Source organism: Enterobacter cloacae complex sp. 677-3DZ2D5B, from assembly GCF_004136695.1.
Taxonomy (GTDB): Bacteria; Pseudomonadota; Gammaproteobacteria; order Enterobacterales; family Enterobacteriaceae; genus Enterobacter; species Enterobacter hormaechei_C.
The window spans coordinates 56,218-171,560 of record NZ_QFLS01000017.1; the positions used below are offsets into that span (position 1 = coordinate 56,218).

A 115,343-nucleotide genomic window follows, 5' to 3' on the forward strand; every position below is an offset into this window, starting at 1 on the left:
ACTGCAAGACTTCACCCCTGACTTTATCGTGATGAACGGCGCGAAATGCACCAACCCGCAGTGGAAAGAGCAGGGTCTGAACTCCGAAAACTTCATCGCCTTCAACCTGACCGAGCGTATCCAGCTGATCGGCGGTACCTGGTACGGCGGCGAAATGAAGAAAGGGATGTTCTCGGTCATGAACTACCTGCTGCCGTTGCGCGGTATCGCCTCCATGCACTGCTCGGCGAACGTCGGGGAAAAAGGCGATGTAGCAGTGTTCTTCGGCCTTTCCGGCACCGGTAAAACAACGCTGTCCACCGATCCAAAACGTCGTCTGATTGGCGACGATGAACATGGCTGGGATGATGACGGCGTGTTTAACTTTGAAGGCGGCTGCTACGCGAAGACCATTCGCCTGTCGGAAGAGGCAGAGCCGGATATCTACCACGCGATTCGCCGCGATGCGCTGCTGGAAAACGTCACCGTGCGTGCCGATGGCTCTATCGACTTCGACGATGCCTCGAAAACGGAAAACACCCGCGTCTCTTACCCGATCTACCACATCGAGAACATCGTCAAGCCGGTATCGAAGGCGGGTCACGCCACGAAGGTGATTTTCCTGACCGCGGATGCATTCGGCGTGCTGCCACCGGTTTCCCGCCTGACCGCCAGCCAGACGCAGTACCATTTCCTCTCCGGCTTTACCGCTAAACTGGCGGGTACCGAGCGCGGTGTGACCGAGCCAACCCCAACCTTCTCCGCCTGCTTCGGCGCGGCGTTCCTGTCGCTGCACCCAACGCAGTACGCGGAAGTGCTGGTGAAACGCATGCAGGCATCCGGCGCCCAGGCATACCTGGTAAACACCGGCTGGAACGGTACGGGCAAACGTATCTCCATCAAAGATACACGCGCCATCATCGACGCGATTCTGGATGGTTCGCTGGATAACGCCGAGACCTTTACGCTGCCGATGTTCGATCTGGCGATCCCAACAGCGCTGCCGGGCGTGGATACGCGTATCCTGGATCCGCGTAACACCTACGGTTCACCGGAACAGTGGCGTGAGAAGGCTGAATCGCTGGCGAAACTGTTTATCGAAAACTTCGAGAAGTATACCGACACCCCGGCGGGTGCTGCGCTGGTGAGTGCGGGACCGAAGCTGTAGGTAAAAGCAAAAAGGCAACGAAAGTTGCCTTTTTTAATGTTTTTTCCCTCTCCCCGTGGGAGAGGGCCGGGGTGAGGGCATCAGGCCCCACCCTTTTTTAACTCTCTTTCACCTGACCCCGTAAAACCGGCACCGGTAACCACGCACGAATGCTCAAACCACCCCGCTCGCTGGTGCCAATTTCCAGCAGTCCGTTATGGTTATCAACAATACGCTGCACAATCGCCAGGCCTAAGCCGGTTCCGCTGGTGCTGCGCGCGCTGTCGCCGCGCACAAATGGCTGGAACAGGTGCTTACGCTGCTCAGGCTTGATGCCCGGGCCATCGTCTTCCACCTGGAACCAGGCGCGGTTGAGTTCCGTACCGCTGCTGACTTTGATCCAGCCGTTGCCGTAGCGCGCCGCGTTGACCACCATATTCGCCACCGCGCGTTTAATGGAGAGCGGGTGCATACGTACCTGAATCTCACCTGCCTGAAGGTCGGTCGCAATTTCACGTTCGTAGCCGCTTTCGGCAGCAACCACTTCGCCCAGAACCGCATTCAGATCCGCCATCTCCATCGGCATCTCCTGCCCGGTGCGCAGGTAGTCGATAAACTGCTCGATGATGGCGTTACACTCTTCGATATCCTTGTTGATGGACTCTGCAAGATAACCATCCTGCTCGCCCATCATCTCCGTCGCCAGCCGGATACGCGTCAGGGGCGTGCGAAGGTCATGGCTGACCCCCGCCATCAGCAGCGTACGGTCGTCCGCCAGCTGTTTAACGCCTGCCGCCATGTGGTTAAACGCACGCGTTACCGAGCGCACTTCCGATGCGCCATACTCGCGCAGCGGCGGTGGGATAATACCTTTACCGACTTGTAATGCCGCATGCTCCAGGTCGACCAGCGGTCGGTTCTGGATACGAATAAACAGCCATGCGCCGCCGATGGCCAGCAGCATGATCGCCAGGGTGTATCGGAACAGCGGTGAGAAGTCGCCCTGATGAATCTCGGTGAGCGGAACACGCACCCAGATGTTGGGTGACAGCCAGGTTTTCAGCCAGACAACCGGCGAGCTTTTATTGACCTCAACGCGCACTTCCGTCGGGCCGCCAAGCTGCTGCGCCATCTGCTGGCTGAGGAATTCATAGTGCTGCGCCCAGCGCAGGCCGGCATCTTCCGCCGCTTCGTTCGAGTAGAGAGAAATGCCCAGCTCACGGTAGATTTCCCGACGGAACGCCGGGGGAACAACCAACTGCGTGCCGTCCTCCAGTTGCAGTTTGTCGGTCATCAGCATACGCACTTCGTATGCCAGCACCTTATTAAACTGCTGAAGGCTCGGCAGGATTGCAAAGTTCAGCACCACCAGGTAGGTCGTCACCAGACTGACAAACAGCAGGGTGACGATCAATAACAGCGTGCGGGCAAACGAACTTCGCGGCGAGAAGCGCATTCGCCTCATGCTTTAGAGCCGTCCGGGACAAACACGTAGCCCAGACCCCAAACGGTCTGAATATAACGAGGATGCGCCGGATCTTCTTCCACCATGCGACGCAGACGAGAGATCTGCACGTCGATAGAACGCTCCATCGCGGAGTATTCACGACCACGCGCCAGGTTCATCAGCTTGTCACGGGAGAGCGGCTCACGCGGGTGGCTGACCAGCGCTTTCAGCACCGCGAACTCACCGCTGGTGAGCGGCATTGGCTCATCTTCACGGAACATCTCACGGGTGCCGAGGTTCAGCTTGAACTTACCGAATGCAATGACGGCCTCTTCCTGAGATGGCGCGCCCGGCAGTTCGTTCGCCTGACGACGCAGCACGGCGCGAATACGCGCCAGCAGTTCACGCGGGTTAAACGGCTTTGGAATGTAGTCATCAGCGCCAATCTCAAGGCCGACAATACGGTCGACTTCTTCACCCTTCGCCGTCACCATGATGATCGGCATCGGGTTGCTCTGGCTGCGCAGACGGCGGCAAATAGAGAGCCCGTCTTCGCCAGGCAGCATCAGGTCCAACACCATCAGGTGGAAAGATTCACGCGTCAGCAGACGATCCATCTGTTCCGCGTTCGCGACGCTACGAACCTGGAAGCCCTGCTCGGTCAGATAACGTTCCAGCAGCGCACGCAGGCGCATGTCGTCATCTACGACCAGAATTTTGTAGTTCTCTTGCATTGTGTGTACTCCCAAAGGTTCGGATAAGCCTGGAACAGCGTATTCTAAAAAAGTGCACGGGTTCGACCAGCAAATTCTGGTATAAATTCTAGACGAAATTGTTACAAAGCATATTTAACAGCAGCTTATCTGTTCATTTCATCACATAAATCATTATTAATCTTGTCTGTTACACTGTGCGCTACGTATTGTGCGCAAAGACAGTTAACCGGCATTAAAGGCTGCACCATGAAAACGCCTCTGATCACCCGCGAAGGGTACGAGAAACTCAAAAAAGAGATGGATTACCTGTGGCGCGAAGAGCGTCCGGAAGTGACCAAAAAAGTCACCTGGGCCGCAAGCCTGGGCGACCGCAGCGAGAATGCGGACTATCAGTACAATAAAAAGCGACTGCGCGAAATCGATCGCCGGGTACGCTACCTGACGAAGTGTCTCGAGAATCTCAAAATTGTCGATTACTCCCCGCAGCAGGAAGGTAAAGTGTTCTTCGGCGCGTGGGTCGAAATTGAAAACGACAACGGCGATACCCTGCGTTTTCGTATCGTCGGCTATGATGAAATTTTCGGTCGTAAGGATTACATTTCTATCGATTCACCCATGGCCCGCGCCCTGCTGAAAAAAGAGGTGGGCGATTTAGCCGTTGTCCAGACGCCCGCAGGTGAAGCAAGCTGGTACGTCAACGAAATCGTGTATGTTAAATAGTCCGAGAGCGCCCTCCCCGGCTGGCATTTTTTGGTGTCAGCCCGTATAACTATCCCCCTGATTTTCGATCCACAAGATGAACTGACCATGATGAAAGAGTCGCTCTGCCGCATTATTGCGGGTGAACTTCAGGCCAGAGCCGAACAGGTAGAAGCTGCCGTTCGCCTGCTTGATGAAGGGAACACCGTGCCGTTTATTGCACGTTATCGTAAGGAAGTCACCGGCGGTCTGGATGACACGCAGCTGCGAAACCTGGAGACCCGTCTGGGCTATCTGCGCGAGCTGGAAGACCGACGTCAGGCGATCCTCAAATCTATCGGCGAGCAGGGCAAGCTGACCAGTGACCTGGAAAAAGCCATTAACGGTACCCTGAGTAAAACCGAACTCGAAGACCTCTATCTGCCGTATAAACCGAAGCGCCGCACGCGCGGGCAGATTGCGATCGAAGCCGGCCTTGAGCCGCTGGCCGATCTGCTGTGGAACGAGCCGTCTCACGATCCGGAAACCGAAGCCGCCAAGTTTATCGACGCCGATAAAGGCGTAGCAGACACCAAAGCCGCGCTGGACGGTGCTCGCTATATTCTGATGGAGCGCTTCGCCGAAGACGCGGCGCTGCTGGCCAAAGTGCGTGATTACCTGTGGAAGAACGCGCATATCGTCTCCACCGTGGTGTCCGGCAAAGAGGAAGAAGGCGCGAAATTCCGCGACTATTTCGATCACCACGAACCCATTTCTACCGCGCCGTCTCACCGCGCGCTGGCGATGTTCCGCGGCCGTAACGAAGGCGTGCTGCAACTCTCCCTGAATGCCGATCCGCAGTTTGACGAGCGGCCTAAAGAGAGCCACTGCGAGCAGATCATTATGGATCATCTGGGCCTGCGCCTGAACAACGCCCCGGCGGACAGCTGGCGCAAAGGCGTGGTGAGCTGGACCTGGCGCATTAAGGTGCTGATGCACCTCGAAACCGAGCTGATGGGCACCGTGCGCGAGCGCGCCGAAGACGAAGCGATCAACGTCTTCGCCCGTAACCTGCACGACCTGCTGATGGCTGCGCCAGCTGGCCTGCGCGCCACCATGGGTCTCGATCCGGGTCTGCGTACCGGCGTGAAGGTGGCCGTGGTTGACGGCACCGGCAAGCTCGTTGCCACCGACACCATTTACCCGCACACCGGTCAGGCAGCGAAAGCGGCTGTCGTCGTCGCCGCGCTGTGCGAGAAGTACAACGTTGAGCTGGTTGCCATCGGTAACGGTACGGCGTCCCGCGAAACCGAACGTTTCTATCTCGACGTGCAGAAGCAGTTCCCGAAAGTGACGGCGCAGAAAGTGATCGTCAGCGAAGCGGGGGCATCAGTCTACTCCGCCTCTGAGCTGGCAGCGCAGGAGTTCCCGGATCTGGACGTTTCCCTGCGCGGCGCGGTCTCTATCGCCCGTCGTTTGCAGGATCCGCTGGCGGAGCTGGTGAAGATCGACCCGAAATCCATCGGTGTGGGCCAGTATCAGCACGACGTGAGCCAGACGCAGCTGGCGCGCAAGCTGGATGCGGTAGTGGAAGACTGTGTTAACGCCGTCGGCGTGGACCTGAACACCGCTTCCGTTCCCCTGCTGACCCGCGTGGCGGGCCTGACCCGTATGATGGCACAGAATATCGTCGCCTGGCGTGATGAGAACGGTCAGTTCCAGAACCGCCAGCAGCTGCTGAAGGTGAGCCGTCTGGGGCCGAAAGCATTTGAGCAGTGCGCGGGCTTCCTGCGCATCAACCACGGCGATAACCCGCTGGATGCCTCTACCGTTCACCCGGAAGCGTACCCTGTTGTTGAGCGCATCCTGGCCGCGACTCAGCAGGCGCTTAAAGACCTGATGGGCGACAGCAGCGCGCTGCGTAACCTGAAAGCGGTGGATTTCACCGACGAACAGTTCGGTGTGCCGACGGTCACTGACATCATCAAAGAGCTGGAAAAACCGGGCCGCGATCCGCGTCCTGAGTTTAAAACCGCGACCTTTGCTGACGGCGTGGAAACCATGAACGACCTGCTGCCGGGCATGGTGCTGGAGGGGGCGGTAACCAACGTCACCAACTTTGGCGCGTTTGTGGATATCGGCGTGCATCAGGACGGTCTGGTGCATATCTCTTCCCTCGCCGACAAGTTCGTTGAAGATCCGCATACCGTGGTCAAAGCGGGCGACATCGTGAAGGTGAAAGTGCTGGAAGTGGATCTCCAGCGCAAGCGTATTGCCCTGACCATGCGTCTGGACGAGCAGCCGGGCGACATTAACGCGCGCCGTGGCGGTAATGGCGGTGGCCGTGAACAGCAGCGTCCGGCAGCGAAAGCCGCGAAGCCACGCGGACGTGACGCACAGCCAGCAGGCAACAGCGCGATGATGGATGCGCTGGCAGCGGCGATGGGTAAGAAACGCTAATACTGTAAATGCCCGGTGGCGCGACGCTTACCGGGCCTACGGTTTTGTAGGCCGGGCAAACGCAGTGCCGCCCGGCAAGCAGGCCGCAGGGAATTAAAATAAATAAGTTGTATCCATATTTAAACCACGAATTATCACCTCATTAACAAATAGCCTTCTTTTTATTTTCACCTCAATTTCGCAAATATTGAGCAAGGTCAAGCAGACCGCAAATTAATACGATTAACAACATCCCGTCACATTTTTATTATTGCTGATAAAAACTATTCTCATTATCATCGCAGTGTAGATTATTTAACCTCTCGTGGAATCAGGCGCTATGCAATTCACTCCAGACAGTGCGTGGAAAATTATCGGTTTTACCCGTGAGATAAGCCCGGCCTATCGGCAGAAGCTGCTGTCCCTGGGCATGCTACCCGGCTCATCGTTCCAGGTGGTGCGCGTTGCGCCGTTGGGCGATCCTGTTCATATCGAAACCCGACGCGTTAATCTGGTTCTGCGTAAAAAAGACCTCGCATTAATTGAAGTTGAATCTTTATCCCGTTAACAAGCCAGCGGTTTCAGTGAGTCTATTACAATGAAAAAATTAACTATTGGCTTAATTGGCAATCCTAATTCCGGCAAGACAACCTTATTTAATCAGTTAACCGGCGCACGCCAGCGTGTGGGAAATTGGGCAGGCGTGACGGTTGAACGCAAAGAGGGCCAGTTCACTACAACAGATAATCAGGTCACGCTGGTTGATTTACCGGGGACCTATTCACTCACCACGATTTCATCCCAGACCTCACTCGATGAGCAAATTGCCTGCCACTATATTCTGAGCGGCGACGCGGATCTGCTCATCAATGTGGTGGATGCCTCCAATCTCGAACGAAATCTGTACCTCACGCTACAGCTGCTGGAGCTGGGTATTCCCTGCATCGTGGCGCTTAACATGCTCGACATCGCCGAGAAGCAAAAGCTGCGCATCGACGTCGATGCCCTCTCCGCACGCCTGGGCTGCCCGGTGGTTCCGCTGGTTTCTACCCGCGCACGCGGCATTGACGCCCTGAAGCTGGCGATTGACCGCCACACGGGCAATGCCGACGTCGAACTGGTCCACTACGCCCAGCCGCTGCTGCGCGAAGCCGGGCAACTGGCGCAGGAGATGGACAACAGCATGCCCGCCAGACAACGTCTGTGGCTTGGCCTGCAAATGCTGGAAGGCGATATCTACAGCCGCGCCTACGCAGGCGATGCGGCGGATAAGCTGGGCGTCGCGCAGGCTCGCCTGAGCGACGAGCTGGACGATCCCGCTCTGCATATTGCGGATGCGCGCTATCAGGCCATCGCCGCTATCTGTGACGTGGTCAGCAATGCATTAACCGCTGAACCCAGCCGCTTCACCGCCGCCGTGGATAAGATTGTGCTCAACCGCTTCCTCGGTTTGCCGATCTTTTTACTGGTGATGTACGTGATGTTCCTGCTCGCCATTAACATCGGCGGTGCATTACAACCTATCTTTGATGGCGGCTCTGTCGCTATCTTCGTACACGGTATTCAGTGGCTGGGCTACACCCTCCACTTTCCGGAATGGTTGACCATCTTCCTTGCGCAGGGGATCGGCGGCGGGATCAACACCGTCCTGCCGCTGGTGCCGCAGATCGGCATGATGTACCTGTTCCTCTCCTTCCTTGAGGATTCCGGCTACATGGCGCGCGCGGCCTTCGTAATGGACCGCCTGATGCAGGCGCTGGGGCTGCCGGGTAAATCCTTCGTGCCGCTGATTGTCGGTTTTGGCTGTAACGTGCCGTCAGTCATGGGCGCGCGTACGCTGGATGCCCCGCGCGAACGCCTGATGACCATCATGATGGCGCCGTTCATGTCCTGTGGCGCGCGTCTGGCGATCTTCGCGGTCTTTGCCGCGGCGTTCTTTGGTCAGGAAGGGGCGCTGGCCGTCTTCTCCCTGTATGTGCTGGGTATCGTGATGGCTATTCTCACCGGCCTGATGCTGAAGCACACCATCATGCGTGGCGAAGCGTCGCCGTTCGTGATGGAACTGCCGGTTTATCACGTTCCGCATCTGAAAAGCCTGATTATTCAGACATGGCAGCGCCTGAAGGGCTTCGTTCTGCGCGCCGGTAAGGTGATCGTGGTGGTCAGCATTTTCCTGAGCGCCCTGAACAGCTTCACCCTGAGCGGCCAGGCCGCGGACAACATTAATGACTCTGCCCTGGCCTCCGTCAGCCGGATCATTACGCCGGTCTTCAAACCGATTGGCGTTCAGGAAGACAACTGGCAGGCAACCGTGGGCCTGTTCACCGGCGCGATGGCAAAAGAGGTAGTTGTCGGTACCCTGAACACGCTTTACACCGCGGAAAACATCCAGGAAGAGGAGTTTAATCCGGCAGCGTTCAACCTCGGCGATGAACTGCTTGGCGCGGTGGAAGAGACCTGGCAGAGCCTCAAAGACACCTTCAGCCTGAGCGTACTGGCGAACCCGATTGAAGCCAGCAAAGGCGACGGCGAAATGGCGACCGGAGCAATGGGCGTGATGGGCCAGAAATTTGGCAGCGCGTCGGCGGCCTACAGCTACCTGATCTTCGTCCTGCTCTATATTCCATGCATCTCGGTCATGGGCGCCATTGCCCGTGAGTCCAGCCGCGGCTGGATGGGCTTCTCCATTCTGTGGGGGCTGAACATTGCCTACTCGCTGGCGACCGTGTTTTATCAGGCCGTCAATTACAGCCAGCATCCGCGCTACAGCCTGGTCTGTATCCTCGCGGTGATCCTGTTTAACGTAATTGTGATGGGCCTGCTGCGCCGGGCGCGTAGCCGCGTTGACGTTAACCTGCTGGCAACGCGCAAAACCCCAACGACCTGCTGTAACAGCCCAGCAGGCGACTGTCACTGAGGGGAAAAAGATGGCATCGTTGATTCAGGTTCGTGACTTACTGGCGTTACAGGGACGAATGGAGGCGAAGCAGCTCAGCCTCAGCCTGCATACGCCGCAGCCGATGATCGATGCCATGCTGGAAAGGCTGGAGGCGATGGGGAAAGCCGTGCGCATTCAGGAAGAGCCGGACGGTTGTCTGTCCGGCAGTTGTAAGAGTTGTCCTGAAGGCAAAGCCTGTCTCAGGGAGTGGTGGACGCTTCGCTGATAAAACCGGACAGCGCCGAACAAAACTCAGCAGGATGAGAGATGAACGGCGCATGTGCCGCTTTGGCAACCACCATTGATTTACTCTCCGGCCACAGCGCATCCAGCAGCGGAACCACCTTGCGCGGAACCAGTCCATCCAGATAGCCATAAATACGCAGATGCGGCACCGTTAACGACGCCAGCGGCTCGCGCAGATCGGCCGTTTTCAGGATCTCCAGTCCACCGTTCAGCACCTCAACCTCCGGCATCGGCAGAGAAAGCACCGTCTGCTTCAACGTCCGTGCGTCCTGACGGGCGGTTTCTGTTCCCATGGTTTGTAGCGCCAGAAAACGCTCCACCGTCCGCTGGAAGTCTTCGCTCAGCTGATGCTGGAACCCGGCCAGCACCTCGGGTTTAATGCCCGGCCACGCCTCGCGGGCGCTGAAACAGGGTGATGAGGCAACGGTGATCAGCGCCTGGACCCGCTCAGGATGGCGCAGCGCAATCTGGCTTACCACCAGCCCGCCCAGGCTCCAGCCGAGCCAGACGGCTTTTTGCGGCGCCGCTTCCAGAACCTGCTCCGCCATGTCGTCGAGCGTCATCGCGCCGTAGCCGCGGCTGCGGCCATAGCCCGGTAGATCTACCAGGTGTACCGTGAATTGCGAGGCCAGTTCCTCACTTATGCAACGCCACACTTCGGCGTTCAGTCCCCATCCGTGCAGCAGCACAAGATGACAATTTCCCGTCCCAACGGTCTGCCACCACAGCGTCTTCATCAGTTAACGTTCTCTTTTTTCACATGGAGGTTGCGTATGCTAACAGTGCCCGGCTTGTGCTGGCTATGCCGAATGCCACTTGCCTTGAGCGCGTGGGGCGTCTGTTCCGTTTGCACGCGAGCGCTGGGTTACCTGAAGGGCTGTCCGCAATGCGGCTTGCCTGCCGTCAGCCAGACGCTTCCCTGCGGCCGATGCCTGAAAAAAGCGCCGCCGTGGAGCGCGCTGGTGGCGGTGGATGATTATGTATTGCCGCTGAGTCGTCTGGTTCATCAGTTCAAATTTTCCAGCCAGATCGCGCTGGCGCAGCCGCTGGCACGCCTGTTATTACTGGCGGTATTGCAGGCGCGAAGAACACGTGGGCTAGCGCCGGTCGACACGCTCGTGAACGTGCCACTGTTTCAGCGCCGCCACTGGCGGCGGGGATACAATCAGAGCGACCTGCTGTGCCGTCCGCTCGCCCGCTGGCTGGGTTGCCGGTACCCCGCCTCTGCGCTGAAACGTACTCATGCCACTGCCGTTCAGCACCGGCTCAACGCCCGGTCGCGCAAAAGGAACCTGAAAAACGCCTTTCGCCTTGAATTGCCGGTCAACGGTCTCCATATCGCGATTGTGGATGATGTCGTCACCACGGGCAGTACCGTGGCTGAACTTTCCCGACTGCTTTTGCAAAGCGGCGCCGCGTCAGTTCAGGTATGGTGTCTGTGCCGTACCTTGTAGCCCTTCTTCAATGGGCGTATGATTATACCCAGGTAATTTAGTCAACTATTAGGCCAAAGCTATGATCCGTATTTCCGATTCTGCACAAGCGCACTTTGCCAAACTGCTGGCAAATCAGGAAGAAGGGACGCAGATCCGCGTGTTTGTGATCAATCCAGGCACTCCGAATGCAGAATGTGGTGTCTCTTATTGTCCTCCGGATGCCGTGGAAGCAACTGACACTGCCCTTAAATTTGAACAGCTCACCGCGTACGTTGATGAGCTGAGCGCGCCGTATCTTGAAGATGCGGAGATTGATTTCGTCACCGACCAGCTGGGTTCTCAGCTGACGCTGAAGGCACCGAACGCGAAAATGCGTAAAGTCTCTGACGATGCCCCGCTGATGGAGCGTGTGGAATATCTGCTGCAATCGCAGATCAACCCGCAGCTGGCCGGCCACGGGGGACGTGTTTCCCTGATGGAAATCACCGAAGATGGTCTGGCAATCCTGCAATTCGGCGGCGGCTGTAACGGCTGCTCCATGGTCGATGTCACCCTGAAAGAAGGGATCGAGAAGCAGCTGCTGAACGAATTCCCGGAACTGAAAGGCGTGCGCGATCTGACAGAGCACCAGCGCGGCGAGCACTCCTACTACTGATTCAGTGCCCGTCTGTATTGCCCGGTGGCGCTGCGCTTACCGGGCCTACATTTTCTTGCCTCCCCCTCTATATGTTGACCTGCGTCTCATAATTCAAATTTTGCCTCCCTGGGTGATTCTCAATCACATCATGTTACCCGTATCATTCTCGTGGGCACTCAACACCCTTATAACAGCCGACTAAACTTAACGTTTTCGCAGGCATCAGTATGAGTGCCGTTAACACTCTGTTCCCAGTTGGGACAACCGGAATTTGTCGTTGAAACAATGACGTTACCCATAACAATTCAAAGGCCAGGTCAATCATGCCATTAGTCATCGTCGCTATCGGTGTTGTGTTATTACTGCTCTTGATGATCCGCTTCAAAATGAACGGATTTATCGCTCTGGTTCTGGTGGCACTTGCAGTCGGTCTGATGCAGGGAATGCCGCTGGTTAAAGTTATCAGCTCCATTAAAGCCGGTGTCGGCGGTACGCTCGGCAGCCTGGCGCTGATCATGGGCTTCGGCGCCATGCTCGGTAAAATGCTCGCGGACTGCGGTGGCGCGCAGCGTATTGCCACTACCCTTATCGATAAATTTGGCAAGCAGCACATCCAGTGGGCGGTGGTGTTAACCGGTTTTACCGTCGGTTTCGCACTGTTCTATGAAGTGGGCTTCGTCCTGATGCTGCCGCTGGTGTTCACCATCGCCGCTGCCGCCAACATCCCGCTGCTGTTCGTGGGCGTGCCGATGGCTGCGGCGCTGTCCGTCACCCACGGTTTCCTGCCGCCGCACCCGGGTCCAACGGCTATCGCCACCATCTTCCACGCCGATATGGGTAAAACCCTGCTGTTCGGTACGATTCTGGCGATCCCGACGGTGATTCTGGCAGGCCCGGTGTATGCGCGCTTCCTGAAAGGCATCGATAAGCCTATCCCGGAAGGGCTGTACAGCGCCAAAACCTTTACTGAAGAAGAGATGCCAGGCTTTGGCGTCAGCGTCTGGACCTCACTGGTACCGGTGATCCTGATGGCGATGCGTGCCATAGCAGAGATGGTTCTGCCGAAAGGTCACGCGTTCCTGTCCGTTGCGGAGTTCCTGGGCGACCCGGTAATGGCAACGCTGATTGCGGTATTGATTGCGATGTTTACCTTCGGTCTTAACCGCGGTCGCTCCATGGATCAGATCAACGACACGCTGACCTCTTCCATCAAAATCATCGCCATGATGCTGCTGATCATCGGCGGCGGCGGCGCGTTCAAGCAGGTGCTGGTCGACAGCGGCGTGGATAAATACATCGCTGCCATGATGCATGAAACCAACGTATCGCCGCTGCTGATGGCGTGGTCTATCGCCGCCGTTCTGCGTATTGCGCTGGGCTCTGCGACCGTTGCGGCGATTACCGCAGGCGGCATCGTGGCACCGCTGATTGCCACGACGGGCGTCAGCCCTGAACTGATGGTTATCGCGGTCGGTTCGGGCAGCGTGATTTTCTCCCACGTGAACGATCCGGGCTTCTGGCTGTTCAAGGAGTACTTCAACCTGACCATCGGTGAAACCATCAAGTCCTGGTCCGCGCTGGAAACCATTATTTCGGTGTGCGGTCTGGTTGGTGTGCTGCTGTTGAATATGGTGGTTTGATGTAAAAAAGCCGGGTAGCGCTGACGCTTACCCGGCCTACATTCTATTCCCTCTCCCTCTGGGAGAGGGTTAGGGTGAGGGTGAAACTACCGCTTATTACCCACCGCTCTTCTGCGCTTGTCCAAATCCTTAATCAACCTGTTCACCCCGTCATCGGCAAACATCGCCTCAAGCGTGGTGGACAGTTTGCGTCGCCAGTTTTTGTATTGATAGCTGGTGCCGGGGATGTTTACCGGCTCCGCCATATCAATCCAGTCTTCCGGTTGCAGACCGAGCAATGCGCTGTTGCTGTCGGCAATATAGCGCTGTAAGCCACGATTAAGCGTTGGCGTCATCGACATCAGCGACGCCTTATGCCCGGCGCGCTTCGGCAGACAGCCATGCTTATGCAGCGCGTCCAGCAGCCCCTGTTTCGCCAGCTCGCGATCCTGATACAACCCGCGCAGCACCTCTTCATCCGGGTAGAGACCTAACGTTTTGCCGAGCGTCAGGTCGCCGCTTTCCCAGTAGCCTCTGAGCGTAGGAAGATCATGCGTCGTCGCGACTGCCATTGACTGTTCAGGGTACGCTTTCGGCGCGCGGAAGGTTTTCTCATGGTCGTTTTCAAAATACAGCACTTTGTAGGAGTAGACGCCGCTGTCGCGGAGCTTACTGACAATTTCCACCGGCACGGTTCCGAGATCTTCGCCAATCACCATGCACTGATGACGTTTACTCTCCAGCGCGAGGATTGAGAGCAAATCGTCCACCGGATATTGCACGTACGCCCCGTGGTCAGCCGTTTCACCGTACGGGATCCACCACAGGCGCAGCACGGACATCACGTGGTCGATACGCAACGCGCCGCAGTTCTGCATGTTAGCGCGCAGCAGGTCGATAAACGGCTCGTAGGCACGCGCCGCCATCACGTGCGGATCCATTGGCGGTAAGCCCCAGTTCTGACCAAGCGGGCCCAGAATATCCGGCGGCGCACCCACCGAAGCTTTCAGGCAGTAAAGCTCGCGGTCACACCAGGTTTCCGCCCCGCCTTCCGCCACGCCGACGGCCAGATCGCGATACAGCCCGATCGGCATGTTATAGCCCTGGCTCACCTGCCAGCAGGCGGCAAACTGGCTGTACGCCAGCCACTGCAACCAGAGATAGAAATCCACCTCGTCGGCATGCGTCTCACAGAACGCCTTCACTTCCGGGGTATCCACGGACTGATAGTCTTCCGGCCACACCGGCCAGCCCCAGCGCATCTCATCCTCCTGGACCTGATACGCATGCAGCGCATCAAACGCTGCCTGCCAGTAAAGGCTCTCACCTTCCTGCATCACAAACTGGCGGAAGGCTGCCATCTGCTCGTCGTCACGCTTCGCAAAGCCCTTCCATGCCAGACGCAGCGCCGCCATTTTCAGCGCGGTCACGGAGGCATAATCGACCCAGTCCGCATCGCGGGCCTGTTTCAGCATCTGTTGGGTGGTCTCAAGCTTCCACCACGCCTGCGCCTCTTTGCTGTTTTTGAAATCGTCTAACGCGTTAACGTCGATATAAATCACGTTCAGCCAACGACGGGACGACGGGCTGTACGGGCTGGCGCTTTCCGGGTTGGCCGGATAGAGGGCGTGGATCGGGTTGAGGCCGATGAACGCGCCGCCGCGCTCGCCCACGGATGCCAGCATCTTTTTCAGGTCGCCAAAATCGCCAATGCCCCAGTTGCTGTCCGAACGCAGGGTATAGAGCTGCACGCAGGCGCCCCACAGCTTTTTGCCTTCAAGCAGCGCCTGCGGCTCATAGCAACGCTTTGGCGCCACGATCACCCGACAGTGAAAACGCTGGTCGTCCCGGGTAAGCGTAAGCGTGTGGTAGCCCTCCGGCAGCTTCGCCGGAAGGTTAAGGGTTTTGCCGCCTGTGGCATGGCCTTTGTGCTGATGCCCCTCTTCGGTGGTGAGCAGCCAGCTGAACTCGCCGCGCCCTTCCACCGCCAGCGGCATCTTTTTGCCCGCGGTAAAGACCTTCACGTTCGGCACCGGCGCACCCGACGCTTTCGCATCGGTTTTGTGCATGGCATCCAGCAAACGTCTTTTGGTGTCCGCACCAATAGACTGCGGTTTGCCGTGCGCATTGATGTAACTGAGGCTAATTCCCGCCGCCTGCGCGGCACTGTCCAGACGTTTACTCTCCATCGCGCTTCCTTAGCGTTTTGCCTGCCAGATACGAGCCTGATAATCACGGATTGAGCGGTCAGAGCTGAACATACCGCAGCGCGCGGTGTTCAGGATACACGCGCGGGTCCAGGCATCCTGGTCGCGATACAGCACGTCGACCTGCTTCTGCGCTTCAACATAAGCCGAGAAGTCAGCCATCACCAGGTACGGGTCGCCGCCCTGTTTGTCCATGCTGTGCAGCATCTGGTCAAACGCGTGCTTGTCGCCGTCGCTGTACTTCCCGCTTTCCAGCTCTTTGAGCACCGCATCCAGCACTTTGTCTTTTTTACGCCATTTCACCGGGTCGTACCCTTTGGCTTTGATGGCTTTCACTTCTTCAACAGTATGGCCGAAGATAAAGATGTTCTCTTCGCCGACCTTCTCGGCAATTTCGACGTTCGCACCGTCCAGCGTGCCGACGGTCAGCGCACCGTTCAGGGCCAGCTTCATGTTGCCGGTACCGGACGCTTCTTTACCGGCGGTAGAGATCTGCTCGGAAATATCCGCCGCCGGGATCAGCATTTCAGCCGCAGAAACGCAGTAGTCCGGCAGGAACACCACCTTCAGCTTGTCGCCCACTTTCGGATCGTTGTTGATCGCCGCCGCCACTTTATTAATGGCGAGGATAATGTTTTTCGCCAGGTAGTAGCCCGGCGCCGCTTTCGCACCGAACAGGAACACGCGCGGAACGCGGTCGGCCTGTGGATTCTCGCGGATCTCTTTATACAGCGCCAGAATGTGCAGCAGGTTCAGGTGCTGACGTTTGTACTCGTGCAGACGTTTGATCTGGATATCGAAAATCGCATTCGGGTTGATCTCAATTCCGGTGCGCATTTTCACGAACTCAGCCAGACGAACCTTGTTCTCCAGCTTAATGGCGCGGTACTGCTCGCGGAACTTCGCGTTGTCGGCCTGTTTTTCCAGGTTGATGAGCTGGTCCAGGTCGTTGGCCCACTCTTTCTTCAGGGTCTTGTCCAGCAGGCCAGCCAGCAGCGGGTTGCACTGCTTGATCCAGCGACGCGGCGTAATGCCGTTGGTCACGTTGTGGAATTTGGTCGGCCACAGCTGGTGGTATTCCGGGAACAGATCTTTGACCACCAGATCCGAGTGCAGCGCCGCCACGCCGTTCACCGCAAAGCCGCTGACCACGCACATGTTCGCCATGCGTACCTGCTTATCGTGAACCACCGCCAGCTTCGCCCAGACGGCTTTGTCACCCGGCCAGGTTTTCTCCACCAGCGTTTTGAACTGGTCGTTAATCTTATTGATGATCTGCATATGGCGCGGCAGCAGCGTTTTCACTAGCTTCTCATCCCAGCACTCCAGCGCTTCCGGCATCAGGGTGTGGTTGGTGTAGGCGAAGGTGCGGCTGGTGATGGCCCAGGCGTCGTCCCAGCTCAGCTGATGCTCGTCGATCAGCACGCGCAGCAGTTCCGGGATGGCAATGGTCGGATGCGTGTCGTTAAGCTGAATAACTTCGAAGTCCGGCAGTTGAGCCAGCTTGCGGCCCGCCAGGTGGTGTCGACGCAGAATGTCCGCCACGGAGCAGGCGCACTGGAAGTACTGCTGCATCAGACGCAGCTTTTTACCCGCCAGATGATTATCGTTTGGATAGAGGACTTTGGTCAGCTTCTCGGCGTCGATCCCCTGCTGCTCGGCGCGCAGGAAGTCACCGTCGTTGAATTTGGTCAGGTTAAACGGATGCGCGTGCTTCGCCTGCCACAGACGCAGCGGCTGCGCCACGCCGTTACGGTAGCCGAGTACCGGCAGGTCCCAGGCTTCACCGGTAATGGTGAACGCCGGTTCCCAGAGTCCCTGCTTCGTGACTTTCCCGCCAATCCCGACCTGCACATCCAGCTGCGCGTTGTGGCGGAACCACGGATAGGTATTGCGGTGCCAGTCGTCCGGCGCTTCCATCTGATGGCCGTCGGCAAATGACTGACGGAACAGGCCGTACTGATAGTTCAGGCCATAGCCAATCGCCGACTGGCCCACCGTTGCCATGGAATCCAGGAAGCAGGCTGCCAGACGTCCCAGACCGCCGTTACCCAGCGCCGGGTCAACCTCTTCTTCCAGCAGATCGGTCAGGTTGATGTCGTGTTCTTTCAGCACGTCACCGACCTCCTGATACCAGCCAAGGTTCAGCAGATTGTTACCCGTCAGACGGCCAATCAGGAACTCCATCGAAATGTAGTTGACGTGACGCTGGCCTTTCACAGGCTTCGCCACAGGCTGAGCGTCCAGCTGTTCTGCGAGCGCCCCGCTCACCGCCTGCCACCACTGGTGAGGCGTCATCTCGTTTGCAGCATGAAGGCCAAAACGCTGCCACTGACGCGTCAGGGCAGCCTGAAATTGAGCTTTGTTGAAAGTAGGCTGTGACATAGGGAATCGGCATCCTGTAGAGAGAAAACACATTTGGCGCTAGTGTGCCTGGCTCATTGCGCCTCTTCCTCCTCCTGTCGGGGATTAGGCAGGGAGGAGTAGCGGGGATGAGCATAAAAGTGTGATCGAGGCCACTGTGTAAGTGTGCGCTTCGCGGAAAAAGCGATCCCGGAAGAACCTCAAAGAAATGAAATGCAGTTTCGGAAGAAATTAATCATCGCTGAAATGATTACTTACGTAGAATAATATTTCCGCGCGTCGGGATTATTCAGCACCACTATTAAGCCCATGCAACTTTCCCCAAAGTTAATTAACTTCACCGCCATTATCTCTTTCTGAAACCAGTTTCAGCGCAACCGAGCGTCATGCAGACAAGCCAGAAGCAGCGCGGCATCCAGCCATTTACGGAAAGTTCCATCAGTGATGAGAATGTTTTGTGACAGAGTGCAAATTCAGAGCCTCCAAACCCAGACATAACTTGCAATAGTTCCTCTATTGGCCGAACTTATAGATATTAATTACGAAGCGCAAAAAAAATAAATTCTCTCGTTCCCCACAGTGAAGTGAAAACTATGTTGATTCCGTCCAAATTAAGTCGCCCGGTTCGTCTTGACCATACTGTGGTCCGCGAGCGCCTGCTGGCTAAACTTTCCGGTGCGCATAATTTCCGACTGGCGCTGGTTACGAGTCCTGCGGGTTATGGAAAAACAACGCTCATTTCGCAATGGGCGGCAGGTAAAAGCGATCTTGGCTGGTACTCCCTGGATGAGGGTGATAACCAGCAGGAGCGTTTTGCCAGCTATTTAATTGCCGCGATTCAGCAGGCGACCAACGGACACTGCGTCACCAGCGAGGTGATGGTGCAAAAGCGCCAGTACGCCAGCCTGTCCTCTCTTTTCTCCCAGCTGTTTATCGAGCTGGCCGAATGGCATCGCCCGCTGTATGTGGTGATTGATGATTATCATCTGATCACCAACCCGGTTATTCACGAGTCCATGCGTTTCTTCCTGCGCCATCAGCCGGAAAACCTGACGCTGGTTGTCCTGTCGCGTAACCTTCCGCAGTTGGGCATTGCCAACCTGCGGGTGCGCGATCAGCTTCTGGAAATCGGCAGTCAGCAGCTGGCCTTTACCCATCAGGAAGCGAAGCAGTTCTTTGACTGCCGTCTGACGTCTCCGATTGAGGCGTCTGAAAGCAGCCGCCTGTGCGATGACGTTGCCGGCTGGGCCACGGCGCTTCAGCTGATTGCCCTCTCCGCGCGGCAAAACAACAGCCCGACGCATCAGTCCGCACGCCGCCTGGCGGGCATCAACGCCAGCCACCTGTCGGATTATCTGGTGGATGAGGTACTCGACAGCGTTGACCTCTCCACCCGCCATTTCCTGCTGAAAAGCTCCCTGCTGCGCTCCATGAACGACGCGCTGATTGTGCGCGTCACCGGTATTGAAAACGGGCAGCTCCAGCTCGAAGAGATTGAACGTCAGGGTCTGTTCCTGACGCGTATGGACGATCACGGCGAATGGTTTAGCTACCATCCGCTGTTTGGCAGCTTCCTGCGCCAGCGTTGCCAGTGGGAACTGGCCGCAGAGCTGCCTGACATTCACCGCGCCGCCGCCGAAAGCTGGATGGCGCAAGGTTTCCCGAGCGAGGCTATCCACCATGCGCTGGCCGCCGGGGATGCCGGTATGCTGCGCGATATTCTGCTCAACCACGCGTGGGGACTGTTCAACCACAGCGAACTGACGCTGCTGGAAGAGTCGTTAAAAGCGCTGCCGTGGGAAAGCCTGCTGGAGAATCCGCGTCTGGTGCTGCTCCAGGCCTGGCTGATGCAGAGCCAGCATCGCTACAGCGAAGTGAACACCCTGCTGGCGCGCGCCGAGCAGGAGATGGAAAGCGAGATGGATACCACCCTGCACGGCGAATTTAACGCCCTGCGCGCACAGGTGGCGATTAACGACGGGGACCCGGATGAAGCTGAACGGCTGGCGATGGTCGCGCTGGATGAGCTGCCGCTGGCGAATTTTTACAGCCGTATTGTGGCCACCTCGGTACACGGCGAAGTGCTGCACTGTAAGGGCGATCTCACGCGTTCGCTTTCACTCATGCAGCAAACCGAACAGATGGCGCGCCGCCACGATGTCTGGCATTACGCCCTGTGGAGCCTGATCCAGCAAAGCGAGATTTTATTTGCTCAGGGGTTTCTGCAAGCAGCCTGGGAAAACCAGGAGAAAGCCTTCCAGCTGATCCGTGAACAACATCTGGAACAGCTGCCGATGCACGAGTTCCTGTTGCGTATTCGCGCTCAGCTGCTGTGGGCATGGTCGCGTCTGGATGAAGCAGAAAGCTGCGCCCGCCAGGGTCTGAATGTCCTTTCGAGCTTCCAGCCGCAGCAGCAGCTCCAGTGTCTGGCTCTGCTGGTGCAGTGCTCGCTGGCACGCGGCGACCTGGATAATGCCCGTAACCACCTTAACCGCCTGGAAAATCTGCTCGGCAACGGACAGTACCATAGCGACTGGGTCTCCAACGCCGATAAGGTCAGGGTGATTTACTGGCAGATGACCGGCGATAAAAAGTCCGCCGCCAACTGGCTGCGTCACACGCCTAAACCGGAATTTGCCAATAACCACTTCCTGCAAAGCCAGTGGCGCAATATTGCCCGCGTGCAGATCCTGCTGGGTGACTTTGAGCCTGCCGAGATCGTGCTGGAAGAGTTAAACGAAAACGCCCGCAGCCTGCGCCTGATGAGCGATTTAAACCGCAACCTGCTGCTGTTAAACCAGCTTTACTGGCAGGCAGGACGTAAAAACGATGCCCAGCGCGTACTGCTGGAAGCGTTGCAGCTGGCGAACCGCACCGGGTTTATCAGCCACTTTGTAATTGAGGGTGAAGTGATGGCCCAGCAGCTGCGCCAGCTGATTCAACTCAACACGCTGCCGGAACTCGATCAGCATCGCGCCCAGCGCATTCTGCGCGAGATTAACCAGCATCATCGCCACAAGTTTGCGCACTTCGATGAGAACTTTGTTGAACGTCTGCTGAACCATCCGGAAGTGCCGGAGCTTATCCGTACCAGCCCGCTCACCCAGCGTGAATGGCAGGTGCTGGGGCTGATCTATTCCGGCTACAGCAACGAGCAGATTGCCGGCGAGCTGGCGGTGGCGGCGACCACCATCAAAACGCACATTCGCAATCTGTATCAGAAGCTGGGCGTGGCGCACCGTCAGGATGCGGTGCAGCATGCGCAGCAGCTGTTGAAGATGATGGGGTACGGAGTGTAAATCCTTTGCGGTCTGATGCCCTCACCCCGGCCCTCTCCCACAGGGAGAGGGAGAATGGCTTCTCAACATAACTCTAACTGCAAATTATTATCTTTAATCACCTGCATCACGCCCGCCGGTGGCATCACATCAGTATAAACCGCATCCACCATGCTGATGCTGCCCATGTTCACCATCGCGTTACGACCAAACTTGGAGTGATCCACCACCAGCATCACGTGACGTGAGTTTTCAATGATCGCGCGCTTGGTGCGCACCTCGTGGTAATCAAACTCCAGCAGCGAGCCGTCGGTGTCGATGCCGCTGATCCCCAGAATGCCGAAATCGAGGCGAAACTGAGAGATAAAATCGAGCGTCGCTTCGCCGATAATGCCCCCGTCGCGGCTGCGCAGTTCGCCGCCCGCGAGGATGATGCGGAAATCGTCTTTCTGCATCAACGTGTTGGCCACGTTCAGGTTGTTGGTCACCACGCGGAGGTTCTCGTGGTTCAGCAGCGCATGGGCGACCGCTTCCGGCGTGGTGCCGATATCAATAAACAGCGTCGCGCCGTTCGGGATCTGGCTCGCCACTTTACGGGCGATACGCTCTTTCTCTGCCGTTTGCGTCGCCTTACGGTCATGCCATGAGGTATTCACCGAGCTGGACGGCAGCGCGGCGCCGCCGTGGTGACGCAGAATACGGTTCTGATCGGCCAGGTCGTTGAGGTCACGACGGATGGTTTGCGGGCTAACGGCAAACTGCTCCACCAGCTCTTCAGTACTGACGTATCCCTGTTTTTTTACCAGTTCGATAATGGCGTCATGACGTTGTGTTTGTTTCATGAAATATCCCTGGGAATTATGTTCGCTTTCGCGCATGGAGCGTATCGGCCAGCGCCATCGCCAGCCCGACCGCCAGGCCGGTAACGTGCGCACCATTGGCGATAGACATACCAAACAGATCAAACCATCCGGCAATAAGCCATATTAACGCAAAGGTTATTAATCCACGTTGTAAATAGATGCCGCTATCCGGGTCGCGCTCGCCTCTGAGCCAGGCGTAACCCATCAGGGCGTACACCACGCCGGATAACCCGCCGAACCATGGACCGCTGAATTTATGCTGCACGTAGCCGCTTAACAGGGCGCTGATAAGGGTGATCACAATCAGCTTGCCGCTGCCGAGCCGCTTCTCCACCGCCCCGCCGAGATACCACCACCACAGCAGGTTAAAAAGGATATGCATCACCGAGAAGTGCATCAGCGCATGCGTGAAGTAGCGCCAGACGTCAAATTGCAGGGAGGGATCGTACGGCCATGCGAGGGCAATCATCACGCTCTGGTCACCCACCACGCTCATAATAATGAAGACGATGATGCAGGCTACCATTAAAAGCAGCGTAAACGGTCCTGCGCGCTCGCGGAGGGTGGCGAGAAACGGAAAACGTTGATAGTGCAGGCCACTGCCGGTCTGGCCGGATTGCCAGCTTGCCGCCAGATAACGCGGGTCGCCCGGGTTTTCCAGGAAACGCGCCAGCTCGGCGTTCACGCGCCCAGCCTGGCTTTCGTCTGCCAGCCAGACATCCGTCTGTGTATGCTGCTGAATAGTCAGGATAATGCCCTGCGTCGCCATATAGTCGACAAACGCCTGGGCGACGCGCGGGTTGCTAAAAGAGGTGATCATCAACATGGGCAGCGGTCGCTTATTTCCACACAAAAGGGGACAGTATAGCGGGATCAGCGCTCAAACGCGTATTCAACTTCTGCCGGGAAATGACGATGCCAGGCATCGAAGCCGCCATCGACGCTGTATACCGCCTCGTAACCCTGCTGGAGCAGATACTGCGCCGCGCCTTTACTGCTGTTGCCGTGATAGCACATCACCATCACCGGGGTATCGAAGTCGTTATCGCGCATAAACGCGCCCAGCGTGTCGTTGGTGAGATGGAACGCGCCCGGCGTGTGGCCCATCGCAAAGCTCTGCGGATCGCGGATATCCACCAGCACCGCTTTTCCCTGGTGCATCTTCTGGTGGGCTTCTTCTACGTTAATACATTCAAACTGATCCATGGTGTTCTCATCTTATATTCAGGTGTGGTGCGGTTTTCCCCTCACCCTACCCTCTCCCCGTGGGAGAGGGCTGGGGTGAGAGCATCAGACCGCACGATTTTACCCCGTAGTGTACGTCCTGGCGGCGGGTAAACGCCATTATGTTATCCATATCACTCTAAATTGTTTTTTTGATGTTACCAAAAGCGCGTTCCTTTGCTATTATGAGCGATATCGAACATTTTTGAGCTTTAACGAAAGTGCATGAGGGTGTTATGGAAACCAAAGATCTGATTGTGATAGGCGGTGGCATCAACGGTGCCGGTATTGCGGTTGATGCCGCAGGACGCGGTTTATCCGTGCTGATGCTGGAAGCTAACGATCTCGCCTGCGCGACGTCGTCCGCCAGCTCCAAGCTGATCCACGGTGGCCTGCGCTACCTGGAACACTACGAATTCCGCCTGGTCAGCGAAGCGCTGGCCGAACGCGAAGTGCTGCTGAAAATGGCCCCGCATCTGGCGATCCCGATGCGCTTCCGCCTGCCCCATCGCCCGCATCTGCGTCCGGCGTGGATGATCCGCATCGGTCTGTTTATGTACGATCATCTGGGTAAACGCACCAGCCTGCCGGGTTCAACCGGTTTGCGTTTTGGCTCAGAATCGGTCCTTAAGCCTGAAATCGTGCGCGGTTTCGAATATTCCGACTGCTGGGTGGACGATGCGCGTCTGGTACTGGCTAACGCGCAGATGGTCGAGAAGAAAGGCGGCGAGGTGAAAACCCGCACCCGCGCCACCGCCGCACGCCGCGAAAACGGCCTGTGGATTGTGGAAGCGGAAGACGTGGATACCGGCGAGAAGTTTAGCTGGAAAGCGCGCGGCCTGGTGAATGCCACCGGCCCGTGGGTGAAACAGTTCTTCGACGACGGCATGCACCTGCCTTCACCGTACGGCATCCGCCTGATTAAGGGCAGCCACATCGTGGTGCCGCGCGTGCATACCCAGAAACAGGCTTATATCCTGCAAAATGAAGACAAGCGCATTGTGTTTGTGATCCCGTGGATGGACGAGTTCTCCATCATCGGCACCACCGACGTGGAGTACAAAGGCGATCCGAAAAACGTTGAGATCGACGAGAGTGAAGTCAGCTACCTGTTGAAAGTGTACAACGCGCACTTTAAGAAACAGCTGGCGCGCGATGACGTGGTCTGGACCTACTCCGGCGTGCGTCCGCTGTGTGATGACGAGTCTGACTCACCGCAGGCCATCACCCGTGACTATACGCTTGATATTCACGACGTTGACGGTCAGGCGCCTCTGCTCTCCGTGTTTGGCGGTAAGCTCACCACCTACCGTAAACTGGCGGAGCACGCGCTGGAGAAACTGGCGCCGTATTACAAAGGCATCGGCCCGGCGTGGACGAAAGGCGCCGTGCTGCCTGGCGGCGATATCGGCGATAACCGCGACGATTACGCCGCGAAGCTGCGTCGCCGCTTCCCGTTCATTACCGAAGGCATGGCGCGCCACTACGCCCGCACCTACGGCAGCAACACCGAACTGTTCCTCGGCGACGCGAAAGAGATTGCCGATCTGGGCGAGCATTTTGGCCATGAGCTATACGAAGCCGAGCTGCGCTACCTGGTGGAACACGAGTGGGTGCGCCGTCTGGACGATGCCATCTGGCGTCGTACTAAAGAAGGGATGTGGCTGAATGCCGAGCAGCAGTCTCGCGTGGCGCAGTGGCTGGCGCAACATGCGGGAAAGCGTGAATTATCGCTGGCGTCGTAATTGAAAAAAAGCCGGGTGTCGGCTCCGCCTTACCCGGCCTACTCGATCCCGTAGGCCCGGTAAGCGCAGCGCCACCGGGCTTTGTTTTTACAACCGCACCGGATCAATATGCCAGATATTCTCGGCATACTCTTTGATGGTCCTGTCTGACGAGAAGTAGCCCATGTTGGCGATGTTATGCATCGCGGTGCTGGTCCACTTCTCCTGCTGACGGTACAGTTCGTCCACCTTATCCTGACAATCCACGTAGCTGCGGTAATCCGCCAGCACCTGATAGTGATCGCCAAAGTTAATCAGCGAGTCCACCAGGTCACGATAGCGTCCAGGCTCCTCAGGGTTAAACACTCCGGTGGCGATTTGCGTCAGCACCTGGCGTAACTCTTCATCCTCTTCATAATACTCACGCGGCGAGTAGCCCTGCTTGCGCAGCGCCTCCACCTCTTCCGCCGTATTCCCGAAGATAAAGATATTCTCCGCGCCCACATGCTCCAGCATTTCGACATTTGCGCCGTCCAGCGTGCCGATAGTCAGCGCGCCGTTCAGGGCAAACTTCATGTTGCTGGTGCCGGATGCTTCCGTCCCCGCCGTGGAAATCTGCTCAGAGAGATCCGCCGCCGGAATGATCAGCTGCGCCAGGCTCACGCTGTAGTTCGGGATAAACACTACCTTCAGCTTATCGCCAATGTCCGGATCGTGGTTCACCACCTTCGCCACATCGTTGATGAGATGAATGATGTGCTTCGCCATGTAATACGCGGAGGCCGCCTTACCGGCAAAGATTTTCACACGCGGCACCCACTCCGCCGTCGGGTCAGCCTTAATGCGGTTGTAGTGGGTAATGACGTGCAGGACATTCATCAGCTGACGCTTGTACTCGTGGATACGTTTGATCTGCACGTCGAACAGCGCTTTCGGGTTCGCCACCACGTTCAGATGCATCGCCAGCCAGACCGCCAGACGCTTCTTGTTCAGCAGCTTGGCTTCCCGTACCGCTTTGTTCACCGTCGGGAAATCGATGTGCTGCTCAAGCTCGCTCAGCTGGCTCAAATCGGTGCGCCAGGTGCGGCCAATGTTCTCATCCAGAACGTCGGAGAGCGGCTGGTTCGCCAGCGCCAGCCAGCGGCGCGGGGTGACGCCGTTGGTCACGTTGCAGAAACGCGTCGGGAAGATCTTCGCGAAGTCCGCAAACAGCGACTGCACCATCAGGTTCGAATGCAGCTCTGATACGCCGTTGACCTTGTGGCTGATCACCACCGCCAGCCAGGCCATGCGTACGCGACGCCCGTTGGATTCATCAATGATCGAGGCGCGGCTCAGCAGACCGGTATCGTTCGGGTACTGCTCCTGCAAGGTCTTGAGGAAGTAGTCATTGATCTCGAAGATGATTTGCAGATGGCGCGGCAGAATTTTGCCGAGCATATCCACCGGCCACGTCTCCAGCGCTTCACTCATCAGCGTATGGTTGGTGTACGAGAACACCTGGCAGGTTACTTCAAACGCGTCATCCCAGCTGAACTTATGCTCGTCAATCAGCAGGCGCATCAGCTCAGGGATCGACAGCACCGGATGGGTATCGTTGAGGTGAATAGCGGTTTTTTCCGCCAGATTCGCATAGGTTTTGTGCAGCTGATAGTGACGGCTAAGGATATCCTGAATCGTTGCCGAGACGAGGAAATACTCCTGACGCAGGCGCAGCTCGCGGCCTGAGTAGGTCGAGTCATCCGGATACAGGACGCGGGACACGTTCTCAGAGTGGTTTTTATCTTCCACCGCCGCGAAGTAGTCGCCCTGGTTGAATTTACCCAGGTTGATCTCGCTACTGGCCTGCGCGTTCCACAGGCGCAGCGTATTGGTCGCATCGGTGTCGTAGCCGGGGATGATCTGGTCGTAGGCCACGGCCAGGATCTCCTCGGTTTCCACCCAGCGGGATTTTTTACCTTCCTGCTGAATACGCCCGCCAAAACGCACCTTGTAGCGCGTGTTGTGGCGCTTGAACTCCCACGGGTTACCGTACTCCAGCCAGTAGTCCGGGGACTCTTTCTGACGGCCATCCACGATGTTCTGCTTGAACATGCCGTAGTCGTAGCGAATACCGTAGCCGCGCCCCGGCAGCGCCAGCGTCGCCAGTGAATCGAGGAAGCAGGCGGCAAGACGCCCGAGACCACCGTTACCCAGCCCCGGGTCGTTCTCTTCGTCAATCAGCTCTTCTAAATCCAGCCCCATCTCTTCCAGTGCGTTTTTGACGTCGTCATAAATCCCGAGCGATAACAGCGCATTGGAGAGGGTGCGACCAATCAGAAACTCCATCGACAGGTAATACACCTGTCGCGTCTCCTGCGAGAGCTGGGCGCGGTTGGAGCGCAGCCAGCGTTCGACCATACGATCGCGCACCGCAAACAGCGTGGCGTTCAGCCACTCATGTTTGTTGGCAATTACGGGATCTTTCCCAATGGTAAACATCAGCTTATAGGCGATGGAGTGTTTCAACGCCTCAACGCTGAGCGTGGGGGAAGAGTAGCTAAATGGAGCATTCATATCAGTAACTTCGCCTCGTTACATCAAGCGTTGATAAAGGTCGCGGTAGGACTGCGCCGCAACGTGCCAGCCAAAGTCCATGGACATCGCCTGACGTTGTACGTAACGCCACAGGGATGGACGGGACCACAAGACGAAAGCACGCCGGATCGCCCGAAGCAGCGACCAGGCATTACTGTCCTCGAAAACAAACCCGCTGGCGATACCATCCGCCAGGTTTTCCAGGGAGCTGTCAGACACCGTATCCGCCAGCCCGCCCGTGCGGCGTATCAGCGGCAACGTGCCGTATTTCAGACCATAGAGCTGCGTCAGGCCGCAGGGCTCGAAACGGCTCGGCACCAGAATCACGTCCGCGCCGCCCATGATGCGGTGCGAGAACGCTTCGTGATAGCCAATCTGCACGCCCACCTGCCCCGGATGTTCCGCCGCGGCCGCAAGGAAACCTTCCTGCAATACCGGGTCGCCCGCGCCGAGCAGCGCCAGTTGCCCACCCTGCTCCAGTAATCCCGGCAGCGCTTCCAGCACCAGATCCAGCCCTTTCTGGCTGGTCAGGCGGCTGACCACCGCAAACAGCGGTACCTTGTCGTTGACCTTCAGCCCCATCGCAATCTGTAGCTGGCGCTTGTTCTCCGCTTTGTCCTCCACGGAGTCGCGTCCATAGCGCGCCGCCAGCAGGAGGTCCGTTTCCGGATTCCAGATCTGTTCATCTACGCCGTTCAGAATGCCCGACAGACGACCTTCACGGTGGCGCTGTTGCAGCAGCCCTTCCATACCGTAACCGAACTCCGGCTGGGTAATTTCACGCGCGTAGGTTGGGCTGACCGCCGTGATATGGTCGGCGTAGTACAGACCCGCCTTCAGGAAAGAAATCTGTCCGTTAAACTCCAGCCCGTGCATGTTAAAGAACGACCATGGCAGATCGATGTCATTCATATGATGCGCGTAATACATGCCCTGATACGCCAGGTTGTGCACCGTAAACACCGATTTGGCCGGGTGCCCCTTCGCCGCCAGATACGCAGGAGCCAGCCCCGCGTGCCAGTCGTGCGCGTGCACCACGTTCGGACGCCAGAACGGATCCAGCCCGACGGCCATCTCCGCCCCCACCCAGCCGAGCAGGGCAAAGCGCAGCACGTTATCGGTATAGGCGTACAGGTTGGTATCGTGATACGGGCTGCCGGGTCGATCGTATAAATGCGGGGCATCAATCAGGTAAATCCCTGTGCCATTGTAATGTCCAAACAGCAGGGTGATACGTCCCGCGAAGGTCTCGCGACGGGTAACAACCTTTGCATCGGGAATACCACGCCGGATATCCGGAAAAGCGGGCAACAACACGCGGGTATCCACCCCTCCGGCAATTTGCGCCGCCGGTAGTGCACCAAGAACATCCGCCAGTCCGCCCGTTTTTAACAACGGGAACATCTCAGAACATACGTGTAAAACCTGCATCATCGCTCCTGTTTGATTTGCAGCTTCCGCAACATTTCCCGTGTTACTAACACGATCCCCTCTTCCGAACGGTAGAAACGACGCGCATCTTCTTCCGCGTTTTCCCCAATCACCATCCCTTCGGGAATGACGCAGGCACGGTCGATAACGCAGCGACGCAGACGACATGAGCGCCCTACCCAGACATCCGGCAGCAGGACTGCCGAATCGATATTACAGAATGAGTTTATACGCACGCGCGGGAACAGCACGGACTGCACCACCACCGAACCGGAGATAATGCACCCGCCAGAGACCAGCGAGTTGAGCGTCATACCGTGGCTGCCGGAGCGGTCCTGGACGAACTTCGCCGGCGGCAGCGATTCCATATGGGTGCGAATCGGCCAGTTCTGGTCGTACATATCCAGCTCAGGCGTGACGGACGCAAGATCGAGGTTGGCTTTCCAGTACGCTTCCAGCGTTCCCACATCGCGCCAGTAAGGTTCCGCATTCGGATCGGACTGCACGCAGGACAGCGGGAAAGGATGTGCATACGCCATGCCAGCTTTGGTAATTTTCGGGATAATGTCTTTGCCGAAGTCGTGACTGGAGTTCTCGTCTTTGTCGTCCTCTTCCAGCAGTTCATAAAGATAATCGGCGTCAAAGACATAGATCCCCATGCTGGCGAGCGATTTGGTGTCATCTCCCGGCATGGTTGGCGGGTTCGCCGGTTTTTCGACAAAGTCGATAATCTTGTCGTCGCCATCTACATGCATCACGCCAAACGCGGTTGCTTCCGCAACAGGCACCGGCAGGCACGCCACGGTGCAGCGCGCCCCTTTTTCGACGTGGTCGATCAGCATGTGGGAGTAATCTTGCTTGTAGATGTGGTCCCCGGCGAGGATAACGATGTATTCCGCGTTGTAGCGGCGAATGATGTCGAGGTTCTGGGTCACGGCATCCGCCGTGCCGCGGTACCAGTTCTCCCCGTGAACGCGCTGCTGCGCCGGGAGCAGATCGACAAACTCGTTCATCTCTTCGCTGAAGAATGACCAGCCGCGCTGAATGTGCTGCACCAGCGTGTGCGACTGATATTGGGTAATGACGCCAATACGGCGAATGCCTGAGTTCAGGCAGTTTGACAGTGCAAAATCGATAATACGGAACTTACCACCAAAGTGAACGGCCGGTTTAGCGCGCTTGATGGTCAAATCTTTCAGACGGGTACCACGCCCGCCCGCGAGTATCAGGGCAACTGTTTTTAATGGTAGCTGGCGCGCCAACATTAACGGATCGTTCTTCTCTAATCTAACCATGACTAACTCCTTTTTTATCATCTTTGGAATACGCACACTCCGTGCGCAGGCCCGTGCCAGACAGCCATAACAACCGGATTATCCGCTCCGGCAAAGGGAGGAATGGCTCGCCACTCCCCGTCAGGTAAAACAATCTCTGCGACGTCATCCGTCGCGTTCAGCGTCACCAGCCACGCATCCGAAAGCAGGATTTGCAGACAGGGTATGCCGTGTTGCCACTCTTGCGCGCTTAACGGTTGCGCGTCTTTATTCAGCCAGCGAACGTTGCCGTCGCCCTCTTCCCACCAGCGGTCGGCGGTGAGCGCGGGGATGCGCTGGCGAAGATGGATCAGCGCCGCGGTGAAATGGGTCAGCCCGCTGTTCGCTTCTCCCCAGTCGAGCCAGGTCAGGGTGTTGTCCTGGCAATAGGCGTTGTTGTTGCCGTGCTGGCTGTGGCCGTGCTCATCGCCCGCCAGCAGCATCGGCGTGCCCTGCGACAACAAAAGCGTCGTCAGCAGCGCATGAACGCTGGCGCGTCGCCGCTCGATCACATCCAGACTTCCGCCTAACCCTTCTATACCATGGTTAAAGCTATGGTTATTGTTAGTCCCATCGCGATTCTCCTCGCCGTTTGCCTCATTGTGTTTCTGATTGAAACAAACGCAGTCCCTGAGCGTAAAACCGTCGTGCGCCGTCACCACGTTAATGGTGGCCGACGGACGTTTGCCGTCACGCTTAAAGAGATCGCTGGAGCCGGCAAAGCGACTGGCAAACTCCCCCAGCGACAGATCGCGCGTCAGCCAGAAGCGGCGGACGGCATCGCGGAAGTGGTCGTTCCACTCGGCAAACAGCGGCGGGAAGTTCCCCACCTGATAACCGCCCTCGCCGATGTCCCAGGGCTCCGCAATCAGCTTCACCTTTGAAAGCACCGGGCAGTTTTTGATGGCCTCAAACAGCGGCGCCTGCTGGCTGAACGCCGGGGTGCGCCCCATCACTGGCGCCAGGTCGAAGCGAAAACCGTCCACGTGGAACGTCTCAACCCAGTATTTCAGGCACTCGTACGCGTAATGCGTAACGGCCGGATGACTGAGGTTGAGGGTGTTACCGCACCCGGTCCAGTTCTCGTAATCGCCGTCGTCCCTGATCCAATAATAGCTACGGTTATCGATTCCGCGCTGTGAGAGCGTCGGGCCGTCAAGATCGCTTTCCGCACTGTGGTTCAACACCACGTCCAGAATGACCTCGATACCCGCCGCGTGAAGCGCCTTCACCGCATCGCGAAACTCATCCCGCGCCTTCTCAGGATTCACCGCATAACGCGGATCGAGGGCGAACAACGCCAGCGGGTTGTAGCCCCAGTAGTTGCTTAACCCGAGACGCTGTAGCCGCGGCTCGCTGGCGAAATGCGCCACGGGCAACAGCTCCAGCGCGGTGATCCCTAAGTGCTTCAGGTACGCGACCATCGTCGGATGCCCAAGCGCTTTGTAGGTGCCGCGCATCTCTTTGGGAATTGACGGGTGCAGATACGTCAGCCCTTTAACGTGGGCTTCATAAATAACGGTGTTGCCCCAAGGCGTACGCGGCGGGGCATCGTCTTCCCAGTCGTAGAGATCGTGCACCACCACGCTTTTGGGCGCGACGGGCGCGCTGTCGCGGTGGTCAGGTTCGCCGTAGCCAACGTGGAACAGCGGGTCATCTTTAAACTCACCGTCCACCCGGTGCGCACAAGGGTCAATCAGCAGCTTCGCCGGGTTAAACCAGTGCCCCTGAGAGGGCTCCCAGGGGCCGTGTACGCGAAAACCGTAGTGCATCCCCGGCCGTCCTCCGGCCAGGTAGCCATGCCAGGTATCCCCCGTGCGCGCCGGTAAATCGTAACGGTGCTCGTTACCTTCCCCGTCAAACACACAGAGTTCCACCCGCTCCGCATGGGCGGAAAAGAGCGTGAAGTTCACCCCCTTTCCGTCAAAACTCGCCCCGAGCGGTTCGGGTTTACCTGCCGTAAGCTGCGTCATTCTCCCTCCCGCACCAGCCAGATTGTGCCAAGCGGCGGCAGCGTCAGGCTCAGGGAGTTCGGACGGCCATGGCTTTCAATGGCATCGCTCTGCACCAGCCCGCCGTTACCCGCATTGCTGCCGTGGTAGTGCATGGAGTCGGTATTGAGAATTTCGCGCCATTTGCCCGGCTGGTTAATGCCGAAGCGGTAGTGTTCACGCGGCACTGGCGTGAAGTTGCTGGCGACGATGATCTCGTTACCCGCCTTGTCGCGGCGCGCAAAGACAAACACCGAGCGCTCGTGGTCGTCCACTACCAGCCACTCAAAGCCGTACGGATCAAAGTCCAGCTCGTGCAGCGCTTTGTGGTGGCGATAGGTCAGGTTCAGGTCACGGACCAGACGCTGTACGCCGTGGTGCCAGTTGTCCGCGCCTTCCAGCAGATGCCAGTCAAGGCTGGTATCGTGGTTCCATTCGCGCCCCTGCGCAAATTCGTTGCCCATAAACAGCAGCTTTTTGCCCGGGAAGGCGAACATCCAGCCGTAGTAGGCGCGCAGGTTGGCAAACTTCTGCCACGCGTCCCCCGGCATGCGGTCGAGAATGGATTTCTTGCCGTGCACCACTTCATCGTGCGACAGCGGCAGCATGAAGTTTTCGGTGTAGTTGTAGAGCAGCCCGAAAGTGAGCTTATCGTGGTGATACTGACGATAAACCGGGTCGAGCTTCATGTAGTCGAGCGTGTCGTGCATCCAGCCGAGGTTCCACTTGTACCAGAAGCCCAGTCCGCCCATTGACGGTGGACGGGAAACGCCCGGGAAGTCGGTGGACTCTTCCGCCATGGTCACGGCACCTTCCACCTGCTCCCCGATGATGCGGTTGGTGTTGCGCAGAAACTCAATCGCTTCGAGGTTTTCACGCCCGCCATACTCGTTCGGGATCCACTCACCCTCTTTGCGGCTGTAGTCGCGGTAAATCATCGACGCCACCGCATCGACGCGCAGGGCATCAATGCCGAAACGCTCGATCCAGTACAGCGCGTTCCCGACCAGGTAGTTCGATACTTCACGGCGACCGTAGTTGTAGATCAGCGTGTTCCAGTCCTGGTGATAGCCTTCGCGCGGGTCGCTGTGCTCGTAAAGCTTTGTGCCGTCGAACTCTGCCAGCGCAAAATCATCCGACGGGAAGTGGCCCGGCACCCAGTCGAGGATGACGTTCAGCCCGGCGGCGTGCGCGGCATCGATGAAATAGCGGAAGTCATCGCGCGTACCAAAGCGGCGCGTAGGCGCATACAGCCCGGTTGGCTGATAGCCCCAGCTGCCGTCGAACGGGTGCTCGTTGATCGGCAGCAGTTCCAGGTGCGTAAAGCCCATCCATTTGGCGTACGGCACCAGCTGGTCCGCCAGCTCGCGATAGCTCAGCCAGAAGTTGTTATCGGTGTGGCGACGCCACGAGCCGAGATGCACTTCATAGACGGAGATCGGCGCATCAAAGCGGTTAGCCTGCTTGCGCTCTTCCGTCTGGACAACCTTCTCCGGCAGGCCGCAAATCAGCGAGGCGGTATTCGGGCGCAGTTCGGCCTCAAAGGCGTACGGGTCAGATTTAATGCGCAGCTTGCCGTTGGCATCGATCATCTCGAATTTGTAGAGCTGACCGTTGTGCGCGCCGGGGATAAACAGCTCCCAAATGCCGGTTTCCCGGCGCAGGCGCATGGGGTGACGACGACCGTCCCAGTAGTTGAACTGCCCGACAACGGAGACGCGCTGGGCGTTTGGCGCCCATACGGCAAAACGCGTGCCGGTGATACCGTCCATGGTATCCGCATGGGCACCCAGCGTTTCGTAAGGGCGTAAATGGGTCCCTTCGGACAGCAGCCAGGCGTCCATCTCTTTTAAAAGCGGGCCGAAGCTATAGGGATCGTCAATCAGGTTTTGCTGACCGTGCCAGATAACGGCAAGCTGATAACGAAAAGGATTTTTACGGCGGGGCATGACGCCCGAGAAGAAGCCACGCGAGTCGAGGCATTCCAGATTACCCACCTTGCGGCCGGTTTTGGGTTCGATAACCCACACTTCTGTTGCATCCGGTAACAGCGCACGAACTTCCAGTCCGGCCTCTGTACGGTGCATCCCTAGCACAGAAAAGGGGTCGGCAAAGTGACCCGCAATAAGCGCATTAATCACGTCTCTCGAAATACGATCGGACATGGTATTCATCCTGTTTTTTTATGTCGCCCTTTTTACGCGCTCCGGGACGACTTTTAATGTGACCTAAACGGTGCAGTTAATCCTCTCTGCTCCGCCCTACCCTCAGGTGAGAAATAAATCTTCCTTAAAGCATAGCCAACGTCGTGGGTCCTCCTGATAAAAAATAAGACATCTGCGTTTTACTCCATGTAGTACGCAAAAAAAGGGGGTGACAATCACCCCCCGTGTTTAACAAATTATTACGCCAGCTGGCGCAGCATGCGGCGCAGCGGCTCGGCGGCACCCCACAGAAGCTGGTCGCCAACGGTGAACGCGGAGAGGTACTCCGGCCCCATGTTCAGCTTGCGCAGGCGGCCAACCGGGGTGGTCAGCGTGCCGGTGACGGCTGCCGGGGTCAGTTCGCGCATGGTGATATCGCGATCGTTTGGCACCACTTTCGCCCACGGGTTATGCGCGGCCAGCAGCTCTTCCACGGTCGGAATAGACACATCTTTTTTCAGTTTAATGGTGAAGGCCTGGCTGTGGCAGCGCAGCGCGCCGATACGCACGCACAGACCGTCAACCGGAATGGTGTTCGCGGTGCCGAGGATTTTGTTGGTCTCAGCCTGGCCCTTCCACTCTTCGCGGGTCTGGCCGTTATCCAGCTGTTTGTCTATCCACGGGATCAGGCCGCCGGCCAGCGGTACGCCGAAGTTATCCACCGGCAGCTCGCCGCTGCGGGTGAGCTGAGTGACTTTACGCTCGATATCGAGGATCGCGGACGCCGGGTCTGCCAGCTCGGCAGCGACGCTCTGGTGCAGCTGGCCCATCTGGGTCAGCAGCTCGCGCATATGACGCGCGCCACCGCCGGACGCCGCCTGGTAGGTCGCCACGGAGACCCACTCCACCAGATCCTGTGCGAACAGACCGCCGAGGGACATCAGCATCAGGCTGACGGTGCAGTTACCGCCAACAAAGGTTTTCACGCCGTTGTTCAGGCCGTCGGTGATGACGCCCTGGTTAACCGGGTCAAGAATAATGATGGCATCGTCTTTCATGCGAAGCGAAGAGGCCGCGTCAATCCAGTAGCCCTGCCAGCCGCTTTCACGCAGCTTCGGATAGATTTCGTTGGTATAATCGCCGCCCTGGCAGGTCACAATAATGTCGAGAGCCTTCAGCGCCTCCAGGTCGTAAGCATCCTGCAACGTGCCTGTGGTACCCCCAAAGGACGGTGCAGCCTGGCCGAGCTGGGAAGTGGAGAAGAAGACCGGGCGGATGGCGTCGAAATCGCGCTCTTCAACCATGCGTTGCATGAGTACAGAGCCGACCATACCGCGCCAGCCGATAAAACCAACGTTTTTCATAGCATTTTTTTCCTGCAAGGGGTGTGTGCTGATTGTGCAAGCCAGTATTGAACTGGGATATGCTTCACATTACAAAATGCTGCCAAAGTCGCAAGCGAAATTAATCGATGATTGCCCGGCAATCAGAAAAAGTGCTAATCATCGCAATGACCACAATAAGTATCAGGGATAATTTAAGATGAGTGAAATCATTTCCGCAGCGGTTTTATTGATCCTGATTATGGATCCGCTCGGTAATCTGCCGATCTTCATGTCGGTGCTGAAGCACACCGAGCCGAAGCGCCGTCGGGCGATCATGATCCGCGAGCTGCTCATCGCCCTGCTGGTGATGTTTATCTTCCTGTTCGCCGGTGAAAAAATTCTCGCTTTCCTGAACTTACGCGCCGAAACGGTCTCCATTTCCGGCGGGATCATTTTGTTCCTGATTGCCATTAAGATGATTTTCCCGAGCGCGGAGGGCAGCAGCAGCGGCCTGCCTGCGGGTGAAGAGCCGTTTATCGTGCCGCTGGCGATTCCGCTGGTCGCCGGGCCAACGATTCTGGCCACGCTGATGCTGCTGTCGCATCAGTATCCGAATCAGATGAGCCATCTGGTGATTGCCCTGCTGATCGCCTGGGGCGGGACGTTTATTATCCTGTTGCAGTCGTCGCTGTTCCTGCGCCTGCTGGGTGAGAAAGGGGTGAACGCGCTGGAGCGCCTGATGGGGCTGATTCTGGTGATGATGGCAACGCAGATGTTCCTGGACGGGATCCGAGCGTGGATGAAAGGATAGGTAAAAGCAAAACGGCAATCCTTGATTGCCGTTATTAGTGTTTTCTCCCTCTCCCCGTGGGAGAGGGAGAAAACCGGGATTAGCTCAGCAGCGTAAACGCAATCATCCCGACAACCGCACCCGTCGTGCCGAGGATGGTTTCCATCAGCGTCCAGGTTTTCAGGGTTTGCGCTTCGGTTGCGCCGGTAAATTTACCGAACAGCCAGAAGCCTGCATCGTTCACGTGAGACACCACAATCGAACCACCCGCGATACAGATAGAGAGCGCCGCCATCTGCGCGCCGGAGTAGTTCAGCTGTTCAATCACCGGCATTACCAGACCCACGGCGGTTAAGCACGCCACGGTCGCGGAGCCCTGAATGATACGCACCGCCGCGGCCAGCACAAAGCAGGTGACCGCAATCGGCAGGCCCATTCCGGTCAGCGCTTCGCCCAGCGCCGGGCCAACGCCGGAATCCACCAGCACCTGCTTGAACACGCCGCCCGCCCCGATCACCAGCAGGATAATCCCCGCCGGTTGCAGCGCGGCACCACAGATCTCCATCACGCGGTCTTTCGGCATGCCCTGACGCATTGCCAGGCCGTAAATCGCGACCAGACACGCCACCAGAATCGCAGTGAACGGATGACCAATAAATTCGAACCATTCGTAAGCGGTTGACCCCACCGGCACAAAGCGTGCAGCGATGGTTTTCAGGCCCACCAGCACCAGCGGCAGCAGGATCAGCGACAGACTGAAGCCGAAGGACGGCATTTTACCCTCGCCCAGGTGCGGCTCGGTGATGTCGTCCGGAATGTGCAGCTCAACGTAACGGCTGATAAAGTTTCCCCACAGCGGACCGGCGATAATCATCCCCGGGATCGCCGCACACAGGCCAATCAGGATCATCCAGCCAAAGTCAGCATGCATCTGGGAGGCCAGCAGCATCGGCGCAGGCCCCGGCAGCAGGAACGCCGCCGCCGCCGCCACGCCCGCAAACAGCGGAATGACCAGCTTCACGAGGTTAGTACCGGTATGGCGCGCCATGGAGAATGCGACGCTTATCAGCAGCACAACGGCCACTTCAAAGAACAGCGGCAGCGCGCAAATCAGACCGGCCAGACCAATCGCGTAGTGCGCACGGCTGTGCCCGAAGGATTTCAGCATTTTGACGGCAATCTGATCGACCGCGCCCGTCTCGTGCAAAATCTTGCCAAACATCGCGCCCAGTGCCACCACAATGGCCAGGAAGCCGAGCGTGCCGCCCATCCCTTTTTCCATCGTCGCCGCGATTTTGTCGAGCGGCATGCCGGAAAAGAGACCAGCACCAATAGAAACCACCATCAAAGCAACGAAGGCGTGCATACGTGCCTTCATCACTAAACACAGCAGCAGCAATACGGAACCCACTGCTGTCAAAACTAGCGTTAATGTACTCAAAACTTACTGCCTTTTATTAATAACCTCGATGGTGCTGGCAACAACACCTTCCAGCGGCTGATCGATATCAACCACTAAGACATCCTGCTCGTCAGCACCCGGCTCCTGCAACGCTTCGAACTGCGTTACCAGCATCTGGGTTTTGAAGAAGTGGCCTTTACGCGCCTTCAGGCGGCTTTCAATCACCCCGAAATCGCCTTTTAGGTAGATGAAAGAGAGGTTCGGGTTGCCGTCGCGCAGCAGGTCGCGATAGGTTTTTTTCAGCGCGGAACAGACGATCAGGGAGACTTTATTGGTGCGCTGCATCGCGAACGCGGCGTCATTCAGCGCCTGCAACCACGGTTTGCGGTCGTCGTCGTTCAGCGGCTCGCCGGAAGCCATTTTCATGATGTTGCTACGCGGATGGAGGAAGTCACCATCAAGAAACGCAGCCTGGAGTTGATGCGCCACTTCGCTCGCCACGGCAGATTTACCGCTACCGGACACGCCCATCAGGACGTAAACGTGGTGATCGTGATTAGTCGTGCTCAAAGGGTGTCCCTCAGTCAATTGTTACGGGTAACAGTTATCGGTAACATTGTCCTGCCGGGGCATAAGAGAAGCAATATCCAAACGTGCGCGAAGTGAATAAGTGTGAGCTACTTCAAATTTGTCGGATTAAATAGATCCACCCGGTGACAAGGTGAAACCTAAATCTAACATTTTAGGGGTAACTGCCTCACCACGAATGCGCGCCAGCAGGCGTTCTGCACCAATGCGGCCCATGCGTTCACGCGGGGTCAGGACGCTCGCCAGACGCGGCTCCATCACCTGGCCAATGTCGTGGCCGTGGAAACCGGCAATCGCCATATCATCCGGGATTTTTAAACCCAGACGCTGGCACTCAAACGCCGCGCCGACCGCAAGGTCATCGTTGGTACAGAAAATACCGTCCAGTTGCGGATACTCGCGTCGCGCCTGACGCATCAGCTCAATACCCGACGTGTAAGAAGAAGATTGCTCCACCATCACGCTGTACGGGGTTAAATCGGCGTCGAGCATCGCCTGCTCGTATCCCTTCTGTTTGATGATAGTACGTTCATCCAGACGCGCACCCAGATAGGCCACATGGCGATGACCGCGGGCGATGATCGCCGCCGTCATCTGACGCGCCGCTTCAAAGTTATCGAACCCCACGGCGATGTCGAGGCACGGCGACTGGCTGTCCATCAGCTCCACCACCGGAATGCCTGCCACTTCAATCATTTTCAGCGTGCGCGGGGTGTGAGTACGTTCCGTTAAAATCAGGCCGTCGATGTTCCAGGAAAGCATCGATTCAAGACGTTCCTCTTCCAGTTCCGGCTTGTACCCGTAGTGGGCGAGCATGGTCTGATAGCCAAACGCATCGGTGACGCTTTCGATGCCACGCAGCACTTCGGCGAATACCTGGTTGGTTAAGGAAGGAAGCAGGACGCCCACCGCACGGCTGGTCGCATTGGAGAGAATATCGGGCGCGCGGTTGGGGATATAACCCAGTTCATCAAGGGCGGCGGCAATCTTGCCACGCAACGCCACGGAAACCTGTTCCGGGTTACGTAAAAAACGGCTGACCGTCATTTTGGTCACACCGACGCGATCGGCGACATCCTGAAGTACGGGGCGTTTCTTTTTCATCGTCCTGAGAAATCTTGAAGTGAGAGATTTGCTCAGTTTATCACGGACAAAGCTCAACCTTCCCCGTTTAAAGGGAAGGTTGAGAAATTATTTAGACCGGCGGCAGGTCAAACAGCAGAATTTCACTTTCGCTGTCGGCATGCACGGAGAGCGCCTGCTCATCCCAGACGGCCAGACCATCGGCGGTTGTCGCTTTGGTGCCATTGATGGACACCTCCCCTTTCACCACCTGGATCCACACGCGGCGGTTGGCGGCGATCTGGTGCACAGACTGTTCATCTTTCGCCAGCGCCCAGCGGTACAGCTCCATATCCTGATGCACTTTCAGGGAACCTTCACGCGCATCCGGCGAGAGCACCAGCTGTTTGCCCTGTTTCGCGTCGAAGCGGCGCTGCTCGTAGCGTGGCGTGATGCCGGTCTCTTCTGGAATGATCCAGATTTGATACAGGTGCAGTTTTTCCGTTTTGCTCGGGTTGTACTCAGAGTGACGCACCCCGGTCCCCGCGCTCATAATCTGGAACTCGCCCGCCGGAACCTGCTCTTTGTTGCCCATGCTGTCCTGGTGCTCAACCGCCCCTTCCAGCACATAGGTCAGGATTTCCATGTCTTTGTGCGGGTGGGTACCGAAGCCCTGGCCTGCATCAATCACGTCATCGTTAATCACGCGCAGTGCGGAGAAGCCCATGAAGTTCGGGTCGTAGTAGTCGGCAAACGAGAATGAATGCCATGAGTCCAGCCAGCCATGATTCGCGTGACCACGTTCGTTTGCTTTGCGTAAGTAGATCATTGTTTTCACCCTCAGTTCGTTTCGATGGAGTAAGTGTGGACGCAAACGCCCTGGGATCATAGAGGGTGAAAATTGACTCCTCTGTTCAAAAATTGTGAACAAGCGCAGAGGAGCCGTTTTTGCTTATTTCGCGAGGGTTACCGTGGCAGGAGAAGCCTGTTCGAAGGCCCGTTCGAGGATTTCCAGGTTGGTCAGAACGTCAGATTCCTTGACGTAATTCGCCGTGCCGTTTGTGAGGGTCTCAAACAGCGCATCATAGACGCGTCCATAGTCGCCCGTTTCCGGCTTCAGCTCTTCCCTGACCGTCACGCCCTCGTCGTTCACGTACTCCAGCACGCCCACGGAATCATCTGCCGCAAAGCCCGGTTCACCCGGCATGATATTGGCCTTCAGGCTGGTCTCCTGCTGGTCAATGCCGTACTTGATAAAGGAGCCTTTCTTGCCGTGAACGATAAATTTCGGGTAGTCGATTTTCACCAGATGGCTGGTTTTCACGATGGCTTTGAGATCGCCGTAGAACAGCTGTGCTTCAAAGGTATCGTCCGGGTTGGCCTTATTGCGCAGGCTGCGGATGTCATACGCCACGTGGTCCGGGCGGCCAAACAGGGAAATAATCTGGTCCATGGTGTGCACGCCCAGACCGTAGAACGACCCGTCCTGCGGCAGTCCGGGCTGGGTTTCCGCCACCGGGCGGTAGTAATCGAAGTGGCTTTCGATTTCCACGATCTCGCCGAGTTTGCCGCTCTCAATCGCCTTTTTCGCCGTCAGGAAGCAGCTGTCAAAGCGTCGGTTCTGGTACGGCGTGACGGTCAGGCCTTTGCTTTTCGCCAGCGCAAAGAGTTCCTTCGCTTCGGCGATGGTCGGAGTGAACGGTTTTTCCACCAGCACGTTTTTACCTGCTTCCAGCGCGCGTTTCGCGTAGTCAAAGTGGCTGTCGGCGTGGGTACAGACCACCACCAGCTTCACCTGCGGATCATTTAACACTTCATCAAGATCGCTGGTGAAATGAATATGGGAATACTGCGGAGACTGTTCTTCCGGCTTCGCGCTGCGGCGGTAGATATGAGCGACGTGCCAGGTCTCTTTACGGTTGAGAACATACGGAAGGTGGTAACGCGTGGTGCTTTTGCCAAATCCAATAAATGCGCAGTGTAGTGTCATGGCTCAGTCCTTTTTCGAAGGTTGCTGAGTCTAACCATAACAAAAAAAAAGCCAGCTAAAAGCTGGCTAAAGTAATACTGGAAGCAATGTGAGCAATGTCGTGCTTTCAGGTTCCCGTAGGAGGTCTTCCTGAACGCAGAGCAATAATAATCATTCTCATTCGCACTTGTCCAACACTTTTTGCAAAAAATAGCGATTGACTCAACTTTTAAAGTCACTGATGTTGGAGGGGACTTTTAACTGACTGAGGAACAAGGAATGAGTGAGATAGTGATACGCCACGCTGAACCGAAAGATTACGACGCCATTCGTCAGATCCACGCCCAGCCGGAGGTGTACCACAACACGCTACAGGTTCCTCATCCTTCAATGGAAATGTGGCAAATGCGGCTAGGCGAACAGCCGGGCATTAAACAGCTGGTTGCCTGCATTGATGATATCGTGGTCGGCCACCTCACCATTGATGTCGCCCAGCGACCACGCCGCAGCCACGTTGCCGATTTCGGTATATGCGTTGGCGCAGAGTGGCATAACCGCGGCGTGGCCAGCGCGCTGATTCGCACCATGATCGATATGTGCGACAACTGGCTGCGCGTCGACCGCATCGAGTTAACGGTGTTTGTGGATAACGAACCGGCAATCGCGGTGTACAAAAAGCACGGGTTTGAGATTGAAGGCACCGGCAGGCGCTATGCCCTGCGCAACGGCGAGTATGTGGATGCGTATTATATGGCGAGGATGAAGTAATGAGTTGCCGGGTGGCGGCTTCGCCTTACCCGGCCTACGTCCGTGCCGTTGTAGGCCCGGTAAGCGCAGCGCCACCGGGCAACAAAATCAATACCCCGCCGTTAAATCATCCACCGAACGCGGGTCCGACGCGCCAAACAGCGCGCCATCCGGTCCGACCATAATGCTCTGGGTGCTGCCCATCGCCTCCTTCACCGCCACCTTCTGCCCGCGCTGCTCAAGCAGCTTGAGGGTGTCCGGGCTAAAGCCCTTCTCCACGCGCAACTCGTCCGGCAGCCACTGGTGATGGAAACGCGGCGCATTGGTCGCTTCGGCGACGTTCATCCCAAAGTCGATGCTGTTCACCACCATTTGCAGTACGGTGGTGATAATCCGGCTCCCGCCAGGGCTGCCGGTCACCAGCCAGGTTTTGCCGTCTTTCACCACAATGGTGGGCGACATGGATGATAGCGGGCGCTTCTTCGGCCCTACCGCATTCGCATCGCCGCCGACCAGGCCGTAGACATTCGGCACGCCCGGCTTGGCAGAAAAATCATCCATCTCGTTGTTCAGCAAAATACCGCTGTTGCCCGCCACAATCCCGGTGCCGAAAGTGGTGTTAAGCGTGTACGTCACCGCCACCGCGTTACCGTCTTTATCTACCACCGAGAAGTGGGTGGTCTGGTTACTTTCATACGGTGCCAGCTTGCCAGGGCGGATCTCGCTCGACGGCTTAGCCTTGTTGATGTCGATCTCGTCGGCAATGGATTTGGCGTACGCCTTGTTGGTCAGCGCCTGCCACGGCACCTTCACGAAGTCCGGGTCGCCGAGGTATTCCGAGCGGTCAGCGTAGGCGCGCTTTTCCGCCTCGGCCATCACCTGCATGGCATCCGCGCTGCCGAAGCCGAACTTGTGCATATCGAAGTTTTCCAGAATATTGAGGATCTGCACGATGTGAATGCCCCCGGAAGACGGCGGCGGCATGGAGAAGACCTCGTAGCCGCGATAGGTGCCGCTAATCGGCTCGCGCTCCACCGCCTTATATTCCGCCAGATCCGCTTTGGTGATCAGCCCGCCGTTCTTCTGCATCTCATCCGCAATCTGATCGGCAATCGGCCCCTTATAGAAGGCATCCGGACCGTTTTCGGCAATCAGTTCGAGACTTTTTGCGAGGTTCTTCTGCACCAGCTTATCGCCCTTCTTCAGCGGCTCGCCGTCTTTCCAGAAGATAGCCTTGCTGTTCTCATGATTGGGAATAACTTCGCTGCCGTAGGTTTTGAGGTCGTCCGCCAGCGCGTCGTTGACGACGAAGCCGTCGCGCGCCAGCCTGATGGCAGGCTGCACCACTTTATTCAGCGGCAGCGTGCCGTATTTTTCCAGCGCCAGCGAGAAGCCCGCAACGGTGCCCGGCGTGCCGGAGGCAAGGTGCGAGGTCAGGGATTTTTTACTGTCCGGATTACCCTGATCGTCGAGGAACATATCGCGGGAGGCCTGGTTCGGCGCCATCTCACGGAAGTCGATGGCCGTGGTTTTACCGTCTTTCGTGCGCAGCATCATAAACCCGCCGCCGCCCAGGTTCCCCGCCTGTGGATGCGTCACCGCCAGCGCATATCCCACCGCGACCGCCGCATCCACCGCGTTACCGCCCTGTTTAAGAATATCGACGCCCACCTGCGTTGCCAGCGCGTCAACCGAGGCCACCATGCCGTGCGTCGCCCGCACGGGGTGAAAAACATCCTCCTCCACGCCGTAAGAGACCGGTGGAGCGGCGGGCGGGTTGGCCGCCACGGTAAATGTGCCGCCTGCCATCAGCGCAGCGATGGCGACCCAGCGCAAAAAGGTTGGTTTCATCATTATTGTTCTCCAGGTGAAGGGGCCCATATTCCCCGCTTAAGCCTGGTTCACAACTCTTAAAAAATCATCGTTATGCAGGAATGAGGATAAACTTAAGAGAAGCCTCAAAGGAGGAGATAACCATGAAACGATTACTGATCCTGACCGCGCTGCTTCCGTTCGCCGCGCTCGCACAGCCAATCAACACCCTGAACAACCCGAACCAGCCGGGCTACGTCATTCCGAGCCAGCAGCGTATGCAGACGGAGATGATGAGCCAGCAACAGCAGCAGAAAGGGATGCTCAATCAGCAGTTAAAGACGCAGACCCAGGTGCAGCAGCAGCACCTGCAAAACCAGATGAATACCAACACCCAGCGCGTACAGCAGGGCCAGATGCTTGAACAGCCGCTGCCTAATGCAAACGGTGGGATGTTAGGAGGCGGAGTATCGCAAAGCAGCGGTCAGCAGCACATGCTGCCGACCCAGCAGAACGGCAGTATGCTTAATAAATAAAGTTCGGCCCGATCTGGTCAATCGCATCGGTACAGATGCTGTCCACGCCCCAGCGCAGCAGCTCGGCTGCACGCTGGGGTTTGTTGACGGTATACACCAGGATATGCAGACCGGCCTCCTTCAACAGCGTCACGCGCGCTTCATCCAGCAGCTTATGGTTGAGGTGGATCGACACGCAGCCTAAGCGGGTCGTCAGCGCGCGCCAGTCTTCTCGCCACGCATCCAGCAGCAGCCCGCGCGGCAACTCCGGAACGGCGGCCTGTGCGGCTTCCAGCGCGTCGATATCAAACGACGACAGCAGCGGCGCGGTCATCCCTTCCCACAGCTCACGCGCGGCAAGGGCAATCACTTTACCCGTCAGCGGCCCGGTGCCGGTGGTCGGTTTGATTTCAATATTGGCCATCATGCCGTGTTGACGACAGCGGTCCGCCACTTCCGCCAGCAGCGGCAGCGGTTCGCCTTTGAATTCGCCGCTGAACCAGCTTCCGGCGTCCACCTTCAGCAGGTCACGCCACGGCAGTTCACCCGCCACGCCCCAGCCGTTGCTGGTGCGTTCGAGGTTGTCGTCGTGCAGCAGGAAAATTTCGCCGTCCTTCGAGAGCTTGGCGTCGAACTCGATCATCGTGTGGCCGTAGCGTGCGCCAACGTCAATTGCCGCCAGGGTGTTTTCCGGCGCCAGTTTACCGCCGCCACGGTGGGCGACGATGTGGGGGTAAGGCCAGTTGCTCATACTCGTTGTCCTGTTTCACCGTCAAATAAGTGCAGGTGATTTTCCGGCATATGCAGCCACAGCGTGCTGCCTGCCTTCGGGCGCTCCTGATGCGGCAGGCGCACCACCAGCTTTTGCTCGCCCCAGCGTCCGTGCGCCAGGTTGTCTGCGCCCAGCATCTCCAGCGTGTCCATCACCAGCGGCACGCCGCCGTCCGCCTGAGACGTCAAACCAATATGCTCCGGGCGGATACCGAGCGTCATCTTACGCCCGGCGTAGCCACGATAGTACCAGTTGATCGGCAACGCCATCCCGCTTTCCAGCTCAAAATGGGTTCCCGCCGCATTGATCCGCCCGTCCAGCAGGTTCATCGCCGGGCTGCCGATAAAGCTCGCCACAAAACGGCTGGCCGGTTTTTCGTATACCTCCACTGGGGTGCCAATCTGCTCGGCGATGCCTTTGTTCATCACCATCACGCGCTGGGCGAGGGTCATGGCTTCAACCTGATCGTGGGTCACATAGAGGGACGTGGTTCCCAGCCGCCGATGCAGCTGCTGTAGCTCAAGACGCATCTGCACGCGCAGTTTGGCGTCGAGGTTTGACAGCGGTTCGTCGAACAGAAATACCGCCGGATCGCGCACGATGGCGCGCCCCATCGCCACGCGCTGGCGCTGGCCGCCGGAGAGCTCGCGCGGGCGACGCTTGAGCAGGCCGTCCAGCTCCAGAATGCGCGCGGCCTCTTTCACGCGCTCCTCGATATGGCCTTTGCCCATACCGCGAATTTTCAGCCCCCAGGCCATGTTCTCTTCCACGCTCATGTGCGGATAGAGGGCGTAGTTCTGGAATACCATCGCGATGCCGCGATCTTTGGGTTCCATCTCGGTAACGCGCTGGCGGTCAATCCAGATATCCCCGGACGTCACACGCTCCAGCCCGGCCACCATACGCAGCAGGGTGGATTTTCCGCAGCCGGACGGGCCGACCATCACGATAAATTCCCCGTCCGCCACGTCGAGCGTCAGCGGCTGAATGACCTGGGTTTTGCCGTCCCAGCTTTTGGTTACTGCCTGTAATTTTAAACCTGCCATCTTATTTCTCGCTATCGACCAGGCCGCGGACAAACGCGCGCTGCATGGCTAAAACAATGACTACGGGTGGGATAAGGGTGAGCAGCATCGCCGCCATCACCTGGTTCCAGAGGGTGGTGCCTTCGCCGGTGGCGATCATGCCTTTGATGCCTGCCACGGCGGTGCCGAGGTTGACGTCCTGAACGATCAGCAGCGGCCACAGATACTGGTTCCAGCCGTAGATAAAGGTGATCACAAACAGCGCCGCGAGATTGGTTTTCGACAGCGGCAGCACGATGTCGCGGAAGAAGCGCATCGGCGAGGCCCCGTCGATGCGCGCGGCTTCAATCAGCTCATCCGGCAGGGTCATAAAGAACTGGCGGAACAGGAAGGTGGCGGTCGCCGAGGCCATCAGCGGCAGGGTTAAGCCCGCGTAGCTGTCGAGCATCTTCAGGTTGGCGATCACCTCCACCGTCGGGAAGATACGCACCTCCACCGGCAGCATCAGGGTAATGAAAATCATCCAGAAAAACAGGTTACGCAACGGAAAGCGGAACCAGACGATGGCGAAGGCCGAAAGCATCGACACGGTGATTTTGCCGACGGTGATGCCGAACGCCATGATGAAACTGTTGAGCATCATCAGCCAGAACGGCGCGCTGTTAGCGCCCACGCCCTGCGTCCAGATAGTCTTCATGTTCTCGAAAAGATGCGTGCCTGGGATCAGCGTCATTGGCGTGTCGAACACCGCTTTGGTGTCCAGCGTGGCGGCGACAAAGGCCACGTACAGTGGGAACAGGATGACGAGGATGCCCAGGATTAGCAGGGTATGGCTGAAAATCGTCAGCCCGCGACGGTTCTCAATCATTGGTAGCGCACCTTACTTTCGACATAGCGGAACTGCACCACCGTGAGGATGATGACGAGGAACATCAGCACGACCGACTGTGCAGCAGAGGCTGAGAGATCAAGCCCGGCAAAGCCCTCGCGGTAGATCTTGTAAATCAGCGTGGTGGTTGCCTGCACCGGGCCGCCCGCGGTGGCGGCGTCGATCACCGGGAAGGTGTCGAAGAAGGCGTACACCAGGTTCACCACCAGCAGGAAGAAACTCACCGGGGCGATCAGCGGCAGCGACAGCCGGAAGAAGCGGCGCACCGGCCCTGCGCCGTCGATGGCGGCGGCCTCCACCAGCGAACGCGGGATAGACTGTAGCGCGGCAAAGAAAAACAGGAAGTTATAGCTGATCTGCTTCCACACCGAGGCGAACACCACCAGGAACATCGCCTGACCGCTATTCTGGGCGTGGTTCCAGTCATAGCCAAACTCACCCAGGAAGTGGGTAATCAGCCCGCGGCCCGGGTTAAACAGGAAGATCCACAGCACGGCGGCCACGGCGGGAGCCACGGCGTAGGGCAGCAGCATCAGGGTCTGATACAGACGGCTGCCCCGTACTACGTAATCCACCAGCGCGGCGAAAAACAGCGACGCGACAAGACCGCTGACGGTGACCAGCGCGCTGAATTTGATCGTCGTCCAGAAGGAATCCAGGTAGTAGCTGTCGTGGAACAGCGCGGTAAAGTTGTCCAGCCCGACAAACTGGCTGGAAAGCCCGAACGGATCGACGCTTTGTACCGAGTACCACAGCGCTTCGCCCGCAGGCCAGATAAAGAAGATGACGGTGATGACCAGCTGCGGCGCGACCAACAGGTACGGCAGCCAGCGGGAACGGAACACCGGACGGGATGATGACATAGGTTAGCTCAGGTTGGTTTCCCCTCACCCCGTCCCTCTCCCAAAGGGAGGGGGATATGTTCCCTCTCCCTTTGGGAGAGGGTTAGGGTGAGGGCAAAAAGATTAAGACTTCGTCGACTGCTCAAAGCGGCGCAGCAGCTGATTCCCGCGCTCTACCGCGGAATCCAGCGCCTGCTGTGGCGTTTTCTTCCCGGTCCACACGCTTTCCAGCTCTTCATCGACGATGGTGCGGATCTGCGGCATGTTGCCCAGACGCAGGCCTTTGGTGAACGGCAACGGCGGCTTGTTCAGCATCTGACGCGTCGCGATATCCGCGCCCGGGTTCTTGCTGTAGAAGCCCTGCTCGCGGGTCAGGTCGTACGCGGCTTTGGTGATCGGCAGGTAGCCGGTCTTCTGGTGCCACTCGGCGGCGTTTTCCGGCTTCGCCAGGAAGTCGAGGAACTCGGCCACGCCTTTGTAGGTGCCGTTGTCTTTACCCTGCATCACCCACAGGCTTGCCCCGCCGATGATGGCATTCTGAGGCGCGCCTTTGACGTCAGCGTCGTACGGCATCATGCCCACGCCGTAGTTGAATTTGGCATAGTGACGTATATCCGCCAGCGAGCCAGATGAGGCGGTGGTAATGGCGCAGTCGCCGTTGTAGAACTTCTCGGTGGATTCGTCTTTACGCCCGAAGTAGCTGAAGTCGCCCTTCTTATTGAGTGCTTCCAGCAGCGCGATGTGCTTCACCTGCTCCGGCTTGTTGAACTCCAGCACCGCGTCGGTACCGTCGAAGCCGTTGTTTTTGGTGGCAACCGGCAGGCCGTGCCAGGCGCTGAAGTTTTCAATCTGGATCCAGCCCTGCCAGCCGCTGGCGTAGCCGCACTTCATCCCCACCGCTTTCAGCTTCGCGGTGTATTCGGCCAGGTCCTGCCAGGTTTTTGGCGGCTGCTCCGGATCTAAACCGGCTTTCCTGAAGGCGTCTTTGTTGTAGTACAGCACCGGCGTGGAGCTGTTAAACGGCTGGGACAGCAGATGCCCGCTTTTGGAATCCGTATAGTATCCCGCCACGGTTGGCACAAACTGGGACTCGTCAAAGTTAATGCCCGCCTCTTTGAACACCTCGTACACCGGCTTGATGGCTTTGGAGGCCATCATGGTCGCGGTGCCCACTTCATAAACCTGTAACAGCGCAGGCGCGTTACCGGTACGGAAGGCGGCGATGCCCGCGCTCAGGCTCTGCTCGTAGTTGCCTTTGTACACCGGCACAATTTTGTAATCCGGATGGGTGTCGTTGAAACGCTGCGCCAGGGAGTCAACTTCTTTACCCAACTCCCCTTCCATGGAATGCCAGAACGGAATGGTCGTCACAGCCATTGCGTTCGCCGCAAAAGCCAGACCCAGTGCCAGACCCAAAGCTGTGTGTCGTAACGATGTCATTGTCATCTCTCTTATTGTGCCGGATGCGCGATATCACGCGTTTTATGCTCGCGAGGTAACATGACATGCTCGAATGACAGAAAAATAACTGTTTGTTTACAGACAGGTGACAGCCAGGCGTCAGAGGGATGATGGTTGTGTGAAGGGGTTTAGATGTTGGGTACGGTCTGGTGCCCTCACCCCGGCCCTCTCCCACAGGGAGAGGGAGAAAACACTAAAAAGGCAACTTGCGTTGCCTTTTTGCTTTTACCTATCCGCCCAGGTACGCGCTCCGCACCGCTTCGTTCGCCAGCAGCGCATCGCCGGTATCGGAGAGCACCACGCGCCCGTTCTCCAGCACATAGCCGCGGTCAGCGAGCTTCAGCGCCTGGTTGGCGTTCTGTTCGACGAGGAAGATGGTCATCCCCTCTTTGCGCAGCTGCTCAATGGTGTCGAAAATCTGCTGGATGATGATGGGCGCAAGACCGAGCGACGGTTCATCCAGCAACAGCAGACGCGGCTGGCTCATCAGCGCGCGGCCAATCGCCAGCATCTGTTGCTCGCCGCCGGACATGGTGCCCGCGCGCTGAATACGACGCTCCCACAGGCGCGGGAAGAGTTCGTACACCCACTTGATGCGGGTCTGGTATTCATCCCGGTGGGCGAAGAAACCGCCCATCGCCAGATTCTCTTCCACCGTCATGCGGGAGAATACGCGACGCCCTTCCGGGACAATCGCCACCGCTTCACGCATGATTCTGGCGGTCTGCCAGTCGGTGATGTCTTTACCATCAAACACAATCCGCCCGCTGGTGGCGCGCGGGTCGCCGCACAGGGTGCCGAGCAGCGTGGTTTTGCCCGCGCCGTTAGCCCCAATCAGGGTGACGATTTCGCCCTGATTGATATGCAGGCTGACATCGTGCAGCGCCTGAATTTTGCCGTAGTGCGCGTTGACCTTGTCGAACGTTAACATCGCTTTTTCCATCTTATGCCTCACCAAGGTATGCGCGGATCACGTCCGGGTTGTTGCGGATCTCTTCCGGCGTGCCGTTTGCCAGCGGCGTGCCCTGGTTTACCACGTAGATACGGTCCGAAATGCCCATCACCAGCTTCATGTCATGCTCAATCAGCAGGATGGTGGTGTCGTGATGGTCGCGCAGCTCGGCAATCAGCTCGTCCAGCTCTTTGGTCTCTTTCGGATTGAGACCTGCCGCTGGTTCGTCGAGCATCAGGATCTCCGGCTGGGTCACCATGCAGCGCACGATCTCAAGGCGACGCTGATCCCCGTAAGCGAGGTTGCTCGCCTGACGGTTGGCGTGCTGGAGCAGGCCGATACGGTCGAGCCAGGTCGCGGCGCGATCGAGCGCCTCTTCCTGCGTGCGGCGGAAGGCCGGGGTTTTCAGCAGGCCGGAGAAGAGGCCGGTTTTCAGCTGCTGATGTTGCGCCACCAGCAGGTTCTCAATCACCGTCATCTCGCGGAACAGACGCACGTGCTGGAAGGTACGCACCACGCCCATGCGGGCAATCTGCTGGCCCGGCAGCCCTTCAAGATGCTGATCGCGCAGCATGATGGTGCCGCCCGTCGGCTTGTAGAAGCCGGTCAGGCAGTTGAAGACCGTGGTTTTTCCCGCGCCGTTCGGGCCAATCAGGGAGACAATCTCTTTCTTGTGCAGATCCAGATTCACATTGTTGACCGCCAGCAGGCCGCCAAAACGCATCATCAGGCCGTTAACGGATAATAAAGGCTTCATGCCTGCTCTCCTTTCGCCTGTGTGCGTTTCAGCTTCAACTGTGGACGGGTCATCGGCAGGAGACCCTGCGGACGCCAGATCATCATCAGCACCATCAAACCACCCAGCATTAACATACTGTATTCGTTAAAGTCGCGCATCAGCTCGCGGGAGACCACCAGCAGGATAGCCGCGAGGATCACGGCGAACTGCGAGCCCATTCCGCCGAGCACCACAATCGCCAGCACGAAGGCCGATTCGGCAAAGGTGAACGATTCCGGGCTGACGAAGCCCTGACGCGCGGCAAACAGCGTTCCGGCGAAACCGGCAAACGCGGCGCTGATGGTAAATGCGGTCAGCTTGATGCGGGTCGGGTTCAGGCCCAGGGAGCGGCAGGCGATCTCATCTTCGCGCAGCGCTTCCCACGCGCGGCCCAGCGGCATGCGCAGCAGACGGTTGATCACAAACAGCGTAATCACCACCAGTAGCAGCGCCACCAGATAGAGCCAGATCACGCGGTCGGACGGATCGTATTTGATGCCAAAGAAGTTGCTGAAGGTATCCCAGCCGCCTTCGCGGGCGGTACGGCTGAACTCCAGGCCGAAGAAGGTCGGTTTCGGGATCTGGCTGATGCCGTTCGGACCGCCGGTCACTTCGGTATTGTTGAGCAGCAGAATACGGACGATTTCGCCGAAGCCTAAGGTCACAATCGCCAGGTAGTCACCGCGCAGGCGCAGCACCGGGAAACCGAGCAGGAAGCCCGCCGCGGCAGAGACCAGCCCCGCCAGCGGCAGACAGGTCCAGAAGCCGAGGCCGTAATAGTGGTTCAGCAGCGCGAAGGTGTACGCGCCGATGGCGTAGAACCCGCCGTAGCCCAGCACCAGCAGGCCAGACAGCCCCACCACCACGTTCAGACCCAGCCCCAGAATCACGTAGATCATGGTCAGGGTGGCAATATCCACCGTCCCGCGCGATACCATAAACGGCCACGCCACGGCAGCCACCAGCAGCGCCACAAGGAACAGCTTCTGTTTCACGGTTGTACCGTCGATCGCCGGCAGGACGAATTTCGGCCCGGAGACGTTTTTCAGCGTCTTCTGAAACAGCGGACGCAGCAGCTGGAACAGGAACACCACAGCGGTGCCGATAAACACCCACTGCCAGCGGATGTCGGGGGCGGTATCCACCACCAGCTTCGTGCCGTCCAGCCCTAACTGGACGCCCATAAAGACGCCCGCCAGGACGAAGAACATGGCGGCAGAGAGCAGCGCCATCGCAAAATGCATCGGTTTCATACTTTCTCTACCTCCGGACGGCCCAGAATACCGGTAGGCATCACCAGCAGAACCAGAATCAGCAGGGCAAACGACACCACATCTTTATACTCCGTACTCAGGTACGCCGAGGAGAGCGACTCCGCCACGCCGAGGATCAGACCACCGATCATCGCGCCCGGAATGCTGCCGATTCCGCCCAGTACCGCCGCGGTGAAGGCTTTCATCCCGGCCATAAAGCCGATGTACGGGTTGATTACGCCGTAGAACTGGCCGAGCAACACGCCAGCCACCGCCGCCATCGCTGCGCCGATCACGAAGGTCAGGGCAATCACGCGGTCGGTGTTAATCCCGAGCAGGCTCGCCATCTTCAGATCTTCCGCGCAGGCGCGGCAGGCGCGTCCCATGCGGGAGTAGCGGATGAACAGGGTCAGGGCCAGCATGGCAATAAATGTCACAACCCAGATTACCAGCTGCATGGTGGTGACAGAGGCGGAGAAGTTTTCGCTGGCCCCCACAATCCACTGGCCGTTAAACAGGCTTGGCAGCGCCACGTCGCGTGAACCTTCAGTCAGGCTGACGTAGTTTTGCAGGAAAATGGACATCCCGATGGCGGAGATCAGCGCGATCAGGCGCTTGGAGCTGCGCACCGGTCGGTAGGCTACCCGTTCGATACTCCAGCCGTAGGCGCTGGCGATCACAATCGCGCCGACAAACCCGGCGGCCACCAGCAGCCAGCTGCTGTCGATGCCCATCATCATCAGCGCGGCGATGATCATAAAGGAGACGTAGCTACCGATCATGTACACCTCGCCGTGGGCGAAGTTAATCATGCCGATAATGCCGTAAACCATCGTGTAGCCGATGGCGATCAGCGCGTAGGTGCTTCCCAGCGTGACGCCGTTAAACATCTGCTGCAAAAAGTAGAGAAACTGCTCGGACATATGCAAACCTTTTTATACCCGCCCGGTGAGCCGGGCGGTGGGATGATTATCTGGCGACCGAGGACGAACCGTCGGCGTGCCACTTAAAGACACCAAATTCAAATCCCTTCAGATCGCCTTTCTCATCCCAGTTCAGCGGCCCAATCACGGTGTTCGCCCCGTGCGCTTTTAAATCTTTCACCAGATCCAGCGGTTCTTTGCTGCCGGTACGGTCCAGCGCGGTGGCCAGAGACTGTACGGCCGCGTAGGTGATCCAGACGTACGGACCACTCGGATCTTTCTTCTGCGCCTTGAGCGCATCCACGATAGTCTTATTCGCCGGATCCTGGTCATAGCGTTTTGGCATCGTCACCAGCATGCCTTCGGCAGAATCCCCCGCGATGTTGGACAGGGAGGCATTGCCCACGCCCTCTGGCCCCATGAACTGGGTTTTCAGACCGGTGGCGCGCGCCTGGCGCAGCATCTGCCCCATTTCCGGGTAGTAGCCGCCGTAGTAAACGAAGTCGATATTCTCTTTTTGCAGACGGGCGATCAGCGCGGAGAAGTCTTTCTCACCGGCGGTAATGCCGTCGAAGAAGACGATGTTTGCCCCGCCTTTTTTCAGGCCGTCCTGTACGGAACGCGCCAGGCCTTCGCCGTACTGCTGCTTATCGTGAATGATGGCGATACGCTGCGGCTTAACGGTTTCGAGGATGTATTTGGCGGCGGTTGGCCCCTGAGAGGAGTCCAGACCGGCGGTACGCATGATGTGCTGGTAGCCGCGCTGGGTCAGTTCCGGGTTGGTGGCGCCCGGGGTGATCATCAGAATGCCTTCGTCTTCGTAGATATCAGACGCAGGCTGCGTGGAAGAGGAACACAGGTGCCCTATGACGTACTGGATACCGTCGTTAACAATTTTGTTGGCGACCGCGACGGCCTGTTTTGGATCACAGGCGTCGTCATACTCCACGCCCACCAGCTTGTCGCCTTTGATCCCGCCTTTGGCGTTGATATCTTTGATGGCCTGACGCGCGCCGTTGAACTCCATGTCACCCCACTGGGCAACAGGGCCGGACATCGCCCCCACTACCGCAACTTTAATGTCGTCTGCCATAGCGGCATGCGAGATCGACAGTGCGACCATCCCCGCGATTAATGTCTTCGCGTTCCTTTTCATCTCTGAATCCCCATTCGTGATGTCGTGTTTATATTTTGTTTTATTATGGTTAAAAAGCATTCTGTACTTTTAATGAACAACGCTATTTTTACCAGTGCCTTTAATGGTTTAGCGCAGTTTTTTGTCAAAAACCAGACTAAAATCTCTATTTTTCAGGCGATTAAGCAAAGATAATATTCTGAAATCAGGCGGAGATAAACAAATAAAAGCGCAGTTGGCAGCATAAAATAACGGTACAAAGCGCCGAATAAATCACTGCCCTTCAGGTTAAAATTCTGCTTATTTTTCGATCCATGTGTTTTCAAACTGCGCATTACGCTGTCAAAAAACTAATCACCTGGTAAATGGGAAGAAAAAGAGAAAGCGCCTGAGCAAATAAATTGAGTACACTGGCCCTACTCTTTTTGATTTGGACAAGCAGCTAATGAAACTGACTATCGTGCGTCTGGTGACCTTTAGCGACCAGGATCATATCGACCTGGGCAAGATCTGGCCGGAATATTCCCCTTCATCGCTGGCCGTCGATGAAAACCACCGCATCTATGCCGCGCGTTTTAATGAACGTCTGCTGGCCGCCGTCCGCGTAACGCTGAGCGGCACGGAAGGGGCGCTGGACTCCCTGCGCGTGCGCGACGTGACCCGTCGTCGCGGGGTCGGGCAGTATTTGATTGAAGAGGTGATCCGCGAAAACCCGAGCGTAACCTCCTGGTGGATGGCCGACGTGGGCGTGGAGGATCGCGGCGTGATGGCAGCGTTTATGCAGGCGTTAGGGTTTACGGCGCAGTCGAACGGGTGGGAGAAGCGCTAGATCTGTGCGGCCTGATACCCTCACCCCGGCCCTCTCCCTAAGGGAGAGGGAGAAAACCGGGTAATCCCCTCTCCCCGTGGGAGAGGGTTAGGGTGAGGGCATCAACCCGCACCAGCATTATTTGGCATCAGTAGCAGTGCCATTGGCATGCCAGTCAAACACGCCGAACTCGAAGCCCTTCAGGTCGCCCTTCTCATCCCAGGACAGCGGTCCCATCACGGTTTCCACCGAGTTCGCTTTCAGCCAGGTGGCAATCTCCGCCGGATCGGCTGACTGGTTCAGGCCCGCTTGCAGAGACTGCAACGCTGCGTAGGTGGTCCAGACGAATGCACCGCTTGGATCCTGTTTCTTCGCCTTGATGGCATCGACAACAGGTTTGTTCGCAGGCACCTGGTCGTAGTTCTTCGGCTTGGTCACCAGCAGACCTTCAGCGGATTCACCCGCGATGTTAGACAGGGAAACGTTCGCGACACCTTCTGGCCCCATGAACTGCGTCTTCAGACCCGCCGCACGCGCCTGACGCAGGATCTGCCCCATTTCCGGGTGGTAGCCGCCGTAGTAAACGAAATCGATATTTTCCTTCTTCAGACGCGCGACCAGGGTCGAGAAGTCTTTCTCACCGGCGGTGATACCGTCAAAGAACACCACGTTGGCGTTCGCTTTTTTCAGGTTATCCTGCACCGCACGGGCCAGGCCTTCGCCGTACTGCTGTTTGTCATGAACAATCGCGATGCGCTGCGGCTTCACTTTTTCCACGATGTATTTCGCGGCTGTTGGCCCCTGATCGGAGTCCAGACCGGTGGTACGCAGGATCAGCTTATAGCCGCGCGCGGTCAGCTCTGGCGCCGTCGCGGCCGGCGTGATCATCAGAATGCCTTCGTCTTCGTAGATGTCAGACGCGGGCTGGGTGGAAGAGGAGCACAGGTGACCAATAACGTATTTGATCCCGTCGTTTACCACTTTGTTCGCCACCGCGACCGCCTGTTTTGGGTCACAGGCATCGTCATATTTTACGATTTGCAGCTTTTCGCCCTTGATGCCGCCCTTAGCATTAATGTCTGCAACCGCCTGTTCCGCGCCCGTAAATTCCTGGTCGCCGTACTGTGCTACCGGACCGGACATCGCACCCACCACGGCCACTTTAATATCGGCCTGCGCCATGGCGCTGAATGCCAACGCGATACATCCTGCCAGTAACGCTTTACCCTTCATGTTCATCCTGAGATTCCCCATTATTATGGTTATAACGATTGTTGTGATGTTGTTGTGTAGCGCTTTATTTCAGTTATAGGCGTGCTGTTCGCGCTTTTTCAGCATACTCTGCTAAAACATACCCCATTTTTATGATTTTGGAATAGCTAATTTGAAATGAAAATATGATAAGCCCGGCCTTCATTTCAGCCGGGCTTTTGGCTTTATCGTGTCAGCGAGGCGGAAATAATATCCAGCGCTTTACGAAACTGCGCTTCGGAGATGGTGAGTGGGTAGAGGAAGCGAATAACGTTGCCGTAAACGCCGCAGCTCAAAAGCAGCAGCCCTTCGTTCAACGCGCGCTCCTGAACCTGACGGGTAAATTCCGGCGACGGCTGTCCGGTTTGCGGATCGGTAAATTCCACCGCCACCATCGACCCCTGCCCACGGATATCGGCGATATACGGACAGCCATCCTTCGCTTTATTCAGCACCTCGACCAGATGATGCCCGAGATGCGCCGCGCGGGTGCAGAGATCGTCCTCGTCAATCACATCCAGCACCGCATGGGCCGCCGCAATCGCCAGCGGGTTACCTGCGTAGGTTCCGCCAAGTCCACCCGGCGCGGGCGCATCCATCACCTCCGCCCGGCCAGAGACGGCAGAGAGCGGCATCCCGCCCGCCAGGCTTTTCGCCATAGTGATCAGATCGGGCTTCACGCAGTGGTTTTCCATGGAGAACAGCTTGCCGGTACGGGCGAAGCCGGTTTGCACTTCGTCGGCAATCAGTAAAATCCCGTAGGTATCGCACAGGGCACGCAGCGCCTGCATAAAATCAGCGGGCGCGACGTTGAATCCGCCCTCGCCCTGAACCGGTTCAATAATGATTGCCGCCACCTGATCGGGCGCGATATCGGCTTTGAAGATGCGCTCCAGGCTTTTTAACGCTTCGGCGGTACTGACGCCGTGCAAGCTGTTAGGGAATTGCGCGTGGTACACCGAGCCAGGGAACGGGCCGAAGCCGAGCTTATAGGGCGCCACTTTGCCGGTCAGCGCCATGGTCATAAAGGTACGGCCATGGAACGCGCCGCCGAAGGTGATAAGGCCGGGACGTCTGGTGTACGCGCGGGCAATTTTCACCGCGTTTTCGACCGCTTCTGCACCGGTTGAGAAAAAGGCGGTTTTGGCTGGCCCCTCTATGGGTACGCGCTGGTTGATGCGCTCGGCAAGCGCCACATAACCTTCATAGGGGACGATCTGATAAGCGGTATGGGTAAAGGCGTGAAGCTGTTTTTCGATGGCGGCGATAACTTTAGGATGGCGATGCCCGGTATTCAGCACGGCGATCCCGGCGGCAAAATCAATATACTCGTTACCTTCCACGTCCCACACCGTGGCGTTTTCGGCTTTATCGGCATAGAAGTTACACATGACGCCGATACCGCGCGGCGTCGCCTGTAAACGCCGGTCGTTCAGTTCGTTATTTTTCACCCTGTCACCCTCTGAAAGTCGCCTGCTTAGCGCATCAGTAAGTGTTTGCCAGGGGGAAGAAATTCGCCAGAGCGGGCGCTAAAAAAACAAAACCCCCAGACTCTCATCCAGGGGTTCTCGGTGTACTTCGCGAAAATTACGCTTCGATAGCGGCGCGAAGTTTTTTCATGGCGTTCTTTTCAAGCTGACGCACACGTTCAGCGGAGACGCCGTAGCGGTCGGCCAGTTCCTGCAACGTGGACTTGTTATCTTCGTCCAGCCAGCGGGCACGGATGATATCCTGGCTACGCTCGTCTAGGCCTTCCATCGCGAAGGTCAGCTTGTTCGCCGCCTGGTCTTCCCAGTTATCCTCTTCAATGCCGTCAGCAAAGTTAGAGGTTTTATCCTGTAGATACAGAACCGGGGCCATCGGCTGGCTGTCGGACGCGTCATCGTCGGCAGACATATCAAACGTCATGTCCTGAGCGGCCATACGGGATTCCATCTCGCGGACGTCTTTGCTGGAAACGCCCAGCTCGCGCGCCACCATTTCCACTTCATCCTGATTGAACCAGCCCAGACGCTGCTTGGTTTTACGCAGGTTGAAGAACAGTTTGCGCTGCGCTTTCGTCGTGGCGACTTTCACAATACGCCAGTTACGCAAGACGTATTCGTGAATTTCCGCTTTGATCCAGTGCACGGCGAAGGAGACCAGTCGCACGCCCACTTCCGGGTTGAAGCGACGTACCGCCTTCATCAGGCCAATGTTACCTTCCTGAATCAGGTCCGCCTGCGGCAGGCCGTAGCCCGCATAATTACGAGCAACGTGAACAACAAAGCGCAGGTGAGACAGGATCAGCGTTTTAGCTGCTTCCAGATCGCCCTGGTAATGCAGCTTTTCAGCAAGCTCCTTTTCTTCCTCAGCCGTTAACATCGGCCAGGTGTTCGCAGCCCGGATGTAAGATTCCAGGTTACCAACAGGGGCTAAAGCTAAAGTTTGCATTTCTTTGGTCATTCATTCCTCTCAATGTTTCTTCTGGTCCAGGTTGTCCCCGTCAGGCAACAACCATGCCAAAGCGTTTGAGCAACGAGATTAGCATTCACTCTTTTATCAGACAGTGATTTTATCCACAAGTTCCAGGTGCAACAGTGAATAAATTACGCACAAAATGTGACATGAAGATGATTACAGGGGAAGAGACAACAGGGACGCTTTCCCTGCAAGCGAACATCTCGGTGCAGGGAAAGATTATATCACGCTTTTATTAGTCGGGAGTAAAGTGGCGTAAATGTTGAACCGTTGCCAGCCATGCGGCAATCCAGCCGATCATGGAGCACACCAGCAGCAACAGCAGGCACTCATCGAAACCTAAACCACTGATATCAAACTTAGTTCCGAAAACCTGCGCCACCTCGGTGACGGCAGACGACAGCCGCATCACCAAAATTTCTGACAAAATCAATGAAAGAAATGCACCAGAAAAACCTAATAACGCGCCGCCGTAAAGGAACGGGCGAAGGATGAAACCATCCGTTGCGCCAATCAGTTTCTGCACGTTGATGGTATCGCGGCGGGCGAAGATGCTCAGGCGCACGCTGTTACCAATGACGAGGAACACCGCCGCCACCATCAGCACGCCGATCATCGCCGACACGCGTCCTACCAGCCCGGTCAGGGCGGCAAGACGGGCAAACCAGCTGTCGTCCATGCGCACTTCATCAATCCCGTTGATGCGGGTAATGCGGTCGCGCAGGGTGTTGAGCGAATCCGTGCCCTGGAAATCGAGTTTCGGGATCACCACCGCAACGGCGGGCAGCGGGTTCTCTTCAAGCATATCCAGCGCGCCGCCGAACCCGGACCAGTTGCGGAATTCGCCCAGCGCTTCATCGCGGGAAAGGTAGTTCACCTTCTCCACGCCCTGTTCGGCCTGAATCTGCCCCACTACCTGAGCCGCCGCGTTATCGTCGAGGGCTTTATCCAGATAAACGGTGATCTGCGGCGACGGATAGTACTGGGACGCCGCCTGGTTTACGTTTTTGTAAACCATGTAGCAGACGCTGGGCAGCGTCAGGGAGATGGCAATCACCATCACCGTCAGGAACGTCGCCAGCGGTTTGCTTTTCAGATCCTGCAACGCGCCCTGGAAGGCATACCGCACCTGCTCGTTAAAGACGTTGGTTTTGCGGGAGTTCGGTTTCGGTGCCGCTTTGGCACGCTTAGGCGCATTGCGATTGCCGTCCCCGCCGCCCTGAGGCTTGCGGAAACGGTCAAACCGGTTGCTGAACTGCCGAATCTGGTTCATTGCATCACGCTTGTTCACCGTGGCCTCCGTGCAAATGCCCATCGCTCAGGGTCAGCATACGGTACGAACGGCGGGAGATCAGCCCCATGTCGTGCGTCGCCATCAGTACCGTGACCCCCACGCGGTTAAATTCCTCAAACAGACGCAGGATCCCTTCAGAGAGGGCATCGTCCAGGTTACCGGTCGGTTCATCCGCCAGCAAAACGGCAGGCTTGTTCACCACCGCACGGGCGATACCCACGCGCTGCTGCTCACCGCCGGAGAGCTGGATCGGGAAGTTCTTCGCTTTGTCCAGCAGCCCGACCTTATCCAGCGCCGCCGAAACGCGACGGCGGATATCATCGTAACTGGCGCCGGCAATAATCAGCGGGATCGCGACGTTATCGAAAACCGTGCGATCCATCAGCAGGTGGTGATCCTGGAAAATCATGCCAATCTGACGACGCAGGAACGGCACTTCACGGTTCTTAAGACGGCTAATTTCATGGCCGCTGAACCAGATTTTCCCGGCGCTTGGCCGCTCGATCCCACAGATCAGCTTGAGCAGGGTACTTTTCCCCGCGCCGGAATGGCCGGTCAGGAATGCCATCTCGCCTGGCTGGAGGTGGAATGTCACCCCCTGTAGCGCTTGTCTCCCGCCGAGATAGGCCTTGCTGACGTGTTCAAAGCGAATCATTGTTAGTCCTCTCGGGCAAATAGTGCCTCAATAAAGTCGTCCGCTTTAAACGGACGTAAATCCTCAATACGCTCGCCCACACCGATGTAACGGATAGGAATGCCGAACTGGTCGGCCACGGAGAAGATCACCCCGCCTTTCGCGGTGCCGTCCAGCTTGGTCAGCGTGATCCCGGTCAGTCCTACCGCTTCATGGAACAGCTTCGCCTGGCTGATGGCGTTCTGTCCGGTGCTGGCGTCGATAGTCAGCATAATTTCATGCGGTGCATCTTCGTCCAGCTTCTTCATGACGCGAACGATTTTCTTCAGCTCTTCCATCAGGTGCGATTTGTTCTGCAAACGCCCCGCGGTATCCGCAATCAGCACGTCCACGTTACGCGACTTCGCCGCCTGGATGGCATCGAAAATCACGGACGCGGAATCCGCGCCGGTGTGCTGAGCAATGACCGGAATATTGTTGCGCTGGCCCCACACCTGGAGCTGTTCCACCGCTGCCGCACGGAAGGTATCGCCCGCCGCCAGCATCACCGATTTGCCCTGCTGCTCAAACTGGCGCGCCAGCTTGCCGATGGTGGTGGTTTTACCCACGCCGTTGACGCCAACCATCAGGATAACAAACGGCATTTTGCCTTCAATATTAAGCGGTTCGTCAACTTTTGCGAGAATTTCACCCATCTCGTCTTTCAGCAGGCCGTACAGCGCCTCGGCGTCGCGCAGCTGTTTGCGGCTCGCCCCTTCGGTCAGGTTGGCGATGATCTTACGGGTAGTTTCCACGCCCACGTCCGCAATCAGCAACTGCTCTTCCAGCTCCTCAAACAGATCGTCGTCGATCTTTTTGCCGCGGAACAGACTGATAAATCCGGAACCTAAGTTTTCTTTGGTTTTGAGCAGGCTGCGCTTCAGGCGCGCGAAGAAACCTTCTTTTGTCGGTTTTTCCTGCTCCTGAACGATCTCTTCTTCGGCCTGCTCTTCCACCGGTACGACGATGACCGCTTCTTCAGCCGCTTCCGCCGCCAGCGCCTGGGCTTCCAGCTCTTCGTCGGTCAGCTCTGGCTCAAGGACCGCTTCTTCTTCCACCGCCTCAACAATTTCAACGGTTTCCGCTTCGGCCAGCCACTCTTCGGCAGAAACCTCTTCAGCTTTAACCTCTTCGGGCAGCGGCAGCGCTTCGTGTTCGATAGCGGCCTGCGGCGCTTCGGTAAGGGTTTCTACGATAACCGGCTCTGGCTTCTCGCTCTCCTGAACCTGCTCAGTGACCTCAACCACCTCTTCAGCAAAGGATTCAATCTCTTCTTTACTGTGGGCTGGCTCTTCCGCTTCGACAACCGCAGCGGTTTCGACAGGCGTTTCAGGCTGTGACTGCTCTTCTACAACCTGCTGTTCTTCGGTTTTCTGTTCTGTTTCTTGCTCTTTTTCACCGAAACCCAACCAGGAAAAGAAGCCACGTTTTTTTTGTTTTGCCATCTGCGACTACACTCCTCGCGGCGCTATATACAGGGAAGCTAAAAAAATGATGAAATAGTCTAACACTTTACTTAATTGACATCACCGCCCGCAATCGCAGGGCAATGGTTAACAGAGCTTTCCTGAGATGAAGAAACCCACCCGCGCCCCGGCCGGTCAAATTCGCATTATCGGCGGTCAGTGGCGAGGCCGGAAATTACCGGTGCCGGACAGCCCCGGTTTACGCCCCACCACGGACCGCGTTCGCGAGACGCTGTTTAACTGGCTCGCCCCGTCTATGGTAGACGCCAACTGCCTGGACTGCTTCGCCGGAAGCGGTGCATTAGGGCTGGAAGCGCTGTCGCGCTATGCTGCCAGCGCCACGCTGCTGGAGATGGAGCGCGGCGTCGCGCAGACGTTGCAGCAAAATTTGGCTACGCTGAAGGCAACCAACGCCAAAGTGGTGAATACCAACACGCTGAGCTTCCTCGCCCAACAGGGGACGCCGTACAACGTGGTGTTTGTTGACCCGCCGTTCCGTAAAGGGCTGCTGGAAGAGACGCTATCCCTGCTGGAGCAAAATGGTTGGCTGGCGGATGACGCGCTGATTTACGTTGAAAGCGAAGTGGAAAATGGTCTGCCGCCCGTTCCCGTTCACTGGGATCTGCACCGCGAGAAGGTCGCCGGCCAGGTGGCTTATCGTCTGTATCACCGTCAGGCACAAGGAGGATCCGATGCCAGTACTGATTAACGTAGGGCGCTTGCTGATGCTGGGCGTCTGGGCATTTTTGATTTTGAATCTGGTGCACCCGTTCCCGCGTCCGCTGAATATCTTCATTAACGTGGCGCTGATTTTTACCGCGTTCATGCATGCCTTACAGATGGTGATGCTGAAAAACGGACTGCCGAAAGATAGCCCACCGATGACCGGCTGGCAGCAGCTGCGGGTGTTTATTTTCGGCGTATTTGAGCTGCTGGTGTGGATGAAGAAGTTTAAGGCGCAGGTGAAGAAGTAAGGTGCGGTGTGATGCCCTCACCCTAACCCTCTCCCACTGGGAGAGGGGACCGATCGCGCATTATTCAGCCCTAAAACCTACAAAACGCGACCCTTTATAGCTCAACGTGCCTTTCTCTCCCACCGTCAGCTGATGGTACTGCTGCGCCTCCAGGCGGAAGGTCATCTCCAGCCCGTCGGTTTCCGGCTTAAAGCTCGCTTCATAACGCATTGTTGTGCCCGCAGGCGTCACCTGCTGCTGGCGGGATCGGCGGTCATTAAGCGGTTTCTCGCGCTTGTTCGTCACCACCACGCGCTTTTGCATCAGCGGCGCGGCATCGTTATCCGCCTTCTCGCGGCGCTGCTGCACGAAGCGGAACGAGGCGGCAATGACGATAATCGCCACCACGATAATGAAAAACAGCGGCATCTTGCTCATTGAAAAATCCCATCAGATTATGCGGAATTCAGGATACCTCGCCTGCCCCGGCATTGCCAAACGACCGCTCGCGTCACTACACTGGATCAGGAACTGATCATTCAGCCTCAACAGTTACAGGGAGTTAATATGCTTTGGTCATTTATCGCTGTCTGTTTTTCCGCATGGCTTTACGTCGATGCGTCCTACCGTGGCCCAGCCTGGCAGCGCTGGTTATTTAAACCCGTCACGCTATTACTCCTGCTGTTGCTTGCCTGGCAGGCCCCGATGTTTAACGCCGTTAGCTATCTTGTCCTCGCGGGGCTGTGTGCTTCCCTGATTGGCGATGCCTTAACCTTGCTGCCGCGTCAGCGCCTGCTGTACGCCGTGGGGGCGTTCTTCCTGTCACATCTGCTCTATACCATCTACTTTGCCAGCCAGATGACGCTCTCCTTCTTCTGGCCGCTGCCGCTGGTGCTGCTGGTGATTGGCGCCCTGCTGATCGCGGTGATCTGGTCGCGTCTGGAAGAGATGCGTCTGCCGGTCTGTACGTTTATCGCTATGACGCTGGTGATGGTGTGGCTGGCGGGCGAGCTGTGGTTCTTCCGTCCGACGGCGCCTGCAATGTCTGCGTTCTTCGGTGCCGCACTGTTGCTGTTGGGTAATATCGTCTGGCTGGGCAGCCACTATCGTCGCCGCTTCCGTGCGGATAATGCGATTTCCGCCGCCTGTTACTTTGCCGGACACTTCCTGATTGTGCGTTCGCTGTATATCTAAATAACGCTTGACTCTGGAGTCGACTCCAGAGTGTATGCTGCGGTTAATGAGAAAATTATCATTACCGGAGACTGCCATGTCGACTCCAGAAACACCTAAAAAAGTTCCCCAATTCTCGGCACTTAAGCTCAGCCCGGTTCCGCCAAAAGAGGACTGCTGCTGCGAGGGCGCGTGCGAAACCCAGACCGAAGCGCTGCCTGAAAGCGGCAACCGCTACAGTTGGGTGGTCAACGGCATGGACTGCGCGGCCTGCGCCCGCAAAGTGGAAAATGCGGTGAAGCAGGTGCCAGGCGTGAATCACGTTCAGGTGCTGTTCGCTACCGAAAAGCTGCTGGTCAGCGCCGAAAACGACGTCAGCAGACAGGTTGAAGCCGCCGTCAGCAAAGCGGGTTATACCCTGCGCAGCGAAACGGCGCCCGCAGAAAAAACGTCCCCGCTAAAAGAAAATCTGCCCCTTATCACCCTCATCATCATGATGGCCCTGAGCTGGGGGCTGGAGCAGATCAACCACCCATTCGGCAACCTGGCGTTTATCGCCACCACGCTGGTTGGCCTGTTCCCGATTGCGCGTCAGGCGCTGCGTCTGATGAGAAGCGGCAGCTGGTTTGCCATCGAAACGCTGATGAGCGTGGCGGCTATCGGGGCGCTGTTTATTGGCGCGACGGCGGAAGCGGCGATGGTGCTGCTGCTGTTCTTAATTGGCGAACGCCTTGAGGGCTGGGCGGCGAGCCGGGCGCGTAAAGGGGTGAGCGCGCTGATGGCGCTGAAGCCGGAAACCGCCACGCGGGTTATTGATGGTCAGCGTGAAACGGTCGCCATCAACACCCTGCGCCCGGGCGACGTGATTGAAGTGCCCGCAGGCGGACGCCTGCCAGCCGATGGGGCCCTCGTTACTGCCACCGCAAGTTTTGACGAAAGTGCCCTGACCGGAGAATCCATCCCGGTAGCGCGCGCGGCGGGTGAAAAGGTGCCTGCGGGCGCCACCAGCGTCGACCGACTGGTGCAGTTGACGGTCCTTTCCGAACCGGGCGACAGCGCCATCGACCGCATCCTCAGGCTGATTGAAGAGGCCGAGGAGCGCCGCGCGCCGGTAGAACGCTTTATCGATCGCTTCAGCCGGATTTACACCCCCGCCATCATGCTGGTGGCGCTGCTGGTCACCGTCGTCCCGCCGCTGTGCTTCGGCGCGCCGTGGGAGGGCTGGATTTACAAAGGGCTGACGCTGCTGCTGATCGGCTGTCCGTGTGCGCTGGTGATCTCCACCCCGGCGGCGATTACCTCAGGGCTGGCGGCGGCGGCACGTCGCGGGGCGCTGATTAAGGGCGGCGCGGCGCTGGAACAGCTGAGCCAGGTTCAGCACATCGCCTTCGATAAAACCGGCACGCTGACCGTCGGCAAGCCGCAGGTGACCGGCGTGTATCCGCAGGACATCAGTGAAGACGCCCTGCTGACGCTGGCCGCTGCCGTGGAGCAGGGCTCCACTCACCCGCTGGCGCAGGCGATTGTGCGAGAAGCGCAGTCGCGCGGGCTGAACATCCCTCCGGCAACCGCCCAGCGAGCGCTGGTCGGGTCAGGGATTGAAGCTGTGGTCGAAGGCAAAAAAGTGTTGATCGCCTCGGCAGGCGCGTTCCCGAATCCACAGGTTGAGGCATTAGAGCAGGCCGGGCAGACGGTCGTTGCCGTGATGCAGGACGGTGTACTGATGGGCATGCTGGCGCTGCGCGACACCCTGCGCGACGATGCGAAAGACGCCGTCGACGCGCTGCACAGGCTGGGAGTACAGGGTGTGATCCTGACCGGCGATAATCCGCGCGCGGCGGCGGCGATTGCCGGTGAGCTGGGGCTGGCGTTTAAGGCCGGATTGCTGCCTGCGGATAAAGTCAGCGCGGTAACCGAGCTGAACAGCAACGCCCCGCTGGCGATGGTCGGGGACGGGATAAACGATGCCCCGGCAATGAAAGCTTCCACCATCGGCATTGCGATGGGCAGCGGCACCGACGTGGCGCTGGAGACCGCCGACGCGGCGCTGACGCACAACCGCCTGACCGGGCTGGCGCAGATGATAGATCTTGCGCGGGCGACGCGGGCCAATATTCGGCAGAACATCGGCATTGCGCTGGGTCTGAAGGGGATTTTCCTGGTCACCACGCTGCTCGGCATGACCGGACTGTGGCTGGCGGTACTGGCGGATACGGGGGCGACGGTGCTGGTTACGGCGAACGCGTTGCGGCTGTTGCGCCAAAGGTAAAAGTGAAACGGCAACCGGGTTGCCGTTTCTCGTGTTTGCCCCCTCTCCCCGCGGGAGAGGGCCGGGGTGAGGGCATCAGGCCGCACGCATCACTGCATCCCTAGCAGCCCCGGCAACCACAATGAAATCGCCGGGATGTACGTCACCATCCCCAGCACCACCAGCAACATACCGTAAAACGGCAGCATCGCCCGCACCACGTGCTCGATCTTCTGCTTACTCACCGCGCTCGCCACAAACAGCACCGATCCGACCGGCGGCGTGATCAGCCCAATCCCCAGGTTCACCATCATGATCATCCCGAAATGCACCGGGTCGATCCCCAGCGAGTTGGTCACCGGCAGCAGCACCGGGGTCAGGATCAGGATGATCGGCGCCATGTCCATCAGCGTGCCAATCAGCAGCAGCATGATATTGAGGTACATCAGGATCACGTATTTGTTATCGGAGAGCGACGTGAAGAATTCGGTGATGCGCATCGGCAGCTGCATGTAGGTCATTACCGCGCCAAACGCCGCGGCAAAGCCAATCAAAATCATCACGATGGTGACGGTTTTCACCGTGCGGCACATCAGCTTCGGCAGTTCGCTCCATTTATAGTCGCGGTAGATAAACATAGTGACGAAAAACGCCCACAGGCAGGCCACGGCGGCAGATTCGGTCGCCGTGAATATCCCGGACAAGATCCCGCCGAGGATAATCACCACCGTCATCAGCCCCCACAGGGCATCGAGCATGATTTTCAGCGCCTGCCTGAACGGGATTTTGTCCCCCTTCGGATAGCCGCGCTTGCGGGCGAAGCACAGGCAGAGCACCATCAGGCTCACGCCCAGCAGCAGGCCCGGCAGCACGCCCGCGATAAACAGCGTGGCGATGGAAACCGTTCCCCCTGCCGCCAGGGAGTAAATCACCGAGTTGTGGCTGGGCGGGATCAGGATCGCCTGCACCGACCCGCTGGCCGTCACCGCCGCCGCGTATTCGCGCGGATAGCCCTTCTTCTCCATCTCCGGGATCATCACGCTGCCGATAGACGCCGTATCCGCCACCGACGAGCCGGAAATCGCGCCGAAGAACGTTGATGCCACGATGTTCACCAGCGACAGCCCGCCGCGAATAAAGCCGACAAAAACGTACGCGAAGTTAACCAGCCGTCGGGCAATACCCCCTTCCGCCATGATCGCCCCGGCAAGAATGAAGAACGGGATCGCCAGCAGGGTAAATTTATTCACTCCACTGGTGATCTGGATCATCAGCGCCTCCAGCGGCAGGTCAATCCACAGCGCGCCCGCCACGGCGCTTAAGCCGACGGCGAAGGCCACCGGCATCCCCAGCGCCAGCAAAATGGCGAGGGTGAATAACAAAACAAACGCATCCATTGTTCACCCCTTAACTGTGATTGCCGATCAGCACGACGGGACGGTTTTCCTGCGAGCCAAACAGCAGGCGTTCAAGCACAAACAGGATCAAAATGGCCGACCCGACAGGCAGCGGCAGATAGCTTTCGCCGGAGGTCAGGAGCGGAAACTCCGCCACCGGCTGCTCCCACAGCTCGACGCACAGCCAGTAGCTGTACCAGCACATCAGGCCGGAGATGAGCAGCATCAGCAGATCCACCACTCGCGCGCATACTCTTTGCAGCGACGCGGGCAGGCGGTCGGTGAGCATGTTGACCGCGATATGCGACCCGGCGCGATAGCTCACCGCCGCGCCGATAAAGGTAAACGTCACCATGCAGATAATGGCGATCGGCTCCGGCCAGGATTCGCCGCGATTGAGCACATAGCGAGAGAAGATGCCAATGGGGATCACAATCGTCATCACCAGTAGCGAGAGACCCGCCACCACCATGGCGAGCAGGTACAGACGGTCCATCCACTTCAGGTAGAGTTCGGACATACGTACTCCGGCTTACTGAACGTCAGCGATGGCTTTCATCAGATCCTGATGCTTATCGCCATACTGCGCGCGCACCGGCTCTGTCGCCTTGATAAACACCGTTTTATCGATGTCGTGGAACTGCACGCCGCCGGCCTTCATTTTCGCCAGCGCCTGGTCGTTATACGCATTCCACAGCTTGCGCTGCTCGAACTGCGCTTCGCGGGCCAGCGTCAGGATCTTTTGCTGTTCGTCAGCGCTGAGCTTGTCCCATTTCACTTTGGAGTAGAGCAGCATTTCCGGGGTGATGAAGTGGCCGCTCAGCGTGTAGTTTTTGGCGACCGGCATATAGTTGTGGGCGATAAAGGTTGGCGGGTTGTTCTCCGCGCCGTCGATCACCCCGGTCTGCATGCCGCTGTAAACCTCGCTGACGCCCATCGCCACCGAGTTCGCCCCCATCGCTTTCAGCGTGGCCAGCGCCACCGGGCTGCCCTGCACGCGGATTTTCTTCCCTTTCAGATCGTCCGGTTTGACGATCGGCTCTTTGGTGATCAGGTTGCGGGTGCCGGAATCCATCCAGCCAAGGAAGACCAGACGCGATTTCGGGTTGGCGGTGAGTTTGTCGCCGATCTGCTTGCCGATATCCCCGTCAATCACCTTGTGCATGTGGTCTTCATCGCGGAATACGTAGGGCAGGGTAAACACTTCGATATCCGGCAGGATGGCGGCCACCGGCGCCATGGAGACGCGGATCATGTCGATCGCCCCCATCTGCGCCTGCTCAATCATCTGCTTTTCATCCCCCAGCACGCCGCCGGGGAAGACCTTAATCTCCAGCTTGCCATCGGTTTGTTGTTTGAGTTTTTCACCCATGTGCTGGACCGCCACCACGTTCGGGTAGCCTTCGGGATGCACATCGGCGGCTTTAATGGTCTGGGCAGAAACGGTGCAGGCGAAAGCAGTCAGACACAGCGCGGCCAGTAACGGCTTGAGGGTCGTTTTCATTAAGTCAACTCCAGGGTAGTGAGATAAGCGTTAAAACGATGTTTTAATTTTTGACGCTTAAAAATTAGACTACGGCTGGAAAAGGGAGGGTGAAGCGCCTCACAAAAAGCGCGAAATTTTGAAACGATGGTTCGAAATTGTGATGAGTACTTGTCGGGTGGCGACTGCGCCTTACCCGACCTACTACACCCGTAGGCCCGTGCAAGCGAAGCGCCGCCGGGCGTCAGGCCGCACTTACCCCTTACGAATCAAATACCGGTACGGCAAGGTCTCGGTTTGCTGCGCCACCAGTTCATGTTCCATAAAGGTACAAAAGCCGGGGATATCACGGGTGGTAGCCGGGTCATCGGCGACGATCAGCAGCGTTTCGCCACTCTGCATGTTACGGACGGTTTTACGCACCATCATTACCGGCTCCGGGCAACGGAGGCCCTGAGCATCAAGCGTGTGGTCTGGGCTGGAAAACAGGTCGGTCATTTTCTTCTCGTTCAGGTAAAAACGGCTGTAGTTTACGCCCCGCTATCGCCAATGCAAACCAGGTTAACGATTGCGTGAAAATTAGCCATTGCAAAGTGTCGTCAAAGCAGTATCATGCGGCGGCTTTATTGGGTTCCCTCACCCCAAATATTAATCAAAAAGGTACAATATGAACTCCTTTACACAATCGCAGCGCGTCAAGGCGTTGTTCTGGCTTTCGCTATTTCATCTGCTGGTGATCATCTCCAGTAACTATCTGGTACAGCTTCCCATCTCCATTTTTGGTTTCCATACCACCTGGGGCGCGTTCAGTTTCCCGTTTATTTTCCTTGCGACGGATTTAACCGTGCGTATTTTTGGCGCACCGCTGGCGCGGCGGATTATTTTTGCGGTGATGATCCCGGCACTGTTTGTCTCCTACGCCATCTCCTCGCTGTTTTACATGGGAAGCTGGCAGGGCTTCGAAGCGCTGACGCACTTCAACCTCTTCGTCGCGCGTATTGCCACCGCCAGCTTTATGGCCTACGCCCTGGGGCAGATCCTCGATGTCCACGTGTTTAACCGCCTGCGTCAAAACCATCGCTGGTGGATGGCGCCAACGGCCTCCACGCTGTTCGGTAACGTGAGCGATACGCTGGCCTTCTTCTTCATCGCCTTCTGGCGCAGCCCGGACGCCTTCATGGCAGAACACTGGATGGAAATCGCTCTGGTGGACTACGCCTTTAAGGTGCTTATTAGCCTGGTCTTCTTCCTGCCGATGTACGGCGTACTGTTGAATATGCTGCTGAAAAGGCTGGCAGATAAATCTGAAATCTCCGCATTGCAGGCAGGTTAAGGGTTCGCTTTATCAGTTGTGATAAGATGAACGAATGAGCCGTTATGGCCGTTTATCGAAAGGAAGAAGTCAATGCGCAATCTGGTTAAATATGTCGGGATTGGCCTGCTGGTTGTTGGCCTTGCAGCCTGTGATAACAGCGACACCAAAACGCCTGCTCAGGGCGCGTCAGCAGAAAGCAACGCCACCGGTCAGCCGGTGAGCCTGATGGATGGCAAACTCAGTTTCTCTCTGCCCGCGGACATGACCGACCAGAGCGGTAAGCTGGGTACCCAGGCGAACAATATGCACGTCTATTCCGATGCCACCGGCCAAAAAGCGGTGATTGTGATCGTCGGTGACGATACCAGCGAAGATCTGGGCGTGCTGGCCAAACGCCTGGAAGATCAGCAGCGCAGCCGCGACCCGCAGCTTCAGGTGGTCACCAACAAGTCTGTTGAACTGAAAGGCCACACGCTGCAACAGCTGGACAGCATCATCTCTGCCAAAGGCCAGACCGCGTACTCCTCCGTGGTGCTCGGCAAGGTGGACAATAAACTGCTGACCATGCAGATCACCCTGCCGGCAGATAATCAGCAGAAAGCGCAGACCGCCGCTGAAAACATCATTAACACCCTCGTGATCCAGTAATCGTTCACCGGGATGCCGTGGCCTCCGTCGCTTGCGCCGGGGGCCATTTTTTTGCCACGACTTTCAGACTAACGCTCCAGACGAAGCCCATCCGGCGCACTACAATTAACACGCCCCCCGGAAAAAGGAATTCTTATGACTGCCAGCCCGCCCGACAAAGCCGGACTTCATATTTTATTAAAACTTGCCTGCCTGGTGGTTATCCTTGCGGGTATCCACGCGGCGGCGGATATCATTGTTCAGCTTCTGCTGGCGCTGTTTTTCGCCATTGTGCTCAACCCGCTGGTGACATGGTTTTTACGCCGGGGCATCAGCCGCCCAGTCGCGATTACCATTGTGGTGATGGTGATGCTGGTTGTCCTGACGGCGCTGTTCGGCGTGCTCGCCGCCTCGCTGAGCGAATTTTCCACCATGCTGCCGCAGTACAATAAAGAGCTGACGCGCAAGCTGGTCGATCTTCAGCGCATGTTGCCATTCGTGAATCTGCATATCTCACCGGAACGGATGCTGCGCCGGATGGATTCCGAGAAGGTGATGACCTACGCCACCACGTTGATGACCGGGCTTTCCGGGGCAATGGCCAGCATTCTGCTGCTGGTGATGACGGTGGTGTTTATGCTGTTCGAAGTGCGCCACGTGCCGTATAAGCTGCGTTTTGCCCTGAACAATCCGCAGATCCACATTGCCGGCTTGCACCGCGCGCTGAAGGGCGTGTCCAAGTATCTGGCGCTGAAAACATTGTTAAGCCTGTGGACCGGCGTGATCGTCTGGCTGGGGCTGGTACTGCTGGACGTGCAGTTCGCGCTGATGTGGGGCGTGCTGGCGTTTTTACTGAACTACGTACCCAATATCGGCGCGGTGCTTTCCGCCGTTCCGCCGATGATCCAGGCGTTCCTGTTTAACGGTTTTTATGAGTGCATGCTGGTAGGGGCGCTGTTCCTCGTCGTGCATATGGTGCTGGGTAACATTCTTGAGCCACGCATGATGGGCCACCGTCTGGGCATGTCGACGATGGTGGTGTTTTTATCGTTACTGATCTGGGGATGGCTGCTGGGTCCGGTGGGCATGCTGCTCTCCGTGCCGCTCACCAGCGTCTGTAAAATCTGGATGGAAACCACGAAAGGAGGCAGTAAACTCGCCATTCTTCTGGGTCCGGGTCGGCCAAAAAGCCGTTTGCCGGGATAACCGGGTGGAAAGGGTCAAAAGTGACGTTTATTCGCCAGCGCGACGACAACATTGTACGATGTGCGCAGTAAATCGCGCTGGCGAAGAAAAAGTCACAGAAACAGGTTTATCGCGGACGCGCGTAGATGAAATTTACACTTACCCTTATCGACTGGCAGGCAAGAGCGCCAGGACTCAGCGATGCCGACGAATGGCAGGCATGGTCACGCCGGTCTGACGCCATCGATCCCGCTGCACCGCTGGCGAAACTGACCGATCTGCCGATGATGACCGCCCGCCGCCTGAATTCAGGCAGCAGGCTGGCCGTCGATCTTGGCCTGATGATGCTGCGCATACACCGCATCGATGCCGTCGTCTACAGCAGCCGTCATGGGGAGCTGGAGCGCAATTTCCGTATTCTCCAGGCCCTGGCGGCAGAACAGCCCGTTTCCCCCACCGATTTTGCCATGTCGGTACACAACTCGGCGGTCGGCAATCTCACTATCGCCGCGCGTCAGCCTGTTGTCTCTTCGTCGGTTTCCGCCGGTATGGATACCTTCCAGCAGAGCTTGTGCGACGTGCTGAGCCTGCTGCATGCGGGCTACTCCCGCGTATTGCTGGTGGATTTCGACGGTCTGCTGCCTGATTTTTATCACGCCGGGTTGCCACCGCAGATGCCCGTCTGGCCCTACGCGCTGGCGCTGGTGATTGAAGCCGGAAATACGCTCAGCTGTGAAACGCACGTCAACCGCACGCCTGAAGAGCCCGCGCTGCCGCAAAGCCTCCAGTTCCTGCGCCATTACCTGCGGGACGAGCGCCAGTTCACCCTGCCGGGCGAGCGCCTGCTGTGGCAATGGACGCGCCAATGAGAGGGTTACGTTCCCGCCTCGATCGGTTATGGCGGATGCTGATGACCGGATTGTGCTTCGCCCTGTTCGGCCTCGGCGGACTGACGCTGTCGCTGGTGTGGTTTAACCTGCTGCTGATTTTCCAGCGCGACCGCACCCAACGTCGCCGCCTGGCACGCCGTACTATTTCTGCCAGTTTTCGCCTGTTCCTCGCGGTGGTACGCGGTGTAGGGGTACTGGATTACCGTTTCAACAACCTGGACGTTCTACGCGCCGAGCGGGGCTGTCTGGTGATTGCGAATCATCCCTCGCTGCTGGACTACGTTCTGCTGGCGTCGGTGATGAACGAAACCGACTGTCTGGTGAAAAGCGCGTTGCTGCGTAACCCGTTCGTCAGCGGCGTGATCCGCGCGGCTGACTATCTGATTAACAGCGAAGCCGACACGCTGCTTGCCGCAAGCCAGCAGCGTCTGTCCCAGGGCGACACCCTGCTTATCTTCCCTGAAGGCACCCGCACCCGGGTGGGGGAAGTCATGACCCTGCAACGTGGGGCGGCGAATATCGCCGTTCGCTGCAACAGCGCCGTGCGCGTGGTGGTGATCCACTGTAGCGAACGGATGCTGGATAAACAGAGCAGCTGGTATAACGTGCCCCCCAACAAACCTGTTTTCACCGTGGATGTTCGCGAACGCATCAACATTCATGATTTTTATGATGCGAGTCAGCACGAACCCGCGCTGGCAGCAAGGCAGTTAAACCGGCATATGCAGCATCAGTTAACAACCGGTCTTCAATCTTTGTCAGGAACGAAAGATGCAAGCGCTCTATCTTGAAATTAAGAATCTCATTATCTCTACGCTGAATCTGGAAGAACTTACCCCAGAGGATATTGATACAGACGCCGCGCTCTTTGGCGACGGCCTCGGTCTGGACTCAATCGACGCCCTTGAGCTGGGGCTGGCGGTAAAAAATCAGTACGGCGTAGTGCTTTCTGCCGAAAGTGATGAGATGCGTCAGCACTTTTATTCCGTTGCCACGCTCGCGGCTTTTATCCATCAACAACGCGCCTGAGAATGACCGCTATGACAGAACAACAAACGATTTATCAGGAAGTCTCTGCGCTTCTTATTACGCTGTTTGAAATCGCCCCGGAGGATATTACCCCTGAGGCACGTCTTTACGAGGATCTGGACCTCGACAGCATTGATGCCGTCGATATGGTGGTGCACCTGCAAAAGAAAACGGGCCATAAAATCAAGCCTGAAACCTTCAAAGCGGTGCGCACGGTGCAGGACGTCGTGGACGTTGTGGAACAGCTTCAGCGCGACGCGTAACGTGCGTTCGATTCCAGTTCTTCCCGCCCTGACGGGGCTGATGCTGCTGGCATGGCCGTTTTTGATCGGCTTCGGGCTGGCGAATAATAGCCTGCACGGGATACTGCCCGTGATGGCGCTGGTGCTGCTGATGCGCGTCTGCCAGGCCCGTCGGCAAGGCGGCCCCCTGCGTTATCTGTTCGTAAGCGTGGCGCTGGCCGGCATAGCGCTTTGCGCGGCGAGCTACGTCCTGCACGCGCACCAGTGGGTGCTGTTATATCCGGTGGTGGTGAATCTGGTGATGCTGGTGGTGTTTGGCGGTTCGCTGTGGACGGCAATGCCCGTCGTCGAGCGGCTGGCGCGCCTGCGTGAACCGGACCTCTCCCCCGTCGGGGTACGTTACACGCGCCGGGTTACCCAGGTCTGGTGCGGCTTTTTTATTATCAACGGGGCGATCGCGCTGTTTACCGTATTACACGCCGATATCCGTCTGTGGACGCTGTGGAACGGGATGATTGCCTATCTCCTGATGGGCACGCTGATGGCTGGCGAGTGGCTGGTGCGACAACGGGTGAAGAAAAACGATGCTTAACCCTCTTCCGCTTAGCCAGTGGCTCAGTGCGCCCCGCCCTGACGACACCCCTGTCGCCTGGCAGGACGACCATCTCTGGACGCTTGGCGATCTGCGCCACGACGTCACTCAGCTGGTCGACACGCTGCGTCGTGAAGATGGCGAGCGCTGGGCGCTGTGCATCGAAAACGGCTATCTGTTTATTGTCGCGCTGCTGGCGACGCTGCATGCGGGTAAAACGCCGGTCCTCCCCGGGCACAGCCGGGCGGCGCAGCTTAACGAACAGCGGGCGCTGTTCAGCGGCGTCCTGAGCGACACCACGCTCGATTTTCAGGGGCAACAGCTGCGGGTGGCTTCCGCTCAGCGGGCAGGCCATCCCTTTTCACCGCTGCCTGCCATCGGTGAGATGCGCACGATCGAGCTTTACACCTCCGGCTCGACCGGCACGCCGCAGCGGGTGAGTAAGCCGGTGGTCAGCCTGGATCGTGAGGCTCGTCTTCTGGCGGCGCATTTTGGCGAGCGTCTGGCGGGCTGTCACGTCGTGGCTTCCGTGGTGCTGCACCACCTGTATGGCCTGACGTTTCGTGTCGTCTTACCCATGGCGCTCGGCCTGCCGCTGCACGCCAGCCTGCTCAACTATGCCGAGCAGCTCTCAGCCCTTCCCGACGATAAACGCTATCTTTTCATCAGCAGTCCGGCGTTTCTCAAGCGGCTGGACGCGTCACTGACGCCGCCCCCCGTCAACCTGCTCTTCTCCGCTGGCGGCGCGCTGCCCTGGCAGGAGGTCGCCGCGGTTCAGGCCTGGCTCAACGTCTGGCCGGATGAAATATACGGCAGCACGGAAACAGGCGTAATGGCCTGGCGCTATCGTCAGGAGGAAAGCACCCGCTGGCAACCTTTCCCCGGCGTGACGTTTCACGGCGATCGCGTGATGTCGCCGCTGATCCCCGAGGTGGAGGGGGTCGTGCTGGATGATATCCTGCACTTCACGGCTGACGGGCAGTTCAGCCTCGTCGGGCGCCGCGGTCGGGTGGTCAAAATTGAAGATAAACGCATTTCACTCGATGACATTGAGCGCCGCCTGTTGGCGCTGGACGGCATCCGCGAGGCCGCCGCGCTGACGGTGACGCGCGGCGGGCGTCAGGGCATTGGCGTCTTGCTGGTGCTGAATGAAGCGGTGCGTCAGCAACACGAACAGGGCAAAAAAGCGCAGGAGCTCGCCTGGCGATGCGCCCTTCGCCCCTGGCTTGAACCGGTTGCCGTGCCGCGCTACTGGCGGATCGTTGATGAAATCCCGGTCAACAGCATGAACAAGCGCGTGACTGCGCAGCTACAGGAGTTGTTTCATGAAGATCCCTGAAATCGGGCGCCTCCAGCCCGATCCACAGCATCTGGAGATAACCTTTTATCTTGATCCTGACCTGCTCTGGTTTAAGGGACATTTCGCCGTACAGCCGCTGCTGCCGGGCGTGGCCCAGCTCGACTGGGTAATGCATTACGCTGCCGCGCTGGCGCCGGGCTACCGTTTTCACAGTATTCAGAACGTGAAGTTCGCCGCCCCGCTGTTGCCGGAGAATACGGTCACGCTGCTCCTTGCCTGGCAGCCCGAACGCGAGATGCTGACCTTTAGCTACCAGCGCCATGCGGGTAACGAGCGCCACACCGCCAGCAGCGGGAAGATTCGCTTATGTCAGTAACCTTCCGTCCCTGCGTGCTGATCCCGTGCTATAACCACGGGGCGATGATGGCTTCGGTGCTGGCGCGCCTGGCGCCTTTCGATCTGCCCTGTCTGGTGGTGGACGACGGCAGCGATGAAACCACGCGCCGCACGCTTGAAGCGCTGGCGGCGGATCGTCCGCAGGTCACGCTACTGCGGCTGGCCGAAAACAGCGGCAAAGGCGCGGCGGTGATGCAGGGGCTGAAAGACTGCGCCGATCGCGGCTTCACCCACGCCGTTCAGGTGGACGCTGACGGCCAGCACGCTATCGAAGACATCCCCAAACTGCTGGCGCTGGCCGAACGCCATCCCGATGCGCTCATTTCCGGGCAGCCCGTTTACGATGACTCGATCCCCCGTTCGCGCCTGTACGGCCGCTGGATAACGCACGTCTGGGTCTGGATTGAAACCCTCTCCCTGCAACTGAAAGACAGCATGTGCGGGTTTCGCGTTTACCCGATAGCCCCGGTTTTGCGCCTTGCAGCAATCACGCCGCTCGGCAGGCGAATGGATTTTGATACCGAAGTGATGGTGCGCCTCTACTGGCAGGGCAACACCAGCTATTTTCTGCCCACCCGCGTGACCTATCCGCCGGACGGGGTATCCCATTTCGATGCCCTGAAAGACAACGTGCGCATCTCGTTGATGCATACCCGTCTGTTTCTCGGCATGCTGCCGCGCATTCCTTCCCTGCTGATGCGTCGCCGCTCGCAGCACTGGGCGCAGCAGCAGGAGGTGAAAGGATTATGGGGCATGCGCCTGATGCTGCGCGTCTGGCAACTGCTGGGGCGTAAGGCGTTTACCGCCCTGCTGTGGCCGGTTACGGCCGTCTACTGGCTAACCGCCCGCGCTGCGCGTCAGGCGTCGCAGCAGTGGCTGGCGCGGGTTAAAACGGTGATGGCACAGCGGCAAATGCCGCAACCCGCGCGGCTTAACAGTTTTTCCCACTTCCTGCGCTTCGGTCATGCCATGCTGAACAAAGTGGCCAGCTGGCGCGGCGAAATGAAACTCCATCGCGATCTGGTCTTTGCGCCAGGCGCGCAGGAGGCGCTGGGGCTCGACGATCCTCAGGGCAAACTGCTGCTCGCGTCGCATCTTGGCGATGTGGAAGCCTGCCGGGCGCTGGCCCAGCGCGAAGGGGCGAAAACCATCAACGCGCTGGTCTTTAGCGACAACGCCAGACGTTTTAAGCAGGTGATGGAGGAGATGGCGCCGCAGGCGGGCATTCACCTGATGCCGGTCACCGACATTGGCCCGGAGACCGCCATCCTCATCAAAGAGAAGCTGGATCGCGGCGAATGGGTGGCGATCGTGGGCGATCGCATTGCCGTCACCCCGCAGCGCGGCGGCAGCTGGCGGGTGATATGGAGCGAATTTATGGGCCAGCCCGCGCCGTTCCCGCAGGGGCCGTTTATCCTGGCGTCCATTTTGCGCTGCCCGGTGGTGCTGATTTTTGCCCTCTGTCAGCAGGGAAAGCTGACCCTGCACTGCGAGCCGTTTGCCGACCCGCTGCTGCTGCCGCGCGGCGAACGCCAGCAGGCGCTACAGCAGACCGTCGACCGCTATGCGGAGCGGCTGGAGCATTACGCGCTCTTGTCGCCGCTCGACTGGTTTAATTTTTTCGATTTCTGGCAGCTGCCAGAGATCAACGAGAAGGAGTAAAGGGTGCTGACCGATCCCCGCTTTACGGCTGAAGTTGAAATCACCGTTCCGTTCCACGACGTCGATATGATGGGCGTGGTGTGGCACGGCAACTACTTCCGCTACTTTGAGATTGCCCGCGAAGCGCTGCTCAACCAGTTTGATTACGGCTATCGCCAGATGAAAGCGTCCGGCTACGTCTGGCCGGTGGTGGATACCCGGGTGAAATACCGCGACGCGGTGACCTTCGAGCAGCGCATTCGCATCCGCGCCCACATTGAAGAGGTTGAAAACCGTCTGCGCATCGCCTATCAAATCTTCGACGCGCAAACCGGGAAACGCACCACCACCGGCTACACCATTCAGGTGGCGGTGGAAGAAGCAAGCCGGGAGATGTGCTTTGTCAGCCCGGCCATTCTGTTCGAACGCATGGGGATCGCGCCATGAAATGGATAACGCTACTCGCGCTGCTGGTAAGCCCGCTGGTGAACGCGGTCACGCTGGATGAACTGCAACAGCGGTTTGCGGAGCAACCGGTAGTGCGCGCACACTTCGAACAGACCCGCACGATCAAGGATATGCCTCAGCCCCTGCGCTCGCAGGGGGAGATGCTAATCGCCCGTGACAATGGCCTGCTGTGGGATCAAAAAGCGCCGTTCCCGATGACGCTGCTGCTGGATGACAAACGGATGGTGCAGATCGTCAACGGTCAGTCGCCGCAGACCATTACCGCCGACACTAACCCGCAGATGTTTCAGTTCAACCATCTGCTGCGGGCGCTGTTCCAGGCCGACCGCAAGGTACTGGAAGAGAACTTCCGCGTCGATTTCAAAGACCTGGGCGAAGGCCGCTGGTCGCTGGTGCTGACGCCCGTCACCACGCCGCTGGACAAGATTTTCTCCACCCTTGATTTGAAGGGCGCGATCTATCTGGAATCCATTCGCCTGAACGATAAGCAGGGCGACACGACGGATATCGCCCTCTCCCGCCACCAACTGACGCCCGCGCGCCTGACTGATGCAGAACGCCAGCGCTTTGCCGCACCGTAACGCCCTGCGCCCGGCGCTGCTGTGGGCCGCGGTATGCCTGATCCTGCTGGGCGTGCTGCTGTCGCTGCTGCCTGGCTCGCGGCTGAACAGCAGCGTGCTCGCCATGCTGCCGAAACAGACGCTCGGCGCGATCCCTCCCGCTCTCAACGACGGATTTATGCAGCGCCTCGACCGCCAGCTCATCTGGCTGGTTAGCCCCGGCAAACAGCCGGACCCGCGCGTGGCGCAGCAGTGGTTAACCCTGCTGCAACGCAGCCAGGCGCTGAGTGTCGTAAAAGGTCCGCTGGATGCCGCCGGGCAACAGGCCTGGGGAGATTTCTTCTGGCAGCACCGCAATGGTCTGGTCGATCCGGCCACCCGCGCCCGCCTGCAAAACGGCGGTGAAGCGCAGGCTCAGTGGATCCTGTCCCAGCTCTACTCCGCCTTTTCCGGCGTGAGCGGCAAGGAGCTGCAAAACGATCCGCTGATGCTGATGCGCGGCGCGCAGCTCGCGCTGGCGAAGAACAGCCAGAAGATGCAGCTGATGGACGGCTGGCTGGTGACAAAAGATGCGGCCGGGAACTACTGGTATCTGCTGCACGGCGAGCTGGCGGGCTCGTCGTTTGACATGCAGCAAACCCACCAGCTGGTGACCACCCTCAACGCGTTGCAGCAGACGCTGAAAAGCCAGTATCCACAGGCGCAGCTGCTCTCGCGCGGGACGGTGTTCTACAGCGATTACGCCAGCCAGCAGGCTAAAAACGATATTTCCACGCTTGGCGTCGCCACGGTGCTCGGGGTGATCCTGCTGATTGTGTCGGTGTTTCGCTCCGTGCGTCCGCTGCTGCTGAGTCTGCTCTCCATTGCCATCGGCGCGCTGGCGGGGACGGTCGTGACGCTCCTGCTGTTCGGTGAGCTGCACCTGATGACGCTGGTGATGAGCATGAGCATTATCGGCATCTCGGCAGACTATACGATTTACTACCTCACGGAGCGGATGGTGCACGGCGCGGAACACTCGCCCTGGCAAAGCCTGGCAAAAGTGCGTAACGCGCTGCTGCTGGCGCTGCTGACCACCGTCGTGGCGTATCTCATCATGATGCTGGCCCCCTTCCCCGGCATTCGTCAGATGGCGGTGTTCGCCGCCGCAGGACTGAGCGCCTCGTGTCTGACGGTAATGTTCTGGCATCCGTGGCTGTGCCGGGGCATGCCGGTTCGCCCGATCCCCCTGAGACGGATAATGCAGCGCTGGCTGGACGCCTGGCGCGACGGTAAAGCCCTCTCCGTCGGGCTGCCGGTAGCGCTGGCGCTGCTCTCCGCCATCGGGATCGCCAGCCTGCGGGTGGATGACGATATCGCCCGGCTTCAGGCGCTGCCGCAGGACATTCTGGCGCAGGAAAAAACCATCACCGCCCTGACCGGGCAAAATGTCGATCAGAAGTGGTTCGTGGTGTACGGCGCGTCGGCTCAGCAAACGCTGGAGCGGCTGGAGGCATTTACCCCGGCGCTGGCGCAGGCGCAAAAAGCCGGTGAATTAACCCGCTGGCGTACCCTGCCGCTGAACTCGCTGGCGCGGCAGAACAGCGATCTGCAACTTCTGCGTAACGCCGCGCCGACGGTGACGAAAATGCTGCAAAGCACGGGGCTGAATGCCGTCCCTCCGAACCTGAACGCCATGCCTGTCAGCGTGGAAGCGTGGCTCGCCAGCCCGGCCAGCGAGGGCTGGCGTTTGCTGTGGCTGACGTTGCCGGACGGCAAAAGCGGTGTGCTGGTCCCGGTCGATGGCGTCAGAAACAGCGCCGCGCTCGGTGAGCTGGCCACCCGCCATCCCGGGGTCGTCTGGGTTGACCGTAAGGCCAGCTTCGACAGCCTGTTTGCGCTCTACCGCTCGCTGCTGTCGGGGCTGCTGGGCGTGGCGCTGGCGGTGATTGCCGGCGGCGCGATGCTACGTCTCGGCTGGCGAAAAGGGCTGGTGGCGCTGGTACCGTCCGTGCTGTCGCTGGGCGGCGGGCTGGCGGCGCTGGCCATAACGGGCCATCCGGTGAACCTGTTTTCCATGCTGGCGCTGGTGCTGGTCCTCGGCATTGGCATCAACTACACGCTGTTTTTCAGCAACCCGCGCGGCACGCCGCTGACCTCCATGTTGGCGATTACCCTCGCCATGATGACCACCCTGCTGACGCTGGGGATGCTGGTATTCAGCACCACTCAGGCCATCAGCAGCTTTGGCATTGTGCTGGTGAGCGGTATCTTCACCGCGTTCCTGCTCGCCCCGCTGGCGATGCCGTCTAACAAAGAGAACTTACCATGACCCGTTTCATTCGCCTGGCGGCAGTGATGATGGCCCTGTTGCTGGCGGGGTGTAGCCATACGACGAACCGCGATGACGCGCGCCCTCAGGCCTGGCTCCAGCCCGGCACCCGCGTCACGCTGCCCCCGCCGGGCATCACGCCTGCCATCCGCGCGCAGCAGTTGCTTACCGGCAGTTTTAAAGGCCAGACCCAGTCGCTGCTGGTGATGCTGAACGCCGACGGAAATAAAGTGACGCTTGCCGGCCTCTCCTCCGTCGGGATCCGCCTGTTCCTCGCCACCTACGACGACACCGGGATCCACACCGAGCAGTCGGTTGTGATGCCGCAGCTGCCGCCCGCCAGCCAGGTGCTGGCCGACGTGATGCTGAGCCACTGGCCGCTCAGCGCCTGGCAGCCGCAGTTGCCGAAAGGCTGGACGCTGAACGATACTGACACCAGACGCGAACTGCGCAACCCCGATGGCAAGCTGGTCACGGAAATTGCCTACCTGAACCGTAACGGCAGGCGCGAACCGATTAGCATTGTGCAGCACGCTTTTCACTACCACATCACCATTCAATATCTGGGTGACTGAGATGATTTACCTTTCTGCCGTTGGCATGGTCAACGCGCTCGGCAACTCGGCTGATGAAATAGCGGCGAACCTGATCGCTGGCGTGGCCCCCGGGATGCGCCAGCGTGCGGGCTGGCTACAGGGCTTACCCGAGGCCGTGCTGGGAGGCGTGGAGGGTGAACTTCCCCCTGTCCCCGAGTCTTTTTCTGCGCATCGCAGCCGCAACAACCAGCTGCTGCTGGCGGCGCTTGCGCAAATCCGGCCCGCCGTCGATGCGGCCATTGCGCGCGTGGGGCGAGACCGCGTGGCGGTTGTGCTGGGCACCAGCACCTCCGGACTGGACGAGGGTGATGAGTACGTGCGCCGCGCGCAGAACGGCGAGCGCAGCCCGCAGTGGCAATATCCGCAGCAGGAGCTGGGCGATCCGTCGCGCTTTCTCGCCAGCTGGCTTGCGCTGGACGGCCCGGCGTATACCATTTCGACCGCCTGCTCCTCCAGCGCGCGGGCGATCATCAGCGGTCGTCGCCTGATCGACGCCGGGCTGGTGGACGTCGCCATCGTCGGCGGGGCCGACAGCCTGAGCCGCATGCCGGTCAACGGCTTCAACAGCCTGGAGTCCTTCTCCCCGACCCTGTGCGAACCGTTTGGCCGCCACCGTCGGGGGATTACCATTGGCGAAGCGGCGGCACTGATGGTGCTGACCCGCGAGCCGGGCGAGGTTGCGCTGCTGGGCGCGGGGGAATCCAGCGATGCGTACCATATTTCCGCACCACATCCGCAGGGCGAAGGGGCGATCCGCGCCATCAACCAGGCGCTGAACGAGGCGGGCATAACGGCGGCGGACGTCGGCTATATCAACCTGCACGGCACCGCCACGCCGCTGAACGATCGCATTGAGGCGCAGGTTATCCACGATCTCTTTGGCGACCGCGTGCCGTGCAGCTCCACGAAACATCTTACCGGCCACACGCTGGGCGCCGCGGGGATCACCGAGGCCGCCCTGAGCTGGCTGATCTTGACCCGAGACCTGCCGCTGCCGCCGCAGGATTTTTCCCGCTACGCGCCGGACGACACCCTGCCCGCCTTCGGCCTACTGCACCAGAGCGCACCGCTGAATAAACCGGTGATCCTGTCAAACTCCTTCGCGTTTGGCGGCAACAACGCCAGCCTTCTGCTGGGGAGAGTATGATGCACTACTTACCTCCCGGGGATTATCTTCCTCACGACACGCCGATGCTGCTGCTTGAGAGCGTGGAAAGCGTCACCGATGACCGCGCCGTTTGCAGCGTGACGGTGAACGAACGGGGCGTTCTGGCCCCGTTCCTGGACGCGGACGGCAACCTGCCTGGCTGGTTTGCGCTGGAGCTGATGGCCCAGACCGTGGGCGTCTGGTCTGAATGGCACCGGATGCAAAAAGGGCTGCCGCACTGTGCGCTGGGCATGGTGCTGGGCGCGCGCGAGCTGGTGTGCGACGCAGGGCATTTTGCCGCAGGCAGCACGCTGACCATCACCATCGAACGTCTGATGCAGGATGAACGCTTTGGCAGCTTCGAGTGCACCATTCATGCGGATAGTGTCTCCCTCGCCACGGGCCGCGTGAACACCTTCCAGCCGAGCGAGGAAGAATTAACCACACTTTTCAACCAGGGAACACCATCATGAGATCCGTACTGGTCACTGGCGCCAGCAAAGGCATTGGCCGCGCTATCGCCCTTCAGCTTGCGGCGGACGGTTTCACCGTCGGCGTGCATTACCATCGTGATGAAGCGGGCGCGCAGGAGACGCTGGAAGCGATTGTCCAGGCAGGCGGCGCGGGCCGTTTACTCACCTTCGACGTGGGCAACCGCGAGCAGTGCCGCACGGTGCTGGAACAGGAGATCGCTGACCACGGCGCGTGGTATGGCGTGGTCAGTAACGCCGGTATTACCCGCGACGGCGCATTTCCTGCGCTCAGCGACGATGACTGGGACAGCGTGATCCACACCAATCTCGACAGTTTTTATAACGTCATTCATCCCTGCATTATGCCGATGATCGGCACCCGCAAGGGCGGGCGGATCATCACCCTGTCGTCGGTGTCAGGCATTATGGGCAACCGTGGGCAGGTGAACTACAGCGCGGCGAAAGCCGGGATCATCGGCGCCACCAAAGCGCTCGCCACCGAGCTGGCAAAACGCAAAATCACCGTCAACTGCATCGCGCCGGGGCTGATCGATACCGGCATGATCGAGATGGACGAAGCCGCGCTGCACGCGGCGATGTCGATGATCCCGATGCAGCGTATGGGCCAGGCCGAGGAGGTCGCCGGGCTGGCGAGTTACCTGATGTCGGATAAAGCAGGCTATGTGACGCGTCAGGTGATTTCGATTAACGGAGGCATGCTATGACCCGCCGGGTAGTGATTACGGGCATGGGCGGCGTCACCGCGTTCGGCGAGGACTGGCCGACCATCTCGCGCCGTCTGCGCGAGTATGAAAATGCGGTGCGTACCATGACGGAGTGGCAGGCGTATGACGGCCTGCAAACCCTGCTCGCCGCGCCGATTGAAGATTTCACTCTCCCCACTCACTATACCCGTAAGCGCATTCGCGCCATGGGCCGGGTGTCGCTGCTCTCTACCCGCGCCACCGAGCTGGCGCTGGAGCAGGCGGGACTGATCGACGACGCGGTGCTGACCAACGGTCAGACCGGCATCGCCTACGGCTCGTCGACCGGTAGCACCGGGCCGGTCAGCGAGTTTGCCTCTATGCTCACCGAAAAGCACACCCACAACATCACCGGCACCACCTACGTGCAGATGATGCCGCACACCACGGCGGTGAATACCGGGCTGTTCTTTGGCCTGCGCGGACGGGTGATCCCCACCTCGAGCGCCTGTACCTCTGGCAGCCAGGCGATTGGCTACGCCTGGGAAGCGATTCGTCACGGCTACCAGACGGTGATGGTGGCAGGCGGCGCGGAAGAGCTGTGCCCGTCGGAAGCGGCGGTTTTCGATACCCTGTTTGCCACCAGCCAGCGTAACGACGCGCCAAAAACCACGCCGTCGCCGTTTGACGTTCAGCGCGATGGTCTGGTGATTGGCGAAGGGGCGGGCACGCTGGTGCTGGAAGCGCTGGATCACGCCAGAGCGCGCGGGGCGACAATCTATGGCGAGATCGTGGGCTTTGCCACCAACTGCGATGCGGCGCACATCACCCAGCCCCAGCGTGAAACCATGCAGGTGTGTATGGCGCAGTCGCTGGCGATGGCGGGCCTTGGCCCTCAGGAGATTGGCTACATTTCTGCCCACGGCACGGCAACCGATCGCGGGGACATCGCCGAGAGTCAGGCGACCGCCGCCATTTTCGGCGACAGCGTGCCCATCTCATCCTTAAAGAGTTATTTCGGCCATACCCTGGGTGCCTGCGGCGCGCTGGAAGCCTTGCTGAGTCTGCACATGATGCGGGAGGGCTGGTTCACGCCAACGCTCAATTTAAGACAACCGGATGAGCAATGCGGCGCTTTAGATTATATTATGGGGGAAACCCGCCCGATTGATTGCGAATTTATTCAGAGCAATAACTTTGCCTTTGGCGGCATCAATACCTCGATAATCATTAAACGCTGGGCGTAACTATGTACCAGTTTGTACTGGGAAAGATCTCCACCCTTAGCGCGGACCCGCTGGCGTCAACGCTCGCAGACATGGCACCTCAGGGTGCACGACACGCTTCCTGGCTTGCAGGCCGGACGCTGCTCGCCAGAACCTTATCCCCCTCACCGCTTCCCGAGATAATTTACGGCGAGCACGGAAAACCGGCCTTCGCTAACGGCCATCCGCTGTGGTTTAACCTGAGCCACAGCGGGGACGACATTGCCCTGCTGATGAGCGATGAAGGTGAAGTGGGCTGCGATATCGAAGTGATCCGCCCGCGGGAGAACTGGCAGGCGCTGGCAAATGCCGTTTTCAGCCTCACCGAACATGACGAGCTGGAACGTGAAGCGCCGGAAGAGCAGCTTTCCGCATTCTGGCGCATCTGGACGCGCAAAGAGGCAATCGTCAAACAGCGTGGCGGCAGCGCGTGGCAGATTGTCAGTATTGACAGCACCGCCCAGACCCTCCCGGTCAGTCAGCTACGCTTCGGCTCGCTGAGCCTGGCGGTCTGTACCCCTACGCCTTTCACCTTAACGGCGGAAGCGGTTACTTACTCCGGTGTTCCTGCGGCATAAAAAACGGCCATGCCGGTTAAAACCAACATGGCCGATGTCCCGTTCACGTTGTTCTCGATCTTATTTTAAATTTTCCGGGAAGTTTGCAGGCAGCTCGCTGGCCGCGCAATTGATCACGCTATCGTCATTCGCACCGCAGTCACGCACGAAGGTGATGGTGGCAAATTCATCAATCACTTCGGTTGGATACGCTGGTCCGGCATCACGGTAGCTATTCATCAGCGGAATGTGATCGTTCTGGAAGCAGACGGTTTTTTCCGGATTATTCATGACCCAGCGCGGGAAGAAGATGGTGCCGTGGAACAGGCGGTCGCCCAGGTTCACGATCAGGCTCACGTCAGTACCGGTTGGCTCCGTCCAGGAAATTTTATAGATGCTCTCCCCAACACGGACGATGTAGGCCTGCTGATCTTTCACCCAACGGTTGCCAACCAGACCACTGTGAATACGGTAGTCCAGGGTGTTTTCGTTTTTAACGTAAATTTCGTAATTCCAGCCATTATCGTAGGTATATACAAGATGTTTGCCGACGAAGCCGCTTAAATCATGTTTATCGAAGGTGCTCATACGATGTCTCCTTTGTTTTGATGAGACGATCGTACCCCTTCAAAAAATGAATGAATAACGCTATTTTTGAATCAAATTCATCCAAAATTTAGATTAATTATGCACAAGACGACGCTCGAACAGTGGGCCTTGCTGGAGAGAGTCATCGAGGCTGGCAGCTTCGCTAAGGCGGCGGAAGAGACCTACCGCAGCCAGTCCTCGGTCAGCTATAACCTGTCGCTTTTGCAGGAGCGGCTGGGCGTGGCGCTCCTGATGACAGAGGGACGGCGTGCCGTGCTAACCCCGGCGGGTGAGCTGTTGCTGAATCAGGTTAAACCGCTGCTGAAAGCCTTCGCCTATGTTGAAACGCGCGCTGCGACCCTGCGCAGCGGGATGCGAACCCGTATCGACCTGATGGTAGACAGTATTTTTCCGCGTAGCCGGCTGTTCGCGATTTTGCGCCAGTTTCAGCAGCTGTACCCGCAAACGCAGGTGCGGCTTACCGAGGTTCTGGAAAACAGCCGCGCAGATGCGCTCAATGATGAAGCCGACGTGATGGTCTTAACCCGCCGCCAGGACATTACCGGCCTGGGCGAATGGCTGATGAATATCGATTTTGTTGCCGTCGCGCATCACGCTCACCCGCTGTTTGCGCTGGATACGCCGCTTAATGACGAGATGCTACGGCCGTGGCCGCGCATTCAGATCGCAGACAGCCAGCCCACCACTCACCCCACCGGAGAGTCGTGGACATTCTCCACCATCGATGCCGCAATCGAAGCGGTGATGTATCAGGTTGGATACGGCTGGTTACCGGAAGAACGCATTCAGACCCCGCTCCAGCAGGGCATCCTTAAAACGCTGCCGCTCAGCCACGGCGTACGTCGCGCCACGCCGCTGCACCTCATCGTCAAACGCTCCCTCAGCCCGCTGGACGAGCAGGTTGAGACGCTGTTGCGCCTTTTTAAGCAGGAGCCGTCATCGTCAACTGCTACGCTTTAAGTTTTGAACCATAAAACGACAAGGAGTGAACGATGAAAATCGATTTAACGGGGAAAGTAGCGCTGGTGACCGCGTCCACCGGCGGTATTGGGTTTGCCATCGCCCGCGGGCTGGCGGAGAGCGGTGCGGAAGTGATCGTAAACGGACGCAGCGTCGACTCGGTGAATAAAGGCATTCAGGCGCTACAGCAGGTGGTGCCTGGCGTACAGGTCCGTGCCGCCATCGCCGACCTGAGCTCGCAGGAGGGCGTTGACGAACTGCTCAGGGTCGCCACGCACGTCGATATTCTGGTGAATAACGCCGGGATCTATGGCCAGCAGGATTTTTATTCCACCGACGACGAGACCTGGGAACGCTACTGGCAAACCAACGTGATGTCCGGCGTGCGCCTCTCCCGTGCCCTGTTGCCCGGCATGGTACAAAAGGGCTGGGGTCGGGTAGTGTTTATCTCGTCAGAATCGGCCTGCAATATTCCTGCGGATATGATCCACTATGGCGTGACAAAAACCGCCCAGCTCTCGCTGGCGCGCGGTCTGGCGAAGTTCGTGGCAGGCAGCGGCGTGACGGTGAACAGCGTACTGCCGGGCCCGACAATGTCGGACGGTTTTGCCGCGATGATGAAAGACGAAATCGAAAGAACCGGTAAATCGCTGGAGCAGCTGGCGAAAGCGTTCGTGATGGAGAATCGTCCCAGCTCGGTTATTCAGCGCGCCGCAACGGTAGAAGAAGTGGCGAATATGGTGGTGTATGTCTGTTCCATGCAGGCCTCCGCGACTTCCGGCGCGGCGCTGCGCGTTGACGGTGGCGTGGTGGATGACATAGTTTGACCCGTCAGGCCACAGGTTCAGGAAAAAATGCGACCTGATATAAGGACTATGAAGGTAAAGCAGGTAAACTAGTGAACAGAATGTGTATTTCAGCTAAGACGTATTTATGACCAATATGATTGCCGACGAAGCCGTGGCGAAGTCCAGCGTGCTCTCTGTCTTTGACTTTGATGGTACGTTGACGCACCACGACAGTTTTATCCCGTTCCTGCGCTTTGCCTTTGGCAAGCGCTACTTTGCTGGCCGACTGGTGCGCATGGCCCTGCCTACGCTGCACTGTGTGCGCCGCAAGCTGACGCGAGATGAGCTGAAAGAGGTGTTGATCAAAACCTTCCTGACGGGGGTGGATGAGCACTGGTTACGTCAGCAGGCGGAAGCCTTCTGTGAAAAATACTGGTACAAGCTGATGCGCCCGGAAGGTGTGCTGGCCGTCGCCAACGAGGTCAATTCCGGTGCGGAAGTGACGATTTGCTCTGCTTCCCCGGCGCTGGTATTGCAGCCGTGGGCCGATAAGCTCGGCATTAAGCTGATTGGCACGCAGCTGGAAGTGAAAGACGGCAAGCTGACCGGGCGGATCACCGGCCACAACTGCCGGTGTGCCCAGAAGGTGGCGAGGCTGGAGAAGGTGTATGGGGATTTGAACGCGTATCACCTGCGCGCCTGGGGCGACACGCGTGGCGACCACGAGTTGCTGGCGGCGGCGCAGGATCCGCACTGGCGGCATTTTCATCATCCGAGCAAGCGCCGAAATTCACCAATTAAGGGTTAGGTGCGGCCCGGTGCCCTCACCCCGGCCCTCTCCCACAGGGAGAGGGAGAAAAGCGGTACATCAGGCCTCACGTTTTCCCGGGAACATCACGCTCGCAATAATCCCCAGCGCCAGTACCCCCAGCACCACAAACAGACTTGCCGTGGCGCCGATGTTATAACCGTGATGCCAGAAGTGGTCGGTCGCATTCAGCCCCAGCTTGAACGCCACGAAGAACAGCAGTAACACCACCGCTTTCTCCAGATGCACCAGATACTGCTTCAGCGCTTCCAGCACAAAGTAGAGGGTACGCAGGCCGAGGATCGCGAACATCATTGCGCTGTAGATAATCAGCGGCTCACGGCTGACGGCAATGATTGCGGGTACGGAATCGAAGGCGAACATCACGTCGGACAGCTCCACCACCGCAACACAGAGCAGCAGCGGCGTCGCGTAGCGCTTCGCCTTCTTCACGCGGCCTACCATTACATCCTTGTTTTCAGGCTTCTCCAGTTCGGCATCCACCTCTTTCTGGGTCAGGATAAACGCATGGCTGCTGATTTTTGGCCACACCGGGTAGAAGCGTTTCACCAGGCGGTACGCCAGATGGTTGGAATAATCTTCTACTTCATCGCTCTCTTCATTGCGTTTCAGCATCATCACCGCCGTCCAGCCGACGACCAGCGCAAAAATGACCTCAACATACGGCCCCAGGCTCAGCAGGCTGGTGCCGATGGCAACAAAAATACCGCGGAACACAATCGCCCCGAGCACGCCCCAGTAGAGCACGCGGTGACGATATCTATCCGGCACGCCGAACCAGGCGAAGATCGCCATCATCACAAACAGGTTGTCGACGGAGAGCACCTCTTCCAGCGCATAGCCGGTCAGGAACAGACTGGCCATCTCCGCGCCGTGGTGCACGTATAAGAATCCGGCGAAGGCCATCGCCATCATGACCCAGAAGATGGACCACATAACCGCGCTTTTCAGCGAGATCGGTTTATCGTGACGGTGCATGAAGAGGTCGATAAACATCGCCCCAACGGCCATCACCACGAAGACAACAACGGTTTCCGTCGGGAAACCGAGATGAGCAGCAGACATAGACAACCCTTTTAAGAAGACAAAACACCATGCACACAATAAAAAGCGTGGCCCCGTTAAGGAGGCATCACGCTAAAAAATAAATATTAACCGTTCTTTTCAGCCAGCGCTTGCGCGCATGCCCAGGCACTGGCCCACGCCCACTGGAAGTTATACCCGCCGAGCCAGCCGGTCACGTCCATCACTTCACCAATGAAATAAAGACCCGGCACGTTGCGGGCTTCCATCGTGCGGGATGAGAGTTCGTTTGTATCCACGCCGCCCAGCGTCACTTCCGCCGTGCGGTAGCCTTCGGTGCCGTTTGGCTGTACGCGCCAGTTCGTCAGCGTCTCCACCAGCGTTTCCTGCTCGCGGCTGTTGAGCTGCTTGAGCGCAACATCCGGAATTTGCCCTAACACCTGCAAGCACTCCACGAGACGCTTCGGCAACTGCATCGCCAGGGTATTTTTCAGGCTTTGATTCGGGTGCGCGGCGCGTTGCTCGTTGAGGAAGGCGTCCAGATCGCAGTCCGGCACCAGGTTTACGGAGACAAACTCCCCCGGCTGCCAGTAGCTGGAGATCTGCAATACCGCCGGCCCCGAGAGTCCACGATGGGTAAAGAGCAGGTTTTCGCGGAACACCGTGCCGTCTTCGGCCGTAATGACCGACGGTACAGACACGCCGGAGAGTGTCTGAAGCTGCTCCAGCAGCGGCTTATGCAGCGTGAACGGTACCAGCCCGGCGCGGGTGGGCAGTACCTTCAGGCCAAACTGCTCGGCAATTTTATAGCCGAACGGTGAGGCGCCCAGCCCCGGCATCGAGAGGCCGCCGCTGGCGATCACCAGGTTATCGGCGCTGACGGTCTCACCGTTGAGTTGCAGCGTGTAGCCCTGCTCGTCACGGGCGACGTCCAGCACTTCGGTGCGCAGGCGCATTACTACGCCGCCTTTCTCGCACTCGGCCACCAGCATATCAACGATTTGTTGCGCGGAGTCGTCGCAGAACAGCTGTCCCAGCGTCTTCTCATGCCACGCGATACCGTGTTTACCCACCAGTTCGATAAAATCCCACTGGGTATAGCGCGCCAGCGCAGATTTGCAAAAATGGCGGTTCTGGCTCAAATAGGCCGCAGGCTCGACATAAAGATTAGTAAAGTTGCAGCGCCCACCGCCAGACATAAGGATCTTGCGGCCAGGCTTTTTTCCGTTATCCAGCAGCAGCACGCGACGACCCGCTTGTCCGGCCATCGCCGCACAAAACATACCCGCCGCACCGGCGCCAATTACTACGGCATCAAACCTTTCCACGTCAAAATCCTCTTCGTTAACTGCCGCGGATTGTAAAGTTTCCTCAGTGGTCGCACCAGCGTAAAAAGATATTACAAAGCCATTTCATTGATATTTAAAGATTATCCTTTAAGGCACATTTCTCAAATCAGGTGGTATGTCAAAAAAAGTCTATATTTCACTTTGCCCGTTGCGCATTTGTCCTGGATAATGCGCCGCGTTCATGTCCTCAAAATGGCGTAACGTCCTATGCTACATTTGTTTGCCGGCCTGGATTTACATACCGGGCTTTTATTATTGCTTGCTCTGGTTTTTGTGCTGTTTTACGAAGCGATCAACGGCTTCCACGACACTGCAAACGCAGTAGCAACGGTTATCTACACTCGCGCAATGCGATCGCAGCTTGCGGTTGTTATGGCGGCGGTATTTAACTTTTTTGGTGTCCTCCTGGGCGGACTGAGCGTTGCGTATGCCATTGTGCATATGCTGCCAACGGATCTGCTGCTTAACGTGAGTTCCGGTCATGGCCTGGCCATGGTGTTCTCTATGCTGCTTGCTGCGATTATCTGGAACCTCGGTACCTGGTATTTCGGCCTGCCGGCATCCAGCTCTCACACCCTCATCGGCGCGATTATCGGTATCGGGTTAACCAATGCCCTGATGACCGGGACCTCCGTCGTTGATGCGCTGAATATCCCGAAAGTTCTCGGCATTTTCGGCTCTCTGATCATCTCCCCTATCGTCGGTCTGGTGGTGGCGGGTGGCTTGATTTTCATCCTGCGTCGCTACTGGAGCAACACGAAAAAACGTGCGCGTATCCACCTGACGCCAGCAGAGCGTGAGAAGAAAGACGGCAAGAAAAAGCCGCCGTTCTGGACGCGTATCGCGCTGATCATTTCCGCTATCGGCGTCGCCTTCTCTCATGGCGCGAACGATGGTCAGAAAGGTATCGGCCTGGTGATGCTGGTTCTGATTGGCGTCGCACCGTCGGGCTTCGTGGTTAACATGAACGCCTCCGGTTACGAAATCACCCGTACCCGTGATGCGGTAAACAACGTTGAGACTTACTTCCAGCAGCATCCTGATTTGCTGAAGAAAGCGACCGGCGTGGACCAGCTGATTCCTTCTCCGGAGTCAGGCGCAACGACGGCACCGGGCGAGTTCCATTGCCATCCGGCAAACGCGATTAACGCGCTGGAACGTGCGAAAGGCATGCTGGCCGATATCGAAAGCTATGACAAACTGGCTGTTGAACAGCGTGGTCAGCTGCGTCGCATCATGCTCTGTATCTCCGACGTGACCGATAAAGTCGCGAAGCTGCCAGAGGTTAATGCTGACGACCAACGTCTGCTGAAGAAACTGAAAGGCGATATGCTCAATACCATTGAGTACGCGCCAATCTGGATCATCATGGCGGTCGCATTGGCGCTGGGTATCGGTACGATGATTGGCTGGCGTCGTGTGGCGACCACCATCGGCGAGAAGATCGGTAAGAAAGGCATGACCTATGCGCAGGGTATGTCCGCGCAGATGACGGCAGCGGTATCTATCGGTCTGGCGAGTTACACCGGTATGCCAGTCTCCACCACCCACGTACTCTCTTCGTCCGTGGCAGGTACCATGATTGTTGACGGCGGCGGTTTGCAGCGTAAAACCGTGACCAACATCCTGATGGCCTGGGTGTTCACCCTCCCGGCGTCCATCCTGCTGTCTGGCGGTCTGTACTGGATTTCGCTGAAGCTGATTTAATCGGCTGAAGGCGACAAAAAAGCGGGTCAGGAAACTGGCCCGCTTTTTTTATGCTCAGTGCCAAATCATCAGCGCAATCATACTCACCACAACCAGACCACACAGGGCGCTGGTCAAAATGAACTGACGACGCAGGCGCTCGCAGCGACGGATAAACTCTTCATCGTGGTGATCGCGGTAGCGTTGGTAGTAGATATACCCCACCAGACGCATCTGCTTGCTGGGCTGTCCGTGCGAGGTGAAGAACCCTCCACCGTCCACATACTGATAAAGCAACGGATCGCAACCACGAAGTACCACTAACAGCGCACGTAACGATGAGAAGTAGCGCGCCATATTCACTATGCAAACCACGCATAACGCCCAAAACAATGCGACGGTGCTAATCATACATCCTCCCCGGCGTCCGCCCACGAAGCAAGGCTCCTGAGCTACCGCACCCCAATGCCCTGACAGACAGTTCAGTGAAAGAATGACCAAAAGTCGATCCGGTTCGCGTTTTAATATCCGAACGGCTCATTAAATAGTGTAGGAGATCCGTTAATTTTTTTGCCACAAGGTTAATCGTTATCAACACCAAAGCTTGAAAAATATGTTTAACTGGGCCGTAATGAAAGCATCAGACGACGGCTTTCCCATTTAGTCATCGATAACTTAAGGAAGGAGTAACACTATGGCTTACAAACACATTCTTATCGCGGTAGACCTCTCCCCGGAGAGTAAAGTGCTGGTTGATAAAGCAGTATCCATGGCACGTCCCTACAACGCGAAAGTTTCGCTGATTCACGTTGATGTGAATTACTCCGACCTCTACACCGGTCTGATCGACGTGAATCTCGGCGATATGCAGAAACGCATCTCCGAAGAGACTCACCACGCGCTGAGCGAGCTTTCTACCAACGCGGGCTATCCGATCACTGAAACCTTAAGCGGTAGCGGCGATCTGGGCCAGGTGCTGGTTGATGCGATTAAGAAATACGATATGGACCTGGTGGTATGTGGTCACCATCAGGACTTCTGGAGCAAACTGATGTCTTCCGCGCGCCAGCTGATTAACACCGTTCACGTGGATATGCTGATTGTTCCACTGCGTGACGAAGAAGACGAGTAAGTGCGTTAAATTCCCCTCACTAACCCTCTCCCAAAGGGAGAGGGAATAGATCGAGGATGTAGGCCGGGTAAGGCGAAGCCGCCACCCGGCTTTTTCTATTCCGGCGTACCCGAATAAATATCAAACCGGTGCCCTTTCGTGGTCACCGCGTTAGTGGTCGCAACGTCCGCCAGCGGCGGCGCATAGTCCGGCCGCTTCACCACCACACGCTTCGTCGCCAGCTGACGAGCCGGTTCCAGCAGGCCATCGGCATCTAAATCCGGCCCCACCAGCGACTGAAACACCCGCATCTCTTTCTTCACCAGCGCGCTTTTCTGCTTATGCGGGAACATGGGGTCGAGATAAACCACCTGCGGGCGCGGGGTGATGTCGGTGAGCGCCGTCAGGCTGGAGGCATGAATAAGTTGCAAACGTTCCTGTAACCACGAGCCGATTTCCGGGTCCGCATAGCCTCGCGTCAGCCCGTCGTCAAGCAGCGCGGCGACAACCGGATTACGCTCCAGCATCCGCACCCGGCAGCCCACCGAGGCCAGCACAAACGCATCGCGCCCCAGCCCCGCCGTGGCGTCCACCACGTCCGGAAGATAGTTCCCTTTAATGCCAACCGCCTTGGCCACCGCTTCGCCGCGACCGCCGCCGAACTTACGCCGGTGCGCCATCGCGCCGCCGACAAAATCGACAAAAATCCCGCCAAGCTTTGGCTCATCGCGCTTGCGCAGCTCCAGATGTTCCGGCGTCATCACCAGCGCCATCAGGTTGTCTTCATCATGTTCCAGCCCCCAGCGGGCCGCCAGAACAGATAAGGCGCCGTCCCCGGCGCCTGTTTCATTTACTAAGCAGATCTTCACGTAGCAATCAGCCTTTGATTCCGTAATGCTCCAGCATCGCATCCAGCTGCGGCTCGCGGCCACGGAAGCGTTTGAACAGCTCCATAGGCTCTTCTGAACCGCCGCGGGTCAGGATGTTGTCGAGGAACGACTGACCGGTTTCGCGGTTGAAAATCCCCTCTTCTTCGAAGCGCGAGAAGGCATCCGCCGCCAGCACGTCGGCCCACAGGTAGCTGTAGTAGCCTGCGGCGTACCCGCCTGCGAAGATATGGCTGAACGCGTGCGGGAAGCGTCCCCAGGTTGGCCCTGGAATAACGGCAACCTGCTTTTTAATCTCAGCCAGGGTTTCGAGGATTTTCGCCCCCTGCTCCGGGCTGAACTCGGCGTGCAGGCGGAAGTCGAACAGGCCGAACTCCAGCTGGCGCAGGATAAACATCGCCGCCTGGTAGTTTTTCGCTGCCAGCATTTTATCCAGCAGTTCTTTCGGCAGCGGTTCACCCGTTTCGTAATGACCGGAGATAAACGCCAGCGCGTCCGGCTCCCAGCACCAGTTTTCCATAAACTGGCTAGGCAGCTCGACCGCATCCCATGGCACACCGCTGATACCGGCGACGCCAGCGGTTTCGATGCGGGTCAGCATGTGGTGCAGGCCGTGACCGAACTCGTGGAACAGGGTGATCACTTCATCGTGGGTAAACAGCGCAGGTTTGCCGCTCACCGGACGGTTGAAGTTACAGGTCAGGTAGGCGACCGGTTTTTGCAGGGAACCATCCGCTTTACGCATCTGGCCCACGCAGTCGTCCATCCACGCCCCGCCGCGCTTGTTCTCACGCGCGTAGAGATCGAGGTAGAAGCTACCGCGCAGTTCATTTTTCTCGTCATACAGCTCAAAGAAGCGCACGTCCGGATGCCAGACGTCGATGTCGGTACGCTCTTTCGCGGTAATGCCGTAGATGCGTTTCACCACCTCGAACAGGCCGTTAACGGCTTTGTTTTCCGGGAAGTACGGACGCAGTTGTTCGTCGCTGATGCTGTAGAGATGCTGTTTCTGTTTTTCGCTGTAGTACGCGATATCCCACGGCTGAAGCTCGTCTACGCCGAACTCCGCTTTCGCAAAGGCGCGCAGCTGAGCCAGCTCTTTTTCACCCTGCGGACGGGCGCGTTTCGCCAGATCGGTCAGGAAGTCGAGCACCTGCTGTGGGTTCTCGGCCATTTTGGTGGCGAGGGATTTATCCGCGTAGCTGTCGAAGCCCAGCAGCTGTGCCAGCTCGTGGCGCAGGGCGAGGATCTCCGCCATCACCGGGCTGTTATCCCATTTGCCCGCATTCGGCCCCTGATCGGAGGCGCGGGTGCTGTAGGCGCGGTACATCTCTTCGCGCAGGGCCTGGTTGTCGCAGTAGGTCATCACCGGCAGATAGCTTGGGATATCCAGCGTTAACAGGAAGCCTTCCTGCTCTTTCGCTTCGGCCTGGGCTTTTGCCGCCGCCAGCGCGCTTTCCGGCATGCCCGCCAGTTCAGATTCATCGGTAATCAGCTTCGTCCAGCCCATGGTGGCGTCGAGGACGTTATTGCTGTACTGATTACCCAGCTCGGACAGGCGCGCAGCGATTTCACCATAGCGAACCTGTTTTTCTTTTGGCAGGCCAATCCCGGACAGTTCGAAATCACGCAGGGCGTTATCGACCGATTTTTTCTGCGCCGTGTTCAGTTCGGCATAGTGGTCGCCGTCGCGCAGGTCGCGGTAGGCTTTGTAGAGCCCCTCATGCTGGCCGACCCAGGTGCTGTACTCAGAGAGCAGCGGCAGGGTTTGCTCGTAGGCTTCGCGCAGCTCCGGGCTGTTTTTTACCGAGTTCAGGTGGCTCACCGGGGAGAAGATGCGCCCCAGCACGTCGTCCACTTCGGCCAGCGGCTGACACAGATTTTCCCAGGTGTACGGCCCGCCCTGCGCGACCACGTTTTCTACCGCCGCGCGGCAGTTGTCCAGCGATTGCGTAACCGCTGGAACCACATGCTCGGGGAGGATTTTAGAAAACGGTGGCAACGAAAAAGGCGTCAGTAATGGATTGGTCATAAACGCTGTCCTGTTGAAATAGGTGAATGAAGCGCGCATCCGGCGCTGTGCATATTGTTCAGTAATGGGGTTAAGTGTAGAGGATTTCAATGCCAGACGTGGCGGAAAAGAGCCCGGTGGCGCTGCGCTTACCGGGCCTGCGGGTAATCTGTGCCGTTCTGCTGTAAACTGTGGCAAATCGTCAATTCAGCGGAATATCATTACCCATGCTCAGTTATCGCCACAGCTTCCACGCAGGCAACCACGCCGACGTCCTCAAACACACCGTTCAGAGCCTGATCATCGAATCGCTTAAAGAAAAGGATAAACCGTTCCTTTATCTGGACACCCACGCGGGCGCGGGCCGTTATCAGCTGAGCGGCGAGCATGCCGAGCGTACCGGTGAATATCTGGAAGGGATTGCGCGTATCTGGCAGCAGGACGATCTGCCTGCCGAGCTGGAGCCGTACATTGGCGTGGTGAATCACTTTAACCGCAACGGCCAGTTGCGTTACTACCCTGGCTCCCCGCTGATTGCCCGCCAGCTGCTGCGCGAGCAGGACAGCATCCAGTTAACCGAGCTGCACCCGAGCGACTTCCCGCTGCTGCGTTCTGAGTTTCAGAAAGATAACCGCGCCCGCGTAGACAAAGCCGATGGTTACCAGCAGCTGAAAGCCAAACTGCCGCCGGTTTCCCGTCGCGGCCTGGTGCTGATCGACCCACCGTACGAAATCAAAACCGACTATCAGGCGGTGGTGACCGGCATTAACGAAGGTTACAAACGCTTTGCGACCGGCACCTATGCTCTGTGGTATCCGGTAGTGCTGCGCGCGCAAATTAAACGCATGATCAAAGACCTCGAAGCGACGGGCATTCGCAAAATCCTGCAAATTGAGCTGGCGGTGCGCCCTGACAGCGACCAGCGCGGCATGACCGCGTCTGGCATGATCGTCATTAACCCGCCGTGGAAGCTCGAAGCACAGATGAACAACGTGCTGCCGTGGCTGCACAAAACGCTGGTGCCAGCCGGTACGGGTCACGCCACCGTGAGCTGGATCGTGCCGGAGTAATCGCAGCCATCGGTGGAAACTATTGATTTCAGGTATACAATCGCGGCAATTCACGATTAAGGACAACGCTATGACTAAGCATTATGACTACATCGCAATCGGCGGCGGCAGCGGCGGCATCGCCTCCATCAACCGTGCAGCCATGTACGGCCAGAAGTGTGCGCTGATTGAAGCCAAAGAACTCGGCGGCACCTGCGTGAACGTGGGTTGTGTACCGAAGAAAGTGATGTGGCATGCCGCGCAAATCCGTGAAGCTATCCATATGTATGGCCCGGACTACGGCTTTGACACCACCATCAACCACTTCGACTGGGATAAACTGATCGCCAGCCGTACCGCCTACATCGACCGTATTCACACCTCATACGATAACGTGCTGGGCAAGAATAACGTCGACGTGATCCGCGGCTTTGCCCGTTTCGTGGATGCGAAGACGATCGAAGTGAACGGCGAGACGATCACCGCCGATCACATCCTGATCGCCACCGGCGGCCGTCCGAGCCACCCGCATATTCCGGGCGCGGAATACGGTATCGACTCCGACGGGTTCTTCGAGCTGCCTGCTCTGCCAGAACGCGTTGCCATTGTGGGCGCAGGTTACATCGCGGTTGAACTGGCCGGCGTGATTAACGGCCTGGGGGCGGAAGCGCACCTGTTCGTGCGTAAACACGCGCCGCTGCGCAGCTTTGACCCGCTGATCGTCGACACGCTGGTCGAGGTGATGAACGCCGAAGGCCCAACCCTGCACACCAACGCCGTGCCAAAAGCGGTGGTGAAAAATGCGGACGGTAGCCTGACGCTGGAGCTGGAAGATGGCCGCAGCCAGACCGTTGACTGCCTGATCTGGGCGATTGGCCGTGAACCGGCCACCGACAACTTCAACCTGGCCGCAACCGGGGTGAAAACCAATGAAAAAGGCTACATTGTCGTTGATAAATTCCAGAACACCAGCGTACCGGGCATTTATGCCGTCGGTGATAACACCGGTGCCGTAGAGCTGACGCCGGTTGCCGTGGCGGCGGGGCGTCGTCTTTCCGAGCGTCTGTTTAACAACAAGCCGGACGAACATCTGGATTACAGCAACATTCCGACCGTGGTCTTCAGCCACCCGCCAATCGGTACCGTCGGCTTAACCGAGCCGCAGGCGCGTGAGCAGTACGGCGATGATCAGGTGAAAGTGTATAAATCGGCGTTTACCGCGATGTATACCGCGGTCACCTCGCACCGTCAGCCGTGCCGCATGAAGCTGGTCTGCGTGGGCCCGGAAGAGAAGATCGTCGGCATCCACGGCATTGGCTTCGGCATGGACGAGATTCTGCAAGGCTTCGCGGTGGCGCTGAAGATGGGCGCAACGAAGAAAGACTTCGATAACACCGTGGCAATCCACCCGACTGCGGCGGAAGAATTTGTGACCATGCGCTGATCGGTCTGATCCGCAACAAAACCGGCCAACTGGCCGGTTTTTTTATGCCCTGAGCAGGTAAACCCAACGGGTGTACAAACGGTAACAAAATAACCCGCTACCCGCGGTGGAATTAACTAATCTTAGAAAGCGCTACGCGTTCGCCTGTTACTACGGAAAAAGATTAGAGATATGAAAATGCACGTAAAGATCACCGCAAAACTGATGGCCAAAATGCACCTTGTTCTCGCGCTGGTATGGGCGATACTGACTATTCCTACCCTGCTGTGGTGGAAAAACAGCATTCTGTGGGTGTCGTTAATGAGCATTTACGCCATCGTGATTTCCCATCTGGCTGCGTACAGCGCCGCCCATGCAGAAAAAGCGGCCAGCAAGGCGATGGATAAAAGCGAAGGCGCCAGTCAGAAAGCCAATCAAACCGCCAACAGCCTTCAAGGCAATGCGCGTCAGGCACATTAATCCCTGCGTAAATGCAGAATACCGAATGCTCTGAATTTTATTCCTGCTCTGTTTCCAAAGATTCTGATTTAATGATTTCATAATCAAAGGGATATCTGATTTTCAGCGTGTTTAAATCCATTTTGAAAGCGTGATCTACCGCACACTTCGCACCGCATTAACCGAAGCGAATGTCTACGCTTAAAAGATAGCCGGGAAAAACCCGTATTTGTTACGACAAAAACCGGAGGTCCTGAACACCATGTTCAACCAGAAACTACAGACTGCCGAGGATATCGAGTTCGATATTGCAGAAGAGCTGCGCTATGAAACCGATCCCTGTGAGTTAAAACTGGATGAGATGATCGAGGCAGAGCCGGAACCAGAAATGATTGAAGGGCTGCCGGCGTCTGATGCCCTTACGCCCGCTGACCGCTACCTTGAACTGTTTGAACACGTCCAGTCGTCGCGGCTGTTTGCGGACAGCAAAACCTTTCCCGACTGCGCGCCGAAGATGGATCCGCTGGATATTTTGATCCGCTATCGCAAGGTGCGTCGCCACCGTGATTTTGACCTGGCGCGCTTTGTGGAGAATCACTTCTGGCTACCGGAGGACTACAGCAAAGAGTACGTCTCTGATCCCGGCCTGTCCCTGAAAGAACATATCGATAATCTGTGGCCGGTGCTGACGCGCGAGCCGCAGGATCACATCCCGTGGTCGTCGCTGCTGGCGCTGCCGCAGGCCTATATTGTGCCCGGCGGGCGATTCAGCGAGACCTACTACTGGGACTCTTACTTCTCCATGCTGGGGCTGGCAGAAAGCGGTCGTAACGATCTGCTGAAATGTATGGCCGATAACTTCGCCTGGCTGATTGAGCGCTACGGCCATATCCCGAACGGCAACCGCACCTACTATCTCAGCCGCTCCCAGCCGCCCGTTTTTGCCCTGATGGTGGAGCTGTTTGAAGAGGACGGCGTGCGCGGGGCGAAGCGCTATCTTGAGCACCTCAAGATGGAGTACGCCTTCTGGATGGACGGGGCGGAATCGCTGCTGCTCAATCAGGCCTATCGCAGTGCGGTTCGTATGCCGGATGGCTCATTGCTCAACCGTTACTGGGACGATCGCGATACGCCGCGGGATGAATCGTGGATCGAGGACGTTGAAACTGCCCGTCATTCTGGTCGTCCGCCGAACGAGGTGTACCGTGACCTGCGTGCCGGGGCAGCCTCAGGATGGGATTACTCATCCCGCTGGCTGCGCGATCCTGCGCGGCTGGCCAGCATACGCACAACACAATTTATCCCCATCGATTTGAACGCATTCCTGTTCAAACTGGAGAGCGCTATCGCCAATATCTCCGCGTCGAAAGGGGATAAAGAGACGGCTGATCTGTTCCGCCAGAAAGCCAGCGACCGGCGCGCGGCGGTAAACCGCTATCTGTGGGACGAAGAGAACGGCTGTTATCGTGATTACGACTGGCGGCGTGAAGCCCTGGCGCTGTTCTCTGCGGCCAGCATTGTGCCGCTGTATGTGGGCATGGCGACGCATGAGCAGGCTGAACGGCTGTCCGATGCCGTTAAAGCCCGTCTGCTCACGCCGGGCGGTATTCTCGCCACCGAATATGAAACCGGGGAGCAGTGGGATAAGCCGAACGGCTGGGCGCCGCTCCAGTGGATGGCGATCCAGGGGTTCAAGCAGTACGGCAACGACTCGCTGGGAGATGAGATCGCCTGGAGCTGGCTGCACACGGTGAACCATTACTACAAAACCCATCATAAGCTGATTGAGAAGTACCACATCGCCAGCAGCACGCCACGCGAAGGTGGCGGGGGGGAGTATCCGTTGCAGGATGGCTTCGGCTGGACGAATGGCGTGGTGCGGCGGTTGATTGGGTTATATGGTGAACCTTGAGCCTTGCCCCTCACCCTGACCCTCTCCCCTGAGGGGAGAGGGAAAAGTTAACGAATCACCTCATAAATGGCAGTCTGGATGGACTGCCATTTTTTTGTGCTGGCATCGGGCTGCGTCTTCGCGCGGCGCGTTGCCATATCGGCGTCGTGCTGCTGGCGTTTCACCACCGCAGGGACGGTACAGAATGCTTTCAGGTACTGCTTACGCATAGGCGTCAGCGATTCCCCGTTCGCCATCGCATGGCTAAGCGTATTAATAAAGCGTCGGCAGGGCTTTTGCTCTGTCATTTGCAGGCGGTAGCGCAACATTACTTCCAGCACATCGTCGTAGCCTGCCGACAACGCCTCCTCCGTCCATGACATTTTCCAGTCCATCCCGCCCTGCAAAAACAGGAGCGCCACCCGGGTATCGTTGCGGCTAATCGCTGAACGGAAGTTGTTTTCATCCCAGGTGACACCCATCCGCGTCAGCGTTTCTCGCGAGGAAGGCGTTTCGCGCATCTCCTGCACCGGTGCGGGAGATGCCGTACTGGCCACAGCCGGCTGCGGTTTACTGCTGGTCACAAGCCAGAATCCCCCCACGACAATCGCGATAACCATCACGCCAACCGCTCCCCACAGCACGCCGGAAATCAGCTGTTCGCGCTGCTCTGGCGTACGCGTGGCACGCTGAGTCGGTTTTTCTATACTGTCGCGCACTTCAAAAAGATCGCCGCCTGTGGTGCGGTCCATTTTTTGCGCCTTTTCCCAGAACGCGTGCAGCTCGCTTTCGTCCACCGCCATCAGCGCCGCCGGGTTAACGCGTGTCCGCCCTTCCTCAAACGCGCGCTGAACGGAGCGGGTGATCTGCGTGTAATAGCAGTCGAGCAGCTGGATTTGCGCTCCGCTTAACGGCTGCTGCACGGTGATGCTGTTGCGGATTTGTCGAATATCTTCGAGGAAGGTTTGCAGGGTTTTGCGGGGCTCTACCAGCAGCGTCAGCATGTCCGGGGCGTTAAACAGCGGCGCGTAGTAGCGGCTAAATTCTTTTTTATCCACCAGCAGCTGGGCCAGTTCGCTGAATAACATGCCGCTCAGAACATCATTAATTTCACCGTTTTTCAGCCAGCGACGCACGCGTTCAGCGTTAAACAACGTCTTAAGATGATTATTCAGCCGCACCGGATCGGGCCACGCCTGCTGTATCAGCCCTCTAATCATCAGCTCAATGGCACGCACCTGTTTCTGCGCCTGAAGCTGGCTCTCCTTCTCTGGCATCCTCCCGGTTTCGTAGGTCAGGAGGGGCTGTTGCAGACGCAGATATTCAAGGGAGGTGACGAAGCGCATCGCCGCAATCAGCTGGTTTTCGCTGACATCCTGCCCGCTTTCATACTGGGGAACGCGCTGCTGAAGCAAGCGTAATTGCAGCGTAAAGGCTGTCATTTCCGCATCATTCAGGTTCAGCTTCCTGGCTACAGCGCCCCACCCGCCCAGCCCCAGGCGGGCGCTATCCAGTTGCTCCAGAAACCAGCGTGGATCTTTTCCTTCAGAAACATGTACATTCAACAGAAGTAAAATTTCAACAGACGCCTGACGGATCGCCGCCAGACAGTGTTCAAACTGTTCGCGGGTATGATGCGATGAGCTAATCATCATTGTTTTCCTTGAGAGACAATGAGTACCGCTAAAGCGGCATTAAAAGTCGTTTTTCTTTTTATTTATATGAGGTTAAACATACCTGACTTTCTGTTGAAATAAAGTGACAACCTTATAATCATTTGCAATGTCTCCGGAGGATCGTCATGCCCGCCTTAACCACCGCGCGTCTCACCTGCTCGCCGCTGCAAGAGCAAGACTGGCCCTTTTTTCTGTCGCTACAGCAAAATCCTGAGGTAATGCGTTTTGTCGCCCCTGCGCGTAGCGAGGCGGACATTCGGGAAGCCTTTGAGTCTCGTCTGTTGCCGTGGACGCCGGGCAGTTCGCACTGGCTCTGCCTTATGGTGCGTGAGACGGCCAGCCAGACGCCGCTGGGCGTAACCGGATATGTGCACCGGGAGGCAGATTGTGCTGAAGTCGGTTTTCTCTTTGCGCCTTCTGCGCAGGGGAAAGGTTACGGCTTTGAATCTCTGCGGGCTGTGTGTGATTTTGCGCTGACTCAGGGCAATATCCGTCGGCTCACCGCGACCGTGACGGCGGGAAATATCGCCTCCAGGCGACTGCTGGAAAAAACAGGTTTTCAGCTGGAAGGTGAGTTGCGCGAGAGTTATTTCCTTTCAGGGCAATGGCATAACGACTGGCTATTCGGTTTACTGAAAAAGGAATTCCCGTTCAGTTAAACCTGATCAACAGCCATTTGGCGGATATTTCCCCGGCGGCGTTTCCTCTATAGTCGCGTCATTAAGAGGAAACGCTTATGACGGGTTATGCAATGCAGATATCTTCTGCTGCAATCGCATTAATTAAAAAACAACAGGGTCTTTCCCTGGAGAAATACCGTGACGAAAAGGGAAAATGGGTTATTGGTTATGGTCACGTAATTCGCCAGTGGGAAAAATTTAACGGTCTCATCACGCCGACTGAGGCGGAGAATTTGCTTTGTAATGATATTCAATTATGTGAGGCGCTGCTGCGGGAAATGAACAAACGCCCATTAACCCAACAGCAGCATGACGCACTGATATTAACCCTCTTCAGTTTTGGGGAAGAGTCCCCTCTGCCAGAGAAGATCCTTCAGGCCGTCGCCCGGGTGTAGTACATCGCGGCTTGCGTCCGGTTTTTGACATCAAGACGCCGGAAAAGCGTCTCAAGATGGGCTTTTACCGTTGCCGCACTGATATTGAGATTACGTCCAATCTCTTTATTGGACTCTCCGGCCGCCAGTAACTTCAATACCTCACGCTGGCGCTCGCTTAACACTGCCAGTTCATCCTGAGAGGTGTGCTGCTTCAGCCACTCGCCGGGAAAACAGACCATTCCTCGCGATACAGAATCCAGCACTGCGGAAAAGCGTTCGGGATTCGCATTGCGGGGAATTATCGCCACCACGTTGCGCTGAAACATTTGCTCAACCCAACGCCGCTCTTTTTTCGTTAACACCAACACCACGCGCGACGTTGGAAAGCGATCCATAATCTCTTCCAGTAAAGCCACACCATTATCACGAATTAAATACCCATCTATCATGACGATAGCGGAGGGTGACGCGGATAATTGCGCCCATAATTCATCAGTCTGACGAGTTCCTGTCATATCTATTTTCGGAATTAACTTCTGCAAACTGTACATCGCTCCATGAATAAATAATGACTGCCTGTCAAACATGATTACTCGCATCGTTTTACTCCTCTGAGAATAGCGAAGGGGGATTCTACAGAGGCATTTTTTAAGAAAAAACTCAATGAATGGAGAGGTTACAAATCACCCAGCTCTCTTTATATCTTCCAGCATTTAGACATACCTGTTTTAAGGATTTCCTTAAGAGGGTTCCTTCCCCCTTAAGACTGAACATTACAGAAACATACCGCCTGAAACTTCAATACGTTGCGCATTCATCCAGCCCAGTTTGTCACTGAGCAACGCCGCAATGGCGTCACCAATATCATCGGGCAGGCCCACGCGTCCCAGCGCTGTCTGCGAGGCCAGCAGCTGGTTAAGCTCCGCATTATCCCGCACTCGCCCGCCCCCAAAGTCGGTTTCAATCGCGCCGGGCGCGATGATATTGACGGAAATTCCGCGCGCGCCAAGCTCTTTTGCCTGATAGCGGGTCAGCACCTCCATCGCCCCTTTCATTGCCGCGTAGGTTCCTGAACCGGGCTGAGTAAAACGGGCCAGTCCGCTGGAGACGTTCAGGATCCGCCCTCCGTCTTTTATGAGCGGCAGCAGCTGTTGCGTGAGGAAAAACGGTCCTTTGAAGTGAATGTTCATCGCATCATCAAACTGCGCCTCGGTCGTCTCGGTATAGGGTGCATATAACCCTGTACCTGCGTTGTTCACTAAATAGTCAAAGGTGTCACGTTGCCAGACGTGTTTAAGGGTATCTTTCACCTTTTGAGCAAAGCGCGAAAAGCTTGCCGTATCGCCGACGTTGAGCTGCAATGCTGCCGCTTTTCCGCCTTTTCCCTCGATTTCGCGCACAACTTCCTGCGCCTCCTGCTGGCTGTTGTTCCAGGTGAGGATAATGCCTGTCCCTTCCGCGGCCAGCTTCAAAACGGCATTTTTACCCAGGCCGCGGCTACCGCCCGTCACTAAAGCAATACGTTCACTCATAATTCACCTCGTTTCGGCTGTGATGAAGATTGAGAAAGAGCTTATTAGATGGTAGAAAATCAATAAATAGTGCCGTGAGCGCTTCACTGTTTCATTCTTAACAACAATGACAAACATCTATGGATAAAATACACGCAATGCAGCTTTTCCTTCGGGTCGCGGAACTGGAGAGTTTTTCCCGCGCGGCGGAGACGTTAAGCCTGCCGAAGGGGAGCGTATCGCGACAGATCCAGGCACTGGAAAACGCGCTGGGCACGCAGCTGCTGCACCGCACTACCCGCCGCGTCAGCCTGACGCAGGACGGCATGGTTTATTACGAGCGCGCCAAAGATCTGCTGATGAATCTGGACGAACTGGACGGCATGTTCCTGCACGACCCTTCAACCATCAGTGGTCGGCTACGTGTGGATATGCCCGTTGCCATTGCGCGAAATGTCGTCATTCCGAAACTGCCTGCATTTTTACAACAGTTTCCCGGCATTGAACTGGAGCTGAGTAGCAGCGATCGTCTGGTCGATGTCATCCGCGAAGGATTTGACTGCGTGGTTCGCGTGGGAAACTTAAAGGACTCCGGGCTTATCGCCCGCCCGCTTGGGAAGCTCTCGGTGATTAATTGCGCCAGCCCGGATTATCTGACGCGATTCGGCTACCCTGAGACGCTGGACGATTTGGCTTCGCATGCCCTCATTCACTACTCCGCCACGCTGGGCACCCGTCCGCAGGGTTTTGAGTATTACAACGGCAGCGCGACCCAGTGGGTAAAAACGGGGGGCGTATTGACGGTTAATAGCACGGAAACCTACCAGGCCGCCTGTATCGCCGGGCTTGGCATTATTCAGGTCCCGCGCGTCGGGGTGCGTGATGCCCTGCGCACGAAAAAACTCGTTGAGATCCTGCCGCAATATCGGGCTGAACCAATGCCCGTCTCCCTCATTTATCCCCACCGCCGTAACCTCTCCCGTCGGGTGCATGTGTTTATGGAGTGGCTTACCGAACTCACAAAAGGTTACGTGGACTAGTCGCAAGCTATAATTCAGTAACATCCAGCTCAACGAAAAGGAAAATGCGCGTGACGCCGGAAAATAACCCGCAACGACCGACTCAACATTTAGATTATGAACCCATCAAAAAGATGGATAACGAGCCTGAAGCGCCGAAAGAGCCTGGAACGGCCAGCAAAGCGCTGGGCACCGTGACCGGCATAGCCGAAAAAATTCAGCAGATACCCGCGATTGCTCACCTGATACGCGCCGCTGAGCGCTTTAACGACCGCATGGGAAATCAGTTTGGCGCGGCGATTACCTATTTCTCGTTCCTGTCGATGATCCCCATCCTCATGGTGTCATTTGCCGCCGCCGGTTTTGTGCTGGCGTCTCACCCGACGCTGTTGCAGGACATCTTCAATAAGATCCTGACCAACGTCAGCGACCAGACGCTCGCCACAACACTCAAAAGCACCATCAATACCGCCGTGCAGCAGCGTACCACCGTGGGTATCGTCGGGTTGCTGATTGCGCTCTATTCCGGGGTGAACTGGATGGGCAACCTGCGTGAGGCTATTCGCGCCCAGTCGCGTGACGTCTGGGAGCGTAGGCCGCAGGATCAGGAGAAGATATGGGTGAAGTATCTGCGCGACTTTATTTCGCTGATTGGGCTGCTGGTGGCGCTGGTCATCACGCTCTCTATCACCTCGGTCGCCGGTTCCGCGCAGCAGATGATTATCTCCGCGCTGTACCTGGATTACATTGAATGGCTGAAACCGGCCTGGCGCGGTATAGGGCTTGCCATCTCCATCTTTGCTAACTACCTGCTTTTCTTCTGGATCTTCTGGCGTTTGCCCCGCCATCGGCCGCGCAAGAAGGCGCTGATCCGTGGGACGTTGATTGCCGCCATTGGCTTTGAAGTGATCAAAATTGTGATGACCTATACGCTTCCGTCGCTGGTGAAGTCGCCCTCCGGCGCGGCCTTTGGTTCGGTGCTGGGGCTGATGGCTTTCTTCTATTTCTTCGCTCGCCTGACGCTGTTCTGCGCCGCGTGGATCGCCACGGCTGAGTATAAAGATGACCCGCGCATGCCGGGTAAAACCCACCGCTGATGTCCTGTCGGGCTGATATTTCAGCCCGATCCGCCATTTCAGCATATAAATCCAGTCCGTAACTTTTATTTAACGCAAAACCAGTTTTAATGACTAATATTTAAAAAGTGTGAAGCATTTCATAGAAGTGTTTTCGCTGGTCTGAAAATTATCCGCTTTTTGTTGCTTTTATGACCACGCCACGCCTTTGTTACAGATTGAAATGTCGCTTTTGCTATGCCTAATATGGCCCTTCGTTCGTCCAAAAATAAGAAAATATTATGCAAGCAACAGCCACCACACTTAACGAAGGGGCGGAACACGTTCCGGTCAACTCGCGCAATAAAGTCGTCGTCGCATCGCTGATTGGCACCGCCATTGAGTTCTTCGACTTTTATATTTACGCCACCGCTGCGGTCATTGTCTTTCCGCATATTTTTTTCCCTCAGGGCGACCCGACGGCAGCCACGCTACAGTCTTTAGCCACCTTTGCTATCGCCTTCGTTGCGCGTCCGATTGGTTCAGCGGTCTTTGGGCATTTTGGCGATCGCGTTGGCCGTAAAGTGACGCTGGTTGCCTCGCTGCTGACGATGGGGATCTCCACCGTCGCCATCGGCCTGCTGCCGACCTATGAAACTATCGGCATTCTGGCGCCTGTGCTGCTGGCGCTGGCGCGCTTTGGTCAGGGTCTGGGGCTGGGCGGGGAATGGGGCGGCGCGGCACTGCTGGCGACCGAAAACGCTCCGGCGCGCAAGCGTGCCCTGTATGGCTCTTTCCCGCAGCTGGGCGCACCGATTGGGTTCTTCTTTGCTAACGGCACCTTCCTGCTCCTCTCCTGGCTGCTGACCGATGAACAGTTCATGAGCTGGGGCTGGCGTATTCCGTTCGTCTTCTCTGCTGTGCTGGTGCTGATTGGCCTGTACGTGCGCGTGTCGCTGCACGAGACGCCGGTCTTTGCTAAAGTCGCCGCGGCGAAAAAGCAGGTTAAAGTTCCGCTGGGGACGCTGCTGACCAAACACCTCCGCGTGACCGTGCTGGGCACGTTCATCATGCTGGCGACCTACACGTTGTTCTACATCATGACCGTTTACTCCATGACCTTCAGTACTGCCGCCGCGCCGGTCGGCCTGGGCCTGCCACGTAACGAAGTGTTGTGGATGCTGATGATGGCGGTCATCGGATTTGGTGTGATGGTGCCTATCGCGGGCCTGCTGGCGGATAAATTTGGCCGTCGTTCAAGCATGATCGTCATCACCTCCCTGATTATTCTGTTCGCGCTGTTTGTCTTCCCGCCGCTGCTGGGTTCAGGTAGCCCTGCGCTGGTGATGGCGTATCTGCTGATTGGCCTGAGCCTGATGGGGCTGACCTTTGGCCCAATGGGCGCGCTGCTGCCGGAGCTGTTCCCGACTGAAGTGCGTTACACCGGCGCCTCGTTCTCCTATAACGTTTCGTCGATTCTGGGCGCCTCGGTAGCCCCGTATATCGCCACCTGGCTTCAGGCGAACTATGGCCTGTTCTATGTGGGTGTCTATCTGGCAGCAATGGCAGCGCTGACGCTGATTGCGTTGCTGCTGACGCATGAGACGAAGCATCAGGCGCTGTAAGTGAATGCCGGGGCGAGGCGCGGGGATGCGCCGAGAGGGCGGGTCGCCAGGGTGGTGGCGACTGAGCCACCCTGGCACGTTCACCGGTTATGTTGTGACAGAGTAGTAAGGAACATAACGTGAACGGAATGACCACCAGAGCCGTATGTTCCCCCTCACCCCAGCCCTCTCCCTCAAGGGAGAGGGGGCCGTCTGTGCAGGCATTATTTTGTGGGGATCCCTCACCCCACAGGGAGAGGGAGAAACGGGACTACTTCTTCATCTGCGACAAAATCGTCCGACACTGATTCGCTTCGCCTTCTGACGGCGAAATCAACGCCAGCAGCGCCGCCGCAGGGGTGACCAGCGTAGCGAGCGCGGCGGCGACCGCACCACGCGCAATCAACGGCCCAGCCTTCACGCCCGCCTGCGGATCTTTGAAGGTTCCGCGAACGTACAGCGGCGAGCGCAGGGTGATGATACGAATGCCTTTACTTTCCGGATCGATGGTTAAATCGAGCTGCTCGGACGCCATGCTGGCGGTACCGGTGACGTTGATAACCGCGTTTTCCGTGTCGAAGGCGAAGATCTGCGGACGCGCCACGCCGTTGACCAGATCCAGATTTGCCGCCGCGCAGTTAACGCGTACTTCGTCGTCACCGAAGATTTGCCCGATGATAAAGTTCCCGACGTTCAGCCCCAGGATCTCCATCAGGTTACGGCTCACCAGCCCGTCGTTCATCAGCAGTTTCAGGTTGCCGTTTCCGCTGCCCAGCAGCGCCGCTACGGAGTTACCCGTGCCGCGAATATCCGCGTCGCCGTTCATCTCACCGAGGGTTTTCTGCATCAGTTCCACGTCCGGCATCAGCTCTTTCAGCTTCAGCCGACGCGCCTGGATCTCCGCCCTTCCCTGCATCGGCTTTTTATCCCCCTCCAGGTGGATATTCGATGAAATGGTTCCCCCTGCCATGCCAAACTTCAGCGGTTGCAGGCGCAGGTCGGCGTTTTTCAGGATGATATGGGTCGAGAGGTTGCTCAGCGGCAGCGTGCTGCCATGCTCGATTTTACGTCCTTTGAAGCGCACATCCGCATCCATCACGTCCCATTTGTCGGTTTCGAAGCGGTCATAGGGCAGCACTTTACCCGCAGGCTGAACGTCCTTTTTAACCTCTTTAGACTTCGTGCCTTTGCCCGAATCTACGCCAATCAGCGGACCAAGATCGGCCAGACGCAGCTGGCGGGATTCAACGTCCCCCTCCAGTTTCGGGCGCGGTTTACCGGTGGTGTAGGTCAGCGTGCCGTGGATATCGCTGTCGCCGATGCGGCCGTTGAATCCACGGTAGTCAAAGACGGACGATTTTTCGGTGTTGATTTTGGCAACCAGGTGCCCGTCCGTTTCAAACGGCGGAGTATCCGGCAGCAGTACGCCGGTGAGATCGTACAGTTCCCCCAGCGAATCACCGGCAAACTTAAGCTGGAGGTCGACGCCGCCCATGTTCATCGGATCGTTAACCGTGCCCACGAACGCCACGCGGGTATTGCCCGAGCGGAAATCCGCCTGCACCGGGAACGGCGTGCCCTCGCTCCTGAGCGCCAGCATGCCGCCGATTTTGCCTTTACCGGTGAGCGGCTGGCCGTTGTAGCGCCCTTTCGCCGTCAGGCCAAAGACGTAATCGCCCGCTTTGCTGTCATCGCCTTTAGCTTTGCTGCCCGTGACTTCGCTAAACGGCAGCGGCTTGCCCAGCGGATCGACGAGGATCTCCACGTCAGCCTTACTCACTTTATCGTCAATGGCGATCCGCCCCCGATCGAACAGAATATTGTCGAGGCGGAAAGACCACGAAGAGGGCTGCGCATTCTGATCTTTATCGCCGCTGCTGGCGAGATCGAACGTCCAGTTGTTGTTTTTCTCTGACAGGCGAATCAGCCGCGCGTCGGGCTGCTGGAGTTTGATCCACGGCAGATACACCGTTTTGGTTAACAGGGCTAACGGCGCCAGCGTGGCTTCCACTCGCGGCAGGTGGATCATGGTTACTTCGGGGATGTCGGGCGGGTTACCGAGAATAATATCGTCGGCATGAACGTGCGGCCAGGGCACCCAGCTCCGCCAGCCAGTTTCCTCTTTCTGGCGCTCCCACACGACGCCCAAATCGCCACGTATTGCGAAGGGGCGGTTCAGCTCGGTTGAGACTTTCTGGTTGATGGTCGGTTTGAGGCGGTTCCAGTCAAACGTGGCGATAATGATGATTAAGACCACGATCAGCAACAAGAAAATCCCTGCTGTCCAGGAAATCACCCTGGTTGTTTTTGTCATTGTTGTCCCCTTTCCTGATGAACTTGCCTCTAAAACTATAGTTCAGACAAAGGGAAGCGGGCAGATCAGAGGCTGGTTATCACCTTTTCCAGGGTATCCATGGGGACAGGACGAGAGAGGAAATAACCCTGTGCCGCCGCTGCCGGGGAATTTTGCACGTCGCGCCACTCCTCCAGCGTTTCTACGCCTTCCACAATGACACCCTGGCAATAGCGGTTCATCAGTTGCAGGAGCATCGTAAACAGGTTCCGTCCCTCCGGCGTCTGGCGCAGCATGATAAACAGATCGCGGGCCACTTTGATGTAGTCATAACGCACTTCGCTCAGGGCGGAGAAGTTGGCCATACCGGTACCGAAATCATCCAGCCACAGCGGGCCAAACTCACACATCGAGGCAAACGAGGAGTCCTGCGGCAGCTGAACATGTTCCACCAGCTCGAAGCGCATCCACGGCAAGGTAGCAATCAGCGCCTGCAACGTCGCATTCTGACGTAACGCCATCAGGGTGGGGCCATCCACGTTCACCGACGCCAGAATACCGTGCTGCTTGAAGAACGCCTGCTTCGTCGCCAGCATTCTCAGCTGCTCTTCCAGCACGTCGATACGCTGACGCACGGCAACCTCCGCAAAATAGCGGTCCGGTGCAATACGCTGTGAAGGATTCGATGGATGAGTGACGACCGTTAACACCTCAATCGCCATTAACCGACCGTCGGTACGGTAGATGGGCTGATAAGTGTACGCTCGCTCACATTGCAGCCAGTAGCGATGCTCCTGCAAGTTCTCAATACTTGCCTCAGGCGTAGTGCTCAGCCGCTGGATAACCTGCTCTGACTTCATTTCGGATGTCCTGTTGTATGGGATAGCCTTTCTGGACTCGTCACTGAGTTATCGGCCCGCCAGGTGAGAACTTTATGTTCAATTCACCGGGAAAATGAAATTAAGATGACAGAAATATGCCGGAATACGCGCTGGCTCAAAAAAAATAATGGAACGTCGTTTTAATATAGTTGACCATAAAAAACACACAGCGCACACTACCCTTAATTACTTTGTTCAGGTTCACGACTATGTCTAAAAAAATTGCCGTGATTGGCGAATGCATGATTGAGCTGTCCCAGAAAGGCGCGGAAGTCAGCCGCGGTTTTGGTGGCGATACATTGAACACCTCCGTTTACATTGCCCGTCAGGTCTCCCCCGACGCGCTGAGCGTGAGCTACGTTACCGCGCTGGGAACGGACAGCTTCAGCCAGCAGATGCTGGAAGCCTGGCAGGGTGAAAACGTTGGGACCTCGCTGATCCAGCGAATGGAAAACCGCCTGCCGGGTTTGTACTACATCGAAACCGACAGCACCGGCGAGCGCACCTTCTATTACTGGCGTAATGAAGCGGCCGCCAAATTCTGGCTGGAAAGCGAGGCCGCCGCTGCCATTTGCGAAGAACTGGCGACCTTCGATTATCTCTACCTGAGCGGGATCAGCCTGGCGATCCTGAGCCAGGAGAGCCGTGAAAAGCTGCTGTCACTGCTGCGCGAATGCCGTGCCAATGGCGGTAAGGTGATTTTCGATAACAACTACCGTCCACGTTTGTGGGCCAGCCGCGAAGAGACGCAGCAGGTCTACCAGCAGATGCTCGAATGCACCGATATCGCCTTCCTGACGCTGGATGATGAAGATGCTCTGTGGGGCGAAAAACCGGTTGATGAGGTCATCGCCCGGACGCAGGCTGCCGGGGTCAGCGAAGTGGTGATCAAGCGTGGGGCGGAGTCTTGCCTGGTGGCGGTTGCAGGTGAAGCCGTGACAGAGGTCCCGGCGGTGAAGCTGGCGAAAGAGAAAGTGATCGATACCACTGCGGCGGGAGATTCTTTCAGCGCGGGGTATCTGGCGGTACG

Annotated in this window: 106 protein-coding genes (2 of these 106 only partly in view); 54 read left to right on the top strand and 52 right to left on the bottom strand. The window is 57.6% G+C overall.

The features are described from left to right. Nucleotides 1–1,147, top strand: the 3' portion of a protein-coding gene (pckA, locus tag DD597_RS21455; protein ID WP_003861616.1) for a phosphoenolpyruvate carboxykinase (ATP). 473 nt of this gene lie to the left of the window's left edge; only the last 1,147 of its 1,620 coding nucleotides appear in the window; the start codon falls outside the window, past its left edge; the stop codon is at nt 1,145–1,147. A 97-nt stretch (nt 1,148–1,244) separates the two neighbouring features. Here the strand turns inward: pckA and envZ are convergent, their stop codons facing one another. Together envZ and ompR are read right to left on the bottom strand one after the other, a co-directional pair. Then, the gene (envZ, locus tag DD597_RS21460; RefSeq protein WP_003861615.1) at nt 1,245–2,591 is read right to left on the bottom strand and encodes a two-component system sensor histidine kinase EnvZ; all 1,347 of its coding nucleotides are present in this window, start codon (nt 2,589–2,591) and stop codon (nt 1,245–1,247) included. Further along, nucleotides 2,588–3,307 (bottom strand): two-component system response regulator OmpR, encoded by a 720-nt coding sequence (gene ompR / locus DD597_RS21465; RefSeq protein ID WP_001157751.1) that lies wholly within the window; start codon nt 3,305–3,307, stop codon nt 2,588–2,590. The genes envZ and ompR overlap by 4 nt, the downstream gene beginning before the upstream one ends. 228 nt (nt 3,308–3,535) lie before the next feature. On the opposite strand from ompR, the gene greB reads away from it, so the two are divergent. The 5 genes from greB (at nt 3,536) to feoC (ending at nt 9,570) form a co-directional block, all read left to right on the top strand. Then, nucleotides 3,536–4,009: a transcription elongation factor GreB gene (gene greB / locus DD597_RS21470; protein ID WP_003861614.1), complete on the top strand. Its 474-nt coding sequence runs from the start codon at nt 3,536–3,538 to the stop codon at nt 4,007–4,009. A gap of 87 nt (nt 4,010–4,096) precedes the next feature. Then, on the top strand, nt 4,097–6,427 hold the full coding sequence (locus DD597_RS21475) for a Tex family protein (protein ID WP_129256585.1): 2,331 nt from the start codon (nt 4,097–4,099) through the stop codon (nt 6,425–6,427). Nucleotides 6,428–6,746: 319 nt separating this feature from the next. After that, nucleotides 6,747–6,974, top strand: a complete 228-nt coding sequence (gene feoA / locus DD597_RS21480) for a ferrous iron transporter A (RefSeq protein ID WP_003861611.1) — start codon at nt 6,747–6,749, stop codon at nt 6,972–6,974. A 30-nt stretch (nt 6,975–7,004) separates the two neighbouring features. Continuing rightward, entirely contained in the window at nt 7,005–9,323 is a 2,319-nt protein-coding gene (gene feoB / locus DD597_RS21485) for a Fe(2+) transporter permease subunit FeoB (RefSeq protein WP_129256571.1), read from the top strand. 10 nt (nt 9,324–9,333) lie between these two features. Next, complete coding sequence (gene feoC / locus DD597_RS21490; protein WP_017384148.1) at nt 9,334–9,570, top strand: [Fe-S]-dependent transcriptional repressor FeoC; 237 nt, start codon at nt 9,334–9,336, stop codon at nt 9,568–9,570. Here feoC and bioH read toward each other — a convergent pair. Further along, nucleotides 9,545–10,327, bottom strand: a complete 783-nt coding sequence (gene bioH / locus DD597_RS21495; protein WP_045894719.1) for a pimeloyl-ACP methyl ester esterase BioH — start codon at nt 10,325–10,327, stop codon at nt 9,545–9,547. The genes feoC and bioH overlap by 26 nt on opposite strands. A gap of 36 nt (nt 10,328–10,363) precedes the next feature. On the opposite strand from bioH, the gene gntX reads away from it, so the two are divergent. The 3 genes from gntX (at nt 10,364) to gntT (ending at nt 13,303) form a co-directional block, all read left to right on the top strand. Then, complete coding sequence (gntX, locus tag DD597_RS21500; RefSeq protein WP_129256572.1) at nt 10,364–11,044, top strand: DNA utilization protein GntX; 681 nt, start codon at nt 10,364–10,366, stop codon at nt 11,042–11,044. 61 nt (nt 11,045–11,105) lie between these two features. Continuing rightward, nucleotides 11,106–11,681 (top strand): Fe-S biogenesis protein NfuA, encoded by a 576-nt coding sequence (gene nfuA, locus DD597_RS21505; RefSeq protein WP_003861601.1) that lies wholly within the window; start codon nt 11,106–11,108, stop codon nt 11,679–11,681. 305 nt (nt 11,682–11,986) lie between these two features. Continuing rightward, nucleotides 11,987–13,303 (top strand): gluconate transporter, encoded by a 1,317-nt coding sequence (gntT, locus tag DD597_RS21510; protein WP_003861600.1) that lies wholly within the window; start codon nt 11,987–11,989, stop codon nt 13,301–13,303. An 86-nt stretch (nt 13,304–13,389) separates the two neighbouring features. Here the strand turns inward: gntT and malQ are convergent, their stop codons facing one another. Beyond that, nucleotides 13,390–15,471: a 4-alpha-glucanotransferase gene (gene malQ / locus DD597_RS21515; RefSeq protein WP_110108766.1), complete on the bottom strand. Its 2,082-nt coding sequence runs from the start codon at nt 15,469–15,471 to the stop codon at nt 13,390–13,392. Between the two features lie 9 nt (nt 15,472–15,480). Continuing rightward, on the bottom strand, nt 15,481–17,874 hold the full coding sequence (gene malP / locus DD597_RS21520) for a maltodextrin phosphorylase (RefSeq protein ID WP_023314963.1): 2,394 nt from the start codon (nt 17,872–17,874) through the stop codon (nt 15,481–15,483). A gap of 572 nt (nt 17,875–18,446) precedes the next feature. Here malP and malT point away from each other — a divergent pair. Then, nucleotides 18,447–21,152: an HTH-type transcriptional regulator MalT gene (gene malT / locus DD597_RS21525; RefSeq protein WP_003861595.1), complete on the top strand. Its 2,706-nt coding sequence runs from the start codon at nt 18,447–18,449 to the stop codon at nt 21,150–21,152. Between the two features lie 62 nt (nt 21,153–21,214). On the opposite strand, the gene DD597_RS21530 is transcribed toward malT, so the two are convergent. From DD597_RS21530 to glpE, 3 genes are read right to left on the bottom strand one after another with little or no spacing between them, the layout of a single operon-like run. After that, on the bottom strand, nt 21,215–21,973 hold the full coding sequence (locus DD597_RS21530; RefSeq protein ID WP_003861593.1) for a DeoR/GlpR family transcriptional regulator: 759 nt from the start codon (nt 21,971–21,973) through the stop codon (nt 21,215–21,217). A 16-nt stretch (nt 21,974–21,989) separates the two neighbouring features. Next, nucleotides 21,990–22,820, bottom strand: coding sequence for a rhomboid family intramembrane serine protease GlpG (gene glpG / locus DD597_RS21535; protein WP_003861592.1), 831 nt, complete (start codon nt 22,818–22,820; stop codon nt 21,990–21,992). A 47-nt stretch (nt 22,821–22,867) separates the two neighbouring features. Next, nucleotides 22,868–23,200: a thiosulfate sulfurtransferase GlpE gene (glpE, locus tag DD597_RS21540; RefSeq protein ID WP_003861590.1), complete on the bottom strand. Its 333-nt coding sequence runs from the start codon at nt 23,198–23,200 to the stop codon at nt 22,868–22,870. Between the two features lie 254 nt (nt 23,201–23,454). Here glpE and glpD point away from each other — a divergent pair, with 254 nt between their 5' ends. Continuing rightward, nucleotides 23,455–24,963: a glycerol-3-phosphate dehydrogenase gene (gene glpD / locus DD597_RS21545; RefSeq protein ID WP_023314965.1), complete on the top strand. Its 1,509-nt coding sequence runs from the start codon at nt 23,455–23,457 to the stop codon at nt 24,961–24,963. 87 nt (nt 24,964–25,050) lie between these two features. On the opposite strand, the gene glgP is transcribed toward glpD, so the two are convergent. The 6 genes from glgP to asd all read right to left on the bottom strand — a co-directional run bounded on the left by glgP (nt 25,051) and on the right by asd (nt 35,762). After that, complete coding sequence (gene glgP / locus DD597_RS21550; RefSeq protein ID WP_023314966.1) at nt 25,051–27,498, bottom strand: glycogen phosphorylase; 2,448 nt, start codon at nt 27,496–27,498, stop codon at nt 25,051–25,053. Between the two features lie 18 nt (nt 27,499–27,516). After that, a complete protein-coding gene (gene glgA, locus DD597_RS21555) occupies nt 27,517–28,950 on the bottom strand; it encodes a glycogen synthase GlgA (RefSeq protein ID WP_129256586.1) in 1,434 nt (477 codons plus the stop codon). Then, nucleotides 28,950–30,245: a glucose-1-phosphate adenylyltransferase gene (glgC, locus tag DD597_RS21560; RefSeq protein ID WP_003861582.1), complete on the bottom strand. Its 1,296-nt coding sequence runs from the start codon at nt 30,243–30,245 to the stop codon at nt 28,950–28,952. The genes glgA and glgC overlap by 1 nt, the downstream gene beginning before the upstream one ends. 17 nt (nt 30,246–30,262) lie before the next feature. Beyond that, the gene (glgX, locus tag DD597_RS21565; protein WP_023314967.1) at nt 30,263–32,236 is read right to left on the bottom strand and encodes a glycogen debranching protein GlgX; all 1,974 of its coding nucleotides are present in this window, start codon (nt 32,234–32,236) and stop codon (nt 30,263–30,265) included. Further along, complete coding sequence (glgB, locus tag DD597_RS21570; protein WP_023314968.1) at nt 32,233–34,419, bottom strand: 1,4-alpha-glucan branching enzyme; 2,187 nt, start codon at nt 34,417–34,419, stop codon at nt 32,233–32,235. The genes glgX and glgB overlap by 4 nt, the downstream gene beginning before the upstream one ends. 239 nt (nt 34,420–34,658) lie before the next feature. Next, complete coding sequence (asd, locus tag DD597_RS21575) at nt 34,659–35,762, bottom strand: aspartate-semialdehyde dehydrogenase (RefSeq protein ID WP_003861575.1); 1,104 nt, start codon at nt 35,760–35,762, stop codon at nt 34,659–34,661. Nucleotides 35,763–35,940: 178 nt separating this feature from the next. Here asd and yhgN point away from each other — a divergent pair, with 178 nt between their 5' ends. After that, entirely contained in the window at nt 35,941–36,534 is a 594-nt protein-coding gene (gene yhgN, locus DD597_RS21580; protein ID WP_003861574.1) for an NAAT family transporter YhgN, read from the top strand. Between the two features lie 79 nt (nt 36,535–36,613). Here yhgN and gntU read toward each other — a convergent pair whose 3' ends face one another. The 5 genes from gntU to DD597_RS21605 all read right to left on the bottom strand — a co-directional run bounded on the left by gntU (nt 36,614) and on the right by DD597_RS21605 (nt 41,555). Beyond that, on the bottom strand, nt 36,614–37,954 hold the full coding sequence (gene gntU, locus DD597_RS21585; RefSeq protein ID WP_129256573.1) for a gluconate transporter: 1,341 nt from the start codon (nt 37,952–37,954) through the stop codon (nt 36,614–36,616). 3 nt (nt 37,955–37,957) lie between these two features. Further along, entirely contained in the window at nt 37,958–38,485 is a 528-nt protein-coding gene (gene gntK, locus DD597_RS21590) for a gluconokinase (RefSeq protein ID WP_003861569.1), read from the bottom strand. A gap of 126 nt (nt 38,486–38,611) precedes the next feature. After that, a complete protein-coding gene (gene gntR, locus DD597_RS21595) occupies nt 38,612–39,607 on the bottom strand; it encodes a gluconate operon transcriptional repressor GntR (RefSeq protein ID WP_129256574.1) in 996 nt (331 codons plus the stop codon). Between the two features lie 91 nt (nt 39,608–39,698). Further along, nucleotides 39,699–40,394 carry a pirin family protein gene (locus tag DD597_RS21600; RefSeq protein ID WP_003861565.1) on the bottom strand — a complete coding sequence of 232 codons (696 nt, stop codon included), beginning with the start codon at nt 40,392–40,394 and terminating at the stop codon, nt 39,699–39,701. Nucleotides 40,395–40,517: 123 nt separating this feature from the next. After that, the gene (locus tag DD597_RS21605) at nt 40,518–41,555 is read right to left on the bottom strand and encodes an oxidoreductase (protein WP_003861563.1); all 1,038 of its coding nucleotides are present in this window, start codon (nt 41,553–41,555) and stop codon (nt 40,518–40,520) included. A 258-nt stretch (nt 41,556–41,813) separates the two neighbouring features. Between DD597_RS21605 and yhhY the strand changes: the two genes are divergently transcribed. Then, nucleotides 41,814–42,302, top strand: a complete 489-nt coding sequence (gene yhhY / locus DD597_RS21610) for an N-acetyltransferase (RefSeq protein ID WP_003861561.1) — start codon at nt 41,814–41,816, stop codon at nt 42,300–42,302. 87 nt (nt 42,303–42,389) lie between these two features. Here yhhY and ggt read toward each other — a convergent pair whose 3' ends face one another. Further along, nucleotides 42,390–44,135: a gamma-glutamyltransferase gene (ggt, locus tag DD597_RS21615; RefSeq protein WP_072201895.1), complete on the bottom strand. Its 1,746-nt coding sequence runs from the start codon at nt 44,133–44,135 to the stop codon at nt 42,390–42,392. Between the two features lie 122 nt (nt 44,136–44,257). Here ggt and DD597_RS21620 point away from each other — a divergent pair, with 122 nt between their 5' ends. Continuing rightward, nucleotides 44,258–44,629, top strand: coding sequence for a DUF2756 family protein (locus tag DD597_RS21620; RefSeq protein ID WP_022651960.1), 372 nt, complete (start codon nt 44,258–44,260; stop codon nt 44,627–44,629). On the opposite strand, the gene ugpQ is transcribed toward DD597_RS21620, so the two are convergent. The 10 genes from ugpQ to livK all read right to left on the bottom strand — a co-directional run bounded on the left by ugpQ (nt 44,619) and on the right by livK (nt 54,659). Next, complete coding sequence (ugpQ, locus tag DD597_RS21625; RefSeq protein ID WP_045336146.1) at nt 44,619–45,359, bottom strand: glycerophosphodiester phosphodiesterase; 741 nt, start codon at nt 45,357–45,359, stop codon at nt 44,619–44,621. The genes DD597_RS21620 and ugpQ overlap by 11 nt on opposite strands. Beyond that, entirely contained in the window at nt 45,356–46,426 is a 1,071-nt protein-coding gene (locus DD597_RS21630; RefSeq protein WP_003861554.1) for a sn-glycerol-3-phosphate import ATP-binding protein UgpC, read from the bottom strand. Before DD597_RS21630 ends, ugpQ begins: the two co-directional genes overlap by 4 nt. Before the next feature lies 1 nt (nt 46,427). After that, nucleotides 46,428–47,273, bottom strand: a complete 846-nt coding sequence (gene ugpE / locus DD597_RS21635) for a sn-glycerol-3-phosphate ABC transporter permease UgpE (RefSeq protein ID WP_023314971.1) — start codon at nt 47,271–47,273, stop codon at nt 46,428–46,430. Beyond that, nucleotides 47,270–48,157 (bottom strand): sn-glycerol-3-phosphate ABC transporter permease UgpA, encoded by an 888-nt coding sequence (gene ugpA, locus DD597_RS21640; RefSeq protein ID WP_003861551.1) that lies wholly within the window; start codon nt 48,155–48,157, stop codon nt 47,270–47,272. The genes ugpE and ugpA overlap by 4 nt, the downstream gene beginning before the upstream one ends. 102 nt (nt 48,158–48,259) lie before the next feature. Further along, a complete protein-coding gene (ugpB, locus tag DD597_RS21645) occupies nt 48,260–49,576 on the bottom strand; it encodes a sn-glycerol-3-phosphate ABC transporter substrate-binding protein UgpB (RefSeq protein ID WP_109948872.1) in 1,317 nt (438 codons plus the stop codon). Between the two features lie 250 nt (nt 49,577–49,826). Beyond that, nucleotides 49,827–50,540 (bottom strand): high-affinity branched-chain amino acid ABC transporter ATP-binding protein LivF, encoded by a 714-nt coding sequence (gene livF, locus DD597_RS21650; RefSeq protein ID WP_022651964.1) that lies wholly within the window; start codon nt 50,538–50,540, stop codon nt 49,827–49,829. A 1-nt stretch (nt 50,541) separates the two neighbouring features. Then, entirely contained in the window at nt 50,542–51,306 is a 765-nt protein-coding gene (gene livG, locus DD597_RS21655; RefSeq protein ID WP_003861544.1) for a high-affinity branched-chain amino acid ABC transporter ATP-binding protein LivG, read from the bottom strand. Further along, the gene (locus tag DD597_RS21660) at nt 51,303–52,580 is read right to left on the bottom strand and encodes a high-affinity branched-chain amino acid ABC transporter permease LivM (RefSeq protein ID WP_003861542.1); all 1,278 of its coding nucleotides are present in this window, start codon (nt 52,578–52,580) and stop codon (nt 51,303–51,305) included. The genes livG and DD597_RS21660 overlap by 4 nt, the downstream gene beginning before the upstream one ends. Continuing rightward, entirely contained in the window at nt 52,577–53,503 is a 927-nt protein-coding gene (livH, locus tag DD597_RS21665; RefSeq protein ID WP_023323835.1) for a high-affinity branched-chain amino acid ABC transporter permease LivH, read from the bottom strand. Before livH ends, DD597_RS21660 begins: the two co-directional genes overlap by 4 nt. Before the next feature lie 46 nt (nt 53,504–53,549). Beyond that, nucleotides 53,550–54,659: a high-affinity branched-chain amino acid ABC transporter substrate-binding protein LivK gene (gene livK, locus DD597_RS21670; RefSeq protein ID WP_048209896.1), complete on the bottom strand. Its 1,110-nt coding sequence runs from the start codon at nt 54,657–54,659 to the stop codon at nt 53,550–53,552. A 424-nt stretch (nt 54,660–55,083) separates the two neighbouring features. Between livK and panM the strand changes: the two genes are divergently transcribed. Next, a complete protein-coding gene (panM, locus tag DD597_RS21680) occupies nt 55,084–55,467 on the top strand; it encodes an aspartate 1-decarboxylase autocleavage activator PanM (RefSeq protein WP_023314973.1) in 384 nt (127 codons plus the stop codon). A gap of 117 nt (nt 55,468–55,584) precedes the next feature. On the opposite strand, the gene livJ is transcribed toward panM, so the two are convergent. The 6 genes from livJ to ftsY all read right to left on the bottom strand — a co-directional run bounded on the left by livJ (nt 55,585) and on the right by ftsY (nt 62,569). Next, complete coding sequence (gene livJ / locus DD597_RS21685; protein WP_003861530.1) at nt 55,585–56,685, bottom strand: branched chain amino acid ABC transporter substrate-binding protein LivJ; 1,101 nt, start codon at nt 56,683–56,685, stop codon at nt 55,585–55,587. Between the two features lie 197 nt (nt 56,686–56,882). Then, on the bottom strand, nt 56,883–58,148 hold the full coding sequence (locus tag DD597_RS21690; protein ID WP_129256575.1) for a 4-aminobutyrate--2-oxoglutarate transaminase: 1,266 nt from the start codon (nt 58,146–58,148) through the stop codon (nt 56,883–56,885). A gap of 136 nt (nt 58,149–58,284) precedes the next feature. After that, nucleotides 58,285–59,142: an RNA polymerase sigma factor RpoH gene (gene rpoH / locus DD597_RS21695; protein WP_000159624.1), complete on the bottom strand. Its 858-nt coding sequence runs from the start codon at nt 59,140–59,142 to the stop codon at nt 58,285–58,287. Between the two features lie 250 nt (nt 59,143–59,392). Then, a complete protein-coding gene (gene ftsX / locus DD597_RS21700; RefSeq protein WP_045333887.1) occupies nt 59,393–60,448 on the bottom strand; it encodes a permease-like cell division protein FtsX in 1,056 nt (351 codons plus the stop codon). Then, nucleotides 60,435–61,106, bottom strand: a complete 672-nt coding sequence (ftsE, locus tag DD597_RS21705) for a cell division ATP-binding protein FtsE (protein WP_003861525.1) — start codon at nt 61,104–61,106, stop codon at nt 60,435–60,437. Before ftsE ends, ftsX begins: the two co-directional genes overlap by 14 nt. 2 nt (nt 61,107–61,108) lie before the next feature. Beyond that, nucleotides 61,109–62,569 carry a signal recognition particle-docking protein FtsY gene (gene ftsY / locus DD597_RS21710; RefSeq protein ID WP_022651969.1) on the bottom strand — a complete coding sequence of 487 codons (1,461 nt, stop codon included), beginning with the start codon at nt 62,567–62,569 and terminating at the stop codon, nt 61,109–61,111. 127 nt (nt 62,570–62,696) lie between these two features. On the opposite strand from ftsY, the gene rsmD reads away from it, so the two are divergent. Together rsmD and DD597_RS21720 are read left to right on the top strand one after the other, a co-directional pair. Then, nucleotides 62,697–63,299: a 16S rRNA (guanine(966)-N(2))-methyltransferase gene (gene rsmD, locus DD597_RS21715; protein ID WP_003861523.1), complete on the top strand. Its 603-nt coding sequence runs from the start codon at nt 62,697–62,699 to the stop codon at nt 63,297–63,299. Beyond that, a complete protein-coding gene (locus DD597_RS21720; protein ID WP_022649670.1) occupies nt 63,283–63,564 on the top strand; it encodes a DUF1145 family protein in 282 nt (93 codons plus the stop codon). Before rsmD ends, DD597_RS21720 begins: the two co-directional genes overlap by 17 nt. A 60-nt stretch (nt 63,565–63,624) precedes the next feature. On the opposite strand, the gene DD597_RS21725 is transcribed toward DD597_RS21720, so the two are convergent. Then, the gene (locus DD597_RS21725; protein ID WP_048244994.1) at nt 63,625–63,981 is read right to left on the bottom strand and encodes a DUF2500 domain-containing protein; all 357 of its coding nucleotides are present in this window, start codon (nt 63,979–63,981) and stop codon (nt 63,625–63,627) included. 129 nt (nt 63,982–64,110) lie between these two features. Here DD597_RS21725 and DD597_RS21730 point away from each other — a divergent pair, with 129 nt between their 5' ends. Both DD597_RS21730 and zntA read left to right on the top strand, forming a co-directional pair. After that, the gene (locus DD597_RS21730) at nt 64,111–64,737 is read left to right on the top strand and encodes a lysoplasmalogenase (protein ID WP_003861515.1); all 627 of its coding nucleotides are present in this window, start codon (nt 64,111–64,113) and stop codon (nt 64,735–64,737) included. Between the two features lie 76 nt (nt 64,738–64,813). Then, nucleotides 64,814–66,985 (top strand): Zn(II)/Cd(II)/Pb(II) translocating P-type ATPase ZntA, encoded by a 2,172-nt coding sequence (zntA, locus tag DD597_RS21735; RefSeq protein WP_129256576.1) that lies wholly within the window; start codon nt 64,814–64,816, stop codon nt 66,983–66,985. Between the two features lie 89 nt (nt 66,986–67,074). On the opposite strand, the gene DD597_RS21740 is transcribed toward zntA, so the two are convergent. From DD597_RS21740 to tusA, 4 genes are all read right to left on the bottom strand, one after another. After that, nucleotides 67,075–68,361, bottom strand: a complete 1,287-nt coding sequence (locus tag DD597_RS21740) for a TRAP transporter large permease (RefSeq protein ID WP_003861280.1) — start codon at nt 68,359–68,361, stop codon at nt 67,075–67,077. Between the two features lie 10 nt (nt 68,362–68,371). Beyond that, nucleotides 68,372–68,881 (bottom strand): TRAP transporter small permease, encoded by a 510-nt coding sequence (locus DD597_RS21745; RefSeq protein ID WP_003861278.1) that lies wholly within the window; start codon nt 68,879–68,881, stop codon nt 68,372–68,374. Nucleotides 68,882–68,893: 12 nt separating this feature from the next. Further along, nucleotides 68,894–69,865: a TRAP transporter substrate-binding protein gene (locus tag DD597_RS21750; RefSeq protein ID WP_023323840.1), complete on the bottom strand. Its 972-nt coding sequence runs from the start codon at nt 69,863–69,865 to the stop codon at nt 68,894–68,896. A 234-nt stretch (nt 69,866–70,099) separates the two neighbouring features. Further along, nucleotides 70,100–70,342: a sulfurtransferase TusA gene (gene tusA, locus DD597_RS21755; protein ID WP_000130627.1), complete on the bottom strand. Its 243-nt coding sequence runs from the start codon at nt 70,340–70,342 to the stop codon at nt 70,100–70,102. Between the two features lie 169 nt (nt 70,343–70,511). On the opposite strand from tusA, the gene DD597_RS21760 reads away from it, so the two are divergent. The 20 genes from DD597_RS21760 (at nt 70,512) to acpT (ending at nt 87,163) form a co-directional block, all read left to right on the top strand. Further along, on the top strand, nt 70,512–71,177 hold the full coding sequence (locus tag DD597_RS21760; RefSeq protein WP_003861274.1) for a 7-cyano-7-deazaguanine/7-aminomethyl-7-deazaguanine transporter: 666 nt from the start codon (nt 70,512–70,514) through the stop codon (nt 71,175–71,177). Nucleotides 71,178–71,249: 72 nt separating this feature from the next. Beyond that, nucleotides 71,250–71,807: a DcrB family lipoprotein gene (locus tag DD597_RS21765; RefSeq protein WP_003861272.1), complete on the top strand. Its 558-nt coding sequence runs from the start codon at nt 71,250–71,252 to the stop codon at nt 71,805–71,807. A 135-nt stretch (nt 71,808–71,942) separates the two neighbouring features. After that, nucleotides 71,943–72,992, top strand: a complete 1,050-nt coding sequence (locus DD597_RS21770) for an AI-2E family transporter (protein WP_003861270.1) — start codon at nt 71,943–71,945, stop codon at nt 72,990–72,992. A 125-nt stretch (nt 72,993–73,117) separates the two neighbouring features. Further along, complete coding sequence (locus DD597_RS21775) at nt 73,118–73,840, top strand: beta-ketoacyl synthase chain length factor (RefSeq protein WP_129256577.1); 723 nt, start codon at nt 73,118–73,120, stop codon at nt 73,838–73,840. After that, nucleotides 73,837–74,652: a 1-acyl-sn-glycerol-3-phosphate acyltransferase gene (locus DD597_RS21780; RefSeq protein WP_023314978.1), complete on the top strand. Its 816-nt coding sequence runs from the start codon at nt 73,837–73,839 to the stop codon at nt 74,650–74,652. The genes DD597_RS21775 and DD597_RS21780 overlap by 4 nt, the downstream gene beginning before the upstream one ends. Next, the gene (locus tag DD597_RS21785) at nt 74,633–74,890 is read left to right on the top strand and encodes a phosphopantetheine-binding protein (protein ID WP_003861263.1); all 258 of its coding nucleotides are present in this window, start codon (nt 74,633–74,635) and stop codon (nt 74,888–74,890) included. The genes DD597_RS21780 and DD597_RS21785 overlap by 20 nt, the downstream gene beginning before the upstream one ends. A gap of 11 nt (nt 74,891–74,901) precedes the next feature. After that, nucleotides 74,902–75,153, top strand: a complete 252-nt coding sequence (locus DD597_RS21790; protein ID WP_003861262.1) for an acyl carrier protein — start codon at nt 74,902–74,904, stop codon at nt 75,151–75,153. Next, on the top strand, nt 75,125–75,724 hold the full coding sequence (locus DD597_RS21795; protein WP_003861260.1) for a hypothetical protein: 600 nt from the start codon (nt 75,125–75,127) through the stop codon (nt 75,722–75,724). Before DD597_RS21790 ends, DD597_RS21795 begins: the two co-directional genes overlap by 29 nt. Then, the gene (locus DD597_RS21800; RefSeq protein ID WP_003861258.1) at nt 75,717–77,063 is read left to right on the top strand and encodes an AMP-binding protein; all 1,347 of its coding nucleotides are present in this window, start codon (nt 75,717–75,719) and stop codon (nt 77,061–77,063) included. The genes DD597_RS21795 and DD597_RS21800 overlap by 8 nt, the downstream gene beginning before the upstream one ends. After that, the gene (locus tag DD597_RS21805; protein WP_003861256.1) at nt 77,050–77,400 is read left to right on the top strand and encodes a hydroxymyristoyl-ACP dehydratase; all 351 of its coding nucleotides are present in this window, start codon (nt 77,050–77,052) and stop codon (nt 77,398–77,400) included. Before DD597_RS21800 ends, DD597_RS21805 begins: the two co-directional genes overlap by 14 nt. Beyond that, nucleotides 77,391–79,082 carry a glycosyltransferase gene (locus DD597_RS21810; protein ID WP_129256578.1) on the top strand — a complete coding sequence of 564 codons (1,692 nt, stop codon included), beginning with the start codon at nt 77,391–77,393 and terminating at the stop codon, nt 79,080–79,082. The genes DD597_RS21805 and DD597_RS21810 overlap by 10 nt, the downstream gene beginning before the upstream one ends. 3 nt (nt 79,083–79,085) lie before the next feature. Then, nucleotides 79,086–79,508 (top strand): thioesterase family protein, encoded by a 423-nt coding sequence (locus tag DD597_RS21815; RefSeq protein WP_003861252.1) that lies wholly within the window; start codon nt 79,086–79,088, stop codon nt 79,506–79,508. Beyond that, nucleotides 79,505–80,110: an outer membrane lipoprotein carrier protein LolA gene (locus DD597_RS21820; RefSeq protein ID WP_022651976.1), complete on the top strand. Its 606-nt coding sequence runs from the start codon at nt 79,505–79,507 to the stop codon at nt 80,108–80,110. Before DD597_RS21815 ends, DD597_RS21820 begins: the two co-directional genes overlap by 4 nt. After that, entirely contained in the window at nt 80,079–82,400 is a 2,322-nt protein-coding gene (locus DD597_RS21825; protein ID WP_129256579.1) for an MMPL family transporter, read from the top strand. The genes DD597_RS21820 and DD597_RS21825 overlap by 32 nt, the downstream gene beginning before the upstream one ends. After that, nucleotides 82,397–82,975, top strand: coding sequence for a DUF3261 domain-containing protein (locus DD597_RS21830; protein ID WP_022651978.1), 579 nt, complete (start codon nt 82,397–82,399; stop codon nt 82,973–82,975). The genes DD597_RS21825 and DD597_RS21830 overlap by 4 nt, the downstream gene beginning before the upstream one ends. Before the next feature lies 1 nt (nt 82,976). After that, entirely contained in the window at nt 82,977–84,143 is a 1,167-nt protein-coding gene (locus DD597_RS21835) for a beta-ketoacyl-[acyl-carrier-protein] synthase family protein (protein WP_045329984.1), read from the top strand. Continuing rightward, nucleotides 84,143–84,616: a dehydratase gene (locus DD597_RS21840; protein WP_023323848.1), complete on the top strand. Its 474-nt coding sequence runs from the start codon at nt 84,143–84,145 to the stop codon at nt 84,614–84,616. Before DD597_RS21835 ends, DD597_RS21840 begins: the two co-directional genes overlap by 1 nt. Continuing rightward, a complete protein-coding gene (locus DD597_RS21845) occupies nt 84,610–85,341 on the top strand; it encodes a 3-ketoacyl-ACP reductase FabG2 (protein ID WP_026094333.1) in 732 nt (243 codons plus the stop codon). Before DD597_RS21840 ends, DD597_RS21845 begins: the two co-directional genes overlap by 7 nt. After that, a complete protein-coding gene (locus DD597_RS21850; protein WP_047734756.1) occupies nt 85,338–86,567 on the top strand; it encodes a beta-ketoacyl-ACP synthase in 1,230 nt (409 codons plus the stop codon). The genes DD597_RS21845 and DD597_RS21850 overlap by 4 nt, the downstream gene beginning before the upstream one ends. A gap of 2 nt (nt 86,568–86,569) precedes the next feature. Further along, complete coding sequence (gene acpT, locus DD597_RS21855) at nt 86,570–87,163, top strand: 4'-phosphopantetheinyl transferase AcpT (RefSeq protein WP_129256580.1); 594 nt, start codon at nt 86,570–86,572, stop codon at nt 87,161–87,163. Nucleotides 87,164–87,223: 60 nt separating this feature from the next. Here acpT and DD597_RS21860 read toward each other — a convergent pair whose 3' ends face one another. Further along, nucleotides 87,224–87,730: a phenolic acid decarboxylase gene (locus DD597_RS21860; protein WP_003861232.1), complete on the bottom strand. Its 507-nt coding sequence runs from the start codon at nt 87,728–87,730 to the stop codon at nt 87,224–87,226. Nucleotides 87,731–87,829: 99 nt separating this feature from the next. Here DD597_RS21860 and DD597_RS21865 point away from each other — a divergent pair, with 99 nt between their 5' ends. The 3 genes from DD597_RS21865 (at nt 87,830) to DD597_RS21875 (ending at nt 90,307) form a co-directional block, all read left to right on the top strand. Continuing rightward, entirely contained in the window at nt 87,830–88,711 is an 882-nt protein-coding gene (locus DD597_RS21865; protein ID WP_003861231.1) for a LysR family transcriptional regulator, read from the top strand. Nucleotides 88,712–88,743: 32 nt separating this feature from the next. Continuing rightward, nucleotides 88,744–89,538 (top strand): SDR family NAD(P)-dependent oxidoreductase, encoded by a 795-nt coding sequence (locus DD597_RS21870; RefSeq protein WP_022651983.1) that lies wholly within the window; start codon nt 88,744–88,746, stop codon nt 89,536–89,538. Nucleotides 89,539–89,644: 106 nt separating this feature from the next. After that, a complete protein-coding gene (locus DD597_RS21875) occupies nt 89,645–90,307 on the top strand; it encodes an HAD family hydrolase (protein ID WP_129256581.1) in 663 nt (220 codons plus the stop codon). 60 nt (nt 90,308–90,367) lie between these two features. Here the strand turns inward: DD597_RS21875 and DD597_RS21880 are convergent, their stop codons facing one another. After that, complete coding sequence (locus DD597_RS21880; RefSeq protein ID WP_015571505.1) at nt 90,368–91,393, bottom strand: TerC/Alx family metal homeostasis membrane protein; 1,026 nt, start codon at nt 91,391–91,393, stop codon at nt 90,368–90,370. Nucleotides 91,394–91,479: 86 nt separating this feature from the next. Continuing rightward, entirely contained in the window at nt 91,480–92,679 is a 1,200-nt protein-coding gene (locus tag DD597_RS21885; RefSeq protein ID WP_003861226.1) for an NAD(P)/FAD-dependent oxidoreductase, read from the bottom strand. Nucleotides 92,680–92,907: 228 nt separating this feature from the next. On the opposite strand from DD597_RS21885, the gene pitA reads away from it, so the two are divergent. Next, nucleotides 92,908–94,407 carry an inorganic phosphate transporter PitA gene (gene pitA, locus DD597_RS21890; protein WP_129256582.1) on the top strand — a complete coding sequence of 500 codons (1,500 nt, stop codon included), beginning with the start codon at nt 92,908–92,910 and terminating at the stop codon, nt 94,405–94,407. 54 nt (nt 94,408–94,461) lie between these two features. On the opposite strand, the gene uspB is transcribed toward pitA, so the two are convergent. Beyond that, nucleotides 94,462–94,797, bottom strand: coding sequence for a universal stress protein UspB (uspB, locus tag DD597_RS21895; protein ID WP_003861224.1), 336 nt, complete (start codon nt 94,795–94,797; stop codon nt 94,462–94,464). Nucleotides 94,798–95,080: 283 nt separating this feature from the next. Between uspB and uspA the strand changes: the two genes are divergently transcribed. After that, on the top strand, nt 95,081–95,518 hold the full coding sequence (gene uspA / locus DD597_RS21900) for a universal stress protein UspA (RefSeq protein WP_003861223.1): 438 nt from the start codon (nt 95,081–95,083) through the stop codon (nt 95,516–95,518). A 95-nt stretch (nt 95,519–95,613) separates the two neighbouring features. Here uspA and rsmJ read toward each other — a convergent pair whose 3' ends face one another. Together rsmJ and prlC are read right to left on the bottom strand one after the other, a co-directional pair. Next, the gene (gene rsmJ, locus DD597_RS21905; RefSeq protein WP_045350959.1) at nt 95,614–96,366 is read right to left on the bottom strand and encodes a 16S rRNA (guanine(1516)-N(2))-methyltransferase RsmJ; all 753 of its coding nucleotides are present in this window, start codon (nt 96,364–96,366) and stop codon (nt 95,614–95,616) included. Between the two features lie 7 nt (nt 96,367–96,373). Beyond that, nucleotides 96,374–98,416 carry an oligopeptidase A gene (gene prlC / locus DD597_RS21910; protein WP_045332580.1) on the bottom strand — a complete coding sequence of 681 codons (2,043 nt, stop codon included), beginning with the start codon at nt 98,414–98,416 and terminating at the stop codon, nt 96,374–96,376. A 206-nt stretch (nt 98,417–98,622) separates the two neighbouring features. On the opposite strand from prlC, the gene DD597_RS21915 reads away from it, so the two are divergent. From DD597_RS21915 to DD597_RS21930, 4 genes are all read left to right on the top strand, one after another. After that, a complete protein-coding gene (locus tag DD597_RS21915; protein ID WP_003861217.1) occupies nt 98,623–99,465 on the top strand; it encodes a 23S rRNA (adenine(2030)-N(6))-methyltransferase RlmJ in 843 nt (280 codons plus the stop codon). Between the two features lie 70 nt (nt 99,466–99,535). After that, nucleotides 99,536–100,888, top strand: a complete 1,353-nt coding sequence (gene gorA / locus DD597_RS21920) for a glutathione-disulfide reductase (protein ID WP_003861215.1) — start codon at nt 99,536–99,538, stop codon at nt 100,886–100,888. Between the two features lie 171 nt (nt 100,889–101,059). After that, nucleotides 101,060–101,347 carry a hypothetical protein gene (locus tag DD597_RS21925; protein ID WP_003861213.1) on the top strand — a complete coding sequence of 96 codons (288 nt, stop codon included), beginning with the start codon at nt 101,060–101,062 and terminating at the stop codon, nt 101,345–101,347. Between the two features lie 241 nt (nt 101,348–101,588). Then, nucleotides 101,589–103,238, top strand: coding sequence for an alpha,alpha-trehalase (locus DD597_RS21930; RefSeq protein ID WP_003861211.1), 1,650 nt, complete (start codon nt 101,589–101,591; stop codon nt 103,236–103,238). 47 nt (nt 103,239–103,285) lie between these two features. On the opposite strand, the gene DD597_RS21935 is transcribed toward DD597_RS21930, so the two are convergent. Next, nucleotides 103,286–104,872 (bottom strand): STY4199 family HEPN domain-containing protein, encoded by a 1,587-nt coding sequence (locus tag DD597_RS21935; RefSeq protein ID WP_050871422.1) that lies wholly within the window; start codon nt 104,870–104,872, stop codon nt 103,286–103,288. 146 nt (nt 104,873–105,018) lie between these two features. On the opposite strand from DD597_RS21935, the gene DD597_RS21940 reads away from it, so the two are divergent. Both DD597_RS21940 and DD597_RS21945 read left to right on the top strand, forming a co-directional pair. Further along, nucleotides 105,019–105,552, top strand: coding sequence for a GNAT family N-acetyltransferase (locus DD597_RS21940; RefSeq protein ID WP_003861207.1), 534 nt, complete (start codon nt 105,019–105,021; stop codon nt 105,550–105,552). 77 nt (nt 105,553–105,629) lie between these two features. Beyond that, complete coding sequence (locus DD597_RS21945) at nt 105,630–105,968, top strand: lysozyme (RefSeq protein ID WP_129256583.1); 339 nt, start codon at nt 105,630–105,632, stop codon at nt 105,966–105,968. Here the strand turns inward: DD597_RS21945 and DD597_RS21950 are convergent. Both DD597_RS21950 and DD597_RS21955 read right to left on the bottom strand, forming a co-directional pair. Next, nucleotides 105,947–106,549 carry a response regulator transcription factor gene (locus DD597_RS21950; protein ID WP_003861204.1) on the bottom strand — a complete coding sequence of 201 codons (603 nt, stop codon included), beginning with the start codon at nt 106,547–106,549 and terminating at the stop codon, nt 105,947–105,949. The genes DD597_RS21945 and DD597_RS21950 overlap by 22 nt on opposite strands. A 174-nt stretch (nt 106,550–106,723) precedes the next feature. Continuing rightward, entirely contained in the window at nt 106,724–107,482 is a 759-nt protein-coding gene (locus tag DD597_RS21955; protein WP_023323855.1) for an SDR family NAD(P)-dependent oxidoreductase, read from the bottom strand. A 119-nt stretch (nt 107,483–107,601) separates the two neighbouring features. Between DD597_RS21955 and DD597_RS21960 the strand changes: the two genes are divergently transcribed. The 3 genes from DD597_RS21960 to DD597_RS21970 all read left to right on the top strand — a co-directional run bounded on the left by DD597_RS21960 (nt 107,602) and on the right by DD597_RS21970 (nt 111,160). Beyond that, a complete protein-coding gene (locus DD597_RS21960) occupies nt 107,602–108,501 on the top strand; it encodes a LysR family transcriptional regulator (RefSeq protein ID WP_017384184.1) in 900 nt (299 codons plus the stop codon). Nucleotides 108,502–108,551: 50 nt separating this feature from the next. Continuing rightward, entirely contained in the window at nt 108,552–109,577 is a 1,026-nt protein-coding gene (yhjD, locus tag DD597_RS21965; protein ID WP_003861199.1) for an inner membrane protein YhjD, read from the top strand. A 260-nt stretch (nt 109,578–109,837) separates the two neighbouring features. Beyond that, nucleotides 109,838–111,160 (top strand): MFS transporter, encoded by a 1,323-nt coding sequence (locus DD597_RS21970; RefSeq protein ID WP_003861198.1) that lies wholly within the window; start codon nt 109,838–109,840, stop codon nt 111,158–111,160. Nucleotides 111,161–111,410: 250 nt separating this feature from the next. On the opposite strand, the gene DD597_RS21975 is transcribed toward DD597_RS21970, so the two are convergent. Both DD597_RS21975 and pdeH read right to left on the bottom strand, forming a co-directional pair. Continuing rightward, the gene (locus DD597_RS21975; RefSeq protein ID WP_017693812.1) at nt 111,411–113,453 is read right to left on the bottom strand and encodes an AsmA family protein; all 2,043 of its coding nucleotides are present in this window, start codon (nt 113,451–113,453) and stop codon (nt 111,411–111,413) included. Between the two features lie 65 nt (nt 113,454–113,518). Further along, nucleotides 113,519–114,292: a cyclic-guanylate-specific phosphodiesterase gene (gene pdeH / locus DD597_RS21980; protein ID WP_023323857.1), complete on the bottom strand. Its 774-nt coding sequence runs from the start codon at nt 114,290–114,292 to the stop codon at nt 113,519–113,521. Nucleotides 114,293–114,522: 230 nt separating this feature from the next. Here pdeH and DD597_RS21985 point away from each other — a divergent pair, with 230 nt between their 5' ends. Continuing rightward, nucleotides 114,523–115,343: the 5' portion of a sugar kinase gene (locus tag DD597_RS21985; protein ID WP_003861191.1), read on the top strand. It continues 109 nt past the right edge of the window; only the first 821 of its 930 coding nucleotides appear in the window; the start codon lies at nt 114,523–114,525; its stop codon lies off the right edge, out of view.

Coding starts and splice junctions, on each gene's coding strand:
- envZ (WP_003861615.1), bottom strand. CDS start 2,591: ATGAGGCGAATGCGCTTCTCGCCGCGAAGTTCGTTTGCCCGCACGCTG.
- ompR (WP_001157751.1), bottom strand. CDS start 3,307: ATGCAAGAGAACTACAAAATTCTGGTCGTAGATGACGACATGCGCCTG.
- greB (WP_003861614.1), top strand. CDS start 3,536: ATGAAAACGCCTCTGATCACCCGCGAAGGGTACGAGAAACTCAAAAAA.
- DD597_RS21475 (WP_129256585.1), top strand. CDS start 4,097: ATGATGAAAGAGTCGCTCTGCCGCATTATTGCGGGTGAACTTCAGGCC.
- feoA (WP_003861611.1), top strand. CDS start 6,747: ATGCAATTCACTCCAGACAGTGCGTGGAAAATTATCGGTTTTACCCGT.
- feoB (WP_129256571.1), top strand. CDS start 7,005: ATGAAAAAATTAACTATTGGCTTAATTGGCAATCCTAATTCCGGCAAG.
- feoC (WP_017384148.1), top strand. CDS start 9,334: ATGGCATCGTTGATTCAGGTTCGTGACTTACTGGCGTTACAGGGACGA.
- bioH (WP_045894719.1), bottom strand. CDS start 10,327: ATGAAGACGCTGTGGTGGCAGACCGTTGGGACGGGAAATTGTCATCTT.
- gntX (WP_129256572.1), top strand. CDS start 10,364: ATGCTAACAGTGCCCGGCTTGTGCTGGCTATGCCGAATGCCACTTGCC.
- nfuA (WP_003861601.1), top strand. CDS start 11,106: ATGATCCGTATTTCCGATTCTGCACAAGCGCACTTTGCCAAACTGCTG.
- gntT (WP_003861600.1), top strand. CDS start 11,987: ATGCCATTAGTCATCGTCGCTATCGGTGTTGTGTTATTACTGCTCTTG.
- malQ (WP_110108766.1), bottom strand. CDS start 15,471: ATGGAGAGTAAACGTCTGGACAGTGCCGCGCAGGCGGCGGGAATTAGC.
- malP (WP_023314963.1), bottom strand. CDS start 17,874: ATGTCACAGCCTACTTTCAACAAAGCTCAATTTCAGGCTGCCCTGACG.
- malT (WP_003861595.1), top strand. CDS start 18,447: ATGTTGATTCCGTCCAAATTAAGTCGCCCGGTTCGTCTTGACCATACT.
- DD597_RS21530 (WP_003861593.1), bottom strand. CDS start 21,973: ATGAAACAAACACAACGTCATGACGCCATTATCGAACTGGTAAAAAAA.
- glpG (WP_003861592.1), bottom strand. CDS start 22,820: ATGTTGATGATCACCTCTTTTAGCAACCCGCGCGTCGCCCAGGCGTTT.
- glpE (WP_003861590.1), bottom strand. CDS start 23,200: ATGGATCAGTTTGAATGTATTAACGTAGAAGAAGCCCACCAGAAGATG.
- glpD (WP_023314965.1), top strand. CDS start 23,455: ATGGAAACCAAAGATCTGATTGTGATAGGCGGTGGCATCAACGGTGCC.
- glgP (WP_023314966.1), bottom strand. CDS start 27,498: ATGAATGCTCCATTTAGCTACTCTTCCCCCACGCTCAGCGTTGAGGCG.
- glgA (WP_129256586.1), bottom strand. CDS start 28,950: ATGCAGGTTTTACACGTATGTTCTGAGATGTTCCCGTTGTTAAAAACG.
- glgC (WP_003861582.1), bottom strand. CDS start 30,245: ATGGTTAGATTAGAGAAGAACGATCCGTTAATGTTGGCGCGCCAGCTA.
- glgX (WP_023314967.1), bottom strand. CDS start 32,236: ATGACGCAGCTTACGGCAGGTAAACCCGAACCGCTCGGGGCGAGTTTT.
- glgB (WP_023314968.1), bottom strand. CDS start 34,419: ATGTCCGATCGTATTTCGAGAGACGTGATTAATGCGCTTATTGCGGGT.
- asd (WP_003861575.1), bottom strand. CDS start 35,762: ATGAAAAACGTTGGTTTTATCGGCTGGCGCGGTATGGTCGGCTCTGTA.
- yhgN (WP_003861574.1), top strand. CDS start 35,941: ATGAGTGAAATCATTTCCGCAGCGGTTTTATTGATCCTGATTATGGAT.
- gntR (WP_129256574.1), bottom strand. CDS start 39,607: ATGAAAAAGAAACGCCCCGTACTTCAGGATGTCGCCGATCGCGTCGGT.
- DD597_RS21600 (WP_003861565.1), bottom strand. CDS start 40,394: ATGATCTACTTACGCAAAGCAAACGAACGTGGTCACGCGAATCATGGC.
- DD597_RS21605 (WP_003861563.1), bottom strand. CDS start 41,555: ATGACACTACACTGCGCATTTATTGGATTTGGCAAAAGCACCACGCGT.
- yhhY (WP_003861561.1), top strand. CDS start 41,814: ATGAGTGAGATAGTGATACGCCACGCTGAACCGAAAGATTACGACGCC.
- ggt (WP_072201895.1), bottom strand. CDS start 44,135: ATGATGAAACCAACCTTTTTGCGCTGGGTCGCCATCGCTGCGCTGATG.
- DD597_RS21620 (WP_022651960.1), top strand. CDS start 44,258: ATGAAACGATTACTGATCCTGACCGCGCTGCTTCCGTTCGCCGCGCTC.
- ugpQ (WP_045336146.1), bottom strand. CDS start 45,359: ATGAGCAACTGGCCTTACCCCCACATCGTCGCCCACCGTGGCGGCGGT.
- DD597_RS21630 (WP_003861554.1), bottom strand. CDS start 46,426: ATGGCAGGTTTAAAATTACAGGCAGTAACCAAAAGCTGGGACGGCAAA.
- ugpE (WP_023314971.1), bottom strand. CDS start 47,273: ATGATTGAGAACCGTCGCGGGCTGACGATTTTCAGCCATACCCTGCTA.
- ugpA (WP_003861551.1), bottom strand. CDS start 48,157: ATGTCATCATCCCGTCCGGTGTTCCGTTCCCGCTGGCTGCCGTACCTG.
- ugpB (WP_109948872.1), bottom strand. CDS start 49,576: ATGACATCGTTACGACACACAGCTTTGGGTCTGGCACTGGGTCTGGCT.
- livF (WP_022651964.1), bottom strand. CDS start 50,540: ATGGAAAAAGCGATGTTAACGTTCGACAAGGTCAACGCGCACTACGGC.
- livG (WP_003861544.1), bottom strand. CDS start 51,306: ATGAAGCCTTTATTATCCGTTAACGGCCTGATGATGCGTTTTGGCGGC.
- DD597_RS21660 (WP_003861542.1), bottom strand. CDS start 52,580: ATGAAACCGATGCATTTTGCGATGGCGCTGCTCTCTGCCGCCATGTTC.
- livH (WP_023323835.1), bottom strand. CDS start 53,503: ATGTCCGAGCAGTTTCTCTACTTTTTGCAGCAGATGTTTAACGGCGTC.
- livK (WP_048209896.1), bottom strand. CDS start 54,659: ATGAAAAGGAACGCGAAGACATTAATCGCGGGGATGGTCGCACTGTCG.
- panM (WP_023314973.1), top strand. CDS start 55,084: ATGAAACTGACTATCGTGCGTCTGGTGACCTTTAGCGACCAGGATCAT.
- livJ (WP_003861530.1), bottom strand. CDS start 56,685: ATGAACATGAAGGGTAAAGCGTTACTGGCAGGATGTATCGCGTTGGCA.
- rpoH (WP_000159624.1), bottom strand. CDS start 59,142: ATGACCAAAGAAATGCAAACTTTAGCTTTAGCCCCTGTTGGTAACCTG.
- ftsE (WP_003861525.1), bottom strand. CDS start 61,106: ATGATTCGCTTTGAACACGTCAGCAAGGCCTATCTCGGCGGGAGACAA.
- ftsY (WP_022651969.1), bottom strand. CDS start 62,569: ATGGCAAAACAAAAAAAACGTGGCTTCTTTTCCTGGTTGGGTTTCGGT.
- rsmD (WP_003861523.1), top strand. CDS start 62,697: ATGAAGAAACCCACCCGCGCCCCGGCCGGTCAAATTCGCATTATCGGC.
- DD597_RS21720 (WP_022649670.1), top strand. CDS start 63,283: ATGCCAGTACTGATTAACGTAGGGCGCTTGCTGATGCTGGGCGTCTGG.
- DD597_RS21725 (WP_048244994.1), bottom strand. CDS start 63,981: ATGAGCAAGATGCCGCTGTTTTTCATTATCGTGGTGGCGATTATCGTC.
- DD597_RS21730 (WP_003861515.1), top strand. CDS start 64,111: ATGCTTTGGTCATTTATCGCTGTCTGTTTTTCCGCATGGCTTTACGTC.
- zntA (WP_129256576.1), top strand. CDS start 64,814: ATGTCGACTCCAGAAACACCTAAAAAAGTTCCCCAATTCTCGGCACTT.
- DD597_RS21740 (WP_003861280.1), bottom strand. CDS start 68,361: ATGGATGCGTTTGTTTTGTTATTCACCCTCGCCATTTTGCTGGCGCTG.
- DD597_RS21745 (WP_003861278.1), bottom strand. CDS start 68,881: ATGTCCGAACTCTACCTGAAGTGGATGGACCGTCTGTACCTGCTCGCC.
- DD597_RS21750 (WP_023323840.1), bottom strand. CDS start 69,865: ATGAAAACGACCCTCAAGCCGTTACTGGCCGCGCTGTGTCTGACTGCT.
- tusA (WP_000130627.1), bottom strand. CDS start 70,342: ATGACCGACCTGTTTTCCAGCCCAGACCACACGCTTGATGCTCAGGGC.
- DD597_RS21760 (WP_003861274.1), top strand. CDS start 70,512: ATGAACTCCTTTACACAATCGCAGCGCGTCAAGGCGTTGTTCTGGCTT.
- DD597_RS21765 (WP_003861272.1), top strand. CDS start 71,250: ATGCGCAATCTGGTTAAATATGTCGGGATTGGCCTGCTGGTTGTTGGC.
- DD597_RS21770 (WP_003861270.1), top strand. CDS start 71,943: ATGACTGCCAGCCCGCCCGACAAAGCCGGACTTCATATTTTATTAAAA.
- DD597_RS21775 (WP_129256577.1), top strand. CDS start 73,118: ATGAAATTTACACTTACCCTTATCGACTGGCAGGCAAGAGCGCCAGGA.
- DD597_RS21780 (WP_023314978.1), top strand. CDS start 73,837: ATGAGAGGGTTACGTTCCCGCCTCGATCGGTTATGGCGGATGCTGATG.
- DD597_RS21785 (WP_003861263.1), top strand. CDS start 74,633: ATGCAAGCGCTCTATCTTGAAATTAAGAATCTCATTATCTCTACGCTG.
- DD597_RS21790 (WP_003861262.1), top strand. CDS start 74,902: ATGACAGAACAACAAACGATTTATCAGGAAGTCTCTGCGCTTCTTATT.
- DD597_RS21800 (WP_003861258.1), top strand. CDS start 75,717: ATGCTTAACCCTCTTCCGCTTAGCCAGTGGCTCAGTGCGCCCCGCCCT.
- DD597_RS21805 (WP_003861256.1), top strand. CDS start 77,050: ATGAAGATCCCTGAAATCGGGCGCCTCCAGCCCGATCCACAGCATCTG.
- DD597_RS21810 (WP_129256578.1), top strand. CDS start 77,391: ATGTCAGTAACCTTCCGTCCCTGCGTGCTGATCCCGTGCTATAACCAC.
- DD597_RS21820 (WP_022651976.1), top strand. CDS start 79,505: ATGAAATGGATAACGCTACTCGCGCTGCTGGTAAGCCCGCTGGTGAAC.
- DD597_RS21825 (WP_129256579.1), top strand. CDS start 80,079: ATGCAGAACGCCAGCGCTTTGCCGCACCGTAACGCCCTGCGCCCGGCG.
- DD597_RS21830 (WP_022651978.1), top strand. CDS start 82,397: ATGACCCGTTTCATTCGCCTGGCGGCAGTGATGATGGCCCTGTTGCTG.
- DD597_RS21835 (WP_045329984.1), top strand. CDS start 82,977: ATGATTTACCTTTCTGCCGTTGGCATGGTCAACGCGCTCGGCAACTCG.
- DD597_RS21840 (WP_023323848.1), top strand. CDS start 84,143: ATGCACTACTTACCTCCCGGGGATTATCTTCCTCACGACACGCCGATG.
- DD597_RS21850 (WP_047734756.1), top strand. CDS start 85,338: ATGACCCGCCGGGTAGTGATTACGGGCATGGGCGGCGTCACCGCGTTC.
- acpT (WP_129256580.1), top strand. CDS start 86,570: ATGTACCAGTTTGTACTGGGAAAGATCTCCACCCTTAGCGCGGACCCG.
- DD597_RS21860 (WP_003861232.1), bottom strand. CDS start 87,730: ATGAGCACCTTCGATAAACATGATTTAAGCGGCTTCGTCGGCAAACAT.
- DD597_RS21865 (WP_003861231.1), top strand. CDS start 87,830: ATGCACAAGACGACGCTCGAACAGTGGGCCTTGCTGGAGAGAGTCATC.
- DD597_RS21870 (WP_022651983.1), top strand. CDS start 88,744: ATGAAAATCGATTTAACGGGGAAAGTAGCGCTGGTGACCGCGTCCACC.
- DD597_RS21875 (WP_129256581.1), top strand. CDS start 89,645: ATGACCAATATGATTGCCGACGAAGCCGTGGCGAAGTCCAGCGTGCTC.
- DD597_RS21880 (WP_015571505.1), bottom strand. CDS start 91,393: ATGTCTGCTGCTCATCTCGGTTTCCCGACGGAAACCGTTGTTGTCTTC.
- pitA (WP_129256582.1), top strand. CDS start 92,908: ATGCTACATTTGTTTGCCGGCCTGGATTTACATACCGGGCTTTTATTA.
- uspB (WP_003861224.1), bottom strand. CDS start 94,797: ATGATTAGCACCGTCGCATTGTTTTGGGCGTTATGCGTGGTTTGCATA.
- uspA (WP_003861223.1), top strand. CDS start 95,081: ATGGCTTACAAACACATTCTTATCGCGGTAGACCTCTCCCCGGAGAGT.
- prlC (WP_045332580.1), bottom strand. CDS start 98,416: ATGACCAATCCATTACTGACGCCTTTTTCGTTGCCACCGTTTTCTAAA.
- DD597_RS21915 (WP_003861217.1), top strand. CDS start 98,623: ATGCTCAGTTATCGCCACAGCTTCCACGCAGGCAACCACGCCGACGTC.
- gorA (WP_003861215.1), top strand. CDS start 99,536: ATGACTAAGCATTATGACTACATCGCAATCGGCGGCGGCAGCGGCGGC.
- DD597_RS21925 (WP_003861213.1), top strand. CDS start 101,060: ATGAAAATGCACGTAAAGATCACCGCAAAACTGATGGCCAAAATGCAC.
- DD597_RS21930 (WP_003861211.1), top strand. CDS start 101,589: ATGTTCAACCAGAAACTACAGACTGCCGAGGATATCGAGTTCGATATT.
- DD597_RS21935 (WP_050871422.1), bottom strand. CDS start 104,872: ATGATGATTAGCTCATCGCATCATACCCGCGAACAGTTTGAACACTGT.
- DD597_RS21940 (WP_003861207.1), top strand. CDS start 105,019: ATGCCCGCCTTAACCACCGCGCGTCTCACCTGCTCGCCGCTGCAAGAG.
- DD597_RS21945 (WP_129256583.1), top strand. CDS start 105,630: ATGACGGGTTATGCAATGCAGATATCTTCTGCTGCAATCGCATTAATT.
- DD597_RS21950 (WP_003861204.1), bottom strand. CDS start 106,549: ATGCGAGTAATCATGTTTGACAGGCAGTCATTATTTATTCATGGAGCG.
- DD597_RS21955 (WP_023323855.1), bottom strand. CDS start 107,482: ATGAGTGAACGTATTGCTTTAGTGACGGGCGGTAGCCGCGGCCTGGGT.
- DD597_RS21960 (WP_017384184.1), top strand. CDS start 107,602: ATGGATAAAATACACGCAATGCAGCTTTTCCTTCGGGTCGCGGAACTG.
- DD597_RS21970 (WP_003861198.1), top strand. CDS start 109,838: ATGCAAGCAACAGCCACCACACTTAACGAAGGGGCGGAACACGTTCCG.
- DD597_RS21975 (WP_017693812.1), bottom strand. CDS start 113,453: ATGACAAAAACAACCAGGGTGATTTCCTGGACAGCAGGGATTTTCTTG.
- pdeH (WP_023323857.1), bottom strand. CDS start 114,292: ATGAAGTCAGAGCAGGTTATCCAGCGGCTGAGCACTACGCCTGAGGCA.